Origin of the sequence: Rhodovulum sp. YNF3179, from assembly GCF_050586465.1 — a bacterium.
In the GTDB taxonomy this organism is placed as follows: domain Bacteria; phylum Pseudomonadota; class Alphaproteobacteria; order Rhodobacterales; family Rhodobacteraceae; genus CAJXYS01.
In genome coordinates this window covers 1-110,422 of the sequence record NZ_JBOCEG010000008.1, presented here as the reverse complement: position 1 = coordinate 110,422, position 110,422 = coordinate 1, and the positions used below count along the sequence as shown (strand labels likewise).

The 110,422-nt window shown below is 69.2% G+C and carries 107 protein-coding genes and 1 pseudogene (1 of these 108 cut by a window edge); 43 read left to right on the top strand and 65 right to left on the bottom strand.

Annotated elements, in window-relative coordinates; translation table 11 throughout:
* Positions 1-68: the 5' portion of a hypothetical protein gene (locus tag ACQ5SP_RS14660; protein ID WP_430939144.1), read on the bottom strand. Its footprint begins 394 nt before the window's first position; the window shows 68 of its 462 coding nt (coding positions 1-68); it begins with the start codon at positions 66-68; its stop codon lies beyond the left edge, outside the window.
* Positions 69-193: 125 nt separating this feature from the next.
* Positions 194-697 (bottom strand): GNAT family N-acetyltransferase, encoded by a 504-nt coding sequence (locus ACQ5SP_RS14655; RefSeq protein WP_430939143.1) that lies wholly within the window; start codon positions 695-697, stop codon positions 194-196.
* 74 nt (positions 698-771) lie between these two features.
* On the opposite strand from ACQ5SP_RS14655, the gene ACQ5SP_RS14650 reads away from it, so the two are divergent.
* From ACQ5SP_RS14650 to ACQ5SP_RS14640, 3 genes are all read left to right on the top strand, one after another.
* Entirely contained in the window at positions 772-1,377 is a 606-nt protein-coding gene (locus ACQ5SP_RS14650; RefSeq protein WP_430939142.1) for a flavin reductase family protein, read from the top strand.
* Positions 1,378-1,441: 64 nt separating this feature from the next.
* Positions 1,442-2,311: an S-methyl-5'-thioadenosine phosphorylase gene (locus ACQ5SP_RS14645; RefSeq protein ID WP_430939141.1), complete on the top strand. Its 870-nt coding sequence runs from the start codon at positions 1,442-1,444 to the stop codon at positions 2,309-2,311.
* Positions 2,312-2,341: 30 nt separating this feature from the next.
* Complete coding sequence (locus ACQ5SP_RS14640) at positions 2,342-2,881, top strand: adenine phosphoribosyltransferase (protein ID WP_430939140.1); 540 nt, start codon at positions 2,342-2,344, stop codon at positions 2,879-2,881.
* A 134-nt stretch (positions 2,882-3,015) separates the two neighbouring features.
* On the opposite strand, the gene ACQ5SP_RS14635 is transcribed toward ACQ5SP_RS14640, so the two are convergent.
* From ACQ5SP_RS14635 to coxB, 11 genes are all read right to left on the bottom strand, one after another.
* Positions 3,016-4,437: an FAD-binding oxidoreductase gene (locus tag ACQ5SP_RS14635; protein ID WP_430939139.1), complete on the bottom strand. Its 1,422-nt coding sequence runs from the start codon at positions 4,435-4,437 to the stop codon at positions 3,016-3,018.
* A 55-nt stretch (positions 4,438-4,492) separates the two neighbouring features.
* Positions 4,493-5,308: an MBL fold metallo-hydrolase gene (locus tag ACQ5SP_RS14630; protein ID WP_430939138.1), complete on the bottom strand. Its 816-nt coding sequence runs from the start codon at positions 5,306-5,308 to the stop codon at positions 4,493-4,495.
* Positions 5,309-5,371: 63 nt separating this feature from the next.
* Positions 5,372-5,956 (bottom strand): GNAT family N-acetyltransferase, encoded by a 585-nt coding sequence (locus ACQ5SP_RS14625; RefSeq protein ID WP_430939137.1) that lies wholly within the window; start codon positions 5,954-5,956, stop codon positions 5,372-5,374.
* Complete coding sequence (locus tag ACQ5SP_RS14620; RefSeq protein WP_430939136.1) at positions 5,956-7,218, bottom strand: M16 family metallopeptidase; 1,263 nt, start codon at positions 7,216-7,218, stop codon at positions 5,956-5,958. The genes ACQ5SP_RS14625 and ACQ5SP_RS14620 overlap by 1 nt, the downstream gene beginning before the upstream one ends.
* Positions 7,215-8,606, bottom strand: coding sequence for a threonine synthase (gene thrC / locus ACQ5SP_RS14615; RefSeq protein WP_430939135.1), 1,392 nt, complete (start codon positions 8,604-8,606; stop codon positions 7,215-7,217). Before thrC ends, ACQ5SP_RS14620 begins: the two co-directional genes overlap by 4 nt.
* Positions 8,607-8,626: 20 nt before the next feature.
* A complete protein-coding gene (locus tag ACQ5SP_RS14610; RefSeq protein WP_430939134.1) occupies positions 8,627-9,307 on the bottom strand; it encodes an SURF1 family protein in 681 nt (226 codons plus the stop codon).
* Positions 9,308-9,390: 83 nt separating this feature from the next.
* On the bottom strand, positions 9,391-10,182 hold the full coding sequence (locus ACQ5SP_RS14605) for a cytochrome c oxidase subunit 3 (protein WP_430939133.1): 792 nt from the start codon (positions 10,180-10,182) through the stop codon (positions 9,391-9,393).
* Between the two features lie 6 nt (positions 10,183-10,188).
* Positions 10,189-10,785 carry a cytochrome c oxidase assembly protein gene (locus ACQ5SP_RS14600; RefSeq protein ID WP_430939132.1) on the bottom strand — a complete coding sequence of 199 codons (597 nt, stop codon included), beginning with the start codon at positions 10,783-10,785 and terminating at the stop codon, positions 10,189-10,191.
* Positions 10,782-10,967 (bottom strand): hypothetical protein, encoded by a 186-nt coding sequence (locus tag ACQ5SP_RS14595; protein ID WP_430939131.1) that lies wholly within the window; start codon positions 10,965-10,967, stop codon positions 10,782-10,784. Before ACQ5SP_RS14595 ends, ACQ5SP_RS14600 begins: the two co-directional genes overlap by 4 nt.
* Positions 10,967-11,908 (bottom strand): heme o synthase, encoded by a 942-nt coding sequence (cyoE, locus tag ACQ5SP_RS14590; protein WP_430939130.1) that lies wholly within the window; start codon positions 11,906-11,908, stop codon positions 10,967-10,969. Before cyoE ends, ACQ5SP_RS14595 begins: the two co-directional genes overlap by 1 nt.
* Before the next feature lie 59 nt (positions 11,909-11,967).
* On the bottom strand, positions 11,968-12,831 hold the full coding sequence (gene coxB / locus ACQ5SP_RS14585) for a cytochrome c oxidase subunit II (protein ID WP_430939129.1): 864 nt from the start codon (positions 12,829-12,831) through the stop codon (positions 11,968-11,970).
* 182 nt (positions 12,832-13,013) lie between these two features.
* Between coxB and tldD the strand changes: the two genes are divergently transcribed.
* The 3 genes from tldD to topA all read left to right on the top strand — a co-directional run bounded on the left by tldD (position 13,014) and on the right by topA (position 18,255).
* Positions 13,014-14,447 carry a metalloprotease TldD gene (gene tldD / locus ACQ5SP_RS14580; RefSeq protein WP_430939128.1) on the top strand — a complete coding sequence of 478 codons (1,434 nt, stop codon included), beginning with the start codon at positions 13,014-13,016 and terminating at the stop codon, positions 14,445-14,447.
* 62 nt (positions 14,448-14,509) lie between these two features.
* Positions 14,510-15,634, top strand: a complete 1,125-nt coding sequence (dprA, locus tag ACQ5SP_RS14575) for a DNA-processing protein DprA (protein WP_430939127.1) — start codon at positions 14,510-14,512, stop codon at positions 15,632-15,634.
* An 89-nt stretch (positions 15,635-15,723) separates the two neighbouring features.
* On the top strand, positions 15,724-18,255 hold the full coding sequence (gene topA / locus ACQ5SP_RS14570) for a type I DNA topoisomerase (RefSeq protein WP_430939126.1): 2,532 nt from the start codon (positions 15,724-15,726) through the stop codon (positions 18,253-18,255).
* A gap of 9 nt (positions 18,256-18,264) precedes the next feature.
* Here topA and ACQ5SP_RS14565 read toward each other — a convergent pair whose 3' ends face one another.
* Positions 18,265-18,984: a response regulator gene (locus tag ACQ5SP_RS14565; protein ID WP_430939125.1), complete on the bottom strand. Its 720-nt coding sequence runs from the start codon at positions 18,982-18,984 to the stop codon at positions 18,265-18,267.
* A gap of 149 nt (positions 18,985-19,133) precedes the next feature.
* On the opposite strand from ACQ5SP_RS14565, the gene mce reads away from it, so the two are divergent.
* Entirely contained in the window at positions 19,134-19,538 is a 405-nt protein-coding gene (gene mce / locus ACQ5SP_RS14560) for a methylmalonyl-CoA epimerase (protein WP_430939124.1), read from the top strand.
* 3 nt (positions 19,539-19,541) lie between these two features.
* A complete protein-coding gene (locus ACQ5SP_RS14555) occupies positions 19,542-19,832 on the top strand; it encodes a DUF1467 family protein (RefSeq protein ID WP_430939123.1) in 291 nt (96 codons plus the stop codon).
* Here ACQ5SP_RS14555 and ACQ5SP_RS14550 read toward each other — a convergent pair.
* From ACQ5SP_RS14550 to aspS, 3 genes are all read right to left on the bottom strand, one after another.
* Positions 19,814-20,527, bottom strand: coding sequence for an EI24 domain-containing protein (locus ACQ5SP_RS14550; RefSeq protein WP_430939122.1), 714 nt, complete (start codon positions 20,525-20,527; stop codon positions 19,814-19,816). The genes ACQ5SP_RS14555 and ACQ5SP_RS14550 overlap by 19 nt on opposite strands.
* Positions 20,524-21,102, bottom strand: a complete 579-nt coding sequence (locus ACQ5SP_RS14545; RefSeq protein WP_430939121.1) for a nitroreductase family protein — start codon at positions 21,100-21,102, stop codon at positions 20,524-20,526. Before ACQ5SP_RS14545 ends, ACQ5SP_RS14550 begins: the two co-directional genes overlap by 4 nt.
* A 123-nt stretch (positions 21,103-21,225) precedes the next feature.
* Positions 21,226-23,004 carry an aspartate--tRNA ligase gene (aspS, locus tag ACQ5SP_RS14540; protein ID WP_430939120.1) on the bottom strand — a complete coding sequence of 593 codons (1,779 nt, stop codon included), beginning with the start codon at positions 23,002-23,004 and terminating at the stop codon, positions 21,226-21,228.
* Positions 23,005-23,258: 254 nt separating this feature from the next.
* Between aspS and ACQ5SP_RS14535 the strand changes: the two genes are divergently transcribed.
* Complete coding sequence (locus ACQ5SP_RS14535; RefSeq protein ID WP_430939119.1) at positions 23,259-24,530, top strand: class I SAM-dependent methyltransferase; 1,272 nt, start codon at positions 23,259-23,261, stop codon at positions 24,528-24,530.
* A gap of 3 nt (positions 24,531-24,533) precedes the next feature.
* Here ACQ5SP_RS14535 and ACQ5SP_RS14530 read toward each other — a convergent pair whose 3' ends face one another.
* The 3 genes from ACQ5SP_RS14530 to ACQ5SP_RS14520 are packed head-to-tail and all read right to left on the bottom strand — an operon-like array spanning position 24,534 to position 26,895.
* Positions 24,534-25,172 carry a lysostaphin resistance A-like protein gene (locus tag ACQ5SP_RS14530; protein ID WP_430939118.1) on the bottom strand — a complete coding sequence of 213 codons (639 nt, stop codon included), beginning with the start codon at positions 25,170-25,172 and terminating at the stop codon, positions 24,534-24,536.
* Positions 25,169-25,804 (bottom strand): aminotransferase class IV family protein, encoded by a 636-nt coding sequence (locus ACQ5SP_RS14525; protein WP_430939117.1) that lies wholly within the window; start codon positions 25,802-25,804, stop codon positions 25,169-25,171. The genes ACQ5SP_RS14530 and ACQ5SP_RS14525 overlap by 4 nt, the downstream gene beginning before the upstream one ends.
* Positions 25,765-26,895 carry an aminodeoxychorismate synthase component I gene (locus ACQ5SP_RS14520; protein ID WP_430939116.1) on the bottom strand — a complete coding sequence of 377 codons (1,131 nt, stop codon included), beginning with the start codon at positions 26,893-26,895 and terminating at the stop codon, positions 25,765-25,767. The genes ACQ5SP_RS14525 and ACQ5SP_RS14520 overlap by 40 nt, the downstream gene beginning before the upstream one ends.
* Before the next feature lie 198 nt (positions 26,896-27,093).
* Between ACQ5SP_RS14520 and carB the strand changes: the two genes are divergently transcribed.
* The 3 genes from carB to ACQ5SP_RS14505 all read left to right on the top strand — a co-directional run bounded on the left by carB (position 27,094) and on the right by ACQ5SP_RS14505 (position 32,014).
* Entirely contained in the window at positions 27,094-30,375 is a 3,282-nt protein-coding gene (gene carB / locus ACQ5SP_RS14515; protein WP_430939115.1) for a carbamoyl-phosphate synthase large subunit, read from the top strand.
* Between the two features lie 80 nt (positions 30,376-30,455).
* Entirely contained in the window at positions 30,456-31,391 is a 936-nt protein-coding gene (locus ACQ5SP_RS14510; protein WP_430939114.1) for a methylenetetrahydrofolate reductase, read from the top strand.
* Positions 31,392-31,432: 41 nt separating this feature from the next.
* The gene (locus tag ACQ5SP_RS14505; RefSeq protein ID WP_430939113.1) at positions 31,433-32,014 is read left to right on the top strand and encodes a thymidine kinase; all 582 of its coding nucleotides are present in this window, start codon (positions 31,433-31,435) and stop codon (positions 32,012-32,014) included.
* Between the two features lie 19 nt (positions 32,015-32,033).
* Here ACQ5SP_RS14505 and ACQ5SP_RS14500 read toward each other — a convergent pair whose 3' ends face one another.
* The 5 genes from ACQ5SP_RS14500 to ACQ5SP_RS14480 all read right to left on the bottom strand — a co-directional run bounded on the left by ACQ5SP_RS14500 (position 32,034) and on the right by ACQ5SP_RS14480 (position 35,226).
* Positions 32,034-32,987 (bottom strand): 2-hydroxyacid dehydrogenase, encoded by a 954-nt coding sequence (locus tag ACQ5SP_RS14500; RefSeq protein ID WP_430939189.1) that lies wholly within the window; start codon positions 32,985-32,987, stop codon positions 32,034-32,036.
* 2 nt (positions 32,988-32,989) lie between these two features.
* Positions 32,990-33,331 carry a tRNA-binding protein gene (locus ACQ5SP_RS14495; RefSeq protein WP_430939112.1) on the bottom strand — a complete coding sequence of 114 codons (342 nt, stop codon included), beginning with the start codon at positions 33,329-33,331 and terminating at the stop codon, positions 32,990-32,992.
* A gap of 2 nt (positions 33,332-33,333) precedes the next feature.
* Positions 33,334-34,155, bottom strand: coding sequence for a pyrroline-5-carboxylate reductase (gene proC / locus ACQ5SP_RS14490; RefSeq protein WP_430939111.1), 822 nt, complete (start codon positions 34,153-34,155; stop codon positions 33,334-33,336).
* Positions 34,156-34,200: 45 nt separating this feature from the next.
* Positions 34,201-34,704, bottom strand: coding sequence for a YbjN domain-containing protein (locus ACQ5SP_RS14485; protein ID WP_430939110.1), 504 nt, complete (start codon positions 34,702-34,704; stop codon positions 34,201-34,203).
* Between the two features lie 231 nt (positions 34,705-34,935).
* Positions 34,936-35,226, bottom strand: a complete 291-nt coding sequence (locus ACQ5SP_RS14480; protein WP_430939109.1) for an accessory factor UbiK family protein — start codon at positions 35,224-35,226, stop codon at positions 34,936-34,938.
* 123 nt (positions 35,227-35,349) lie between these two features.
* Here ACQ5SP_RS14480 and lgt point away from each other — a divergent pair, with 123 nt between their 5' ends.
* The 4 genes from lgt to ACQ5SP_RS14460 are packed head-to-tail and all read left to right on the top strand — an operon-like array spanning position 35,350 to position 39,248.
* Complete coding sequence (gene lgt / locus ACQ5SP_RS14475) at positions 35,350-36,261, top strand: prolipoprotein diacylglyceryl transferase (RefSeq protein ID WP_430939108.1); 912 nt, start codon at positions 35,350-35,352, stop codon at positions 36,259-36,261.
* A 1-nt stretch (position 36,262) separates the two neighbouring features.
* Positions 36,263-37,336, top strand: a complete 1,074-nt coding sequence (locus tag ACQ5SP_RS14470; protein WP_430939107.1) for a class I SAM-dependent methyltransferase — start codon at positions 36,263-36,265, stop codon at positions 37,334-37,336.
* Positions 37,333-38,091: a peptidoglycan editing factor PgeF gene (pgeF, locus tag ACQ5SP_RS14465; RefSeq protein ID WP_430939106.1), complete on the top strand. Its 759-nt coding sequence runs from the start codon at positions 37,333-37,335 to the stop codon at positions 38,089-38,091. Before ACQ5SP_RS14470 ends, pgeF begins: the two co-directional genes overlap by 4 nt.
* Before the next feature lie 11 nt (positions 38,092-38,102).
* Entirely contained in the window at positions 38,103-39,248 is a 1,146-nt protein-coding gene (locus ACQ5SP_RS14460) for a M24 family metallopeptidase (protein ID WP_430939105.1), read from the top strand.
* A 6-nt stretch (positions 39,249-39,254) separates the two neighbouring features.
* On the opposite strand, the gene ACQ5SP_RS14455 is transcribed toward ACQ5SP_RS14460, so the two are convergent.
* The 3 genes from ACQ5SP_RS14455 to ACQ5SP_RS14445 form a co-directional block, all read right to left on the bottom strand.
* Positions 39,255-41,405: a sulfotransferase gene (locus ACQ5SP_RS14455; RefSeq protein WP_430939104.1), complete on the bottom strand. Its 2,151-nt coding sequence runs from the start codon at positions 41,403-41,405 to the stop codon at positions 39,255-39,257.
* A 74-nt stretch (positions 41,406-41,479) separates the two neighbouring features.
* Positions 41,480-42,175, bottom strand: a complete 696-nt coding sequence (locus ACQ5SP_RS14450) for a sulfotransferase (protein ID WP_430939103.1) — start codon at positions 42,173-42,175, stop codon at positions 41,480-41,482.
* 117 nt (positions 42,176-42,292) lie between these two features.
* Positions 42,293-42,793 carry an Lrp/AsnC family transcriptional regulator gene (locus tag ACQ5SP_RS14445; protein ID WP_430939102.1) on the bottom strand — a complete coding sequence of 167 codons (501 nt, stop codon included), beginning with the start codon at positions 42,791-42,793 and terminating at the stop codon, positions 42,293-42,295.
* Between the two features lie 216 nt (positions 42,794-43,009).
* Between ACQ5SP_RS14445 and trxB the strand changes: the two genes are divergently transcribed.
* From trxB to ACQ5SP_RS14430, 3 genes are all read left to right on the top strand, one after another.
* Positions 43,010-43,987, top strand: a complete 978-nt coding sequence (gene trxB / locus ACQ5SP_RS14440; RefSeq protein ID WP_430939101.1) for a thioredoxin-disulfide reductase — start codon at positions 43,010-43,012, stop codon at positions 43,985-43,987.
* A gap of 158 nt (positions 43,988-44,145) precedes the next feature.
* Entirely contained in the window at positions 44,146-45,852 is a 1,707-nt protein-coding gene (locus ACQ5SP_RS14435; protein WP_430939100.1) for a bifunctional sulfate adenylyltransferase/adenylylsulfate kinase, read from the top strand.
* A gap of 57 nt (positions 45,853-45,909) precedes the next feature.
* Positions 45,910-46,737, top strand: coding sequence for a glycosyltransferase family 2 protein (locus ACQ5SP_RS14430; RefSeq protein ID WP_430939099.1), 828 nt, complete (start codon positions 45,910-45,912; stop codon positions 46,735-46,737).
* A 2-nt stretch (positions 46,738-46,739) separates the two neighbouring features.
* Here the strand turns inward: ACQ5SP_RS14430 and ACQ5SP_RS14425 are convergent, their stop codons facing one another.
* Both ACQ5SP_RS14425 and ACQ5SP_RS14420 read right to left on the bottom strand, forming a co-directional pair.
* A complete protein-coding gene (locus tag ACQ5SP_RS14425; protein ID WP_430939098.1) occupies positions 46,740-46,967 on the bottom strand; it encodes a DUF1150 family protein in 228 nt (75 codons plus the stop codon).
* An 8-nt stretch (positions 46,968-46,975) separates the two neighbouring features.
* Positions 46,976-47,389 (bottom strand): Hsp20 family protein, encoded by a 414-nt coding sequence (locus ACQ5SP_RS14420; protein ID WP_430939097.1) that lies wholly within the window; start codon positions 47,387-47,389, stop codon positions 46,976-46,978.
* Positions 47,390-47,568: 179 nt separating this feature from the next.
* Between ACQ5SP_RS14420 and ACQ5SP_RS14415 the strand changes: the two genes are divergently transcribed.
* Genes ACQ5SP_RS14415 through ACQ5SP_RS14405 form a run of 3 tightly spaced genes read left to right on the top strand, consistent with a single transcriptional unit; the run spans position 47,569 to position 49,405 of the window.
* Entirely contained in the window at positions 47,569-47,787 is a 219-nt protein-coding gene (locus ACQ5SP_RS14415) for a YdcH family protein (protein WP_430939096.1), read from the top strand.
* A 57-nt stretch (positions 47,788-47,844) separates the two neighbouring features.
* A complete protein-coding gene (purE, locus tag ACQ5SP_RS14410) occupies positions 47,845-48,333 on the top strand; it encodes a 5-(carboxyamino)imidazole ribonucleotide mutase (protein WP_430939095.1) in 489 nt (162 codons plus the stop codon).
* Entirely contained in the window at positions 48,326-49,405 is a 1,080-nt protein-coding gene (locus ACQ5SP_RS14405) for a 5-(carboxyamino)imidazole ribonucleotide synthase (RefSeq protein WP_430939094.1), read from the top strand. Before purE ends, ACQ5SP_RS14405 begins: the two co-directional genes overlap by 8 nt.
* A 69-nt stretch (positions 49,406-49,474) precedes the next feature.
* Here the strand turns inward: ACQ5SP_RS14405 and ACQ5SP_RS14400 are convergent, their stop codons facing one another.
* The 4 genes from ACQ5SP_RS14400 to groES form a co-directional block, all read right to left on the bottom strand.
* Entirely contained in the window at positions 49,475-50,200 is a 726-nt protein-coding gene (locus ACQ5SP_RS14400; protein WP_430939093.1) for an esterase/lipase family protein, read from the bottom strand.
* A gap of 70 nt (positions 50,201-50,270) precedes the next feature.
* Positions 50,271-51,380, bottom strand: coding sequence for a hypothetical protein (locus ACQ5SP_RS14395; RefSeq protein WP_430939092.1), 1,110 nt, complete (start codon positions 51,378-51,380; stop codon positions 50,271-50,273).
* Between the two features lie 214 nt (positions 51,381-51,594).
* Positions 51,595-53,244 (bottom strand): chaperonin GroEL, encoded by a 1,650-nt coding sequence (gene groL / locus ACQ5SP_RS14390; RefSeq protein ID WP_430939091.1) that lies wholly within the window; start codon positions 53,242-53,244, stop codon positions 51,595-51,597.
* 43 nt (positions 53,245-53,287) lie between these two features.
* Entirely contained in the window at positions 53,288-53,575 is a 288-nt protein-coding gene (gene groES, locus ACQ5SP_RS14385) for a co-chaperone GroES (protein WP_430939090.1), read from the bottom strand.
* Between the two features lie 261 nt (positions 53,576-53,836).
* On the opposite strand from groES, the gene ACQ5SP_RS14380 reads away from it, so the two are divergent.
* The 6 genes from ACQ5SP_RS14380 (at position 53,837) to ACQ5SP_RS14355 (ending at position 58,875) form a co-directional block, all read left to right on the top strand.
* Positions 53,837-54,754, top strand: a complete 918-nt coding sequence (locus ACQ5SP_RS14380) for a manganese-dependent inorganic pyrophosphatase (RefSeq protein ID WP_430939089.1) — start codon at positions 53,837-53,839, stop codon at positions 54,752-54,754.
* Positions 54,755-54,829: 75 nt separating this feature from the next.
* Complete coding sequence (locus ACQ5SP_RS14375; RefSeq protein ID WP_430939088.1) at positions 54,830-55,708, top strand: TIGR01459 family HAD-type hydrolase; 879 nt, start codon at positions 54,830-54,832, stop codon at positions 55,706-55,708.
* Between the two features lie 165 nt (positions 55,709-55,873).
* Positions 55,874-56,317, top strand: coding sequence for a MaoC family dehydratase (locus ACQ5SP_RS14370; RefSeq protein WP_430939087.1), 444 nt, complete (start codon positions 55,874-55,876; stop codon positions 56,315-56,317).
* 49 nt (positions 56,318-56,366) lie between these two features.
* Positions 56,367-57,308 (top strand): bifunctional riboflavin kinase/FAD synthetase, encoded by a 942-nt coding sequence (locus ACQ5SP_RS14365; protein WP_430939086.1) that lies wholly within the window; start codon positions 56,367-56,369, stop codon positions 57,306-57,308.
* A gap of 42 nt (positions 57,309-57,350) precedes the next feature.
* Positions 57,351-57,821: a YcgN family cysteine cluster protein gene (locus ACQ5SP_RS14360; protein ID WP_430939085.1), complete on the top strand. Its 471-nt coding sequence runs from the start codon at positions 57,351-57,353 to the stop codon at positions 57,819-57,821.
* A 1-nt stretch (position 57,822) separates the two neighbouring features.
* Positions 57,823-58,875 (top strand): threonine aldolase family protein, encoded by a 1,053-nt coding sequence (locus ACQ5SP_RS14355; protein ID WP_430939084.1) that lies wholly within the window; start codon positions 57,823-57,825, stop codon positions 58,873-58,875.
* A gap of 31 nt (positions 58,876-58,906) precedes the next feature.
* On the opposite strand, the gene ACQ5SP_RS14350 is transcribed toward ACQ5SP_RS14355, so the two are convergent.
* Positions 58,907-59,503, bottom strand: coding sequence for a 2-hydroxychromene-2-carboxylate isomerase (locus tag ACQ5SP_RS14350; RefSeq protein ID WP_430939083.1), 597 nt, complete (start codon positions 59,501-59,503; stop codon positions 58,907-58,909).
* Between the two features lie 138 nt (positions 59,504-59,641).
* Here ACQ5SP_RS14350 and ACQ5SP_RS14345 point away from each other — a divergent pair, with 138 nt between their 5' ends.
* Complete coding sequence (locus ACQ5SP_RS14345) at positions 59,642-60,664, top strand: ribose-phosphate pyrophosphokinase (protein ID WP_430939082.1); 1,023 nt, start codon at positions 59,642-59,644, stop codon at positions 60,662-60,664.
* A 2-nt stretch (positions 60,665-60,666) separates the two neighbouring features.
* Here ACQ5SP_RS14345 and ACQ5SP_RS14340 read toward each other — a convergent pair whose 3' ends face one another.
* The 7 genes from ACQ5SP_RS14340 to ACQ5SP_RS14310 all read right to left on the bottom strand — a co-directional run bounded on the left by ACQ5SP_RS14340 (position 60,667) and on the right by ACQ5SP_RS14310 (position 67,036).
* Positions 60,667-61,017, bottom strand: coding sequence for an H-type lectin domain-containing protein (locus ACQ5SP_RS14340; protein WP_430939081.1), 351 nt, complete (start codon positions 61,015-61,017; stop codon positions 60,667-60,669).
* A 124-nt stretch (positions 61,018-61,141) separates the two neighbouring features.
* The gene (locus tag ACQ5SP_RS14335) at positions 61,142-61,537 is read right to left on the bottom strand and encodes a F0F1 ATP synthase subunit epsilon (protein WP_430939080.1); all 396 of its coding nucleotides are present in this window, start codon (positions 61,535-61,537) and stop codon (positions 61,142-61,144) included.
* Between the two features lie 18 nt (positions 61,538-61,555).
* Positions 61,556-62,986 carry a F0F1 ATP synthase subunit beta gene (gene atpD, locus ACQ5SP_RS14330; RefSeq protein WP_430939079.1) on the bottom strand — a complete coding sequence of 477 codons (1,431 nt, stop codon included), beginning with the start codon at positions 62,984-62,986 and terminating at the stop codon, positions 61,556-61,558.
* A gap of 18 nt (positions 62,987-63,004) precedes the next feature.
* A complete protein-coding gene (locus tag ACQ5SP_RS14325) occupies positions 63,005-63,874 on the bottom strand; it encodes a F0F1 ATP synthase subunit gamma (RefSeq protein ID WP_430939078.1) in 870 nt (289 codons plus the stop codon).
* A 26-nt stretch (positions 63,875-63,900) separates the two neighbouring features.
* Complete coding sequence (atpA, locus tag ACQ5SP_RS14320; RefSeq protein WP_430939077.1) at positions 63,901-65,439, bottom strand: F0F1 ATP synthase subunit alpha; 1,539 nt, start codon at positions 65,437-65,439, stop codon at positions 63,901-63,903.
* Complete coding sequence (locus ACQ5SP_RS14315) at positions 65,439-65,999, bottom strand: F0F1 ATP synthase subunit delta (protein ID WP_430939076.1); 561 nt, start codon at positions 65,997-65,999, stop codon at positions 65,439-65,441. The genes atpA and ACQ5SP_RS14315 overlap by 1 nt, the downstream gene beginning before the upstream one ends.
* A 170-nt stretch (positions 66,000-66,169) precedes the next feature.
* Entirely contained in the window at positions 66,170-67,036 is an 867-nt protein-coding gene (locus ACQ5SP_RS14310) for a methyltransferase domain-containing protein (protein ID WP_430939075.1), read from the bottom strand.
* 62 nt (positions 67,037-67,098) lie between these two features.
* On the opposite strand from ACQ5SP_RS14310, the gene gloB reads away from it, so the two are divergent.
* Both gloB and clpA read left to right on the top strand, forming a co-directional pair.
* A complete protein-coding gene (gene gloB, locus ACQ5SP_RS14305) occupies positions 67,099-67,866 on the top strand; it encodes a hydroxyacylglutathione hydrolase (RefSeq protein ID WP_430939074.1) in 768 nt (255 codons plus the stop codon).
* Positions 67,867-68,026: 160 nt separating this feature from the next.
* Entirely contained in the window at positions 68,027-70,351 is a 2,325-nt protein-coding gene (gene clpA, locus ACQ5SP_RS14300; RefSeq protein WP_430939073.1) for an ATP-dependent Clp protease ATP-binding subunit ClpA, read from the top strand.
* A gap of 76 nt (positions 70,352-70,427) precedes the next feature.
* Here the strand turns inward: clpA and ACQ5SP_RS14295 are convergent, their stop codons facing one another.
* The 3 genes from ACQ5SP_RS14295 to ACQ5SP_RS14285 all read right to left on the bottom strand — a co-directional run bounded on the left by ACQ5SP_RS14295 (position 70,428) and on the right by ACQ5SP_RS14285 (position 74,786).
* Positions 70,428-72,893 carry a peptidoglycan -binding protein gene (locus tag ACQ5SP_RS14295; protein ID WP_430939072.1) on the bottom strand — a complete coding sequence of 822 codons (2,466 nt, stop codon included), beginning with the start codon at positions 72,891-72,893 and terminating at the stop codon, positions 70,428-70,430.
* Positions 72,894-72,896: 3 nt separating this feature from the next.
* The gene (locus ACQ5SP_RS14290; protein WP_430939071.1) at positions 72,897-74,123 is read right to left on the bottom strand and encodes a biopolymer transporter ExbB; all 1,227 of its coding nucleotides are present in this window, start codon (positions 74,121-74,123) and stop codon (positions 72,897-72,899) included.
* 120 nt (positions 74,124-74,243) lie between these two features.
* Positions 74,244-74,786 (bottom strand): gamma-glutamylcyclotransferase, encoded by a 543-nt coding sequence (locus ACQ5SP_RS14285; protein WP_430939070.1) that lies wholly within the window; start codon positions 74,784-74,786, stop codon positions 74,244-74,246.
* 69 nt (positions 74,787-74,855) lie between these two features.
* Between ACQ5SP_RS14285 and ACQ5SP_RS14280 the strand changes: the two genes are divergently transcribed.
* On the top strand, positions 74,856-75,857 hold the full coding sequence (locus ACQ5SP_RS14280; protein WP_430939069.1) for a DUF2125 domain-containing protein: 1,002 nt from the start codon (positions 74,856-74,858) through the stop codon (positions 75,855-75,857).
* 10 nt (positions 75,858-75,867) lie between these two features.
* On the opposite strand, the gene ACQ5SP_RS14275 is transcribed toward ACQ5SP_RS14280, so the two are convergent.
* From ACQ5SP_RS14275 to ACQ5SP_RS14260, 4 genes are all read right to left on the bottom strand, one after another.
* Positions 75,868-76,761 carry an extensin family protein gene (locus ACQ5SP_RS14275; protein WP_430939068.1) on the bottom strand — a complete coding sequence of 298 codons (894 nt, stop codon included), beginning with the start codon at positions 76,759-76,761 and terminating at the stop codon, positions 75,868-75,870.
* A gap of 4 nt (positions 76,762-76,765) precedes the next feature.
* Positions 76,766-77,689 carry a prephenate/arogenate dehydrogenase family protein gene (locus ACQ5SP_RS14270; protein WP_430939067.1) on the bottom strand — a complete coding sequence of 308 codons (924 nt, stop codon included), beginning with the start codon at positions 77,687-77,689 and terminating at the stop codon, positions 76,766-76,768.
* On the bottom strand, positions 77,686-78,777 hold the full coding sequence (gene hisC / locus ACQ5SP_RS14265; protein WP_430939066.1) for a histidinol-phosphate transaminase: 1,092 nt from the start codon (positions 78,775-78,777) through the stop codon (positions 77,686-77,688). The genes ACQ5SP_RS14270 and hisC overlap by 4 nt, the downstream gene beginning before the upstream one ends.
* Before the next feature lie 124 nt (positions 78,778-78,901).
* The gene (locus tag ACQ5SP_RS14260; RefSeq protein ID WP_430939065.1) at positions 78,902-81,094 is read right to left on the bottom strand and encodes a primosomal protein N'; all 2,193 of its coding nucleotides are present in this window, start codon (positions 81,092-81,094) and stop codon (positions 78,902-78,904) included.
* Positions 81,095-81,190: 96 nt separating this feature from the next.
* Here ACQ5SP_RS14260 and fsa point away from each other — a divergent pair, with 96 nt between their 5' ends.
* Genes fsa through ACQ5SP_RS14240 form a run of 4 tightly spaced genes read left to right on the top strand, consistent with a single transcriptional unit; the run spans position 81,191 to position 84,279 of the window.
* A complete protein-coding gene (gene fsa, locus ACQ5SP_RS14255) occupies positions 81,191-81,844 on the top strand; it encodes a fructose-6-phosphate aldolase (RefSeq protein ID WP_430939064.1) in 654 nt (217 codons plus the stop codon).
* Between the two features lie 40 nt (positions 81,845-81,884).
* Complete coding sequence (locus ACQ5SP_RS14250) at positions 81,885-82,607, top strand: DUF484 family protein (protein WP_430939063.1); 723 nt, start codon at positions 81,885-81,887, stop codon at positions 82,605-82,607.
* Between the two features lies 1 nt (position 82,608).
* Positions 82,609-83,532, top strand: a complete 924-nt coding sequence (locus ACQ5SP_RS14245) for a tyrosine recombinase XerC (protein ID WP_430939062.1) — start codon at positions 82,609-82,611, stop codon at positions 83,530-83,532.
* Between the two features lie 39 nt (positions 83,533-83,571).
* Positions 83,572-84,279 carry a CDP-alcohol phosphatidyltransferase family protein gene (locus ACQ5SP_RS14240; protein WP_430939061.1) on the top strand — a complete coding sequence of 236 codons (708 nt, stop codon included), beginning with the start codon at positions 83,572-83,574 and terminating at the stop codon, positions 84,277-84,279.
* A 12-nt stretch (positions 84,280-84,291) separates the two neighbouring features.
* Here the strand turns inward: ACQ5SP_RS14240 and ACQ5SP_RS14235 are convergent, their stop codons facing one another.
* From ACQ5SP_RS14235 to ACQ5SP_RS14220, 4 genes are all read right to left on the bottom strand, one after another.
* The gene (locus ACQ5SP_RS14235) at positions 84,292-84,744 is read right to left on the bottom strand and encodes a methylated-DNA--[protein]-cysteine S-methyltransferase (protein WP_430939060.1); all 453 of its coding nucleotides are present in this window, start codon (positions 84,742-84,744) and stop codon (positions 84,292-84,294) included.
* Positions 84,745-84,760: 16 nt separating this feature from the next.
* Positions 84,761-87,718: an isoleucine--tRNA ligase gene (ileS, locus tag ACQ5SP_RS14230; RefSeq protein ID WP_430939059.1), complete on the bottom strand. Its 2,958-nt coding sequence runs from the start codon at positions 87,716-87,718 to the stop codon at positions 84,761-84,763.
* A 205-nt stretch (positions 87,719-87,923) separates the two neighbouring features.
* Positions 87,924-88,925: a YcjF family protein gene (locus ACQ5SP_RS14225; RefSeq protein WP_430939058.1), complete on the bottom strand. Its 1,002-nt coding sequence runs from the start codon at positions 88,923-88,925 to the stop codon at positions 87,924-87,926.
* Positions 88,926-88,947: 22 nt separating this feature from the next.
* Complete coding sequence (locus tag ACQ5SP_RS14220; protein WP_430939057.1) at positions 88,948-90,369, bottom strand: YcjX family protein; 1,422 nt, start codon at positions 90,367-90,369, stop codon at positions 88,948-88,950.
* A 118-nt stretch (positions 90,370-90,487) separates the two neighbouring features.
* Here ACQ5SP_RS14220 and truA point away from each other — a divergent pair, with 118 nt between their 5' ends.
* Complete coding sequence (truA, locus tag ACQ5SP_RS14215; RefSeq protein WP_430939056.1) at positions 90,488-91,255, top strand: tRNA pseudouridine(38-40) synthase TruA; 768 nt, start codon at positions 90,488-90,490, stop codon at positions 91,253-91,255.
* Positions 91,256-91,428: 173 nt separating this feature from the next.
* On the opposite strand, the gene ACQ5SP_RS14210 is transcribed toward truA, so the two are convergent.
* The 5 genes from ACQ5SP_RS14210 to ACQ5SP_RS14190 all read right to left on the bottom strand — a co-directional run bounded on the left by ACQ5SP_RS14210 (position 91,429) and on the right by ACQ5SP_RS14190 (position 96,594).
* The gene (locus ACQ5SP_RS14210) at positions 91,429-91,887 is read right to left on the bottom strand and encodes an NUDIX hydrolase (RefSeq protein WP_430939055.1); all 459 of its coding nucleotides are present in this window, start codon (positions 91,885-91,887) and stop codon (positions 91,429-91,431) included.
* 87 nt (positions 91,888-91,974) lie between these two features.
* Positions 91,975-93,681, bottom strand: coding sequence for a thiamine pyrophosphate-requiring protein (locus ACQ5SP_RS14205; RefSeq protein WP_430939054.1), 1,707 nt, complete (start codon positions 93,679-93,681; stop codon positions 91,975-91,977).
* A complete protein-coding gene (locus ACQ5SP_RS14200) occupies positions 93,678-95,033 on the bottom strand; it encodes a TRAP transporter large permease (protein ID WP_430939053.1) in 1,356 nt (451 codons plus the stop codon). Before ACQ5SP_RS14200 ends, ACQ5SP_RS14205 begins: the two co-directional genes overlap by 4 nt.
* Positions 95,033-95,548: a TRAP transporter small permease gene (locus ACQ5SP_RS14195; RefSeq protein WP_430939052.1), complete on the bottom strand. Its 516-nt coding sequence runs from the start codon at positions 95,546-95,548 to the stop codon at positions 95,033-95,035. Before ACQ5SP_RS14195 ends, ACQ5SP_RS14200 begins: the two co-directional genes overlap by 1 nt.
* Entirely contained in the window at positions 95,548-96,594 is a 1,047-nt protein-coding gene (locus ACQ5SP_RS14190) for a TRAP transporter substrate-binding protein (protein WP_430939051.1), read from the bottom strand. The genes ACQ5SP_RS14195 and ACQ5SP_RS14190 overlap by 1 nt, the downstream gene beginning before the upstream one ends.
* 223 nt (positions 96,595-96,817) lie before the next feature.
* On the opposite strand from ACQ5SP_RS14190, the gene ACQ5SP_RS14185 reads away from it, so the two are divergent.
* Both ACQ5SP_RS14185 and ACQ5SP_RS14180 read left to right on the top strand, forming a co-directional pair.
* On the top strand, positions 96,818-97,744 hold the full coding sequence (locus ACQ5SP_RS14185) for a carbohydrate kinase family protein (RefSeq protein ID WP_430939050.1): 927 nt from the start codon (positions 96,818-96,820) through the stop codon (positions 97,742-97,744).
* Positions 97,745-97,868: 124 nt separating this feature from the next.
* The gene (locus ACQ5SP_RS14180; RefSeq protein ID WP_430939049.1) at positions 97,869-98,096 is read left to right on the top strand and encodes a hypothetical protein; all 228 of its coding nucleotides are present in this window, start codon (positions 97,869-97,871) and stop codon (positions 98,094-98,096) included.
* Positions 98,097-98,165: 69 nt separating this feature from the next.
* On the opposite strand, the gene ugpC is transcribed toward ACQ5SP_RS14180, so the two are convergent.
* From ugpC to ACQ5SP_RS14150, 6 genes are all read right to left on the bottom strand, one after another.
* Positions 98,166-99,209 carry a sn-glycerol-3-phosphate ABC transporter ATP-binding protein UgpC gene (ugpC, locus tag ACQ5SP_RS14175; protein WP_430939048.1) on the bottom strand — a complete coding sequence of 348 codons (1,044 nt, stop codon included), beginning with the start codon at positions 99,207-99,209 and terminating at the stop codon, positions 98,166-98,168.
* The gene (locus ACQ5SP_RS14170) at positions 99,206-100,048 is read right to left on the bottom strand and encodes an ABC transporter permease subunit (protein ID WP_430939047.1); all 843 of its coding nucleotides are present in this window, start codon (positions 100,046-100,048) and stop codon (positions 99,206-99,208) included. Before ACQ5SP_RS14170 ends, ugpC begins: the two co-directional genes overlap by 4 nt.
* Positions 100,049-100,057: 9 nt before the next feature.
* Positions 100,058-100,939, bottom strand: a complete 882-nt coding sequence (locus tag ACQ5SP_RS14165) for an ABC transporter permease subunit (protein WP_430939046.1) — start codon at positions 100,937-100,939, stop codon at positions 100,058-100,060.
* Positions 100,940-101,007: 68 nt separating this feature from the next.
* Positions 101,008-102,270, bottom strand: a complete 1,263-nt coding sequence (locus tag ACQ5SP_RS14160; RefSeq protein WP_430939045.1) for an extracellular solute-binding protein — start codon at positions 102,268-102,270, stop codon at positions 101,008-101,010.
* A gap of 215 nt (positions 102,271-102,485) precedes the next feature.
* Positions 102,486-105,014 (bottom strand): ABC transporter permease, encoded by a 2,529-nt coding sequence (locus ACQ5SP_RS14155; RefSeq protein WP_430939044.1) that lies wholly within the window; start codon positions 105,012-105,014, stop codon positions 102,486-102,488.
* Positions 105,011-105,706, bottom strand: coding sequence for an ABC transporter ATP-binding protein (locus tag ACQ5SP_RS14150; protein WP_430939043.1), 696 nt, complete (start codon positions 105,704-105,706; stop codon positions 105,011-105,013). The genes ACQ5SP_RS14155 and ACQ5SP_RS14150 overlap by 4 nt, the downstream gene beginning before the upstream one ends.
* 28 nt (positions 105,707-105,734) lie before the next feature.
* On the opposite strand from ACQ5SP_RS14150, the gene ACQ5SP_RS14145 reads away from it, so the two are divergent.
* Positions 105,735-106,400, top strand: a complete 666-nt coding sequence (locus ACQ5SP_RS14145) for an arylesterase (protein WP_430939042.1) — start codon at positions 105,735-105,737, stop codon at positions 106,398-106,400.
* Between the two features lie 81 nt (positions 106,401-106,481).
* Positions 106,482-107,663 (top strand): CynX/NimT family MFS transporter, encoded by a 1,182-nt coding sequence (locus ACQ5SP_RS14140; protein WP_430939041.1) that lies wholly within the window; start codon positions 106,482-106,484, stop codon positions 107,661-107,663.
* On the opposite strand, the gene ACQ5SP_RS14135 is transcribed toward ACQ5SP_RS14140, so the two are convergent.
* Complete coding sequence (locus ACQ5SP_RS14135) at positions 107,642-108,475, bottom strand: glycerophosphodiester phosphodiesterase family protein (protein WP_430939040.1); 834 nt, start codon at positions 108,473-108,475, stop codon at positions 107,642-107,644. The two genes, ACQ5SP_RS14140 and ACQ5SP_RS14135, sit on opposite strands and share 22 nt — an antisense overlap.
* A gap of 560 nt (positions 108,476-109,035) precedes the next feature.
* Here ACQ5SP_RS14135 and ACQ5SP_RS14130 point away from each other — a divergent pair.
* Together ACQ5SP_RS14130 and ACQ5SP_RS14125 are read left to right on the top strand one after the other, a co-directional pair.
* The gene (locus tag ACQ5SP_RS14130; RefSeq protein ID WP_430939039.1) at positions 109,036-110,013 is read left to right on the top strand and encodes an ABC transporter substrate-binding protein; all 978 of its coding nucleotides are present in this window, start codon (positions 109,036-109,038) and stop codon (positions 110,011-110,013) included.
* A gap of 110 nt (positions 110,014-110,123) precedes the next feature.
* Positions 110,124-110,422, top strand: a pseudogene (locus ACQ5SP_RS14125) (glycine/betaine ABC transporter permease); the annotation flags it as partial.

Below are 110,422 nucleotides of genomic sequence, written 5' to 3'. Positions count from 1 at the left end.
GACGCCATCGCGGTCGGGGCGCCGAACGCGCCTGCGATCAGTGCGGTGGTGGTCAGAATGCGTTTCATGGTCACTCTCTCCTTTCCCGCGGCCAGTCTTCATGGCCGCGTCACTTGTATCCCGGCAACGGGTGGCAGCCGCCGAAGTTCCAGAAGAAAGCCAATTATTCCGGTAGGTTATGGGCCTCTGCCGGTCACGTTTCCGTGTCCGCACGGCGCACCTTGCCATGCACGCCCGACATCGCGCCGGGCACCAGTTCCAGCGCCAGCACGCGGTCCGGGTTGGTCGGCGGCGGCATCTGCAGCCCATGCGCGGGCGCGAAGCCGAAACGCCGGTAATATGGCGCGTCGCCGACAAGGATCACGCGGCGCCAGCCGAGGGCCCGCGCCTTGCCAAGGCTCTCGCGGATCAGCAGCGCGCCGATGCCCTCGCCCTGGCGCGTCGGGTGGACCGCCACCGGGCCGAGCAGCAAGGCGGGTGCGCCGGCCGCGCCGACCAGAACCGGCCAGAAGCGGATCGCACCGGCGACCGCCCCGTATTCATCCCGCGCGACCAGGCAGAGCGGCGCGACCCTGTCCACGCCCTCGCGCAGCCGATAGGACGACAGCGCCTCGCGCCCCGGCGCGAAGCTCAGATCGAAGAGCGCCTCGACCTCCCACCAGTCCTCAGGGCCCTCTGGCTCCAGCCGGAACGCCACGCCTGCCTCCGTTTTCGACTGGAAAGGCCCCTAGCACCCGGCTAGGTCTTTGGCAAACCGGAAGAGGAGATCGCATGTTCTACCGCCCCGAGGACGGCCACGGGCTGCCCCACAATCCCTTCAACGCGATCATCACGCCACGGCCCATCGGCTGGATCTCTACCCGCGGCGCGGACGGGTCCGAGAACCTGGCGCCGTATTCCTTCTTCAACGGGGTGGCCTACACCCCGCCGCAGGTGATGTTCGCCACCACGGGCGCGAAGCCCGACCGCCCCCGCGGCAAGGACAGCCTGGCCAATATCGAGGAGACGGGCGTCTTCTGCGTCAACGTGGTCGAGGAGGCTGCGCGCGACGCGATGAACGCCACCTCCGGCCCCTACGAGAAGGATACCGACGAGTTCGACCTGGCCGGCATTCCGCGTGTCGCCTGCGACACCATCGCGTGTTCGCGCGTCGCCGATGCCCCGGCAAACCTCGAATGCAAGCTGACCCAGGTCGTCCGGCTGGAGGGGGCCGCGAACTTCGTCGTCTTCGGCGAGGTGACGGGCGTGCACCTGCGCGACGACTGCCTCGTGGAGGGGATTTTCGATGTCACCCGCTACCGTCCGCTGGCCCGGATGGGCTACAGGGACTACGCGGTGATCCGGGATGTCTTCAGCCTGAAGCGGCCCGGAGAGTGACCCGCCCTTCCGCCGGCGCGTCAGAGCGCCTAGGATCGGGAAAAACAGCGAGATGGAGCACGGCATGACCCGGATGATCGGCGTGATCGGCGGCAGTGGACTCTACGATGTCGCGGGGCTCGAGGAGCCAGCATGGACCAGGGTCGAGACACCCTGGGGCGATCCTTCGGACGACATCCTGACCGGGCGTCTCGACGGCGTGGCGATGGCCTTCCTGCCGCGCCACGGCCGCGGTCATGTCCATTCGCCCTCCTCGGTGCCCTACCGCGCCAATATCGATGCGCTGAAGCGGCTGGGCGTGACCGACCTGGTGTCGCTCTCGGCCTGCGGATCCTTCCGCGAGGATCTCGAACCGGGCGATTTCGTGGTCGTCGACCAGTTCATCGACCGCACCTTCGCCCGCGAGAAGAGCTTTTTCGGCGAAGGTTGCGTCGGCCATGTCTCGGTGGCGCACCCGGTCTGCGGGCGGCTTGCGGCCGCCTGCCTCGAGGCGGCCACGGCCGCGGGCATCCGCGTGCACATGGGCGGCACCTACCTGGCCATGGAGGGTCCGCAATTCTCGAGCCTGGCCGAAAGCCGGCTCTACCGCGAGGTCTGGGGCTGCGACGTGATCGGCATGACGAACATGCCCGAGGCCAAGCTCGCCCGCGAAGCAGAGCTCTGCTACGCCTCCGTCGCCATGATCACCGACTATGACAGCTGGCATCCCCATCACGGCGAAGTCGACATCAGCCAGATCGTGGCCACCCTGACCGGCAATGCCGAGAAGGGCCGCCAACTCGTCGGCCACCTGCCCCGGCTCCTCGGCGGGCGCGAGGCCGCCTGCCCCCATGGCTGCGAACACGCGCTCGACAACGCCATCCTGACCGCGCCCGAGAAACGCGACCCGGCGCTGGTCGCCAGGCTCGACGCGGTGGCGGGCCGGGTGCTCTGACCGGGCGAGAGACAAGGAAGGAAGACGCAGGTGAACAGGTCTAGCGACGTCAGGGACTACATCCGCACCATCGCCGATTTCCCGCATGAGGGGATCATGTTCCGGGATGTCACCACGCTCTTCGCCGATGCGCGGGGCTTCCGGATGGCGGTGGACCAGCTGCTCAGCCCTTTCGTGGGCGAGCGGATCGACAAGGTCGTGGGGCTCGAGGCACGCGGCTTCATCCTTGGCGGGGCGATCGCGCACCAGCTTTCGGTGGGCTTCGTGCCGGTGCGCAAAAAGGGCAAGCTGCCCGGCCCCACCATCGCCGAGGAGTATCAGCTCGAATACGGCGAGGCCGTGATGGAGGTGCATGACGATGCGCTCCAGCCCGGAGAGCGGGTGCTGCTGGTCGACGACCTCCTGGCCACGGGCGGCACCGCCGAGGCCGGGATCAAGCTGATCGAGCGGCTGGGCAGCGAGGTGGTCGGCTGCGCCTTCATCATCGATTTGCCGGCGCTCGGCGGACACAGGCGCCTGCTCGATCTCGGCATGAACGTGCACACGCTCTGCGCCTTCGAGGGCGACTGAGCGGAACCGGGTAACGTTTCGGTAAGCCTTGGGCTTTAGAACCGGGGGTGCTGGCCCGAACCCCAAAAGGCCGGCGCTGCTTGCACACCACACCAAGAGACGAAGCGCCCCGCCACCCGGCGGGGCGTTTCACTTCAGGCGCCGGCGCGCAGGACGGCGCCCGGGTTCATGATGCCGGCGGGGTCGAGAGCGGCCTTGATCGCGCGCATCGCGGCCAGCTTGGCCGGGTCGCCGTATTTCTCCAGGTCATCCACCTTCAGCCGCCCCACGCCATGCTCGGCCGAGACAGAGCCCCCCAGGGCATGGGCAAGATCGTGCACGGCTTGCTTGATCCGCGGGCGGTCGGCCTCGTGGTCGGCCCGCGTCTTCCCGGCTTGCGGGAAGACGTTGTAGTGCAGGTTCCCGTCCCCCACATGGCCGAAGCAGTTGATGCGGAAATCACCGATCTTCGCCAGGTCGCGTCCACCCCGGGCGATGAACTCGGGGATCGCGCCGAGCGGCACCGAAATGTCATGCGACGAGATCGAGCCGATCCGGCGATTGGCCTCGGGGATGGTTTCACGAACCGTCCAGAAGGCGTGGCGCTGCTGCTCGGACTGGGCGAGCAGCCCGTCGCGGATCAGCCCCGCCGTGCTCCCGGCCTCGACGAAGCCTTCCAGCGCTGTGTCGAGATCCATGCCGGCCGGCGCGCCGAGATCGATCAGCACCGACCATTCCGGGATCTCGTCGAAAGGCAGCCGGACCTCGGGCATGGTCTCGGCCAGGAAGTCGAAGCCCTGCCGGTGGATCAGTTCGAAGGCCGTGACCGCCGCGCCCAGCCGCGCCTCGGCCAGGTTCAGCAGCTCCAGCGCCGCCGCGGGGTCCGGCACGGCCAGGAAGGCCGCGGTTTCCGATACGGGACGCGGATAGAGCCGCAGGCTTGCCGCCGTGATGACGCCGAGCGTGCCCTCGGCCCCGATCAGCAGGTCGCGCAGATCATAGCCCATGTTGTTCTTCCGAAGCCGCGTCAGCCCGTGCCAGATCGTCCCGTCCGGCAGCACCGCCTCGAGCCCCAGGACCAGCGCGCGCGCATTGCCGAAGCGCAGCGTGTTCACGCCGCCGGCGTTCGTTGCCAGCAAGCCGCCGATTCGCGCCGACCCCTCGGAGGCGAGCGAGAGCGGGAACAGCCTGTCTACGCTGGCCGCCGCCTCCTGCACGGATTGCAGGATCGCGCCGGCCTCGGCCACCAGGACATTCTCTCCGGGCAGCACCTCGCGGATCGCGGTCATGCGCTCCAGCGACAGCACCACGGGTGCGGGACCATCCGAGAGGATCTGCCCCCCGACCAGCCCGGTGCCGCCCCCGTAGGGCACGACGCCGACCCCCGCCGCGCGGCAGTGGCGAATGACGGTCGCGACCTCCTCGGTGGATCCGGGCGCGACCAGCAAGGCGTCCCGCGCCGCGAAGCGGCCACGGGGCTCCTCGCGGTAACGGGCCTCGAATGCGCGCAAGGCAGCGGGCGGCAGCGCCGCGGCCAGCGCCTGCCGGAACGGGTCGGTCACGGGATCGAGTGGCATGTTCTGCTCCTTTGCCTGGCCGCGGATCATGCATGCCCGCGCGGCAGAGGCAAGGTCACTCCAGGTAGCGCGGGCGCAGCACGCGCACGGTCGGGCGGTCCGGCAGCGTCCGCAGGGACACCTCCGTGAAACTGTCCCCGGTCCGCTCGATCGCGAAATCCGCTTCCATGCGGGTCAGGAAGCGGTCCAGCGTATGGCCGCCGAACCAATGCATCGGGATTACCAGCGAAGAGCGCATCCGCGTCAGCATCCGCACCAGCGTCTCCTGCGGCAGGGTAAAGCCGCCATCCACCGGCGCCATCACCACGTCGAGCCGGCCGATGGCGGCATACTGATCTTCCGAGGGCTCGTGGTGCAGATGGCCGAGATGCCCGATGCAGAGCCCGCCCACCTCGAAAATGAAGATCGAGTTGCCGTCCTCGCGCCGGCCGTCCATGCCGCCGCGGATATCCGTGGGAACGTTGCGCACCAGCATGTCGGCCACCGTCAGGTAATGGTCGCGCGCCGCCCCGGCGACGTCCCAGCCCCGCAGCACATGCGGGATGCGCGGATCGGGGTTGGGCGTCCAGTGGGTCGAGTGGGCGATGTTCATCGTCACCACGTCCGGCACGAAATCCGCAGAGCCGAGAAAGCCGGTGTAATCCGTCGCCGCGGTCGCCCCTTCCGGCGTTTCAAGGACGAAGGTGGCGTGCGCGACGTAGTTCAGGCGCACCGCGAAATCCTCGAGCGGCGCCCCGAAGGATGCCTTGTGCAGGTACTGGATTCCCGGCGTGGCGTCGGCCAGCGCGATGCAGTGGCTCTGACGAAGCTGCGCTGCGGCGGGTTGGGCGACGAGAACCGCCAGACAGGCGGCGAGAAGATGACGGATCATGGTGCGACTCCCCCTGTTGAGAAGGAGTTTAGTGCAACCGGCGCCCGAGTCACCTGTCGGCGATCAGTGCAGCGGCGCCTTGCCCCGGCGGTCGCCGCGCAGGTTGGCGTACAGCACGTGGTTGCGCCAGCGTCCGTTGATCTGCAGGTAGCTTTGCGCAACACCCTCGTATTTGAACCCGGATTTCTCGAGCACGCCGCGCGAGGCCAGGTTTTCCGGCAGGCAGGCGGCCTCGATCCGGCTGAGATCGAGGACTGTGAAGGCATGGTGGACGACGGCCTCGATCGCCTCGCGCATATAGCCCTGGCGCGCGTAGCGTTCGCCGATCCAGTAGCCAAGCGTGCCGGACTGGGCCGGGCCGCGCCGGATATTGTCGAGCGTCAGCGCCCCCACGAGCCGCTGGTCGCTGCGGCGGATCAGGAAAAGCGGCAGCGCCGCGCCCTGGGCCGACGAGCGATGCGCCCAGAAGACCCGGTTGGCAAAGGCCTTGCGGGTGAAGTGATCGCCCGACCAGGTGGGTTCCCACGGCTTCAGGAAATCGGTGCTCTCGCGGCGCAGGGTCGCCCATTGGGCGTGGTCGCGATGCATCGGCAGCCGCAGCGTCATCCGCTCCGTCTCGACGGTAACCTTCGCCCGGCGCAGGAACATCAGGCCGCCAGACGCCCCGTCAGATCCGGCAGACGCGGCGCGCCCCCGACCGGGCCATAGAGCGCCATCGCCGCCTTGCCCGATCCGCAGACCCCGGCCGCGAAGTCCCGCACACCGGCGGGGGTGACCGCGTCGATCTTGGCGACGGTCTCTTCTATGGGCGGCACGCGGTCCCAGATCGAGGTCAGCTTGGCCAGCCGCTCGCAACGGGCGGCCGGGCTTTCGAGCCCCATCAGCAGGCCCGCCTTGAGCTGGGCGCGGGCGCGCTCGACCTCGATCTCGGTCATGTCGTCGGCGGCGCGCCTGAGCTCGTCCATGGACAGCTCCGCCAGGTCGTGGAGCGCCTCGCCGCTGGTTCCGGCATAGATGGTCATCATGCCGCTGTCGTCGTAGGCGCCCGCCTGCGAGAAGATCGTGTAACAGAGCCCGCGCCGCTCGCGCGCCTCCTGGAACAGCCGCGAGGACATGCCGCCGCCGAAGGCCGTTGCGAAGATCTGCGCGGTGTAGAAGGCCGGGTCGCGGTAGCCGGGCGTCTCGAAGGCGAGCGTCAGGTGTGCCTGTTCGAGATCCTTCTCGCGCCGCCACTCGCCGCCCTCGAACCGGGCCGGCGCCGCCGTGACGGGCGACTTGCGCGCGAGATGCCCGAAAAGCCGCTCGGCCGTGCGGGCGATCACGTCATGGTCCACCGCGCCCGCGGCCGAGAGGATCAGCCGATCCGGACCGTAATGCTCGGCCACGAAGCCGCCCAGGTCGGCACGCGAGAACCCGCGCACCCGCTCGGCGGGACCGAGGATCGAGCGGCCGAGCGGCTGCTCGGGATAGGCGACTTCCTGAAGCCAGTCGAAGATCACGTCGTCGGGCGTGTCGTTGACCTGGCCGATCTCCTGCAGGATCACGCCGCGCTCGACCTCTATCTCGCGCGGGTCGAAAACCGGGTTGAGCAGGATGTCCGAGATCAGCTCCATCGCGAGCGGCACGTCTTCCTCGAGCACCCGGGCGTAATAGGCCGTCATCTCGCGCGAGGTGTAGGCGTTGATGTAGCCGCCCACGTCCTCGATCTGCTCGGCGATGTCCAGCGCCGAGCGGCTGGCCGTGCCCTTGAACGCCATGTGCTCGAGGAAATGGGCGATGCCGTTTTCCTCGACCCGCTCGTGGCGGCCGCCCACGTCGACCCAGATGCCCAGGGCGGCCGATTTCAGTCCGGGCATGTCCTCGGTCACGACGCGGAAACCGTTGGAGAGCGTGTGGTGGCGTACGGTCAAGTCTGGATCCTCTCGCGGATGATCGCTTCGATGGAGTGTAAATCCTTGGTCACGCTTGTCACCCTTTCAGGGCGTTCGAACAGGTCGGCCATCCGGTCCGGCAAGGGCGGGCGGGTGCCGGTGGCCGCCTCGACGGCATCGGGAAACTTCGCCGGATGCGCCGTGGCCAGCGTGACCATCGGCGTGGCGCCGATGCCCTGTTCCTCGGCCACCTTCACGCCGACGGCGGTGTGCGGGCAGAGCGTCTCGCCCATACGGCTGGCCGCGCGGGTGATGGTGGCGCGGGTCTCGTCTTCGGAGGCGCGGCCGGAGCCGAAGATGTCGCGCAGCCGCCCGAGCGCGCCCTGGCTGACCGCGAAGCCGCCCGCGGCCTTCAGCTCGTCCATCAGCTGCGCCACGGCGCGTCCGTCGCGGTCATAGACGTCGAACAGCGCGCGCTCGAAGTTCGAACTCACCTGGATGTCCATCGACGGGCTGATCGTGGGGCTGACCCCCGCGGTCCGATATTCGCCCGTCTCCAGGCAGCGGTGCAGGATGTCGTTGCGGTTCGTCGCGACGATGAGCCGCTCGATCGGCAAGCCCATGCGGCGCGCGATATAGCCGGCGAAAACGTCGCCGAAATTGCCCGTGGGCACGGTGAAGCTGACCCCGCGCTGGGGCGCGCCTAGGCTGACGGCCGCAGTGAAATAATAGACCACCTGGGCCAGGACCCGCGCCCAGTTGATCGAGTTGACCGCGGCGAGCCGCACCTCGTCGCGGAAAGGGAAATCCGCGAACATGTCCTTCACCGCCGCCTGGCAGTCGTCGAAATCGCCCTTGACGGCAAGCGCGTGAACATTCGCCTCGACCGGCGTGGTCATCTGCCGGCGCTGCACGTCGGAAACGCGGCCCTCGGGAAAGAGGATGAAAACGTCCACCGCGTCCAGCCCGCGGAACGCCTCGATCGCGGCCGACCCCGTGTCGCCACTGGTCGCCCCCACGATGGTCACGCGCTCGCCCCGGCGGGTCAGCTCGGCCTCGAACAGCTGGCCGATGAGCTGCATGGCGAAATCCTTGAACGCCAGCGTCGGCCCGTGGAACAGCTCCAGCAGGAAGTGATTGGGTCCGAGCTGCACCATGGGCGCCCGCGCGTCATGGCCGAACCCGGCATAGGCGCGCGCGATGATGTCGCCGAATTCCGCGTCGGTGAAGGCGTCGCCGACGAAAGGCCGCATCACGCGGAACGCCGCCTCTTCGTAGCTGAGCCCGGCCAGCGCCGCGATGTCGTCGCGCGACAGGGCGGGGACATCCTCGGGCACGTAAAGCCCGCCGTCGCGGGCGAGCCCGGTCAGCATCGCCTCGTCGAAACTCAGGGCGGGGGCGCGGCCCCGGGTCGAGATGTAGCGCATTGGCGGCTCCGGCCTTTTGGTCAGACGGTTCTGCGCCTGATACGCCAAAGCAGATAGGCTGTCATCCCCAACCAGAGCACCATGAGCGAGAACCAGGTGACGGCGTATTGCAGGTGATCGTTGGGAATGCCGGACGTGTCGACCGGCCAGGGCGTGATGGCGGGATCGCCGCCCTCGGTCCGGCGCGCGACCACCAGCAGCGGCTCGGTGCCGAGATAATCCGCCATCGGTCCGACCTGCCGTGCGAACCAGATGTTGCGGTCGATATCCGGATCGGGCGTGAAGCTTTCGTCGTACTCGTCCGGCCAGTGCAGGTTCCCGGTCACCGCGACGTCACGGGCGCCAAGGTCGCGGCTCTTGTCGGTCTCGCGCAGGAAGCCGCGGTCCAGCATGACGCGCCGGCCATCCGCCGTCTCGAACACCGAGACGACGCGGTAGCCCGGTCCCATGCCCTTGCGGGTCGTCAGGAAATGCAGCCCGCCGGGCTGGATCTCGCCCGTAACGCGGACCGGCAGGTAGTTGTGCACGGCCTCTTGCGGCGACGCGGGCAGCGCGACCGGATCACCGCCCAGTTCCGCGCGCATCTCGGCCAGCACGCCTTCCTTCCATTGCAGCCGCTGGACCTGCCAGGTTCCGAGCGCGGCGAGGATCGCCGCACCGCCAAGCCCGAAGATGAGCGGCAGGATCATTCGTTTCAGCACGGACGGTCTATCTCCCGAAAAGAGAGAAGCGCGGCCCTCTCGGCCCGCGCTTCCTGTCGTTTGGTCGCTGGAAGGCCCGGACCTCAGCCGCCCCAGACGTAGATGGCGGCGAAGAGGAACAGCCAGACCACGTCGACGAAGTGCCAGTACCAGGCCGCCGCCTCGAAGCCGACATGCTTCTCCGGCGTGAAATGGCCGTTCAGCGCGCGGAACAGGCACACCGCCAGGAAGATGGTGCCGATGATCACGTGGGCGCCGTGGAAACCCGTCGCCATAAAGAAGTTGGCACCGTAGATGTTGCCGGCGAAGCCGAAGGCCGCGTGGCTGTATTCGTAGGCCTGGAAGAAGGTGAAGATGATCCCGAGCAGGATCGCGACGATCAGGCCGTTGACGAGATCCTTGCGGTTGTTCTCGTGCACCAGCGCGTGGTGCGCCCAGGTCGCGGCCGCCCCCGAACACAGCAGGATCAGCGTGTTGATCAGCGGCAGGTGCCAGGGATCGAAGGTCTCGATGCCGACCGGGGGCCACTGGCCGCCGGCGCCCTGCTCCATCGGGTAAAGCGCGTGCTTGAAGAAGGACCAGAACCATGCCGCGAAGAACATGACCTCGGACATGATGAAGAGGATGAAGCCGTAGCGCAGGCCGATCCGCACGACCGGCGTGTGATCGCCCGCGCGGCTCTCGGCGACGACCTCGGACCACCAGGCGAACATCACGTAGAGCACGACCGCCAGGCCGATCAGGAACATCCACGGCGCCGATCCCTTCATCAGCAGGACCGCGCCGAACAGCATGATGAACGCGCCGACCGCCCCAAGGAAGGGCCAGATGCTGGGGTTCAGGATATGGTAGTCGTGGTTCTTCTCGTGCGCCATTGGTCTTTATCCCTCGTTAGGCACGTTCGTGTACGAACTGTTTTCACCCGTGTCGAGCGCCGCCTGCTCTTCGGGCAGGTCGATCTCGTGGAACGTGTAGGACAGCGTGATGGTGTGGGCGTATTTCGCGTCCGCATCCTCGACGATCTCGGGATCCACGAAGAAGCTGACGGGCATCTGCACCGTCTCGCCCGGCTGCAGGACCTGCTCCTGGAAGCAGAAACAGTCGATCTTGCTGAAATAGTAGCCGGCCTGGAAGGGCGCGACGTTGTAGGTCGCGCTGCCCGCGACCGGGCGGTCGGTGGGGTTGTGCGCCTCGTAGAAGGCAAGGCCGGTCTCGCCGATCCGCAGCTCCATCTGGCGCTGCATCGGCTTGAATTCCCAGGGCATGCCGCGCTGCTTGGAGGCATCGAAGCGCACCGTGACGGTCTGGTCCAGCACCGTGTCGGACCCGGCATCGGCGGTGTTCGTCGCCCCGCCATAGCCCGTGACCCGGCAGAACCAGTCGTAGAGCGGCACGGCCGCTGCGGTCAGCGTTCCCATGACCGCAAGGACGCCCAGCAGCGAAAGGACCGTCTTCTTCTGACCTGACATGCGGCTCATTCGTCCTCCACCATCAATGAGGGCCGGACGGTGTGGTCATAGGCCTCCATCATCGCGCCGCCCGACATCTTGGCGATGGTGATGCCGAAGACGATCAGGACGAAGGCCGCCAGCACCAGCCCCAGGCCGAGGTTGCGCCCTTTGCGGCGCCCGTGCAACTCGTGTTCGCGGTTGATCGCCATTACCAGCCCTCCACCAGCGTGATGCCCAGCCGGTCGAGGCCGGCCTCGGCCATCAGCGCCAGGAAATGCAGGAACAAGTAGCTCAGCGACAGCCCGAAGAAGCGCTTCTCGGCGCGGTAGCCATCGGCATCGGCCGCGGCCTCGTCCCGACGCCAGAGCATCCAGGCGCGGATAGCGAACTGCGCGTTGAGACCCAGCGCCGCCACGAGGTAGACCGGCCCGCCGATCCCGCTGAAGCCGATCCCGATGGCGATGGCCGCCAGAAGAACGGTATAGGCGAGGATCTGGTTGCGCGTCTTGCGCCGGCCATGGGTGACCGTCAGCATGGGCACGCCGGCCTTGGTGTAGTCCTCGTTCATGAACAGCGCGAGCGCCCAGAAATGCGGCGGTGTCCACATGAAGATCAGCGCGAACATGAGCACGCTCTCGACGCTGACGCCGCCGGTGGCCACCGCCCAGCCGATCATCGGCGGGAACGCCCCGGCCGCGCCGCCGATCACGATGTTCTGCGGCGTCGCGCGCTTCAGCCAGATCGTGTAGATCACGGCGTAGAAAAAAATGGTGAACGCCAGGAGCGCCGCCGCGACGAGGTTCGCGGCGAGATAGAGCATCACCACCGACAGCCCCGACAGCGCGAGGCCCAGGTTGCGCGCATCCTCGGCCGTGACGCGCCCGCCCGGCACCGGCCGGCCCGAGGTGCGCCGCATGACCGCGTCGATATCGGCATCCCACCACATGTTCAGCGCCCCCGACGCGCCCGCGCCGATGGCGATGAACAGGATGGAGGCGAAGGCCAGCACCGGGTGCACCGACACCGGCGCGACGAAGAGCCCCGCCGCCGCGGTGAATACGACCAGCGACATGACGCGCGGCTTCAGGAGGGCGAAGAAATCGCCGAAGCTGGCCTCGTCCTGGCGCGGGATGATCGTCGTGTCGGTCATGCTCTCTCCGGGTGGGGCGCGGGCCCGTCAGGCCCGCACCGGCAAATCTTCACGGCGGCTCAGTCGTTCGCCGCGACATGTACGTCCAGCGGCTTGCCGTCGTACTTGGCGATCGAGGTCTCGAGCCAGTTCTGGTACTCTTCCTCGCTGACGGCCTTCACCGTGATCGGCATGTAGGCATGGTCCTTGCCGCACAGCTCGGAGCACTGGCCGAAGTAGACGCCTTCCTGGTCGACGCTGAACCACAGCTCGGCCAGGCGGCCCGGAATGCCGTCCTGCTTCACGCCGAAGGCCGGGATGGTCCAGGAGTGGATCACGTCGGACGCGGTGACCTGCACGACCACGGTCTTGTTGACCGGCACGACCATCGCGGTGTCGGTGGCCAGGAGGTATTCGTCCTCGTTGTAGCCGAACTCGGCCAGTTCTTCCTTGCGCAGCATGAAGCTGTCGAAGCCGAACTCGTGATCGGGATATTCATAGGACCAGTACCACTGGTTGCCGGTCGCCTTGATCGTGACGTCGGCCTCGGGGATTTCCTGCTGCTTGAACAGCACCGGCAGCGAGAAGGCGCCGATGAAGATCAGGATCAGGATCGGCACCACCGTCCAGGTGAACTCGATGGCGGAATGATGCGTGAAGCGCGCCGGGTTCGGGTTGGAGCGCTTGTTGTAACGCACGATCACGATGGCGATCAGGGCCAGCACGAAAATGCAGATCGCCGTGATGATGTAGAGGAGCATGCCGTCCAGCCAGTGGATGTCGCGCGCCAGCTCCGTGGCGGCCGGCTGGAAGCCCATCGCGCCGTCGACCGGCTTGCCGATCGTCTGCAGGCCCTCGAAGGCCTCCTGCGCCGTGGCCGCGCCCGCGGCGAGACCGGCCGCGACGGCGGCCGAGAAACCGGAAAGAAGGGTGGTCAGTTTCATCGCATGTGTCCTGTCTTGCCTTGCGGCCCCTGTGCCGCCCGCGGGACCCGTTGGGCGCGCGCCCGGAATCCCCGTTGTGTCCGTCCTCTGAAAAACCATATTAGGGTCACCGAAACAAGGCGTTCCTGCGCCGTGGTTTGATCTATGTCAAACTACCTAACCGCTTGAGAGGAGAGGGAAAGATGCCAGACCCCGCCGGAAGTGAGACATTTCGTCCCTTCGCATCGGCGCTCGACGAGGGGCGCGCGACCGCCATTCTGCGCGACGCGGTGGCCGGGGCGGATGACGGCGAGCTGTTCCTGGAACGGCGCCGTGCCGAGGTTCTGTCCTTCGATGACGGGCGGCTCAAGACGGCCAGCTACGACGCCTCCGAGGGGTTCGGGCTGCGGGCGGTGCGCGGCGAGACCTCGGGCTACGCGCATGCCACCGAGATCTCCGAGGCCGCGCTGAAGCGCGCCGCCGAGACCGCGCGCCTTGCGGTGGGCGACGGCGGCGGCACCATGGCCGCGGCGCCGCGGGCCACGAACCGGCATCTTTACACCGACGCCGATCCGATGGCCGACGCCGCCTTCCCAGCCAAGGTCGAGACGCTGCGCGAGATCGACGCCTTCGCGCGCGCGCTCGACCCCCGCGTGGTGCAGGTCACGGCGACGGTCGCGGCCTCGCTGCAGGAGATCGAGATCCTCCGCCCCGAGGGCCAGCGCCTCGGGGACGTGCGGCCGATGTGCCGGCTGAACGTCTCGGTCATCGTGGAACAGGACGGCCGCCGCGAGACCGGCACCGCCGGCGGTGGCGGGCGCTTCGGCCTGGCCGCGGTGCTCGACCGCCAGAACTGGGAGGCCAAGACCCGCGAGGCGCTTCGGATCGCGCTGGTGAACCTGCGCGCCGAGCCGGCGCCGGCCGGGGTGATGGACGTCGTCCTCGGCGCCGGCTGGCCCGGCATCCTGCTGCACGAAGCGGTGGGGCACGGGCTCGAAGGCGACTTCAACCGCAAGAAGACCTCCGCCTTTGCCGGTCTCATGGGCCAGCAGGTGGCCGCCCCCGGCGTCACGGTGCTGGACGATGGCACGATCCCGGACCGGCGCGGATCGCTCAGCATAGACGACGAGGGCACGCCCTCGGGCAAGAACGTGCTGATCGAGGACGGCGTGCTGGTGGGCTTCATGCAGGATCGCCAGAACGCCCGGCTGATGGGGGTCGACCCGACCGGCAACGGCCGGCGCGAAAGCTTCGCCCACCCGCCCATGCCGCGCATGACCAACACCTACATGCTGGGCGGCGACGCCACCCGCGACGAGGTCGTCGCCGGGCTGAAGGACGGCATCTACGCCGTCGGCTTCGGCGGCGGGCAGGTCGACATCACCAACGGCAAGTTCGTCTTTTCCTGCACCGAGGCCTACCAGGTCCGGAACGGCCGCATCGGCGCGCCGGTCAAGGGGGCGACCCTGATCGGAGACGGGGCGACCGCGCTGAAGAACATCCGCGCGATCGGCAACGACATGGAACTCGACCCCGGCATGGGCAATTGCGGAAAGGCCGGCCAATGGGTGCCGGTGGGCGTCGGGCAACCAACGCTGCTGATCGGCGGGCTGACCGTGGGCGGCAGCGCCGCTTGACCGCGTTTACCCCCGCTTAACCGGTCTCGGCCGATCCTCCACCGGTGATCCCGGGGGAGATGATGACCGAGCTTACACCGCCCCGCAACGCCGAGGAGCGCATCGACTGGCTGCGCCTGATCCGCTCACGCCGGGTCGGTCCGCAGACCTTCGCGCGCCTGGTGGCCGAACACGGCAGCGCCGCCGCCGCGCTCGATGCCCTGCCGGGCGTCGCCGCAGCCGCGGGGGTCGCGGGTTACCACCCCTGCCCGCGCGCCGCGGCCGAGCGCGAATTCGACGCCGGCGCGCGGGCCGGCGCCCGCCTGCTGTGCCGCGGCAGCGCCGACTACCCGCCGGCGCTTGCCGACCTGCCCGACGCGCCGCCGGTGCTCTGGGCGCTGGGGGACACGCGGCTGACCCGCCGTGCGGGCATCGCGCTCGTGGGGGCGCGGAACGCCTCCAGCCTCGGCACGCGCATGGCGCGGCGACTGGCCGCCGGGCTGGGCGAGGCCGGCTACACCGTGATCTCGGGCCTCGCGCGCGGCATCGACACCGCCGCCCATCTCGCCGCCCTGGGCAGCGGCACCATCGCCGTGATGCCCGGCGGGATCGAGACGATCTACCCGCTGGAAAACACCGGGCTCGCCGCCGACATCGCCCGCGACGGGCTGCGCCTGTCCGAGCAACCGGTCGGGCTGACACCGCAGGCGCGGCATTTCCCGCAGCGCAACCGGCTCATCTCGGGGCTGGCCCGGGCGGTGGTCGTGGTGGAAGGCGCGGCGCGCTCCGGCAGCCTGATCACCGCGCGCACCGCGCTCGACCAGGGGCGCGAGGTGATGGCCGTGCCCGGTCACCCGCTCGACGCCCGGGCCGCGGGCTGCAACACGCTTATCCGCGACGGCGCGATGCTGATCCGCTCGGCCGGGGACGTGGTCGAGGCGCTCGCCGGCCCGCTGCCCGCGCCCCGGGCGGACCAGCCCGGCCTGCCGCTCGGCGCCGCGGAACCGCCGGCCGCCGGCCCGCCCCTGGCGCCCGCCGTGGTCGCCGCGCGCATCCTCGATCTGCTCGGCCCCTCTCCCGTCGCCGAGGATCAGCTGATCCGCGATCTCGACCTGCCCGCGCAGGACGTGGCGCAGCAGATCCTGGCGCTGGAACTGGACGGCCGCGTCGCCCGCCGTGCCGGCGGGATGCTGTGCCGCCCGGCCTGACCCCGTCCCGCAGCGCCATTGACATTCCGCCCAAAGACGCCACATCTTCCGCCGCCACGGGCCCCGCCCGATTTGCGAAAGGAATTCTTATGCCCGTCGTCGTTGTGGAGTCCCCGGCCAAAGCCAAGACGATCAACAAGTACCTCGGCGACGATTACACGGTTCTGGCCTCCTACGGACATGTGCGGGACCTGCCGCCGAAGGACGGATCGGTCGATCCCGAGCATGGCTTCGACATGAAGTGGGAAATCGCGCGCGACAGCCAGAAACATGTCCGCGCCATCGCCGAGGCGCTGAAGGATGACCCGGCCCTGATCCTCGCCACCGACCCCGATCGCGAGGGCGAGGCGATCTCGTGGCACCTGGAAGAGGCGCTGAAAAAGCGCCGCGCGATCAAGAAGGACACCGCCGTCAGCCGCGTGGTCTTCAACGCGATCACCAAGTCGGCGGTGACCGAGGCGATGCAGAACCCCCGCGGCATCGACGAGGATCTGGTCGAGGCCTACCTCGCGCGCCGCGCGCTGGACTACCTCGTCGGGTTCAACCTGTCACCGGTCCTCTGGCGCAAGCTGCCGGGCGCGAAGTCGGCCGGGCGGGTGCAGTCGGTCTGCCTGCGGCTGATCGTCGAGCGCGAGATGGAAATCGAGGCCTTCGACGCGCGCGAATACTGGTCCGTCTCCGCGCTGCTGGCCACGCCCCGCGGCAAGGAGTTCGAGGCCCGCCTGACGGTGCTGGGCGGCAAGAAACTCGACAAGTTCGACCTGGCAACAGCCGAATCCGCCGAGCTGGCGGTCCAGGCCGTGACCTCGCGCGACCTGGCGGTCACCTCGGTCGAGGCGAAACCGGCATCGCGCAAGCCGGCGCCGCCCTTCATGACCTCGACGCTGCAGCAGGAGGCCAGCCGCAAGTTCGGCATGGGGGCCCGCCAGACCATGTCGGCGGCCCAGCGGCTCTACGAGGCGGGTTACATCACCTACATGCGGACCGACGGCATCGACATGGCGCCGGAGGCCGTGCATGCCGCGCGCGACGCGATCAAGGATCGCTACGGCGCCGACTACGTGCCGTCGAGCCCGCGGATGTACAAGAACAAGGCCAAGAACGCCCAGGAGGCGCATGAGTGCATCCGCCCCACAGACATGTCGCGCGACCCGGGCAAGCTGGCCCGGCTCGAGACCGACCAGCGCAGGCTCTACGACCTGATCTGGAAGCGCACCATCGCCTCGCAGATGGAAGGCGCCCGGCTCGAGCGCACCACGGTCGAGATCGGCTCGCCCGATGGCCAGGTGGGGCTGCGCGCCACCGGCCAGGTGGTGCTGTTCGACGGTTTCCTGCGCGTCTACGAGGAAGGCCGCGACGACAGCGTCGTCGATGACGACGACAAGCGCCTGCCGCAGATGGCCGAGGGCGACGCGCTCGACAGGAAGCGTGTCACGCCCGAGCAGCATTTCACGCAGCCGCCGCCGCGCTACACCGAGGCCACGCTCGTCAAGAAGATGGAGGAACTCGGCATCGGGCGGCCCTCCACCTATGCCTCGATCGTCACGACGATCCAGGATCGCGGCTATGTCATCAAGGACAAGAACCGCCTGATCCCCGAGGACAAGGGCCGGCTGGTCACGGTCTTCCTGCTCAACTATTTCCGCAAATACGTCGGCTACGACTTCACCGCCCAGCTCGAGGAGGATCTCGACCGGGTGTCCGCCGGCGACAAGGACTGGAAGGACGTGCTCAACCGCTTCTGGCGCGACTTCTCGGCCGCGCTGGAAGAAACCGCCGACCTGCGCATCACCGAGGTGCTCGAGACGATCGACGAGGTGCTGTCGCCGCATCTCTACCCCCCGCGCGAGGATGGGACGGATCCGCGGGTCTGCCCGCATTGCGGCAAGGGCCGGCTGCACCTGAAGACCGCCCGCTCCGGCGGAGCCTTCATCGGCTGCACGAACTACCCGGAGTGCCGCTACACCCGGCCGATCTCGGTGCCCGGCGGCGAGGAGGGCGAGATCGTCAGCCCCGACGGCAAGCTGCTCGGCCATGACGAGTCCGGGCTGCCGATCACGCTGCGCTCGGGGCGCTTCGGCCCCTACGTCCAGCGTGGCGAGGCGACCGAGGAAGAGCCGAAACCGCCCCGCGCCTCGATCCCGAAAGGCGTCGAGATCGGGGACGTGGACCTGGCTTACGCGGTGAAGCTGCTGTCGCTGCCGCGCCTGATCGGGCCCCACCCCGAGGACGGCGAACCGGTGGAGGCCGGGATCGGCCGCTACGGCCCCTATGTCCGGCACGGGCGGACCTACGCCAACGTCAAGGACGTCGCGGAGGTCTTCGAGGTCGGCATGAACCGCGCCGTAGAACTCCTGGCGCAGAAGGCGGCGCGCGGCGGCCGCGGCGCGGCGGCCAAGCCGCTCAAGGAACTGGGCGAACATCCGCAGGAAGGCGGGGCCGTCAACGTGATGGACGGCCGCTACGGGCCGTATGTCAAGTGGGGCAAGATCAACGCCACCCTGCCCAAGGGCACCGATCCGTCCGAGGTGACGATGGACATGGCCGTGCAGCTCGTCGCCGAGAAGGCGGCGAAGGGCGGCAAGGGCAAGTCCCGGCGCACCGCCGGCAAGAAGGCCTGATACGCGGTCTCAGCGCATCATTGCGCTTTCGGTCCGAATGCGCCCGGCGAGATCCGCACAGAGGCTGCGGGTGACGCCATCGGGCAGGGTGCCGCCCCCGATGCGCGCGGCCGCCGCCCGCGCCACGCGCAGAAGGGCCTTGTCCCCGGCCGCGCAGGCCGCCGATTGCAGGAACTGCAGCAGATAGGGCAGCGCCCCCGGGTCGCCGGCGGCGAGACCGGCCGCCGCAAGGTCCAGATCGTCGCGGTAGGCGGCCGGGTCCGGCGCCACGCTGCCGCCCGGCAGGGCCCGCACCCCGGCCGGCCGCATCCCCGCCGGCAGCCGCGATACCAGCGCCTGCTGGAAGATCGCGATCCCCGAAACCGGTTTTTCCAGGAACCCGTCGGCGCCGGCGGCCTCGGCCGCGTAGCGCGCCGTGTCGTCACCGCTGGTCGCCAGAATCACCGGCACGCGCGGACGCGCGGCGTCCATCTCGGCGATCAGCTCCAGCCCGGGGCCGTCCGGCAGGCCGAGATCGATCACCGCCGCGCCCGGGCGATAGGTGGCCAGGTGGCGCCGCGCCGCGGCCAGCGTGTCGGCCCGGCGCATCCGCGCCCCGCCCGCCTGGCAGAGCTGGCGCAGCGCCTCGCTGGCGCAGCGGCTGTCCTCGACCACAAGGATCGTCATGCCCAGAAGCGGCTTGTCCGCAGGGGCCCGCCCGGCCAGCGTCACCTTGGCTATCTCCGTCATCCCCGGTCTCCTTGCGTGATGCGAGTCGCACCGAGTCTGCGAAGCCCTGGCTAACGGTGCGTTAACGCCGGGGGAGGCCTGCGGCCAATCCTCGCCTTGTCCCGCCTGCCGCCACGGCTTAAGTGATCGCGAGGACCAAGGAGGAGCCCATGATCGGCCGACTGAACCACGTTGCCATCGCCGTGCCGGATCTCGAGGCCGCGGCCGCGCAGTACCGCGACACCCTCGGCGCACGGGTGGGCGCCCCCCAGGACGAACCCGACCACGGCGTCACGGTCGTCTTCATCGAGCTGCCGAACACCAAGATCGAGCTGCTCTACCCGCTGGGCGACGACAGCCCGATCGCCGGCTTCCTCGCGAAGAACCCGGCCGGCGGCATCCACCACATCTGCTACGAGGTGGACGACATCATCGCCGCGCGCGACCGGCTCGGCGCCCAGGGCGCGCGGGTGCTGGGCACCGGCGAGCCGAAGATCGGCGCGCATGGCAAGCCCGTGCTGTTCCTGCATCCCAAGGATTTCAACGGCACCCTCATCGAACTCGAGGAGGTCTGAGCGATGCAGATCACCAGCGCGCTGGTTCTCTACGCCGTCATCTGGTTCATGGTGCTGTTCCTCGCGATCCAGTTCCGGATCACCAGCCAGGAGGAAAGCGGCGAGATCGTGCCGGGCACGCCCGCCTCGGCCCCGGTGAACCTGCAGATGAAGAAGCGGCTGCTCTGGGTGACGGGGATTTCCCTGGCGCTCTGGGTGCCGATCTGCGCCGTGATCATCTCGGGCGTCATAACGGTCGAGAGCATCGACATCTTCAACCGCTACGGCGACGGGCACTACGGCGCCGGCGACTGACCCGCCCCGCGCATGGCAAGCGCGTGGTAGATATGGGTGAAGGCCGCGACGCCGATCACCGGGACCACCAGGTTCAGAACCGGGACGGTCAGCGGGATCGCCATGACCGTGCCGGCGATCCAGACCGTCAGCATGTGCCGCCGGCGCAGGCGGCGCGCCTCGCGTTCCCCGATCCGGCGCATCGCGACCAGCTGGAAGTATTCCACACCGAGCAGGTAGCCGTTCACCAGCCAGAAGACGACCGGGGCCAGAACGGTCGAGAGCAGGTAGACGATCAGCGCCAGCAGGTTGGCGAGGATCACGATCAAGAGGAACCGCGCCGCATCCCGCAGGCCGTCCCAGAACGGGATATCGTCGGCCGGGACAAGTTGCGGGTAATGCCGCGCCTCGACGGCGTCGGCGATTTCCTCGAGGAAGAAGCCCGTGAAGGCCGATGCGACCGGCACCATGAGGAAGACGGACAGCACCAGCATCCCGAGGATCGCCAGGCCAGAGGCGAGGTCGTCGACGAAGGTGATCTCGCCGATCCAGGGCAGCGCCAGGCTGTCGGGCACGAGCCAGCCCACCAGCCAGACGAAGGCCACGTAAAAGGCCGCCAGCAGCAGCATCGTCAGACCGACGGCGCGCAGCAGCACGCCGCGGAACCGCGGATCGCCCGCCTGTGCCAGCGCCTTGGAGATCGCTCCGAAGATCATTCCGACACCCAGGTGATCACGGCGTCAGGATCGGGGCGCGGACGCTCGGGCGGGGCGGCGCGTTCGGTGCCGATATAGACGAAACCGGCCACCCATTCCCCGGGCGCGAGACCGAGGCCCTGCTCGAGGAAGGGCCGATCATAGGCGGTCCAGCCCGTCAGCCAGCTCGCGCCCCAGCCCGCGGCCAGCGCCGCGTTCACCAGCGTCAGGCAGACCGCCCCGGCCGAGAGCGTCTGCTCGACCTCGGGGATCTTCTCCGACGGTTTTGGCGACGCGATCACGGCCACGCAGAGCGGCGGGTCGGCGAACTGCGCGCGCAGCTTGGCCAGCCGGTCCGGATCCTCGCCGCGTTCGGCGCCGCGGGTCTCCGCCAGTTGCGCCAGCCGCGCCAGCGCCGGCTTTTCCAGCACCAAGAGCCGCCAGGGCTCGAGCTTGCCGTGATCGGGCACGCGCAGCGCCCGTTCCAGCAGCGGCCGCAGCGCCGCGCGCTCCGGCGCCGGCTCGGCCAGGAACTTCACCGGCCGCGAGCGGCGCGTGGCCAGGAAATCGAGCACCTCGGGGCGGGGAGCGGGCATCGCGGGCAACCTCCTTGTCCTGCGTCTGATCTCGCCGCGGCGGCGCCCGCTGTCAAGCGCGGGTCTGCTGCCGGGCCCGCCGGGCGCGCCGACGCGCGGGGGTCGCGCCGCGCGGGCGCCGGCTCAGTCCTCGGTAATGATCCGCAGGCCCAGTTCGCGGAGCTGTTCGTTGGTAGGCTCGGCGGGCGCGCCCATCATCAGGTCCTCGGCACGCTGGTTCATCGGGAACATGATGACCTCGCGGATGTTCTCGGCCCCGGCCAGCAGCATCACCATGCGGTCGACGCCCGGCGCGATACCGGCATGCGGCGGCGCACCGTAGCGGAAGGCCGAGACCATACCGCCGAAGTTCCGGTCCACGTAGTCCCGGTCATAGCCGACGATCTCGAAGGCCTTGTACATCAGATCGGGCGTGTGCATCCGCACCGCGCCCGACGACAGCTCCACGCCGTTGCAGACGATGTCGTACTGGTAGCCCAGGATATCCAGCGGGTCCTGCTTCTCCAGCGCCTCGAGCCCCCCCTGCGGCATCGAGAAGGGGTTGTGGCTGAAGTCCAGCGTGTTGGTTTCCTCGTCGAGTTCGTACATCGGGAAATCGACGATCCAGCAGAAATCGTAACGGTCGAAATCCGTCAGCCCCAGCTCGCGGCCGATCTCGTCGCGGGCCTTGGCCGCCACGGCCTCGAAGCTTTCCGGCCGGCCGCCCAGGAAGAAGGCCGCGTCGCCGGCCTTCAGGCCCAGTTGCGCGCGGATCGCCTCGGTCCGTTCGGGGCCGATATTCTTGGCGATGGGCCCGGCGCCGACGGTCTCGCCGCCGTCCTCGCGCCAGAAGATGTAGCCCATGCCGGGCAACCCTTCCTTCTGCGCGAAGGCGTTCATCCGGTCGCAGAAGGCGCGGCTGCCGCCACCCGGCGCGGGGATGGCGCGGATCTCGTGGCCCGGCGTTTCCAGCAAGGCGGCGAAGATCTTGAAGCCCGAATGCTCGAAATGCGGGCTCACGACCTGCATCTCGATCGGGTTGCGCAGGTCGGGCTTGTCGCAGCCGTATTTCAGCATCGCCTCGCGATAGGGGATCTTCGGGAAAGAGGGCGTGACCGGCAGGCCGTTTCCGAACTCTTCGAACACGCCGCGCATCACCGGCTCGATCACGGCGAAGACGTCGTCCTGCGTGGCGAAGCTCATTTCCATGTCGAGCTGGTAGAACTCGCCCGGGCTGCGGTCGGCGCGCGGGTCCTCGTCGCGGAAGCAGGGCGCGATCTGGAAATACTTGTCGAACCCCGCCACCATGATCAGCTGCTTGAACTGCTGGGGCGCCTGCGGCAGCGCGTAGAACTTGCCCCGATGCAGCCGCGACGGCACCAGGAAGTCGCGCGCGCCCTCGGGGCTCGAGGCCGTCAGGATCGGCGTCTGGTATTCCATGAAGCCCTGGTCGGTCATCCGCCGGCGCAGCGACGAGATCACCTGGCTGCGCAGGACGATGTTCCGGTGCAGGCTGTCGCGGCGCAGGTCCAGGTAGCGGTACTTGAGCCGCGTTTCCTCGGGGTAGTCCAGCTCTCCGAAGACCGGCAGCGGCAGTTCCTCGGCCGCGCCCAGCACCTCGATCTCGCGGATGAAAACCTCGATCTCGCCGGTCGGGATCTTGGGGTTCACCAGCTCGGGGTCGCGGGCCTTCACCTCGCCGTCGATGCGGATCACCCACTCGGCGCGCACCTTCTCGACCTCGGCGAAGGCCGCGCTGTCGGGGTCGGCCAGGACCTGGGTCACGCCGTGATGGTCGCGCAGGTCGATGAACAGGATGCCCCCGTGGTCGCGCACCCGGTGGACCCAGCCCGACAGGCGGACGGTCTGCCCCACATGGGACGTGTCGAGATCGGCGCAGGTATGGCTGCGATAGGCGTGCATGGGCTGATATCCTGTGCTGGTGTCAGGCGCGCGGCTGCGGTCGCGCCCGATACACTCGACTGCCCCGCCATTGTCAAGGGAGGCGATGGCGCTCCGCCGCCCGGGCCCGGAACACTGGACAGATGGGGGTCTTCCCGACAAAATGCCGCAGGCGAGTGGGGTTATCCCCTTCATGAAAGGGCGCGCGGACCGGGAGACCGCGCCCCGTCACGCGGCGAACCTCCGGGCGTCGTCCGGGGGCGGAGGACCTTGAGATGTGGGCACGTCTGCTCGACACCCTTCTGTCCAGCCTGATCCGCCATGGAGCGCTTGTCGTGGAAACGCCGGACGGACACACGCACCGCTACGGCGAGCCGGACGCGACGCCCGTCCGCATCCGGATCCATGACGACGAGACGCTCCGCCGGCTCGCGCTCAGGCCCGAGCTGGCCGTGGGCGAGGCCTATATGGACGGCCGCCTGACCATCGAGGACGACGACCTCTACGGGTTCCTGTCGGTCGCGACCCGCAATACCACGGCCGTCCAGGGGCCCTGGTTCCGCCATGTCGCGGCCAGGCTCCGCGATGCGCTGCGCCTCTTCCAGCAATACAACCCCATGACACGGGCCCGGCAGAACGTCGCCCATCACTACGACCTGTCCGGAGATCTCTACGAGCTCTTTCTCGACGCCGACCGGCAATACTCCTGCGCCTATTTCCCGACCCCCGAGACCACGCTCGAGGACGCGCAGGCCGCGAAAAAGGCGCATATCGCGCGCAAGCTCCTGATCGAGCCGGGCCACAGGGTTCTCGATATCGGCTGCGGCTGGGGCGGGATGGGGCTGACGCTCGCCCGCGACTTCGGCGCCGACGTCACCGGCGTGACGCTTTCGCGCGAACAGCACCAGGTCGCGCAGGCCCGCGCCGCGGCAGAGGGCCTCGCCGACCGGGCCGAGTTCCGGCTGCAGGATTACCGCGACGTGACCGAACGCTTCGACCGGATCGTGTCGGTCGGCATGTTCGAGCATGTCGGCGTGCCGCATTACCGCGAGTATTTCCGCCACGTGCGCGAGAAGCTCAGCGAGGACGGGGTCGCGCTGATACACACGATCGGGCGCTTCACGCCACCGGCATCCACCAGTCCGTGGATCGCCAAGTATATCTTCCCGGGCGGCTACATTCCCGCGATGTCCGAGGTGATGGCCGCGGTGGAAAAAGAGGACCTGATCATCGCGGATGTCGAGGTGCTGCGCCTCCATTACGCCGAAACGGTGCGGCACTGGCATGATCGCTTCATGGCCAATTGCGACCGCGTGCGCGAGATCTATGACGAGCGCTTCTGCCGCATGTGGCGGTTCTATCTGGTGGCCAGTGAACTGAGCTTCCGCGAAGGGGTCCATTGCGTCTTCCAGTTCCAGCTGGCCCGCCGGCGCGATGCGGTGCCGCTGACGCGTGACTATCTCTACCGCCCGGCCCGCCCGGCGGAGACCGCGCCGGCGGAATCGCCGGCACCGGCGCGGGCGGAGTCGCGCGAGCCGGCCGAGTAGCCGTCAGAACGGGCGCTCGACCATGCCCGTGTAAAAGAAGATCCCGAGCCCGCTGGCGAAGACGATGATCCCGGCCAGGCTGTGCAGCACCACGGCCGCGGGGAAATTGCGCTGCTTCTCGTAGGCCCAGGCAAAGGCCACGCCGCCGGCGAAGGTCAGCATGACGGCGGGCAGGTTCCAGTACATCAGATGCGCGAAGGCGAAGACGCAGGCATTGACCAGGATCGCCCCCCAGTGCGGCGGGAAAAGCCCGCCATAGCGCCGGAAGAAGAGCGGACGGAAGATCAGCTCCTGCGGCAGGGCCGAGAGAAAGGGATAGAGCGCGGCGATGGTGAGCATCAGTTCGGGGTTGTGGCGGGGCAGAATCAGGAACGCCCCGGGCCGGGTCAGCAGGATCAGCACCACCGCCACCCCCGCCGTTACCGCCGTGAAGCCAAGCACGAACCGCCAGTCGATCCGCTGCCAGCCATAGACGAGGTCCGGCCAGCGGAAGCCCGGCGTCAGGTGCAGCAGCACCGCCCCCACGAGCGTCATCGCGAAGAGCAGCGGAAACATCAGCCGCGGCGGAAGCGCCACGGCGATCAGCAGCGGCAGCAGGATGTAGAAGGCCAGGAACTCTGCCTGGAGGAACCGTTTCGTCACGCCATCTCCGCCTTGATGAGGCCACGCAGCGAATTCCCGACATAGATCGCGCCGGCCCGTTCCAGATCAAGAGGTGTCATGGAGGTTTCGCGCGCCGCGCCGGTCTCGATCAGCTCGGCCCGGAGCACGCCGGGCAGAAGCCCGTCCGTCAGCGGCGGCGTCAGCAGACCGCCCTCCGTCTCGAGAAAGAGATTGGTGATCGTCCCCTCGCAGACCGCCCCGCGCGTGTTGAGGAACAGCATCTCGTCGATCCCCGCGGGCAGCGCCGCCCGCGCCGCGTCGTAGAGACCCCGATTGGTCGTCTTGACCGACAGCCAGGGATCCCCCGGATCGAGCCGCACGCCGGAGACCGCCAGCCCCCAGCGGTCCGGTGCGGGGCCGAGCGGTGCGCGGGTCATCCCGAACCGTCCGGCGCGATCCAGTGTCAGCCGCACCCGCCAGGCGCCCGTCCCCGGCACCTCCGCCAGCGCGGCCTCGGCGCCGGCCCGGTCGAACGCGATGCCGAGCCGGGCCGCCGTCGCGGCCATGCGCGCGAGGTGACGCTCCAGCCGGACAAAGCCCCCCGCCTCGGCGCGGAAGGTCTCGATGATCTTCAGCCCGTCGGGGCAAGGGCCGCGAAACGCGCTTTCCAAAGGGCTTCCTCGTATTCGGCCTCGGCGGTGCTGTCATGCACCACCCCGCCCCCCACATTGAGCCGCACCGCGCCGCTGTCAAACAGCGTCAGCGTTCGGATCGCCACGTTGAAGCTCATCCGCCCGTCCGGCGCCGCCCAGCCGATCGCCCCGCAATAGACGCCGCGCGGATCCGGCTCCAGCGCGCGGATGATCTGCATCGCGCGGATCTTCGGCGCCCCGGTGACCGATCCGCAGGGAAAGAGCGCGCGCAGGATCTCGGGCAGGTCGACGCCCGCCCGCAGCCGCGCCCGCACCAGCGAGGTCATCTGGTGCACCGTCGCGTAGCTCTCGATCCGGAACAGTTCCGGCACCCGAACCGAGCCGATCTCGGCCACGCGGCTGATATCGTTGCGCAGCAGGTCCACGATCATCAGGTTCTCGGCCTGGTTCTTTTCCGACGCGGCCAGCCAGTCGCGCCCCGCGCGATCTTCCTCGGGGGTCGCGCCGCGGGGCACCGTGCCCTTCATCGGGCGGGTCTCGATCATGCCCTCGGCATCGGTGCGGAAGAACAGCTCGGGCGAGCGGGACAGGATCACCGGACCGCCGAGATCGACCAGCGCCCCGTGGCGCACGGGCTGGCGCTGCACCAGGCGCGCATAGAGATCGCGCGCCGCCCCCGTGGCCCGCGCCGACATCGGAAAGGTCAGGTTCGCCTGGTAGATGTCGCCGGCGGCGATATAGTCCTTTACCCGGGCGAAGGCCGCGCCGTAATCCGCGGCCTGCCAGAGCGGCGCGGGCGCCGTCAGGCCGGCGGGCGCGGCCGGGGCCGGCGCCGCCACCGGCCGCGGCTCCGCGAACGCCCCGAAAAGCAGGAGCGGCACGTCGCGCGAGCGCGGCATCAGCGCCTGCAGCTTGGACGAGAACACGTAGCCCAGCTCGTAGCTCGCATAGCCGGCGAGCCAGCGCCCCGCGGCCCGCGCCCGCCCGAGCGCCTCCAGCGCCGCCGGCACCTCGGCCGGCGTATCGGCGCGGATCACCTCCGCCGGGCCGGCGAAGACCGTGCCGCCGGCCAGCGGACCCTCGTCGAACTGGATCAGATGGTCTACCACGTCATCCCCGTGCGGTCGGCCGGCAGCGGCCGGGCTGGCGCGCCGGATAGGCCCAAAGCGGCGCGCGTGCAACCGCCAAGCGCGACGCCCTCCGGCGAATTTGCGCCTTGAACAGGCGAATGAGGTAGATATAACCCACGACACTTTGCGCGACAGTCGAATCCGCCCCCGTCCGGGGGCCGTTGCCGGGGGATACCCATGCCGAAGAGAACCGATATCAACTCCATCATGATCATCGGCGCGGGGCCCATCATCATCGGGCAGGCCTGCGAGTTCGACTATTCCGGCGCCCAGGCCTGCAAGGCCCTGCGCGAGGAAGGCTACAGGGTTATCCTGGTCAACTCCAACCCGGCCACGATCATGACCGACCCGGACATGGCCGACGCCACCTATATCGAGCCGATCACCCCCGAGGTCGTCGCGCGGATCGTGGAAAAGGAACGCCCCGACGCGATTCTGCCGACGATGGGCGGGCAGACCGGGCTCAATACCGCGCTGGCGGTGGCCGACATGGGCGTGCTGGAGAAATACGGCGTCGAACTGATCGGGGCCAACCGCGCCGCGATCGAGATGGCCGAGGACCGCAGGCTGTTCCGCGAGGCGATGGACCGGATCGGGCTGGAGAACCCCCGCGCCACCATCGCGGAGACCATGGACGAGGCGATGGCCGCGCTGGAACATGTCGGCCTTCCCGCGATCATTCGCCCCGCCTACACGCTGGGCGGCACCGGCGGCGGGGTTGCCTATAACCGCGACGACTTCGAACATTACTGCCGCTCGGGGCTCGACGCCTCGCCCGTCAGCCAGATCCTGATCGACGAGAGCCTGCTGGGCTGGAAGGAATTCGAGATGGAGGTCGTCCGCGACAAGGCGGACAACGCGATCATCGTCTGCTCCATCGAGAACGTCGACCCGATGGGCGTACACACGGGCGACTCGATCACCGTGGCGCCCGCGCTGACGCTGACGGACAAGGAATACCAGATCATGCGCAACGGCTCGATCGCCGTCTTGCGCGAGATCGGGGTGGAAACCGGCGGGTCGAACGTGCAGTGGGCGGTGAACCCCGCCGATGGCCGGATGGTCGTGATCGAGATGAACCCGCGCGTCAGCCGCTCCTCGGCGCTGGCGTCCAAGGCCACGGGCTTTCCCATCGCCAAGATCGCCGCCAAGCTCGCCGTCGGCTACACGCTGGACGAGCTCGACAACGACATCACCAAGGTCACGCCGGCCAGCTTCGAGCCGACCATCGACTATGTCGTGACCAAGATCCCGCGTTTCGCCTTCGAGAAGTTCCCCGGATCCAAGCCGGAACTCACCACCGCGATGAAATCGGTGGGCGAGGCGATGTCGATCGGGCGCACCATTCACGAGAGCCTGCAAAAGGCGCTCGCCTCCATGGAAACCGGGCTGTCCGGTTTCGACGAGATCGCCATCGAGGGCGCGCCGGACAAGGCCGCCGTGATCAAGGCCATATCGGCGCGCACGCCGGACCGGATGCGGCTCGTGGCGCAGGCCATGCGCGAGGGGCTCGGCGACGATGAAATCCAGGCGGCCACCGCCTTCGACCCCTGGTTCGTCGCCCGTATCCGCGAGATTGTCGAGGCCGAGGAACGCATCCGCCGCGACGGGCTGCCGGTGACCGAGGAAGGGCTGCGCGGTCTCAAGATGATGGGCTTCACAGACGCCCGCCTCGCCGCGCTCACCGGCCGCGACGAGGGCCAGGTGCGCCGGGCACGCCACAGGCTCGGCGTCACGGCGGTCTTCAAGCGCATCGATACCTGCGCCGCCGAGTTCGAAGCGCAGACCCCCTACATGTATTCGACCTACGAAGCCCCGGTGATGGGCGAGGTCGAGTGCGAGGCGCGCCCCTCGGATCGCAAGAAGGTGGTGATCCTCGGCGGCGGGCCGAACCGGATCGGCCAGGGCATCGAGTTCGACTACTGCTGCTGCCATGCCTGTTTCGCGCTGACCGGCGCGGGCTACGAGACCATCATGATCAACTGCAACCCCGAGACCGTGTCGACCGACTACGACACCTCGGACCGGCTCTATTTCGAGCCGCTGACGCTGGAACACGTGCTCGAGATCCTGCGCGTCGAACAGGAGAAGGGCACGCTGCACGGGGTGATCGTGCAGTTCGGCGGCCAGACGCCCCTGAAGCTTGCCCGCGCGCTCGAGGCCGAGGGCATCCCGATCCTCGGCACCACGCCCGACGCCATCGACCTGGCCGAGGATCGCGAGCGCTTCCAGCGGCTCCTGAACGAGAACGGGCTGAAGCAGCCCAGGAACGGTCTTGCCCATTCCGACGCCGAGGCTTTCCGCATCGCCGCCGAGGTGGGGTATCCGCTGGTGATCCGGCCCTCCTACGTGCTGGGCGGCCGCGCCATGGAGATCGTGCGCGACGACGAACACCTGACCCGCTATATCGAGGAGGCGGTGGTCGTCTCGGGCGACAGCCCCGTGCTGCTCGACAGCTACCTGTCGGGCGCGGTCGAGATCGACGTCGACGCGCTTTCGGACGGCACCGAGGTGCATGTCGCGGGCGTGATGCAGCATATCGAGGAGGCGGGCGTCCATTCCGGCGACAGCGCCTGTTCGCTGCCGCCCTATTCGCTCGACCCCGCGACCATCGCCGAGCTGAAGCGCCAGACCGAGGTGCTGGCCCGCGCGCTGAACGTGGTGGGGCTGATGAACGTGCAGTTCGCGGTCAAGGACGGCGATATCTACGTCCTCGAGGTGAACCCGCGGGCCTCGCGCACCGTGCCCTTCGTGGCCAAGGCCGTGACCTCGCCGATCGCGTCGATCGCCGCGCGGCTGATGGCCGGCGAGCCACTCTCGGCCTTCCACCATGCCGCCGGCACGCCCTATGAAGGAGTCGAGGTCGGCGGCCCGCTGGCGCTGGCGCCGGCCGAGACCGAGTTCTACTCGGTCAAGGAGGCGGTCCTGCCCTTCGCCCGTTTCCCGGGCGTCGACACGATCCTCGGCCCCGAGATGCGCTCCACCGGCGAGGTGATGGGCCGCGACGCGACCTTCGCCCGCGCGTTCCTCAAGGCGCAGATGGGCGCCGGGCTCGACCTGCCGGACTCCGGCAAGGTCTTCGTCTCGGTGCGCGACACCGACAAGACCGCGCAGATGGCCGAGACCGCCCGCACGCTGATCGATCTCGGCTTCGAGATCGTGGCGACCCGTGGGACCGCCGGTTTCCTCGCCGGGGCGGATGTCGCCTGCACAACGGTGAACAAGGTCTACGAGGGCCGGCCGAACATCGTCGACATGCTGAAGAACGGCGAGATCGCGCTGGTGATGAACACCACCGAAGGCCAGCAGGCCGTCGAGGACAGCCGCGATATCCGCGCGGTCGCGCTCTACGGCAAGATCCCGTATTTCACCACCGCCGCCGCGAGCCATGCCGCCGCGCAGGCCATGCGCACCCGCGGCGAAGGCCCGCTGTCGGTGGAATCGCTGCAGGCCGGGTGAGGCGCAGGGCCGCGGCCCTGCGGCCTTGACGGCCCCGGCCCCCGCGGGCCACCCCTGTCAGGGGAACCGCCGGAGGCCGCATGACCGACCAGCCGACACACGCGCTGCTGAAGGATCTGTTCGAGGACACGCCGAACCTGCCGCTCGGCTTCGAGATCTTCCCGCCGCGCACCCCCGCCGCGCGCGCGGCCCTGCGCGATACGGTGATGCATCTCGCGGCCGCGGCGCCGGATCATTTCTCGGTCACGATGGGCGCCGGCGGCACCATCCGCACCGGCACCCACGAGACGTCGGTGGAGGTGATGCGCGCGACCGGCACGCCGGTCATCGCGCATCTGACCGCCCTGGGGCTCAGCCGCGCGGAAATCGACGAGACGGCAGACGCCTTCTGGGCCGAGGGCATCCACGGCATCCTCGCCCTGCGGGGGGATGCCCCGCAGGATCCCGCCGCGGCCGCGCGGCCGGTCAGCTATCCCCATGCCACGGGGCTGGTGGCGGCGCTCCGCGCACGGCACGATTTCCACATCACCGTCGCCGCCTATCCCGAGAAACATCCCGAGGCCGGCACGCTCGAGGAAGACGTCGATCACCTGAAGGAAAAACTCGACGCCGGGGCCTCCGCGGCGATCTGCCAGTTCGTGCTGAATCCCGAAGTCTACGGACGGTTCCTGGATCTCTGTGCGGCGCGCGGCATCACCGCCCCGATCGTCCCCGGGGTCATGCCGCTCGACGACTGGTCGCGGGTACGGAAATTCGCGGTGCGCACCGGCGCAACGGTGCCGCCATGGCTGGACCGGTTCTTCGCGCATATGGACGCAGCACCCGAACTGGCGCCGCTGCTGGGCACCGCCGCGACGCTCGAACATCTCCGCAGGCTGGTCGCCTACGGCGCGCCCGCGCTGCATGTCTACACGCTCAATCGCTGGGCGGTACCGCTGGCGCTGGCCCGCGCGATCGGGCGGCCCTGCGACGGTCTGGCCGACCTGCCCCGCCCCGCGCCGCCGCAGGCGGGCTGAGCGCGCTTGCGAGGGGCGCGCGGGCGGGGTAGATCGCCCGCATGGCGAAGCTCTACTTCCACTACTCGACCATGAACGCGGGCAAGTCGACGGTCCTGCTGCAGGCCTCGCACAACTACCGAGAGCGGGGCATGGCGACCTACCTGCTGACCGCACGGCTCGACGACCGGGCCGGCACGGGGCGCATCGCCTCGCGGATCGGGATCGGCGCCGCGGCGGATACCTACGGGCCGGACGACGACCTGTTCGCCCGGGTCGAGGCGCGGCTCGCCCGGGGCGCCGTGGCCTGCATCTTCGTGGATGAGGCGCAGTTCCTGACCGAGCCCCAGGTCTGGCAGCTCGTGCGGGTGGTGGACGATCTCGGCGTCCCGGTGATGTGCTACGGGCTGCGCGTGGATTTCCGCGGCCGGCTTTTCCCCGGCTCCGCGGCGCTGCTGGCGCTGGCCGACGAGATGCGCGAGGTGCGCACCATCTGCCATTGCGGCAAGAAGGCCACGATGGTGGTGCGCATGGACGATGCCGGACGGGTGCTGACCGAGGGCGCGCAGGTGCAGATCGGCGGGAACGAGCGCTACGTCTCGCTCTGCCGGCGGCACTGGCGCGACGCCGTGGGCGACCGCTAGGCGGGCGCCGCGCGCCCCGTCAGACGGCGTTGGGCGGCTCCCGTTCCTCGGCGACCGCGACCAGGTTCTCGACCGCCATCAGCCCCATCGCCTCGCGCACCTCGAGCGCGGCGGTTCCCAGATGCGGCAGCAGCACCGCGTTCTCCAGCGCGCGGAGCCGTTCGGGCACCTGCGGCTCGAACTCGTAGACGTCGAGCCCGGCGCCGGCGATCCGGCCGGCCTCCAGCGCGTCGATCAGCGCCGCCTCGTCGATCACGTCGCCCCGGGCGATGTTCACGAGGATCGCGTCGGGGCGCATCGCCGCCAGTGTCGCGGGCCCGATCAGGTGGCGGGTTCCCGCCCCCCCGGGCACGGCCACCGCCACCACGTCGGCCGCGGCCATGACATCCGCGAGCGTGTCGAGCTGGCGCGCGGGCACGCCCGGATCGGCGACGCGCGAGCGGTTGTGAAACACCACCTCCATGCCGAAGCCGTGGTGGCAGCGCCGGGCGATCGCCTTGCCGATACGGCCCATGCCGACGACCCCCAGCGTCTTGCCGGTCACGTGCAATCCCAGCATCTGGGTCGGGTGCCAGCCGTCCCAGGCGCCGGCACGCACCATCCGCTCGCCCGCGCCGGCACGGCGCGCGGTCATCAATATCAGCGTCAGCGCGATGTCGGCCGTTGCGTCGGTCACCGCGCCGGGGGTGTTGGTCACGGTCACGCCGGCGGCGCGCGCGGCGTCCACGTCGATATGGTTGTAGCCGACCCCGAAATTGGCCAGCACCCGGCAGCGCGGCGCCCCCGCCGCGGCGAAGGCCCCGGCGGTGAAGGCATCGCCCAGCGTCGGCAGGATCGCGTCATGGGTGCCCAGCGCGGCCGCCGCCTCGGCCTCTGTCATCGGGCTCTGGTCGGCACGCAGGGTCACCTCGAAGCGGTCCCGGGCGGCTTTGAGCACGGCGTCGGGCAGGGTGCGCGTGATCAGCAGGGTCAGGGTCAATGCATCCGTCCCCCGTCGGGCACGTCCCGGTCGGGACCGATCAGCACGACCTCGCCCGCGGCGTCGGGCAGGCCGAGCACGAGAACCTCGGACATGAACTTGCCGATCTGGCGGGGCGGGAAATTGACCACCGCCAGCACCTGCCGCCCGACCAGCGTCTCGGGCGTGTAATGCGCCGTAATCTGGGCAGAGGTCTTCCGTTCACCGAGCCCGGCGCCGAAATCGACCCAGAGCTTGATCGCGGGCTTGCGCGCCTCTGGGAAGGGCTCGGCGCGGGTCACGGTGCCGACGCGGATATCGACCGCGCGGAAGTCGTCGAAGGAAATCTCGTCTGCCATGCCTAGCCCGCCAGTTCCCGGCCGCGGTCTGCCGCTGCCTTCACGGCGCGGCGCAGAAGCGGCGGGAACCCCGTATCCTCGTCCATGAGCACCGCGAGCGCGGCGGCGGTGGTGCCGCCCGGGCTGGTGACGTTCTCGCGCAGCTGGGCCGGGCCCTCGGCGGCGTTCTCCGCCAGATCGCCCGCCCCGGCGACCGTCGCGCGGGCAAGCTTCATCGCGAGATCCGGGGCCAGCCCCTGCGCCTCGCCCGCCGCGGCGAGCGTCTCGATCAGGTGGAAGACATAGGCCGGACCGGACCCGGAGACGCCGGTCACCGCGTCCATCTGGTCCTCGCTCTCGAGCCGCACGGTCTCGCCGACGGCCGACATCAGGGCCTCCGCCATCTCCAGCGCGCCCGCACCGGCCGGATCGTTGCCGACCAGCGCGGTGATGCCGTGCCCGACCGCGGCCGGCGTATTGGGCATGGCGCGCACGATCGGCGTTCCGGCCCCCAGCATGGCCTCGAAGGCGCGGATCGGCGTGCCTGCGGCGATGGACACGAAGACCGTGTCGCCGCCGCCCAGCGCCTGCACCTGCGGCACGGCATCGCCCATCATCTGCGGCTTGACCGCCAGCATGCAGACCGCGGGGGCCGCCGGCAGACCGGCGTTGAGCCGCAGCCCCTGCCGGGCCAGCTCCGCGAGTCGCGGGGACGGTTTGGGGTCCAGGACGGTGACCGCTTCGGCGGGAAGTCCACGGGCCAGCCAGCCTTCGAGCAGGGCCGATCCCATCTTGCCGCAGCCGAGGAGAACGATCCCCCGGCTGCCCAGTTCAGTCAAATCCATGCAGTCCTCTTGCGCGTGGGCGGGTGTGTCTACCTGCCCGCGAGCTTAGGCGCGGCCATAGGCCTCTGCAATCGCGACCTGCATCGCCTCCTCGGGCTTGCGGTCGGCCCAGCAGACCAGCTGGAAGGCCGGGTAGAAACGCTCGCAGTTGAGCACCGCCGTGGTCAGCATCCGGTCGATCTGTTCCGGTCCGGCGGCGGCGCCGCCCGACAGGACCAGACCGTAGCGGTAGACCATCATCCGCTGCTCGTACCAGTAGGTGAAGGCGCCGGCCCAGCACATGTCGTTGGTGCTGTTCAGCGTCTCGTAAAGCGCCGGAAGCGTGTCTTCGGGCGGCTCCATCTCGAAGGTGCAGATCAGCCGCAGGGTCTCGTCCACATGGGACCAGGCCAGGGTGACCGAATACGTGCGCCACGACCCTTCGACCGCCATGGCGATCTGGTCTTCGCCGACGCGGTCGAAGTCCCAGTCATTATGTTCGGCGAGCGTTTCGACGATGTCGATCGGGTGAAGATCTTCTGTTTGGAGATACTGCTCGAGGTTCGACATGGGCGGCCTCTATGCTATTGCCCCGCGCGGGTCGGAACCCACTAGAAGCTGGGTCATGGACTAAGGATCGGCGGTTCGGCGTCAATCCTTACAAGATATGGTGTGCCCATTTCCCGGGGCTGTAAAGAATAATTTTGGTGACAGCCCAGCAGGACCGGCGGCGCCACGCGGCCGGGGCGCCGGTAAAGATCCGAGAGTTCCGTGGGATAGGGGGCGAAAGCCGCTGTCGGCTCAGCCGCTCTTTTTGGCCGTGCCCCGCGTGGCGCTGCGCTTGGGCTTTGCCGCGGCGGCTTCGAGCGCCTCGATCCGCGCCTTCAGCGCCTCGTTTTCCTCGCGCGCCTTCTGGGCCATCGCGCGCACCGCGTCGAATTCGTCGCGGGTGACGAAATCGCGATCGGCCAGCCAGCGGTCGAGAATCGAGCGCATCGCCGTCTCGGCCTCCTGGCGGGCGCCCTGGGCCACGCCCATCGCGTTCGTCATGAGCTGCGAAAGATCGTCGAGCATCTTGTTGCGGGTCTGCATGGGGCCTCCGCCGATTGACATGGCCCTTATATGGCGCGTTGCCCCGGCGCGGACAAGGCCGCGGTTGACAGCGGCGGCGCGTCCGGGAAGGAACGGGACAGAGGCGCGCGACAGGGGCACGAGATGCAGGCGGCGATTCCCTTCCCGAATATCGGGCCGGAGATATTCTCGATCGACATCGGGCCTTTCGCCTTTGCCCTGCGCTGGTATGCGCTGGCCTATATCGTGGGGCTGCTGGCCGGATGGCGGATCATGGTGCGGCTCATGAAGCGCCCGGCGCTCTGGGGGACGCGGGGTGCGCCGATGCGCCCGACGCAGCCCGAGGAGCTGCTGACCTGGGTGATCCTCGGCGTGGTGCTGGGCGGCCGGCTCGGCTTCGTGGTCTTCTACCAGCCGGGCTATTACCTCGCGAACCCGCTCGAGATCCCGATGATCTGGCAGGGCGGCATGGCGTTCCACGGCGGCGCGCTCGGCGTGGTGCTGGCGGTGCTCGGCTATTGCTGGCGCAACGGCCTGCCCGCGATGCGCGTCGGCGACGCCATCGCCGTGGCGACACCGCCGGGGCTGCTTCTGGGCCGGTTGGCCAATTTCGTCAACGGCGAGCTGTGGGGCCGACCCACCGACATGCCCTGGGGCGTGATCTTTCCCGGCGAACGGGCACAGTTCTGCCCCGGATTCACCGCGCCCTGCGCGCGGCATCCCTCGCAACTCTACGAAGCCGGGCTCGAGGGGCTGGTGCTGGGGGCGGTGATGGTCTGGATGGTGTGGCGGCGCGGGGCGCTACGGGTGCCGGGCCAGATGATCGGGGTTTTCCTCGCCGGCTACGGCGCCGCGCGCACGTTCGTCGAAGGCTTCCGCCAGGCCGACGCGCAGTTCACCACGCCCGACAACCCCTGGGGCCACGTGATCCGTTTCGGTGCGGGGCCGGATGCCTGGGGGCTGACCATGGGCCAGGTCCTGTCGCTGCCGATGCTCGTGGCCGGCCTGGCGATCATCCTCGTGGCGCGCCGACGGCACGCGGCGGAGGATGGCTGAGATGACCCCGCTCGAGGAAACGCTCCGCCGCCAGATCGCGCAGACCGGGCCGGTCAGCGTCGCCGATTACATGGCGCTCTGCCTGCTGCACCCGCGGCACGGCTACTACATGCAGGCCGACCCGCTGGGCGCGCAGGGCGACTTCACCACCGCGCCGGAAATCAGCCAGATGTTCGGCGAGATGCTGGGGCTCTGCCTCGCGCAGGCCTGGCTGGACCAGGGCAGCCCGGCCCCCTTCACCCTGGCCGAGCTTGGCCCCGGACGGGGCACGCTGATGGCCGACGCGCTGCGCGCGACACGGCCGGTGCCCGGGTTCCACGCGGCGATGCGGCTCGCGCTGGTGGAGGCGAGCCCGGCGCTGCAGGCCCGCCAGGCCGAGGCGCTGGCGGGCTATGCCGTCACTTGGTGCGACGCGGCCGCCGATCTGCCCGAAGGGCCGCTCTTCGTGATCGCCAACGAGTTCTTCGACGCGCTGCCGGTGCGCCAGTTCATCCGCGACCCCGCGGGCTGGCGCGAGCGGCGGGTGGGCCTGCGCGACGCCGCGCTGGCCTTCGGCGCGGCGGATCCGCAGGACGTGCCGGAGCTGACCGCAAGGCGCGACGACACGCGCGACGGCGAACTGGTCGAGTTGCGTCCCGGCGCCGCCCCCGTCGTCACGGAGATCGCGGCGCGCATCGCCGGGGCCGGGGCCGGCGCGGCGCTGATCCTGGACTACGGCGACTGGGAAAGCCGCGGCGACACCCTGCAGGCGGTGCGCGGGCACCGCCCCGTCGATCCCCTGGACGGACCCGGCACCGCCGACCTGACGGCCCATGTCGACTTCGCCCCCCTGGCCCGGGCGGCAGAGGCCGCCGGCGCGGCGGTCACGCCCCTGACGCCCCAGGGCGTTCTGCTGGAACAGCTCGGCATCACCCCCCGCGCCCAGGCGCTGGCGCGCAACCTCTCCGGCGCGGCGCGCGAGTCGCATGTCGCCGCACATCGCCGGTTGACCCACCCCGAGGAAATGGGGAGCCTGTTCAAGGCGATTGGAATTTACCCCAATCAGGCGATGCCGCCTCCAGGATTTGACCCATGACGCTTGAGATACTGACATCGGACAGTCTCGCGCCCCTGCCCCACGGGTTCTTCACCCGCCGGGGCGGTGCGTCTTCGGGGATCTTCCACGGCCTGAACTGCGGGCCGGGATCCTCGGACCTAAACGAGGCGGTCACGCTCAACCGCAAGCGCGCGGCCGCGGCGCTCGACGTCATGCCGGAAGAGCTCGTCACCCTTCACCAGGTCCATTCGGCGGACGTGGTGGCGGTGGAGGCCGCCCTGCCCGTCCCGCGCCCGCAGGCCGACGCGCTGGTGACGGCGACCGAGGGCCTTGCGCTCGGTGTGCTGACGGCGGATTGCCAGCCGGTGCTTTTCGCGGACCGCTCGGCGGGCGTGATCGGCGCCGCCCATGCAGGCTGGCGCGGCGCGCTCGACGGGGTGCTGGAGGCCACGCTCGACGCGATGGAGGCGCTAGGTGCCGATCGCGCCGATACCGTCGCGGTGATCGGCCCCACGATCAGCCAGCGCGCCTACGAGGTGGGGCCGGAATTCCTCGAGGATTTCATGGCCGAGGATCCGGGCTATGCCCGCTTCTTCGCCCAGGGCGACGGCGACCGGCTGCTGTTCGACCTGCCCGGCTTCGGCCTGCACCGGCTGCGCGAAGCGGGGATCGGCGCGGCGGAATGGACCCGCCACTGCACCTACAGCGACCCGGCTCGCTTCTTTTCCTACCGCCGAAGCGTGCATGACGGCGCCGCGGATTACGGCCGGCTCCTCTCGGCGATCCGGCTCTGAGGGGACCCGACATGCTGCATTTCACGGACACGGAATTCGCCGGCCGTCTGGCCCGGACCGAGGCCGAGATGGAACGACGCGGGCTGGACGGGATGCTCGTCTTCGCGCCCGAGAGCCAGTACTGGCTGACCGGATACGACACTTTCGGCTACTGCTTCTTCCAATGCCTCGTGCTGGGCGGCGTGGAACCCGTCCTGTTGACGCGCTCGGCCGACCTGCGCCAGGCGCAGCTGACCTCGACGATCGGCGACGTGCGGATCTGGGTCGACCGCGACGGGGCAACCCCGGCCGACGACCTGCAGGCGCTGCTGGCCGATCTGGGGCTTGCCGGCAAGCGGCTCGGGATCGAGACCGATACCCACGGGCTGACCGCCGCCAACTACATGAAACTCGCCGCGGCGCTGGACGGCCGGGCCGAGCTGGTGGAGGCGAGCGACCTGATCTCCGAGCTGCGGCTGGTGAAATCGGAGGCCGAGATCATCTATGCCCGGCGCGCCGCCGAATTGTCCGACGACGCGCTGGACGCGGCGCTCGACAAGATCGGGCCCGGGGCCGACGAGGGCGAGATCCTGGCAGCGCTGCAGGGCGCGATCTTCGCCGGCGGCGGCGATTTTCCCGCCAACCCGGTCATTATCGGATCGGACCGGCACGCGCTGCTCTGCCGGTCGCATAGCGGGCGGCGGAAACTCTCGGGCCGCGACCAGATCACACTGGAATGGGCGGGCGCCTATCGCAACTACCACGCCCCCATGATGCGGACCGTCGTGGTGGGCGAGCCGCGCGACAGCCACCGCCGGATGAACGAGGCGGCGGTCGCCGCGCTGCAAGCCGCGGAAGCCTGCCTGAAGCCCGGCAACCCGATGGGCCTGGTCTATGACGCCTATGCCCGCACCATGGACGCCGCCGGCTTCGGCCATGCCCGGCTCAACGCCTGCGGCTACGCCGTCGGCGCCCGCTACGCCCCGAGCTGGATGGAACACCAGATGTTCTATCACGGCGCACCGACCGTGATCCGCCCCGGCATGACCTTCTTCCTGCACATGATCATGATGGACAGCCGGACCGGCACGGCCATGTGTCCGGGCCGCACGTCGCTGGTGACGGAGGCAGGCGCCGAGCCGCTGTCGCGACACGGGCTCGGGCTGCTCTGCCGCTGACACGCCTCAGAGGATCGGCGTGTCGTCCTCGAGCGCAGCGAAAAGCGGCGCGAGATCCCCGGCGTATTTTTCCCAGGCGCTGACGGAGCTGCGGTAGATCGGCTGGCGCACCTGTGCGCCGCTCAGCGTCTCTACCCGGCGCTTGCCCTCGTGGAAGTTGAGGCAGCCGTCTTCCCAGTCGAGCCCGCAATGGGCGATGAGGCGGCGCGCCTCGGGTTCGGGATCGGCCGTCAGCGCCTCGTAGGAAATCTCGAGAAACGCCTCGGGCCAGACGTCCCGCCAGAACCCGATCAGCGCCTCGTGCATCCGGTAATAGGTGCCCAGGTCGGCCAGGTCGTCGGCATAGCGGTGGGTGCCGCCCGGGAACATGTTCTTGTAGATCGACAGGCAGGTATCGCGCGGGTCGCGGCGGACCACGACGATCCGCGCCCCGGGCAGCGCCAGCTTGGCGAAACCCAGATAGGCATAGGTCGTGATCGACTTGTCCGTGACGATGTCGGCGCCGGGAAACCGCGCGGCCAGCCAGTCGCAGTAATCGCGCCCGATCGCGGCGAAATCCGGCGATGCGTCGGACGCCCCGGCATGGAGCGCCTCGACCGCGGCCGCGAGGCCCGGGGTCAGACGCGCCAGCTCGCCGCCGCCGGTGACACGGGAATGGCTGGCGATGATCTGCTCGACCAGCGTCGTGCCGGAGCGCGGCAGCCCGGTGACGAAGATGGGCTGGCAGCCGGTATGGCCCTGCCCCTCGCAGGCGGTGCGCAGCTCCGCGGTGAACGCTTCCGTGATCCGGCGCGCGGCGGCGATATCGGCCGCGATATCGTAGGGCCAGGCCTTGCGGGTCAGGGCGTTTGCGGCGTTCAGATAGGGAAAGACCCGGTCGTGCTGCCGGGCATCCTCGGCCGCTTTGGCCAGCGCGAAAGCCAGTTCCCGCCGCTCGGCGTCAGGCAGGTCGTCGCGGGCATAGGTCTCTTCCATCTGCGCCACGACCGGATCGTCGGCCGGCAGTTTCCGCCCGAAGGCGATCATGCGATAGAGCGCGCCGCCCAGCGGGTTGCGGGCTATGGCCGCCTGCAGATCGGTCTCGGCCGCCGCGAACTGGCCGGTCTGCTGGTAGAGATGCGCGCGCTCGGCCAGCCAGTCGACGCGGTCCGGATCCTCGGCGATCAGCCGGTCGAGCCGCGCCAGGGCCTCCGCCTCGCGCCCGGCGCGGCCGAGCGCGCGCACGAGATCGAGTTGCAGCGCGGGGGTGGCCAGCCCGGCCCCGACCGCCGCCTCGAGATCGTCGGCCGCCTCTATCGGGCGGCCGTCGCGCAGCCGCGCCTGCCCGCGATAGGCGCGCAGGCGCATGTCTTTCGGCGCCGCCTTGAGCGCGGCGTCCAGTTCCGCGAGCGCCGCGCGCTGATCCCCGAGCTCCGAGAGCGCCCTGCCCGAAAGCCCCCGCACGCGCGCCGGTCCGCCACCCTCGCGGGCCGCGGGGGCCAGGATCCGCTGTGCCTCGGCCGGTCGGCCCGCGCCGATCAGCATCTCGGCATAGGCGATGCGGGCCTCGACGAATTCCGGATCCTGGGCCAGCGCCGCGCGGAACGCCTTTTCCGCGGCATCGCGCTTGCCCTGCGCCGCCCGCGCGCTGCCCAGGATGTTGGTGACGGCGGCCACGCCCGGCTGGCGCCTCGCAAGCGCCGCCGCGCCGCGCTCGGCCTCGGCGAAGCGCCCGGCCGACATCAGCTGGACGAGGCGCTGTGCCTCTTTCCGCCCGGCGGTGTCGAGCGTGGCCGCGCGCGCACCGCTCCGCCCCCCGGTGCGCAGTCCCAGCGCCGCCAGCGGCTCGGCGGCAAGACCCGCCTTCTGCGCCCGGGCGGGCAGCGCCGCCGCATCCTCCGGCCGGCCGGCCTTGAGCAGCGTGTCGGCCAATGCCGACCAGATCGCCGGTTCTGCCGGTTTCGCAGCCAGCGCCTTCTCGAAGGCCGCGACGGCGGCGTCGGTGTCGCCCCGACCCGCCGCGATGCGGCCAACCTGGAAATGAGCCTCCGCCAGCTTCGGGTTCGCCGCCAGGATCGAGCGGTAGAGGCGCAGCGCCTCGTCCGCGCGCCCCGCCTGCTGCGCGGCGCGGGCCCGCTTGTAGAAGGCGGGGATCTGGCTGGGGTTGATCGGCAGCATCGGCGGCCTCGGCTCGGTGACGGACGCCGTTGGCCTAGCATGCGGCGCGCCACCGGGAAAGCCCGGCGCCGGGATCAGCCGGTGTCGATCAGGATCGTGGCGGCGCTGGATTTTTCCTTGCGCCAGGGCGCGTCGTCGGCGCCGCCCCCACGCCGGCCCGGCATCAGGCCGAGAAGGCGGCGCTTCGGCGGCTGGGCATCCGCGGTTCCTGCCCCGGCGTCCGATAGCGGGGCCAGGTCGTGGTCGAACTCGTGTTCGCGCAGGAAATGGTACAGCACGTCGAGCACCGTGACCGGGTCGGACAGAAAGCGTTCGTGCTCGATCACGAGAATCCGCTGGGCATGCGCCCCGGCCAGCGCCGCCTGCAGGTGGCGCAGCGGCGTATCGAGCCGCGCGCCCCGCGCGGTGCTTCCGCCCAGATCGGCCGGGTCGCGGACCATCACCACGAAGCGGGCCAGCGGAAAAAGGTTGCCCAGCGCATCGATATAACCGAGCCAGCCCGGCGCGTTGTCGAAGACGACCGCCCCCGCCTGGCGGTCGTGATGCACCGCGTCGAGCGTGGCGCGCAGAAGCGCCCGGCACTGCTGCTCGTCGAGGCGGGATTCGGGGCAGTCGTCATCCTGCATCCGCCGCATCGCGGCCCCGAACAGCGCGTCGGCGCCCGTGTCGGACCCGGTCACGAACCGGGGGTTCTGCGCCAGAAGCCGTGCGAGTTCTTCGGCACCCGAGTCCGGCAGGCCCGAAATGAAATGGTAGCGTGTCACCGCCATGGGCTGCGTGATCCCGTCCCGTGCGCCGCCGGGTCCCGGCGACGGCCGGCCCACGGCGCTGATGGACGAAGTCTGCCCCAAGGCCCCGCCCCGCGCAACAGCCGCGGTCGGGCGGGTTCAGGCCGGGTGGTCGAGCCGTGCCTCGAGCACGTCGAAGGGAACGCCCGGTTCGTCCTTGGCGCCGCGGATCACCAGCGACGTCTTGACGCTGGCGACGTTCTCGGCCGCGGTCAGCTGCTCTGTCAGGAAGCTCTGGAAGGTCGACAGATCGGGCGCGACGCATTTCAGGATGAAGTCGATCTCGCCGTTCAGCATGTGGCATTCGCGCACGAGCGGCCAGGCCCGGCACTGCGCCTCGAAGGCCGAGAGGTCGGCCTCGGCCTGGGAATGCAGCCCGACCATGGCAAAGACCTGCACCTCGAAGCCGAGCGCGCGGGGATCGACCTCGGCATGGTAGCCGCGGATGAAGCCCTGCTCCTCCAGCGTGCGGACGCGCCGCAGGCAGGGCGGCGCCGAGATCCCGACCCGGCGGGCCAGTTCGACATTGGTGATGCGCCCGTCAGCCTGCAGTTCTGCAAGGATATGGCGGTCGATCGGATCGAGTTTTGATCCCGGCATGGGTGCGGATCCTGCTTTCTGATATTTGCCGCATCTTACGCGGCCACCGGACCGCGCGCAATAATGTTTCGCTTTCGCGCAAGAAAATTTTTCAGGAGGGATGCCGGGCGCTTGACGCCAAAACGGTCCACCGGGACCAAATGGCCACTTTTCCATGCCCGCCACGACGGCTATATCGACCGGGACCACGAAGAACGCAAGACCCAAGGGGGCGACATGTCCGAGACCCGCCACACCCGCCTGCTGATCATCGGCTCCGGCCCCGCCGGCTACACCGCCGCGGTCTACGGCGCCCGCGCCATGCTGGAACCCGTTCTGATCCAGGGCATCCAGCCGGGCGGCCAGCTCACAATCACCACCGAGGTCGAGAACTGGCCCGGCGACACCGAGGTGCAGGGCCCTGACCTGATGGTCCGCATGGAAGAGCACGCCCGCGCCGTCGGCACCGAGATCATCTCCGATCACATCGGCAAGCTCGACCTGTCGCACCGGCCCTTCACCGCCGAGGGCGAGAGCGGCACCACCTTCACCGCCGACGCGGTGATCCTGGCGACCGGCGCGCAGGCGCGGTGGCTGGGCCTGCCAAGCGAAGAGAAGTTCAAGGGCTTCGGGGTGTCGGCCTGCGCGACCTGCGACGGGTTCTTCTACCGCAACCAGGAAGTCGTCGTGATCGGCGGCGGCAACACCGCCGTCGAAGAGGCGCTCTTCCTGACGAACTTCGCCTCCAAGGTCACGCTGATCCATCGCCGCGACGAACTGCGCGCCGAGAAGATCCTCCAGAACCGGCTCTTCAACAATCCGAAGGTCGAGGTGCTCTGGGATCACGTGCTCGACGAGGTGCTGGGCGACGAAGAGCCGCTGGGCGTGACCGGGGTGCGGGTGCGTCACACCGATACAGGCGCGGAACAGGAGATCCCCTGCGCCGGCGTCTTCGTGGCGATCGGCCATGCGCCCGCGAACGAGCTGGTGAAGGACCAGCTCGAGATGCATCACGGCGGCTACGTGGTGACCAAGCCCGATTCCACCGCGACCTCGATCCCGGGCGTCTTCGCGGCGGGCGACCTGACGGATCACATCTACCGCCAGGCGGTCACGTCGGCCGGCATGGGCTGCATGGCCGCCCTGGAGGCCGAGCGCTTCCTCGCCGAGATCGAGGATGCCGGGCAGACGGTTCTGGCCGAAGCCGGGGAATAAGGACCCCGGCCGCCCGGGCACCATGTGCCCGAGACGCCGTTCTTTTCGGGAAAACCCTGTTGCGCCGTCCGAGGGGGCGGCGCTAAAGGCTGTGCGTGGCCGCGGTCCGGGGGGACGTCGCGGCCGCGCGTTCGTAGATTGAAAAGAGAGAAACACCGATGACAGCCGCCAACCTCACCCCGATCCCGGAGCTTTACGTCTCCCCCGACAGCGCGCAGAAGCTGAAGCGCGAGGCGGGCGATTTGCCGAGCTGGGACCTCAGCCCACGCCAGATCTGCGACCTGGAGCTTCTGATGAACGGCGGGTTCAGCCCGCTGAAGGGGTTCCTGGGCGAGGCCGATTACGACGCGGTCGTCGAGGAGATGCGGCTGGCCGACGGCACGCTCTGGCCGATGCCGATCACGCTGGACGTGTCCGAGGCGTTCGCCGAGGGCGTTGAGATCGGCCGCGACATCGCGCTCCGCGACCAGGAGGGGGTGATCCTCGCGATCATGTCGGTCACCGACAAATGGGTGCCCGACAAGGCGCGCGAGGCCAAGAAGGTCTTCGGCGCCGACGACCCGGCGCACCCGGCGGTGCACTACCTGCACAACGCGGCCGGCCGGGTCTATCTCGGCGGGCCGGTCACCGGCATCCAGCCGCCCACGCATTACGACTTCCGCGGCCGGCGCGACACGCCGAACGAGTTGCGGGCGCTCTTCCGCAAGCTGGGCTGGCGGCGGATCGTGGCCTTCCAGACGCGCAACCCGCTGCACCGCGCGCACCAGGAGCTGACCTTCCGCGCCGCCAAGGAGGCGCAGGCGAACCTGCTGATCCACCCGGTGGTCGGCATGACCAAGCCGGGCGACGTGGATCACTTCACCCGGGTGCGCTGCTACGAGGCGGTGCTGGACAAGTACCCCTCCGCGACGACGACGCTGAGCCTTCTGAACCTTGCGATGCGGATGGCGGGCCCGCGCGAGGCGCTCTGGCACGCTCTGATCCGGCGCAACCACGGCTGCACGCACATGATCGTGGGCCGCGACCATGCCGGCCCCGGCAAGAACAGCGCGGGCGAGGATTTCTACGGCCCCTACGACGCGCAGGAGATGGTGCGCGCGCATGCCGGCGAGATCGGGCTCGAGATGGTCGACTTCAAGCACATGGTCTACGTTCAGGAGCGCGCGCAGTACGAGCCCGCCGACGAGATCGAGGAGGGCGTGACGGTGCTGAACATCTCGGGCACCGAGCTGCGCCGGCGGCTGTCGGAGGGGCTTGAGATCCCGGAATGGTTCTCCTTCCCCGAGGTGGTGCGCGAGCTGCGCCGGCGCTACCCGCCGCGGGCGAACCAGGGCTTCACGGTGTTCTTCACCGGGCTTTCGGGCTCGGGCAAGTCGACGATCGCGAACGCGTTGATGGTCAAGCTGATGGAGATGGGCGGGCGGCCGGTGACGCTGCTGGACGGGGACGTGGTGCGCAAGCACCTGTCCTCGGAGCTGGGCTTTTCCAAGGAACATCGCGACATCAACATCCGCCGGATCGGCTACGTGGCCAGCGAGATCACCAAGAACGGGGGCATCGCGCTCTGCGCGCCGATCGCGCCCTACACGGCGACGCGGCGCACGGTGCGCGAGATGATCGAGCAATACGGCGCCTTCTGCGAGGTGCATGTGGCGACCAGTCTCGAGGAATGCGAGCGGCGCGACCGCAAGGGGCTCTACAAGCTGGCGCGCGAGGGCAAGATCGAGGAGTTCACGGGGATCTCGGACCCCTACGAGGAACCGGCCACCCCCGAGCTGCGCGTCGACACCGAGGGCATGGACGTGGACCACTGCGCCCACCAGGTGATCCTCAAGCTCGAACAGATGGGGCTTATCAAGGGGTGAGGCCCGCGGGGGAAGGCCGCGGCTTACGGGCGCGGCCGTCTCGGCTATAACCGGAACATGCTTGCGGTCTCGCTGACCACCATCCCGCCGCGTTTCGCGACCCTGGGCGCGACGCTCGAAAGCCTGCGCGCCCAGCGCCGCGCCCCCGACCTGATCCGGGTGACGATCCCGCGCCGCTACCGCCGGTTTCCGGACTGGGACGGGACGCCGCCCGCCCTGCCGGCTGGCGTGGAGCTTCGTGTCGTCGCGGAGGATCTCGGACCGGCAACGAAGCTTCTGCCGCTCGCGGCGGAGCTGGCGGGCACTGGGGCGCGGATCCTCTATTGCGACGACGACTGGGTCTACGGCCCCGCCTGGACGGCCCGCATCTGCGCCACGGCCCGGGCACGGCCCGGCATGGCGATCGCCGGGGCGGGTTTCGACGTCGATTACCTTGGGCTGTCCCCGCCACGGCCGCGGCCCGGGCCGCGCCCCTGGCTGCGGCCACCGGCGCAGATGATCCGGACCGGCCGGCTGGCGCGATCGGCCGGCCCCGCCGCGGCGCGGGCACCGCGCACGGCGCCGGGCCGGCACGGCCATGTCGATATCGCGCAGGGGTTCGCGGGGGTGCTGGTGAACCCGGACTGGTTCGCACCGGAAACGGCGAAGATACCCGCGGCGCTCTGGGCCATCGACGACATCTGGCTGTCGGGCTGGCTCGCGCAACGGGGCGTCGGCATCTGGTGCGCGCCCCATGTCCGCGCCGGATGCGCCCCGCATGCCGGCGAGGCCGGGGCGCTTCAGGATGCGGTTCTCGGCGGCCAGGCGCGCGGCACGGCCAACAAGGCCGGCGCGGCGCTGCTGGCGCGGCGCTGGGGGATATGGGGCGGCGCGGCCGCCCCCTGAGATCAGTGGACGCTCACCGGGTCCAGGTCGTTCTGGCGGGCCAGGACGAAGGCCAGGCTCCGGTCGCGCACGAGGGCCAGGCGCTGGCCGTCCTCGTCATGGACGGCGTAGATCTGCTCGAGGCCGGGCGCATGCTCGCGCAGCTCGTCGGGCAGATCCTCGACGGCGACGGGGCGCACATAGACGATGCGGTCCTTGCTGCCGGTATCGATGTCGTATTTGTGATCCATGACTTGCCTCACCCCTTGTTGATCTCGATGGTCTGCACGACCTGGTCCGGCACGGCGCGACGCAGATCGATATGCAGGAGCCCGTTTTCCATGGCGGCGCCGGTCACCTCGACCCCGTCGGCCAGCACGAAACTGCGCTGGAACTGGCGCGCGGCGATGCCGCGATGCAGGAACACCCGGCCGTCGGTGTCGTCGGCCTGCTTGCCGCGCACGACCAGCTGGCGATCCTCCAGCGTGATCGACAGGTCTCCTTCGCGGAAGCCGGCCACGGCCAGCGTGATGCGGTAGGCATTCTCCGCGGCCTGTTCGATGTTGTAGGGCGGGTAGCCGTCATTGCCAGTCTTGGCGGTGCGTTCTACCAGGCGTTCGAGCTGATCGAATCCCAGCAGAAAGGGATGCGATGCGAGTGTGAGTTTCGTCATGTCCTAGTCCTAGTCCTTGTCGTAAGCGACCAGCGGTCAGGCCCCCGTTTCGGCGGACCCTCGCAAGATATGGGCGCGCCCGGGCGGCCGCGCAAGTCCCGCGGGCGGAACGGGCTTCCAGAAGCGCGCGCAGATGGTATAGTCGGGGTTCCCGAACAGACCGAGAGATCGCGACGCAAATGAACCCGCCGACCCAGATGGACCGGACGGACGTGCTCCGTGCCGAGCTTGAATATCTCAAGCGCGAACACCGCGATCTGGACGAGGCCATCGCCGCGCTGGACGAGACCTCGCGCAGCGACCAGTTCACGCTCCGGCGGCTGAAAAAGCAGAAGCTCGTGCTCAAGGACAAGATCGCGCGGATCGAGGACGAGTTGTTCCCCGACATCATTGCCTGAGCCGCCCGGATCACTATAGTGCGCGCTTCCTGAACTGACGCGCAAACGGGGACAGGCATGGGCAAGACCGAGGTCGGCATCATCATGGGCAGCCAGTCGGACTGGGCCACCATGAAAGCCGCGGCAGATATCCTGGACGAGCTGGGCGTGGCCTACGAGACGCGGATCGTCTCGGCCCACCGCACGCCGGACCGGCTTTGGGATTATGGCAGGACCGCCGTGGACCGCGGCCTCAGGGTCATCATCGCGGGCGCGGGCGGCGCGGCGCATCTGCCGGGGATGATGGCCTCGAAAACCCGTGTGCCGGTGATCGGCGTGCCGGTGCAGACGCGGGCGCTGTCCGGGGTCGATTCGCTCTATTCCATCGTGCAGATGCCCAAAGGGTTCCCGGTGGGCACGATGGCCATCGGCCAGGCCGGTGCGGCCAATGCCGGCCTCTACGCCGCGCAGATCCTCGCCATGACCGACACGGCGCTCGCCGACCGGCTCGACGCCTGGCGCGCGGCGCTCTCGGCCGCGATCCCCGAGGAGCCGTCGGATGACTGACCGGCTGCCCCAGGGCGCCACGATCGGCATTCTCGGCGGCGGGCAGCTTGGCCGCATGCTGTCGGTCGCGGCGGCGCGGCTCGGCTATCGCAGCCACATATTCGAGCCGGGCGCAGAGCCGCCGGCCGGGCAGGTCGCCCATCGCGTGACCACCGCGCCCTACGAGGACGCCGATGCGCTGGCGGCCTTCGCCACGGCGGTCGACGTGGTCACCTACGAATTCGAGAACGTGCCGACCGCCGCGCTCGACGTGGTCGAGGCCCATGCGCCCATCCGTCCGGGCCGCCGCGCGCTGGCGGTGAGCCAGGACAGGCTGGCGGAAAAGGATTTCCTGAACGAGATCGGGCTCGCCACCGCCCCCTACGCGGCGGTCGACGGCGCCGATGACCTGGAGGCGGCGATCGCGCGGGTCGGGGTCCCCGCGATCCTGAAGACCCGCCGCTTCGGCTATGACGGCAAGGGCCAGGCGCGGCTGGCCGCGCCGGATGACGCCGCCGCGGCGCTCGCGGCCATCGCGGGCGCGCCGGCCGTGCTGGAGGGCTTCGTCGTTTTCACCGCCGAAGTCTCCGTCATCGGGGCTCGCGGGCTGGACGGGCGCGTGGCCTGCTTCGACCCGGGCGAGAACGTCCACGAGGAGGGGATCCTGCGCCGCACGACGGTGCCGGCGCAGCTGAGCGCGGCCCGGCGCACCGATGCGGTGCTGGCGGCGGGGCGCCTGCTGAACGCGCTCGACTATGTCGGCGTGCTGGGGCTCGAGCTTTTCGTCACACCGGGCGGGCTCGTCGTCAACGAGTTCGCACCGCGGGTGCACAATTCCGGCCACTGGACGCAGCAGGGCTGCACCGTCGACCAGTTCGAGCAGCATATCCGGGCCATCGCCGGCTGGCCGCTCGGCGACGGGTCCCGCTATGCCGACGTGGAGATGCTGAACCTGATCGGCGACGACATGGACGACGTGCCGGCCCACGCCGCCGACCCGGCCGCCGCGCTGCATCTCTACGGCAAGGCCGAGACGCGGCCGGGCCGCAAGATGGGCCATGTGAACCGGGTCCTGGGGCCGGTGTCGCGCTAGGCGCCGACGCCTTTCCCGCGCCGCTCGGGCACCGGTGCGCCGCAGGCGCGGCCGGGGCGGGCCGATCCGTCACCTGCCGGTGAACTGGCGCTGGATCACCTCGCCCAGGGTGAGCCCGTGCTCGAAGCGGCCGGTCTCGAGAAAGGTCAGCACCTGCGCGATGACGAGCGGGTTGTTCATCATGAAGGTATGGCTGACGGACAGGACGATGTGGTCGTCCATTCCCTCGAGGCGGGTGCTGGCGACGGACACCTTGCCGTCATCGGCGCCCGGGATCATTTCCGACAGAACGGGGTTCAGCGACACGCTGCCCGCGATGACGCCGATCTCGGCCGCTGTCACCGGGGCGAGCCGGTTCGGCAGGCTGCCGGGCCCGGTGCCGAGCTGGTCGAAAGCCGGGCCGTGGAGATCCGCGATGACCGGCCAGTCGCGCATCTCGTCGGTCAGTGCCGAGCCCTGGTTCGGGGGCGCCAGCATCACGATCCGGCCCAGGCCCGCGATCTCTCGATCCTGCAGGTAAGCCCGGGCGAGCAGCCCGCCCATCGAATGGGTCACGAAATGCACCGGGCGCTCGGTGCCGCAGGCGGCGAGGGCCTCGGGGATGGCGGTCAGGGCCAGTCGGCCCACCGTTGCATCGGTGGAGGGATAGCTGCGGTTCACCGTTCGGTAGCCCGCCTGTTCCAGCGACAGCTCCATGACGACGAGCGAGGCCGAACTGCGCGCCAGACCGTGCAGAAGGACCACACAGTCCGCCACGGCCGGCCCTGCCGGCAGACCGAGAAAGAGAATCAACACCACCGCGCGCATGGTCCCCAGATAGGCGGGACGGGCCGGGATTGCGACATCCCGGCCGGATGACCCGGCGTCAGGCCGCCCGTTCGGTGAAGAAGGCCGGCCGCAGCACCCGCACGGCGAGCGCGCCCGTCCCGAGCAGCGTCAGCGCCATGGCGAAGACCCAGCCGAGAAGCGGGATCAGCGTGACGAGTCCGGTGGCGAGCGCCCCGGTGAAGGCCGCAAGCGCCCGGTCACCGATGCTGTCAGGCGCCGCCCGGCCGAACGCGCCCAGTAGCCCGACGCCAAAGGCATAGGCGCCGATGACATAGCCGGCGAACCCCACGGCCAGCGCGGCCAGCACGGCGGCGGGGCTGACGAAGATGCCGATCACCGTGACCGCCAGCAGGATCGCCGCCCCCGAGAGAACCGAGAGCGTCAGGAAACCCATCCAGAGCGTCCGGAACGGCTGGCCGAGCGCCTGCTCGCGCAGCCGCGCCAAGCCTTGCGGGACGATGGCGGCCACCAGTGTCGCGATCAGCCCGACCGCCAGCACGCTGCCGAGAAAGCCGGCGATCACCGCGCCCCAGCCGACCGGGGCGAAATCGCGCGGCCCGTGCTCCCAGTCCTCGAGCGTCCGCCGCGTGATCCGCTCCGCCGGCAGGACGCCGGCCGGCACCGCCACCGAGGCCGGATCCTCGTGATGGAGCGTCAGCGTCCCGCCGATCTCGGCGTCGGCGCCGAAGGCGATGGTCCCGGCGCTGACTTCGACGTCGCCGTCGATCCGGCCCGCGATCGTCACGGCCTCGCCGGTCAGCAGCGCATAGCCCGCGACCGGTCCCGTGACATGCACCGAGGTTCCCGCCGCCCGCAGATCGCCGCCCACGGCGCGATCGACGCGGATATCGTAGCCCGCGACCGTGGCGTCGCCGCGGATGGGCGCACCCAGCAGGATATCCATCCCGGCGGCGTAGAGATCGCCGCCGACCTCGCCCAGAACCGACAGACGCCGGCCCGCCATATGCGCGGTCCCGGTGATCGCGGTCTCCAGCGTGACGCCATCGCCCGCGAGAAAGGCATCGTCGGCACCGGCCCCGCCGTGGATCACGTCCTCGCCGGCAAGGAAGACGTCGTCGCCGAAGGTCCGGCGCTCGCTGTCGGTCTGCGCCGAAAGCGGCGCGGCCAGAGCAAGCGTGCAGAACATGGTCAAAAGAATTCGAAACATGATTTAACCCCAATTTTTGATATCCAACGATATCGCATCGGGATTGTTCCCGGCATGAGCCAGATCAAGACCCGCGCGCATGCGCCGTGCGCTTCTGCCGCCCCTGGCAGCGCCGGCACAGCCGCGCCGTCCATGAAAAAAAAGGGGGCCCGAAGGCCCCCTTTCCGTCGTTCTGCCGTGGCGGGCAGGCAGATTACATCATGCCGCCCATGCCGCCCATGTCGGGCATGCCGCCACCGGCGCCGGCACCGGCGCCTTCCTTCTGCGGCTTGTCCGCGACCATGGCCTCGGTCGTGATCAGCAGGCCGGCCACCGAGGCGGCGTCCTCGAGCGCGGTGCGCACGACCTTCGCGGGGTCGATCACGCCGAACTCGAACATGTCGCCGTATTCCTCGGTCTGGGCGTTGAAGCCGAACTTGAGGTCGTCGGATTCGCGGATCTTGCCCGCGACCACCGAGCCGTCGACGCCGGCGTTCTCGGCGATCTGGCGCAGCGGCGCCTCCAGCGCCTTGCGCACGATCATGATGCCGGCATTCTGGTCGGAGTTGACGCCGGTGAGGCCCTCGAGCGCCTTGGCACCCTGGACGAGCGCCACGCCGCCGCCGACGACGATGCCTTCCTGCACGGCCGCACGGGTCGCGTTCAGGGCGTCATCGACGCGGTCCTTGCGCTCTTTCACCTCGACCTCGGTCGCACCGCCGACGCGGATCACCGCGACGCCGCCCGCGAGCTTGGCCAGGCGCTCCTGGAGCTTCTCGCGGTCGTAGTCCGAGGTGGTCTCCTCGATCTGCTGGCGGATCTGGGCGACGCGCGCCTCGATCTCGGACTTCTCGCCGAGACCGTCGACGATGGTCGTCTCGTCCTTGGTGATGGAGACCTTCTTGGCCTGGCCCAGCATGTCCATGGTGACGTTCTCGAGCTTCATGCCGAGATCTTCCGAGATCACCTGGCCGCCGGTCAGGACGGCGATGTCCTGCAGCATGGCCTTGCGACGGTCACCGAAGCCCGGCGCCTTGACGGCGGCGATCTTCAGGCCGCCACGCAGCTTGTTGACCACGAGCGTGGCCAGGGCCTCGCCTTCCACGTCCTCTGCGATGATCAGCAGGGGCTTCTGGCTCTGGATGACCGACTCGAGCAGCGGCACCATCGGCTGCAGGGAAGAAAGCTTCTTCTCGTGCAGGAGGATCATGCAGTCCTCGAGCTCGGTGATCATCTTGTCGGGGTTGGTCACGAAGTAGGGCGACAGGTACCCGCGGTCGAACTGCATCCCCTCGACCACCTCGGTCTCGGTCTCGAGGCCCTTGTTCTCCTCGACGGTGATGACGCCCTCGTTGCCGACCTTCTGCATCGCGTCGGCGATCTGCTGGCCGATCGCGTGCTCGCCGTTGGCCGAGATGGTGCCGACCTGGGCGACCTCGGCGGAATCGTTCACCGGGCGCGCGGCGTTCTGGATCTGCTCGACGACCTTGTCGACGGCGAGGTCGATGCCACGGCGCAGGTCCATCGGGTTCATGCCGGCGGCGACGGCCTTCATGCCTTCCTTGACGATCGCCTGGCCCAGCACGGTGGCGGTGGTGGTGCCGTCGCCGGCCTCGTCATTGGTGCGGCTGGCCACTTCCTTGACCATCTGCGCACCCATGTTCTCGAACTTGTCCTCGAGTTCGATTTCCTTGGCGACCGTCACACCGTCCTTGGTGATCCGGGGCGCGCCGAAGGATTTCTCGATGACGACGTTGCGGCCTTTCGGGCCCAGCGTCACTTTCACGGCGTCCGCGAGGATGTTCACGCCGCGAAGCATCCGGTTGCGGGCATCTGTGTCGAACTTGACGTCCTTAGCAGCCATCTTTGATTGCTCCTGGTTGTCGGTTGTGTTTAAGGGCGACGGATCACTCGATCACGCCGAGGATGTCGCTTTCCTTCATGATCAGCAGGTCTTCGCCTTCGATCTGGACTTCGGTGCCAGACCATTTGCCGAAGAGGATGCGGTCGCCGGCCTTCACGTCCAGTGCGATGCGCTCGCCGTCTTCGTCACGGCCGCCGGCCCCGACGGAGACGACTTCGCCTTCCTGGGGCTTTTCCTTGGCGGTGTCGGGAATGATCAGGCCGCCTTTGGTCGTGTCGTCGCTTTCGACGCGCCGGACCAGAACACGGTCGTGCAACGGTTTGAATGCCATCTCAGAACGCTCCTTCGTTCAAGGGTTCCACTGTCACAGGTGGTCGTTCCTCCTGTTAGCACTCACCACCTCTGAGTGCTAACAGGCCGCAGATAGGCAAAGCGCCACGCGCTGTCAACTCCGTTCGGTGCGGATTTTCCCGGGCCGTCGGGACGGGGCCGAAAAAAGCCGCGCGCGGCCGGGCCGCACGGGTGACAAGCCCCGGCGCGCTGCCTATAACGGCGACGATTTAGAGCCCATTCCAAATACGGACGGACCACAATGATCAAGGTATTCGGCCACAAGGCCCCCGACACGGACGCGACCGGCTCGCCCATCATCTGGGCCTGGTACCTGAGCGAACTGCGCGACATGCCGGCCGAGCCCAAGCTGCTGGGCGACCCGAACACCGAGGCGAAGTTCGTGCTGGAGCGGTGGGGCTTCGACCAGCCGGAGATCATCGACGGTGTCGCCGCCGAGGACGAGGTCGTGGTGGTGGACACCAACAATCCCGCCGAACTGCCCGACGGCATCAACGACGCGCGCGTGATCGAGGTGATCGACCATCACCTTCTCGCCGGGGGGCTGACCACCCGCGGCCCGATCAATATCACGATCCGGCCGGTGGCCTGCACCGCGACCATCATGAACGACCTGATGGGCGCCGAGGCCGGCAAGATGCCCGACAAGATCAAGGGGCTGATGCTGTCCTGCATCCTCAGCGACACGCTGGAATTCCGCTCGCCCACGACGACCATGACCGACCGCGCCCTGGCCATGAAACTGGCCGACGAGCTCGGCGTGACCATCGCCGACTACGCCGCCGAGATGTTCGCGGCGAAGTCGGACGTCTCGGCCTTCTCCGACGCCGAGCTTCTGCGGATGGATTCCAAGCAGTACGAGGTGGGCGGCAAGAAGTTCCGCGTCTCGGTGCTCGAGACCACGAGCCCGGCCACCGTGCTCGACCGCAAGGACGGACTCATCGCGGCGATGACGGACGTGGCGGCCGAGGACGGCGTCGACGAGGTGCTGCTCTTCGTCGTCGACATCCTCGAAAGCGAGGCGACGCTCCTGGTTCCGAACGACACCGTTAAGACCGTCGCCGAGAAGAGCTTCGACGCCGAGGTTACCGGCGACATGGTCGTGCTGCCCGGCGTCGTCAGCCGCAAGAAACAGATCGTCCCGGTCCTCGCACTCTGAGCCGGCCAGACGGTCCATCAGGGCGCCGCGCGGTGCGGCGCCTTTCTCCTGCCCTGCCCTGCCCGGAGCCTGCCCGTGACCCGCATCATCGAACGGCTGGACGACATCTCGGACCGCTACGACGCGCTCTTCGTCGATCTGTGGGGCTGCCTGCATGACGGCTATCGCCCCTTCCCCGACGCCGTCGCGGCGCTGGAGCGGTTCAAGGCGGGCGGCGGCAAGGTCGTGCTGCTGACCAACTCGCCGCGGCCCCGCGCGGCCGTCATCCGCCAGCTTGAAAAGATCGGCGTGCCGCGCGCGACCTGGGACGATATCGCCTCGTCTGGCGATTCGGCGCAGGCGGGCATGATGCGGGGCGCGGTGGGCCGGCGCGTCTATCACATGGGTCCGCCGGTGGACGAGTCGTTCTTCACCGACACGGCCGACGACATCACCGACGAGGTCGGGATCACGCGCGTGCCGCTGACCGAGGCCGAAGGTATCGTCTGCACCGGGCTCGAGGACGACGAGACCGAGACGCCCGAGGATTACCGGGCACAGCTGCTATATGCCAAGAATGCCGGCATGAAGCTGCTCTGCGCGAACCCGGACATCGTGGTCGACCGGGGCGACAAGCGCATCTTCTGCGCCGGGGCGCTGGCGCAGCTCTACACCGAGATGGGCGGCAAGAGCCTCTATTTCGGCAAGCCGCATCCGCCGATCTACGATCTCGCGCGGCGCCGGCTGCGGGCGCTCGACGGCCCCGTGGACGAAAGCCGGATCCTCTGCATGGGGGACGGGATCGCCACCGATATCCAGGGCGCGACCGGCGAGAACCTCGACAGCCTGTTCATCAGCGGCGGGCTGGCCCGCGCCGAGACCGGCACCGACCGCCAGCCCGACCCGGGCAAGCTCGAGGCCTATCTGGCAGAGGCGCAGCAAAGCCCCGACTACAGCATCGGCCACCTGCGCTGAGCATCCCGTCCCGGCGACGCGCTCCCCCCTGCGGCAAGTTGCGCGGCGGGGCAGTTCCCTCTTGATTTTCTGCGCCTGCAAAGTAATAAAGTTCCAATCGCAGGCCTGAAAATGGCCCATTATTACTTACGCGGCCCTGTGCCGCCCGGCCGGACGAGAGGTCAGATGTTGGACAACCTGCCCCGCGGAACGATCTGCATCGAGGATATCGAGATCGGGATGACGCGTTACCTGCGCAAGGAGGTCACCGACCGTGACATCGAGCTTTTCGCGGAGGTCTCCACCGACCGGAACCCGGTGCATCTCGACGATGGCTACGCACAGGACACGATTTTCGAGGGGCGCATCGCCCATGGCATGCTGACCGCCGGGCTGATTTCGGCCGTGATCGGCGAACAGCTGCCCGGGCACGGCACGGTCTACATGGGCCAGACCCTGAAATTCCTCGCCCCCGTGCGCCCCGGCGACACCGTTCTGGCCGAGGTCGAGGTCACCGGGATCGACCACGCCAAGCGGCGCGTCACGCTCGACTGCCGCTGCCTCGTCGACGGCAAGAAGGTCCTCAAGGGCGAGGCCGTCGTGCTCGCGCCCTCGGCCAAGTTCGACTGACGCGCATCGCGGCTTGCGCGCCGCCGGGACCGGCGATAGGTCAGTCCCCATGCGGACGATCCGGGACTATCAATACGTCGCCGCCGAGAACCGTGGCGCCTCTGCCGCCATCGGGAATTTCGACGGCGTGCACCTGGGACACCGGGCGGTGATCGACCTCGCCCGGGCCGAGGGCGCGCGCCTCGGCTGCCCGCTGGGCGTCGTGACCTTCGAGCCGCATCCGCGCCGCTTTTTCGCACCTGACGCCCCGCCCTTTCGCCTGATGAATGCCGAGGCCCGCGCCCACCGGCTGGAAAAGCTCGGCGTCGACCTGCTCTACGAGTTGAACTTCAACGCCGCGCTCTCGTCGCTGACCGCCGAGGAATTCGCGCGCAACGTGCTCTGCGACGGGCTCGGGCTGCGCCACGTCGTCGTCGGTGCGGATTTCCGCTTCGGCAAGGGGCGGTCCGGCGACGTGGCACTGCTGCGCGAGCTCGGGGCCGCCTGCGGCTTCGGCGTGACCGAGGCGGCGCTGATCTCTGACGCGACCGGCCAGGTGTCTTCGACCTCGATCCGCAACGCGCTCTCGGAAGGGCGGCCCGCGGATGCCGCCCGGATGCTCGGACACTGGCACCGAATCGACGGCCCGGTGATCCGCGGCGACCAGCGTGGCCGCGAACTGGGCTACCCGACCACGAATATCGCCATCGACGAACTGCACCCCCCCAGGTTCGGCGTCTATGCCGTTCTGGTGGACGTTCTGACAGGCCCCTATGCCGGCAGCTACCAGGGCGCGGCCTCGATCGGTGTCCGGCCGATGTTCGGCGAGAACAAACCGAACCTCGAGGTCTTTCTCTTCGACTTCTCCGGCGATCTCTACGGCGAGGAACTGTCGGTCGCGCTGGTGGCCTTCCAGCGGCCGGAGCTGAAATTCGACGACCTGGACGCGCTGGTCGCCCAGATGGACGCCGACTGCGCCGAGGCTCGCCGGCTGCTGGCCCCGCATGGCTGAACGGGGTTTTCTTCGGCCCGGATTGGCGACAGTCTGCCGCCCATGACCGACCCGCGCGCAGACAAGGGCCTGCGGGCCCGCTTCTGGGAACGAATCCCGCTCGACCAGCTCCGCCCGGCCGAGTGGGAGGCGCTCTGCGACGGCTGCGGAAAGTGCTGCCTTCTGAAGCTGGAGGACGCGGAGACCGCCGAGGTTGCCTTTACCTGCGTGGGCTGCCGGCTGCTCGACGACGAGACCTGCCGGTGCGGGCAATACGAGATCCGCAAGCAACTCGTGCCCGACTGCGTGGTGTTGACCCCCGGCAACATCGCCGACATCGCCTACTGGATGCCCGCGACCTGCGCCTACCGCCTGCTGTTCGAGGGCAAGCCGCTTTACGACTGGCACCCGTTGGTCTCGGGTGATCCGGACTCGGTGCACGACGCCGGGATCTCGATGCGGGGACGCATTGTGCCGGAATTCGAGGTCACCGAGGACGAGTTGGAAGACTACGTGATCGAAGAGGACCCTTGAGATGCATTTCGCCTCGGACAATACCGGCCCGGTGCCGGCAGAGGTGCTGGAGGCGCTCGCGCGCGCCAATGAAGGCTACATGATGCCCTACGGCGCCGACCCCTTGATGGAAGGGGTCAAGGCGAAGATCCGCGAGGTCTTCGAGGCCCCGGAGGCCGCCGTCTACCTCGTGGCGACCGGGACCGGCGCCAACGCGCTGGCGCTGGCCACGCTGGCGGACCCCTGGCAGGCGATCTTCTGCCACCGGGTCGCCCATGTCGAGGAAGACGAATGCGGTGCCCCGGAATTCTACACCGGCGGCGCCAAGCTGACCCTGGTGGACGGGGCCGGGGCCAAGATCGACCCGGCCGCGCTCGAAACCGCCATCGCCGAGACGGGCACGAAGGGCGTGCACGGCGTGCAGCGCGGCCCCCTGACCATCACCCAGGCGACCGAGCTTGGCACGGTCTACACGCCCGACGAAATCGCCACGCTGACCGGGATCGCCCGCGCGCACGGCATGGCCTGCCATCTCGACGGGGCACGCTTTGCCAATGCGCTGGTCACGCTCGGCTGTTCGCCGGCCGAGATGACCTGGAAAGCCGGGATCGACGCGGTCAGCTTCGGCGGCACCAAGAACGGGCTGATGGGCGTCGAGGCGGTGATCTTCTTCGACCCGGCCAGGGCCTGGGAATTCGAGCTGCGGCGCAAGCGCGGCGCGCAGCTGTTTTCCAAGCACCGCTATCTGTCCGCCCAGATGGCGGCCTACCTGGAAAACGACCTCTGGCTGCGCAACGCGGTCGCGGCCAACGAGTCCGCCAGCCGCCTGGCAGAGGGGCTGCGCGCGATCCCCGACGCCGAGGTTCTGTATCCCGTCGAGGCCAACATGATCTTCGCCGGCTGGCCGCGCGCCGGGCACCGCCGCGCGCAGGAGGCGGGCGCACAATACTATCTTTGGCCGTTCGATCAGCCGCTCGACGGACCGGGGGACGAGATCCTGACCGCAAGGCTCGTCTGCGACTGGTCCGCGAGCCTCGAGTCGACGGATCGATTCCTCTCGCTTGTCCGGGGCTGAAAAAGCGCGGCCCGGGCCGCGGGCGCGGCGTTCAGATCTTGCCGGCGAGATGAAGGTCCAGATCGCCCAGCCGGTCCTGGCCCCAGAACAGCTCGTCGCCCACCGCGTAGAAGGGCGCGCCGAAAATCCCGCGCGCGACCGCCTCCTCCAGCGTGGCGGCGTAGGTCTCTGCCCCCGAGAGCAGCCCGCTATCGGCCAGCGCCGGGTCGAGCCCCGCGGCCGAGAGGCACTCCCGGATCACGCCGTCCGCGGCGATGTCCTTCTCCTCGGCCCAGCAGGCCCGCAGGATACCATGGACGAGCGCGCCCGTGTCGCCGCCGCCGGCCGCCTGGGCGGCGATGATCGCGTAGGAGGACGGCGCGGCGTTGGTCGGGAAATGCGCCGGTTGCAGGGTGATCGCCATCCCGTGCTTCGCCGCCTGCCGGCGCAGTTCCTGCAGCCGGTAGGCCTGCCGCGCCGGGTGCCGCTCGGCCGGCGACGTGCCGCCCGTCCGCGCGAAAAGCGCCAGGATGTCGAGCGGCTTGTAGACGACATCCGCGCCGTGGCGCGCGGCGATCTCCTCGAGCCGGGTTCCGGCGAGATAGGCGAAGGGAGAGAGCGTCGAGAAATAGTAGTCGATCTGCGGCATGGGATCCCTTCCTGAGCGCGTGTCGGGGGCGGTGCGCCCCGCTTTGGCGTCTAGCATTGACCGTACCGCAATGCTAAGCGGGGGCAAGGGTCACGAAACCGTCATCCTCTCTGCGACCGGGAACCTGGGGACACGTCCATGCCTGCCACCGACGAGCCGAAACTCATCTCCGGCAACGCCAACCAGACGCTTGCCAAAGCCATCGCGCGCCGCATGACCATGCATCGCGGCCACACGATCGACCTCGTCGACGCGCGCATCGAGCGTTTCAACGACCAGGAGATCTTCGTCGAGGTCTTCGAGAATGTCCGTGGCGAGGACATGTTCATCATCCAGCCGACCTCGAACCCCGCCAATGACAACCTGATGGAACTGCTGATCATGTCCGACGCCCTGCGGCGGTCCTCGGCGGCGCGGATCACGGCGGTCATCCCCTATTTCGGCTATGCAAGGCAGGACCGGCGCACCAAGGCCCGCACCCCGATCAGCGCCAAGCTGGTGGCGAACCTTCTGACCGAGGCCGGGATCGAGCGGGTGCTGACGATGGATCTTCACGCCGCGCAGATCCAGGGCTTCTTCGACATTCCCGTGGACAACCTGTACGCGGCGCCAATCTTCGCGCTGGACATCGAGCACCAGTTCCACGGCGCATTGGACAAGATCACCGTGGTCTCGCCCGACGTTGGCGGCGTGGCCCGGGCACGCGAGCTCGCGCAGCGAATCGGCTGCGGGCTGGCCATCGTGGACAAGCGGCGCAGCAGGCCGGGCGAAGTGGCCGAAATGACCGTCATCGGCGACGTGAAGGATCAGACCTGCATCATCGTCGACGACATCTGCGACACGGCCGGCACGCTCTGCAAAGCCGCCGAGGTGCTGATGGAAAGCGGCGCCTCGGAAGTCCATTCCTACATCACCCATGGGGTGCTGTCCGGCCCGGCGGTCGAACGGATCACCAAGTCGGTGATGAAGAGCCTGGTGATCACCGACACGATCGAGCCGACGGCGGCGGTCAAGGCCGCGCCGAACATCCGCATCGTGCAGACCGCGCCGATCTTCGCCCAGGCGATCATGAACATCTCGCAGGGAAACTCGGTCTCGTCGCTCTTCGAGACGTCGACGCTGGACCCGATCTACGAGGGCGTCTTCCCGCGCAGCGCCTGAGATCAGGAGAGATCCCAGACCGCGGGATCCGGCAGTTCGCCGATTGCCATCCACCCCGCGCGGAGCCGCGCGATACGGGTGTCGCCCCAGGTGCGGAACACCAGCTCGCAGCCGCTCCCGGTCACCGCTTCGGCGGTGATGTCCGCGCGCAGGTTGGTGGTGCTGTCGAAATCCCACATCTCGATCACGGCCTGAACCGAGGGCGGCCGGCGAAACCGCCCCGAGAACCGGACCGCGCGGCGCACCTCTCGCGGGCCGCTGCCCGCCCACATCGGGCCGCCCTCGTCGAAATGCGAGAACATCAGTACGCTGCCGCGATCGATGCCGATCAGGTATCCGTCCAGACGCTCCATGACTGTTTCCGTCCCTTGATCCCCGGGTATTCTGGCAAATCATGCACCATGCGGGTAGACGAAACGGAAAGACCCCGGCGGGTATGCCGCCGGGGTCTTCACGGGATCGCGCCGCCCGGGCGGATCAGTCCATGTTGTCGATCAGGTGCACGAGATCGGCGACGAACTTCTCTGCGGCGTCCCGATGCTCGGGCTCGGCCTCGGCGGCCTTGCTCCGGGCTTCCTCGAGAACGCCCTGAAGCTCCTCCCGGGACACGCCTTCGCGCGCGAAGGCCTTCTCGGCGATGACCGAGACAGAGTCGGCCGTCACCTCGACGAAACCGTGGGTCACCACATACTCGGTCGCCCCGTCCGCGCCCACGACCCGGACGGTGCCGGGGCGCAGCGTGGTCAGGACCGGCATGTGGCCGGCCATCGCCGTCATGTTGCCCTCGGCGCCGGGGAACGACACCTCGGACGCCTCGAACGAGGCGAGGCGTTTTTCCGGCGACACGAGGTCGAACTGCATCATATCGGCCATCGGCCCCTCCGGTTTCTATCAGGCTGCGTCAGCGGCCATCTTCTCGGCCTTGGCGACGGCTTCCTCGATGTCGCCGACCATGTAGAACGCGCCCTCGGGCAGGTGGTCGTACTCACCCGCGACGACCGCCTTGAAGGAGGCGATGGTCTTCTCCAGCGGCACCTGGACGCCGGGCGAGCCGGTGAACACCTGCGCCACGTCGAAGGGCTGGCTGAGGAAACGCTGGATCTTCCGGGCGCGGGCCACGGTCAGCTTGTCCTCTTCCGACAGTTCATCCATGCCAAGAATGGCGATGATGTCCTGCAGCGACTTGTAGCGCTGGAGGATTCCCTGCACGTCACGGGCCACCTGGTAGTGCTCTTCGCCGACGATGCCGGGATCCAGGATCCGGCTGTTGGAGTCGAGCGGGTCCACGGCCGGGTAGATGCCCAGCTCGGAGATGGCGCGCGACAGAACGGTCGTGGCGTCGAGGTGGGCGAAGGTCGTGGCAGGCGCCGGGTCGGTGAGGTCGTCCGCGGGCACGTAGACGGCCTGGATCGAGGTGATCGAGCCGGACTTGGTCGAGGTGATCCGCTCCTGCATCTGGCCCATGTCGGTCGCCAGCGTCGGCTGGTAGCCCACCGCCGAGGGAATCCGGCCCAGCAGCGCCGACACCTCGGACCCGGCCTGGGTGAAGCGGAAGATGTTGTCGACGAAGAACAGCACGTCGGTGCCGGACTGGTCGCGGAACTGCTCGGCCAGGGTCAGGCCGGTCAGCGCGACGCGGGCACGCGCGCCCGGCGGCTCGTTCATCTGGCCGTAGACCAGGGCCACCTGGCTTTCGGACAGGTTGTCGGGCTTGATGACGTTCGACTCGATCATCTCGTGATAGAGGTCGTTGCCCTCACGCGTCCGCTCGCCCACACCGGCGAAGACCGAGTAGCCCGAGTGCACCTTGGCGATGTTGTTGATCAGTTCCATGATCAGAACCGTCTTGCCCACGCCGGCGCCGCCGAAGAGGCCGATCTTGCCGCCTTTCGAATAGGGGGCCAGCAGGTCGATCACCTTGATGCCCGTGACGAGGATCTCGGACTCGGTCGACTGGTCCTCGAATTCCGGCGCCGGCTGGTGAATGGCGCGCTGTTCCTTCGACTCGACGGGGCCCTGCTCGTCCACCGGCTCGCCGACCACGTTCATGATCCGGCCGAGCGTGGCGTCGCCCACCGGGATGGTGATCGGGCCTTCGGTGTCGGTCACGTCTTGGCCGCGGACCAGGCCTTCGGTGGCGTCCATCGCGATGGTGCGCACGGTCGACTCGCCGAGGTGCTGCGCAACCTCGAGAACCAGGCGCTTGCCGTTGTTGTCGGTCTCGAGCGCGTTCAGGATCTCGGGCAGGTGATCCTCGAACTGCACGTCCACGACGGCGCCGATCACCTGGGTGACCTTGCCGAGTTTCTTCGTGTCTGCCATGTCGTTTCTCCGGTTCCTCTAGAGTGCCTCGGCACCCGAAATGATCTCGATGAGCTCGTTGGTGATGACCGCCTGACGGGTCCGGTTGTACTGGATCGTCAGCTTGTCAATCATCTCGCCGGCGTTGCGCGTCGCATTGTCCATCGCGCTCATCCGGGCGCCCTGCTCGGAGGCGCCGTTTTCCAGCAGTGCGGCAAAAATCTGCGTCGCCACGCCCTTGGGCAGCAGTTCCTCGAGGATTTCCTCCTCGCCCGGCTCGTACTCGTAGAGCGTCGCGTCGGCGTCGCTCTCTTCGAAACTGGCCGGGATGATCTGCTGTTCGGTCGGGATCTGGCTGATGACCGACTCGAAGGTGTTGTAGTAGATCGTCGCCACGTCGAATTCGCCGCCGTCGAACCGCGCGAGAATATCGCGGGTGATCTCCCGGGCGTTTTCATAGCCGATGCGCTTGACCTCGGACAGGTCCACATGGCCGACGAAGAGATCGCCGTACTCGCGCTTGAGCTGCTCGCGGCCCTTCTTGCCGACGGTCAGGATCTTGACCGTCTTGCCCGCCGCTTGCAGCGACTCGATCCGCTGGCGGGCGAGCCGGACGATCGACGAGTTGAACCCGCCGCAGAGCCCGCGCTCGGCCGTCATCACCACCAGCAGGTGGGTCTGGTCGGATCCGGTCCCGGCCAGCAGCTTCGGCGCGGTGTCGGACCCTTTCACGGAGTCCGCCAGGCGGGACATCACGGCGTTCATCCGCTCCGCGTAGGGGCGGGCGTTTTCGGCCGCTTCCTGGGCGCGGCGGAGCTTGGCCGCCGCGACCATCTGCATGGCCTTCGTGATCTTTCGCGTCGACTTGACGCTGTCGATCCGGATTTTGAGATCCTTGAGGCTTGGCATTTACCCAATCCTTCCCGTGGCCACGATCAAACGAAGTCTTTCTTGAACTCGTCCAGAGCGGCCTTGATCTTCTCTTCCAGTTCGCCCTCGACCTTGCGGTCGTTGTTGGTGATGTCGTCCAGCAGGTCCTGGCTGTTGGAGCGCAGGTGCTTCAGCAGGCCCTGCTCGAAGCGGACCACGTCGCCCACCGCCACGTCGTCGAGGTAGCCGTGCGTGCCCGCGTAGATGACGCAGACGATCTCGGCGTTGGTCAGCGGCGAGTATTGCGGCTGCTTCATCAGTTCGGTCAGGCGCGCGCCGCGGTTCAGCAGCTTCTGCGTCGCCGCGTCCAGGTCGGAGCCGAACTGCGCGAAGGCCGCCATCTCGCGGTACTGGGCAAGCTCCAGCTTGACCGGGCCGGCGACCGACTTCATCGCCTTGGTCTGGGCCGAGGAGCCCACGCGCGACACCGAGAGGCCGGTGTTCACGGCCGGGCGGATGCCCTGGTAGAACAGCTCGGTTTCCAGGAAGATCTGGCCGTCGGTGATCGAGATCACGTTGGTCGGGATGAAGGCCGACACGTCGCCGCCCTGGGTCTCGATGATCGGCAGCGCGGTCAGCGAACCGGCGCCGTTGTCCTCGTTCAGCTTGGCCGAGCGCTCCAGCAGGCGGGAGTGCAGGTAGAAGACGTCGCCCGGGTAGGCTTCGCGCCCCGGCGGGCGGCGCAGCAGCAGCGACATCTGGCGGTAGGCGACGGCCTGTTTGGACAGGTCGTCATAGACGGCCAGCGCGTGGCGGCCGTTGTCGCGGAAGAATTCCGCCATCGCCGTCGCGGCGTAGGGCGCGAGATACTGCATCGGCGCCGGCTCGGAGGCGGTCGCGGCAACGACGATCGAGTAATCGATCGCGCCGGTTTCCTCGAGCTTCTTCACCAGCTGCGCGACGGTCGAACGCTTCTGGCCCACGGCGACGTAGACGCAGTAGAGCTTCTTCGATTCGTCGTCGCCGGCGGCGTCGTTGTAGACCTTCTGGTTCAGCATCGTGTCGAGCGCCACGGCGGTCTTGCCGGTCTGGCGGTCGCCGATGATCAGCTCGCGCTGGCCGCGGCCGATCGGGATCATGGCGTCGATGGCCTTGATACCGGTCGCCATCGGCTCGTGCACCGATTTGCGCGGGATGATGCCCGGCGCCTTCACGTCGGCGACGAAACGCTGCTCGGTCTTGATCGGGCCCTTGCCGTCGATCGGCTGGCCCAGCGCGTCGACCACGCGGCCGAGCAGGGCATCGCCCACCGGCACGTCCACGATCGAGTTCGTGCGCTTGACGGTGTCGCCTTCCTTGATGTCCCGGTCCGAGCCGAAGATCACGACGCCGACATTGTCGACCTCGAGGTTCAGCGCCATGCCCTGGATGCCGCCCGGAAACTCGACCATCTCGCCGGCCTGGATGGCGTCGAGGCCATGGACACGGGCGATCCCGTCGCCGACCGACAGAACCCGGCCGACCTCGGCCACTTCGGCTTCCTCGCCGAAGTTCTTGATCTGATCCTTGAGGATCGCCGATATCTCAGCTGCTTGGATACCCATTATCCGACCTCTTTCATTGCATTCTGTAGCTTGGACAGTTTCGAGGCGATCGAGCTGTCGATCATCCTCGAGCCCACTTTGACGACAAGACCGCCGATGAGGCTTTCATCGACGGTCGCATTGATGTTCACGTCCTTGCCGACGGACTCCTTGAGGGTCTTCGCCAGCTTGTCCTGCTGCGCCTTGGTCAGCGCCTTGGCCGACCGCACCTCGGCGGTGACCTCGCCCTTCTCCCTGGCGATCAGCTCGGCGACCGCGCGCAGGAAATGGGGCAGCGTGAAGAGACGCCGCTTGTCGGCCATCAGCCCAAGAGTGTTGGTGACCAGTTGCGACAGGCCCATCTTCTTCGCGACGGCGACGATGGCTTTCGACTGGTCGTCGCGGCTGTAGACCGGCGAGGAGATCAGCGCCGCGAGGTCCTGGCTCTGCTCGAGCGCCTCGGCCAGGGCGGCGATGTCGGATTCGAGGGCCGGAAGCTGTTTATCTTCCTTGGCCAGTTCAAATACGGCGGTCGCGTATCTGGTGGCGATACCGCTTGAGATCGAAGCAGATTCGGACACGGGCACCCTTCCGTCTGACGGGCCTGTTGCCAGGCACCGGGTTCAAGCAGAGAAACGGGGCGCAGAGCATCCGCGCCCCGAGATCGTCGCGGGTCTAGCAAAGGCCCATCAATCCCGCAACTGCTTAGAGTGCCGAATTGGACGACGATGCTGCACCGCAAAACAGTTGGTTAACCTCTTTCCGCCAGACTGCGACGCTTTGAAGCTGCGCAAGCGGCCGCGAAATCGGGCGATCCGGCGCCCGTCCGGGCCAGACCGGGCGATTCTTCCACGGGCGACCGCGGACCGCGCCGCGCCGGTTTCGGCTTGGCACCGGTGATGCCCTCGAGCACGCCGAGGGGGGTTCGCACGGTCTCGCGCAGCCCGCTGCGGCGCGGCGCGTAGACCTGCTTGCTGACCTCGACCAGCAGCACGCCCCCGGCCATGTAGGCCGAGATCCGCCGCCCGAGCCCCTCCCACATCGCGGCGGTGCGCAACCAGAACCGCCGGCCCGAGGGCGGCGCGAAGAGCGCGGCGCGATGACGCTCGGGCTCGAAGCGATGCTTGAGCAGCTGCGTCTCGAGCTGCCCGAGGCTGTAGGGCCGGCCGAATCCGAACGGCGTGCGGTCCCGCCGCGCCCAGAGCCCCGAACGGTTCGGCACGATGAAGATCGCGCGCCCCCCGGGACCGAGAACGCGCCAGCACTCGTCCAGCAGCATGCCCGGATTCTCACAGGTCTCGAGACCGTGCATCAGGATCAGCTTGTCGGCCATGCCGGTGGCCAGCGGCCACTGCGTTTCCTCTGAAAGGACGGCGATGTTCGGCAATCCGTCGGGCCAGGCCATGACGCCCTGCTGCCCCGGCATCAGCGCGATAGTGCGCCGCGACTGGGCCAGGTAGGGGCGCAGCAGCGGCACCGCGAAGCCGAAGCCGATCACGGTCTGCCCCTGCGCCTCGGGCCAGAGGTCGAGCAGCTGGCCACGGATCGCACGCTGCGCCGCGCGGCCGAGCTGCGTCCGGTAGTAGAAGCTCTTCAGATTCTGCACGTCCAGATGCATTGCAACGCCCGGGCCGATCGGGAACACTGGTTTGAACCTAGTCTCGACCGATGGAAAAAACCATGCCTCTGGAGATCGTCACCGTCCCCTGCCTGTCCGACAACTACGCCTATCTCGCGCATGATCCCGCAACCGGCGAGACAGCGGTGGTCGACGTGCCCGAGGCCGCCCCGATCCGCGCCGCGCTGGCGGAACGGGGCTGGCAGCTCGGCACGATCCTGATCACCCATCACCACGCCGACCATGTCGACGGTGTCGAGGACCTCCGCCGTGAGACGGGCGCCCGCGTCGTCGGCGCGCGGGCGGATGCCCACCGCTTGCCGCCGCTCGACACCGCCGTGGCCGAGGGCGACAGCGTGGCCGTCGGCGCGGAGACGGGCGAAGTGATCGACGTCTCGGGCCACACGGTCGGGCATATCGCCTTTCACTTTCCCGCGTCTCATGCCGTCTTCACCGCCGACAGTCTCATGGCGCTCGGCTGCGGCCGTGTGTTCGAGGGCACGGCGCCGATGATGTGGGAAAGCCTGTCGAAGCTGGCGGCGCTGCCCGGCGACACGCTCGTCTATTCCGGCCACGAATACACCGCCAAGAACGCGGAATTCGCCCGGACCATTGAACCGGACAACGCGCAGCTTAAGTCTCGGTGTGAAGCCGTCGAAGCCGCCCGCGCAGATGGGCGGCCTACAGTTCCCTCCAAGCTGTCGGAAGAACGCGCGACGAATCCCTTCCTCCGGGCCGCTCTGCCCGAGGTGAAGACCGCCATCGGAATGACGGATGCCGCGGAGGCAGAGGTGTTCGCGGAAATCCGCAAACGCAAGGACAGGTTCTGACCGGTCCGCCGATGTCTTTGAGGCGTTCGGTTTTCCCGGTGTCGAGAGAGAAATTGATCAGAATTTCCTTGAACCGCGCCGCATAAAACCGAACTTTAAACTTGAGGCGGCACGGTCGCCCGGGCCAGCATGGCCATGAATACAGGAAAGGAGCGCAGGGGTGCCTTCGTTCTCGAACACGCTCGAAAAAGCCATCCACGCGGCGCTTGCGCAGGCCAATGCCAGGCGCCATGAGCTCGCGACGCTGGAGCATCTGCTGCTGGCGCTGATCGACGAGCCCGACGCGGCCAAGGTGATGAAAGCCTGCGGCGTCGATCTCGAGGAGCTGCGCCAGACGCTGGTCACCTTCATCGACGAGGAACTCTCGACCCTGGTCACCGAGATCGAGGGATCCGAGGCCGTGCCCACCGCCGCCTTCCAGCGGGTGATCCAGCGCGCCGCGATCCACGTCCAGAGTTCCGGCCGGACCGAGGTGACCGGCGCCAACGTGCTGGTCGCCATCTTCGCCGAGCGCGAGTCGAACGCGGCCTTCTTCCTGCAGGAACAGGAAATGACCCGCTACGACGCGGTGAATTTCATCGCCCACGGCGTTGCCAAGGATCCGAACCATGGCGAGGCGCGCCCGGTCACGGGTGCAAGCGACATCGAGGACGAGGTCCATGTCGCCGACGCCGAGACCGACGACAAGGAGTCGGCGCTGGCCAAGTATTGCGTCGACCTGAACGCCAAGGCCGGCAAGGGCGATGTCGACCCGCTGATCGGCCGCGAACTCGAGGTAGAGCGCTGCATCCAGGTGCTCTGCCGCCGGCGCAAGAACAATCCGCTCCTCGTCGGCGATCCCGGCGTTGGAAAGACCGCCATCGCAGAGGGACTGGCCTACAAGATCGTCCGCGGCGAAACGCCCGAGGTGCTGGCGGGCTCGACGATCTACTCGCTCGACATGGGCGCTCTGCTGGCCGGGACGCGCTACCGCGGCGATTTCGAGGAACGCCTGAAAGCCGTGATTTCCGAGCTCGAGGAACACCCCGACGCGATCCTCTTCATCGACGAGATCCACACCGTGATCGGCGCCGGCGCCACCTCGGGCGGTGCGATGGACGCCTCGAACCTGCTGAAGCCGGCGCTTCAGGGCGGCAAGCTGCGCTGCATGGGGTCCACCACCTACAAGGAGTTCCGCCAGCACTTCGAGAAGGACCGCGCGCTCAGCCGCCGGTTCCAGAAGATCGACGTGAACGAGCCTTCGGTCGAGGACGCGGTCAAGATCCTCAAGGGTCTCAAGCCCTATTTCGAGAAGCATCACGACATCCGCTACACCGCCGACGCGCTCAAGGCGGCGGCGGAACTGTCGGCGCGCTACATCCATGACCGCAAGCTGCCCGACAAGGCCATCGACGTCATCGACGAGGCCGGCGCGGCCCAGCATCTCGTGGCCGACTCCAAGCGGCGCAAGACGATCAGCCCCAAGGAGATCGAAGCGGTGGTCGCCAAGATCGCACGCATCCCGCCCAAAAACGTCTCGAAGGACGACGCCGAGGTGCTGCGCGATCTCGAGCAGAACCTCAAGCGCGTGGTCTTCGGGCAGGACACCGCGATCGAGGCACTGGCCTCGGCGATCAAGCTCAGCCGCGCGGGCCTGCGCGAGCCCGAGAAGCCGATCGGCAATTACCTCTTCGCGGGCCCGACCGGCGTCGGCAAGACCGAGGTCGCCAAGCAGCTCGCCGACACGCTCGGCGTCGAGATGTTGCGGTTCGACATGTCCGAGTACATGGAAAAGCACGCGGTGAGCCGCCTGATCGGCGCGCCCCCGGGCTATGTCGGCTTCGACCAGGGCGGTTTGCTGACCGACGGCGTCGACCAGCACCCCCATTGCGTGCTGCTGCTGGACGAGATCGAGAAGGCCCACCCGGACGTCTACAACATCCTGTTGCAGGTGATGGATCACGGCAAGCTGACCGACCATAACGGCCGGACCGTTGATTTCCGCAACGTGGTCCTGATCATGACCTCGAACGCGGGCGCCGCCGAGCTGGCCAAATCGGCCATCGGCTTCGGCCGCGACCGCCGCGAGGGCGAGGACAAGGAAGCGATCGAGCGGACCTTCACCCCGGAATTCCGCAACCGCCTCGACGCGGTGATCAGCTTCGGCGCCCTGCCGAAAGAGGTCATCCTGCAGGTTGTCGAGAAATTCGTCCTGCAGCTCGAGGCCCAGCTCATGGACCGCAACGTGTCCTTCGAGCTGACCACGGAAGCCGCCCAGTGGCTGGCCGACAAGGGCTATGACGACCGGATGGGCGCCCGCCCGCTGGCGCGCGTCATCCAGGAAAACATCAAGAAGCCGCTGGCCGAGGAACTGCTCTTCGGCAAGCTGGCCAAGGGCGGCGTCGTCCGCATCGGCGTCAAGGACGGGGCCCTCGATCTCGAGATCCGCTCGCCCGACAGCCCGCGGCTCTCGGGCAACCGCCCGCCGCTGCTGACCGCGGAATAAGCGGGGCGGCGCAGCGGCCCAGCGAACAGAGGGCGCCCCGCGGGGCGCCCTTTCCGTTTTTTGCAGGAGCGCGCGCTCAGCTCTCGGTCAGCTTGAGCTCGATCCGCCGGTTCTGCGCCCGGCCTTCCGGGGTGTCTTGGCTGGCCACGGGCTGGAATTCGCCGAAACCCGCCGCGGCCAGCCGGTCGGGCCGGATGCCCAGCTCGTCGATCATGTAGCGCACGACCGACAGCGCCCGGGCCTGGCTCAGCTCCCAGTTGTCGTCGAAGCGGGCGCCCGGGATCAGCGGCACGTTGTCGGTGTGCCCGTCCACGCGAATGATCCAGTCGAGCGCAGAGGGAATCTGGCCCGAGACGTCCCGGATGACGGAGGCCACCTTCGCGATCTCGGACCGGCCGTCCGGCGACAGCTCGGCCGAGCCCGGCGCGAAAAGCACCTCGGATGAGAACACGAAACGATCGCCGACGATGCGCACGCCGTCGCGGTCGCCAAGCACCTCGCGCAGCAGACCGAAGAATTCCGAGCGATAGCGCTCCAGTTGCTCCTTCTCCTGCTCGAGCCGCCGGCGCTCGGCGGCCTCCAGCTCGGCCCTGCGGCGTTCCTCCTGCGCGACGCGGGCCAGCGCGGCGTTGAGCCGAGAGCCGAGCGCCTCGATCTGGACCTCCGCCTCTTCCTCGCGCTCCTCGGCCTCGCCGAGGAGCGACTGCAGGGAAGAAACCTGGCGGCGCAACTCGGCCGTTTGCTGATTCAGCACGGCGATCTGCCGGCGGCTGTCGGCCGACTTGGCCTCCTCTTGCTGAAGCTCCGCATTGGCCTGCTGCAACAGCAGCGCGCGCTCCTCGGCCTTGCTGAGGCTGTCGGCGGCGGCTTCCTCGGCCCGGCGTCGCGCCGCGATCAACGCGGTGATTTCCTCGCGGAGCGACCGTTCCGTCTCTTCGGAGGCACTTTCGCGCGCGGCCAGCTCGTCGCGCGTCGCCTCGAGCTGGTCGAGCGTCCGGGCGAGCTGCGTCTCGAGATCGGCGCGCGCCGTCTCCGCGGTAAGCTGCGCGGTCAGCGCGGTGGTCAGGCGGCGCTGCAACTCGGCCATGTCGCCCTCGACCCCGGCCTCGAGCCGGTCGCGGGCGGCGGTCATCTCCTCCAGTTCCGCGACCACCTGCGATAGCCGGTTGCGCAGCGCATCGCGCTCCGCCTCGGCGGTGGCCTGCGCCGCTTGCGCCTCGGCCGCGGCCTCGCGGGCCGCCGCCACGTCCGTTTCCAGCCTGCCCTGGGCGGCCAGCGCAGCCGCCAGCAGCGTATCCAGCTCGGCGCGCCTGGCCGCTTCGGCGCCCAGCGCCGTCTCGGCCTCTTGCTCGGCGGCGAGCGCCTGGTCCAGGCGCGCCGCCATTTCGTCGCGGGCCAGCACGGCGGCGGCGAGCAGCGTGTCCAGCTCGTCCTGCGCCGTCTCGGCGGCGGCGAGCATGGTCAGGGTCTCTTCGGCGCGTTTGCGTTCCTCTTCCAGCGCGAGCGACATCGCCGTCAGCTCGTCCTCGGCGTTCTCCAGCCTTTCGCGCAGCCGTTCGGCGGCCGCGGCCTCGGCCAACCGTGCCTTTTCCTCCTCGGTAAGGGTGGCCTCCATGTTGTCGATACGCGCGCGCAGCGCCTGCGCCGCCGCGGCCTCGGCAAGGCGGGCCTTTTCCTCCTCGGAGAGATCCTCCTGCAACGCGGCGACCTCGGCCTCCCGCTCGGACAGCGTGGCGGAGAGTTCCGCGATCCGGTCGTCGAGCTGCGCGCGCGCGGTTTCGGACTGCGTGAGTTGCGTCTCGGTCCGTTCCAGCGCGGCGAGCGTGTCCTGAAGGCTGGTCTCGCGCTCTTCCGCCTCGCCGCGCAGGTCCGCCACCAGCGCCTCCAGCGCCTCGCGCCGGGCGGCGGCGAGCCGCGCGGTCTCGGCCTGCGCGTCGATCTCCTCGCGCGCCTGGGCCAGTGCCAGCTGCAGCGCTTCCTGTTCGGACATGAGCCGCAGGTTCTCGGCCTCGGCATCGGAAATCCGGTTCTGCAGCGTGGCGATCCGGTCCTCGCCCTCGGCGACCTGGTCTTCCAGCGCGGCGTTGGCCACGGTCAGGTTCTCGCGCTCTGCCAGGAGCGAGGCGACCTGTTCCTCGAAGCTCGCCACCCTTGTCTGGTAGCCCTCGATCTCCTCGGCCTGGCTCTCGATCTGGGCCTGCTGCTCGAGCGAGCGCGTGCGCAGCGTCTCGATCAGCTGTGCCTGGCGTTCCGCGGCGGCGCGTTCTTCCGCGAGCGCGGAGTCGAGCGCGCCAACCTGTTCTTCCAGCGCGAAGGCCCGCTGCTGTTCAAGCCCGAGCGCCTGGGCAAGGCTCGCCACTTGCGAGCTGAGTTCCTCGAGCTCGCTGTCCTGGTTGGTGATGGTCTCGCGCAGGACGTATTGCACGATCATGAAGATCGTCAGCACGAACATCAGCACCAGCAGCAGCGCCGTCATGGCGTCCACGAAGCCCGGCCAGATATTGGCCGTGAACCGCTGGCCAGTCCGGCGCGAGAGAGCCATGGCCTAGCTCCTCCGCCGCCCGGCGGCGAGCCCGGCGCGCTCGGCGTTGTCGCGGCTGATCTGGCGCAGCGCCTTGGTCAGCGCCGCGAGATCGCCGCGCAGTTCGGCCAGGCTTTCCTCGCGGCCGGCCGACATTTCCTCGAGGATGCGCAGAAGCTGCACGTCGATCGAGCGCAGCCGCATGCGCGATTCCGGATCGGCGTGGTCGTCGACCGGGCGTTCCTCGAGCTTTTCGATCAGCCGCTCCTGGCCCTCGGCCACGCGGGTCAGCGCGGCGCTGAGCCCCGGGTCGGCCCCGCCGCCGCCAACCCCCTCGAGCCGCTGCGTCATCCGCTCTACCGCCTCGGTGAGATGGCTGATTTTCTCGTCGATATGGGCACGGCTGATATCGGACTGGACATAGAGATTCTGGAGGCTGTCCATCTGCTCGACCATGTGGTCGAGCACGCTGGCCACCGCGGCCTGATCGACGCCGCCGCCGTCGCCGTCACCCGCCGAGAACCCCAGCCGCGTGATCGAGGAGACCCACTCCTCCAGCTCCCGGTAGAAACGGTTCTGGCCGTGGCCGGCGAAAAGCTCGAGCAGACCGACCACAAGCGATCCCGCCAGGCCCAGCAGCGACGAGGCGAAGGCCGTGCCCATCCCGCCCAGCTGCTTTTCGAGCCCGGTCATCAGGCGTCCGAAGACCTCGACGCCGCTTTCGCCTTCCTGCAGGTTCAGCGAGCGGATGGTCTCGACCACCGCCGGAACCGTCGTCGCGAGGCCGTAGAACGTTCCCAGAAGGCCCAGGAAAATCAGCAGGTTGATGATGTAGCGCGTGATGTCGCGCGCCTCGTCCATCCGGGTGGCGACGGAATCGAGAATGGACCGCGCCGACGAGGCGCTGACCTGCATGCGCGCCCCCCGCGAGCGCAACAGCGCGGCCAGGGGCGCCAGCAGGCGCGGCGCGCGGATAAACTCGGTGCCCGGCCGGTCCAGCGCGAAGCTTTCGATCCAGCTGACCGAGGAAGTCAGTTGCAGCACCTGCCAGAAACAGGCCAGCACACCGATCACGAAGACCCCCGCGATCACGCCGTTCAGATACGGGTTCGACAGGAACACCGGCGCGAGCGACGGGTAGACGAGATAACTGCCTGCCGCCACGAGCCCGATGACGACGAGCATCATCACGATCTGACGGACCGGCTGGGTGAAGTGAGCGTCGGCCTCTCGGTCCGCTGCGAACGCCATCGGGTCAGTCCCTGTCACGGTCGGTTTTGGCAACGTCGCTACCCTACTTCGTGTTCTGTGTCATGCCAACACGCAACTTCTTGCGTTGCCGCCGACCCGTATGACCGCGGCAGATCGGCCTCAGTGCCCGGCCAAATCGGCCACGCGACGGGACAGCCATGTCAGTTCCGGATCCTCGATCCCCAGCTCGCGCAGGTGCAGCGCGGTGTTGTAGAGATACTCGGTATTCGGGCCCCGCCCCCCGGTGGCCCGCGCGATGATCGCGGCCTGGTCCTCGAGCGGCAGGCCCCCGCAATACTGCACGTGATCGGCATCGATGACGTAGCAGACCGCGTCGACCCGGCGCCCGTCGCGCAGCTCGATCTCGCGCATAACCTCGAGATAGGCCGAGGAAACCAGTTCCCGCGCGCGCAGATAGGCCAGCGTGTCGTCGCGCTTCTCGGGTCCCACCGACAGCGCCAGGCCGTCGCAATGCGCATCCCGCGCCGCGTCAAGCGCCAGCACCAGCCCGGGTCGTTCGGGCGTGCCGCGATGATGGATGGACCGCATGCAGAAGCTGCGGTGATAGCCCGGCAGCCGCGCGATCTGGCGTTCGTGAAATTCGAACCCCGGGTTCCACATCAGCGATCCGTATCCGAATACCCAGAGCGTCTCGTCCGCCATGCGACTGGTCCTCCTTGCCAGCGCTCTATAAACACGGGGACAAAGAGGCTGCAAACAGGGAATCCGCCGATGCGCTGGCTCCTCATGATCGTCGCGGCGCTGGCCGTGCTCTGGTCCGGTTACTGGTTCGTGGGCGCGGGCGCGCAGGAGCGGGCGCTGGCCGGCTGGTTCGAGGACCGCCGCGCCGACGGCTGGGTGGCCGAGCATGACGGGATCGCCGTGAACGGGTTTCCCAACCGCTTCGACACCACGATCTCCGACGTCGTGCTGGCCGATCCCGAAACGGGCGTGGCCTGGCGCGCGCCCTTTTTCCAGATCCTCGCGCTCAGCTACCGCCCGAACCACGTCATCGCGGTCTGGCCCGGCAGCCAGAGCGTCGCCTCGCCGGAAGAAAGGATCGAGATCGCCGCCGGCGGGATGCGCTCGAGCCTGGTCTTCGCGCCGGACACGCAGCTTGCGGTGCAGCGCGCGACGATGCGGCTGGAAGACGTCCGGCTGTCCGGCGAGACCGGCTGGGAGGCCGGGCTCGACAGCGCGATCCTCGCCACCCGGCAGGCCGCGGCGCTGCCCTTCGCGCACGACATCGCCTTCGACGCCCAGGCCCTGCGCCTGAGCGAACAGGCCCGGGCACGGCTCGACCCGTCGGGAATGCTGCCCGACGAGATCGGCACGCTGCACCTGGAGATGACGGTGGAATTCGACGCCCCGTGGGACCGGCAGGCGATCGAGGTCGCCCGGCCGGGCATCGTTTCCGTCGATCTCGACGACCTGACCGCGCTCTGGGGGCGGCTGGAACTGCGCGCGGCGGGCGAACTGGAGGTCGACGCCGCCGGCTACCCGGAGGGGCGTATCACCGTGCGGGCCCGGAACTGGCGCGAGATGCTGCGGATCGGCGCCGAGGTAGGGCTGCTGACCGACGGGCTTGCCGAAACCCTGGAGCGCGGGCTCTCGGTGCTGGCGGGGCTGTCGGGCGGCCCCGACACGCTCGACGCGCCGCTGACCATGTCGAACCGGGCGATCTTCTTCGGGCCGATCCCGCTCGGCCCCGCGCCGCGGCTGGTCCTGCGCTGAGGCGGCTGGCTCAGCGGCAATAGGCGCCGCCGCGATGGCGCGCCGTGTCGAAATGGAAATGGTCGCGGTGATGGCGGTCCGCCTCGGGGCCCAGAACGGTGCCGAAGGGACCGCAGGCGGCCTTGTGCACCCGGCGCAGCAGCCGTCCCTCGGCGCGGCGCTTCCAGCCCTGTTCGACGGTGATGCGGGCGCCGTTCTTCAGAACGATGGCCGAGATATCGATCGCCCGGCCGCGCCCGTGTTCGGAAATCCGCGCACCGGGCTGGTGGTTGCGGGTGCGGCAGACGTAATGCGCGGCCACCTGAAGGCGATCGACCCCGCCGCCAAGCCGGCCGACCTCGGGTTTCAGGCCGCGCCGCACCCAGCTCTTGAGCGCCTTGGCGGTTCCGCAGTCCATCACGGCCGCCTGGCTGAGCCGCACGCCGTCCACCGCGGTGACGGCGACGGGCCGGTCGACCCCGCAGCCGCGCACGCGGCCCTGGATCGGCGCGACCGCGCGCCCCTGGATCGCCCTGTCGCCACAGATCGCCCCGACCTTGCCGCCGCCGGAGATCCCGCCGGGGCGCTGCGGCACCGCGCGCACCGCGGAAGCCGGCTGGACCCGGGCCTCCCCCGGGCGCCCGGACGGGCGGAGCGAGCGGCCCACCGCAAGCCGGCTGGCCCGCGCCACGTCGCGCATCGCGTTGGAAGGGGCGGCGGCGGGGGCCGGCGTCGCCGCCGCGGGCCGTGGCATCGGCCGGATCGCGGCGCGGTAATAGACCGGGACGGTCACCGTCCGGGGCGTGAAGGCCGGGACCGCTTCGCGGGGTGCGGGGCGCACCGACCGCTCCGGCGCATAGGCGGCCGCGGAACCGGCCGAAACGAGCGTCGCCAGGGCCAGAAGCAGGGCGGTCAGGCGGGGCATCTGCTCAGTCCTCGTGTTTCTTGACCCGCCCGAAATCGGGCGCGTCGGTATCCTGTCCGGCTTCGATGATACCACGCCGGATCGCCCGTGTCCGCGTGAAATACTCGAAGAGCATGTCGCCGTCGCCCGTGCGGATCGCCCGCTGCAGCGCGAACAGCTCTTCCGTGAACCGGCCGAGGATCTCGAGCGTGGCGTCCTTGTTGTGCAGGAAGACGTCGCGCCACATCGTCGGGTCCGAGGCCGCGATCCGGGTGAAGTCGCGGAACCCGGCCGCGGAATACTTGATCACCTCGCTGTCGGTGACCCGCCGCAGGTCGTCGGCGACGCCCACCATCGTGTAGGCGATCAGGTGCGGCGCGTGGCTGGTCACGGCCAGCACCAGGTCGTGATGCTCGGCATCCATGCAGTCGACATGCGCGCCCATCGCTTCCCAGAAGCGCGTGTAACGCTCGACCGCGCCGGGATCCGTGCCCTCGACCGGCGTCAGCAGGCACCAGCGGTTCTCGAAAAGCTCAGCGAAGCCGGCGCGCGGGCCGGAATGCTCGGTCCCGGCGATGGGATGGGCGGGGATGAACTGCACGCCCGCGGGCAGATGGGGCGCCACGGCCGAAATCACCTCGCGCTTGACCGACCCCACGTCGGATACCGTCGCGCCCGGCGCGAGATGCGGGCCGATCTCGGCCGCGACGCCGGCCATCGCGCCGACCGGCACGCAGAGCATGACCAGCTCCGCGCCCTCCGCGGCCGCGGCGGTGGTCTCGAACACCCGGTCGCAGAGCCCGATCTCCAGCGCGGTCGCGCGGGTCTCGGCGGATCGCGCATGGCCGGTGATTTCCTCCGCCAGGCCCGCACGGCGCATCGCATGCGCCATCGAGGACGCGATCAGGCCGAGCCCGATCAGCGCCACGCGCCGGTAGGGCGCGCTCATGCCTCCTGCCCCGCGCGGAAGGCCGCGACGGCCTCGGCCACGCGCCGGCAGGCGGTCTCGTCGCCCACGGTGATCCGCAGCGCCGCAGGCAGCTTGTAGCCGGCGACCTTACGCACGATGAGCCCGCGCGCCTTGAGAAAGGCGTCGCAGGCCTCGGCCTCGTCCCGGTCGCGGAAGCGGGCGAGGATGAAATTTGCATGGCTCGGATCCGATGGCACGCCGACCTTGTCCAGCGCGGCCGCCAGCCAGTCGCGCCAGCCTGCGTTCTCGGCCCGGCAGAGATCGGTATAGGCGGTGTCCCGCACCGCCGCGGCGGCCGCATCCTGTGCAGATGTCGAGAGATTGAACGGGCCGCGGACCCGGTTCAGCACATCGATCACGGCGCGCGGGCCGTAACCCCAGCCGACGCGCAGCGCGCCGAGCCCGTAGATCTTCGAGAAGGTGCGCGTCATCACCACGTTCTCGCGGGCCTCGACCAGCGCCGCGCCGCCGTCATAGCCCGGCACGTATTCGGCATAGGCGCCGTCCAGCACCAGCAGCGCCCGCGGCGGCAGGCCGTCGGCCAGGCGCGCGAACGCGTCGGCGCCGATCATGGTGCCGGTCGGGTTGTTCGGATTGGCGACGAACACGAGACGGGTCCGGTCGGTGCAGGCGGCGAGGATCGCGTCCACGTCGGTGACGCGGCCCGCCTCGGGCACTTCCACCGGCGTGGCGCCGGCCGCCAGCGCCGAGATCCGGTACATCGCGAAGCCGTGCTCGGTATGGATCACCTCGTCGCCGGGGCCGGCATAGGCCTGGGTCAGGAACGAGATGATCTCGTCGGAGCCCACCCCGCAGATGATGCGGCCGGCATCGAGCCCGAAGGTCGCGGCGATGGCCTCCCGCAGCGCGGCATGGTCCGAGGACGGGTAACGCGCAAGGCTGGTCCCGGCCGCCTCGTAGGCGGCGACGGCGCGCGGGCTCGGCCCGAGCGGGTTCTCGTTCGACGACAGCTTCACCACCTCGGTCACGCCCTCCACATGGCTGGCGCCGCCCTCGTAGAGCGCGATCTGCATGATACCGGGCTGGGGCGTGATCTGAACGGTCATCGCGGTCTTCCTTCTGGTCTGGGCCACGTTCTAGCGGCGGCAATGCGGCTTGGCCAGAGGCGCGCCCCGCCGCTGCGCGGCGAAAAATGCCTTCGGCGAGGATATTTGGGCCACCTGGAGAGGCTCAGTAGAAACTCTGCGGGTCGATATCGATGGTCAGCCGGATATTGGGCGGCAGCTTGACCTGCCGCGCCCAGTCCGCCAGTGCCGCCTGCAGCGGCACGGCCCGGTCGGCCTTGACCAACAGCCGCACCCGGTGGCGGCCGCGGATCCGGGCGATCGGCGCCGGCGCCGGGCCGAAAAGCTGGGCCCCCACCGCGCGCAGCGGCGCGTCGGCCCGGGCGAGCCGGCCCGCGATGTCGAAGACCGGCCGCGGTTCGGGGCCGGACAGGATGATGCCCGCCATCCGGCCATAGGGCGGCACGCCGGCGGCGCGGCGCTCGGCGGCCTCGGCACGCCAGAAGCCTTCCTCGTCGCCGGCGAGGATGGCGCGGATGACCGGGTGGTCCGGCTGGTGCGTCTGGAGAAGCGCCACGCCCGGTTTCTCGGCGCGCCCGGCGCGCCCGGCCACCTGGCGCATCAGCTGGAAGGTTCGCTCGGCGGCGCGCAGGTCGCTGCCCTGGAGCCCGAGATCGGCGTCGATCACGCCCACCAGCGTCAAGAGCGGGAAGTTATGCCCCTTGGCCACGAGCTGGGTGCCGATGACGATATCGGCGTCGCCCCGCGCGATTTCCTCGATCCGGGCCTTGAGCGCGCGCGCCGAGCCGAAGAGATCCGAGGAGAGCACCGCGATCCGGGCCTCGGGAAAGAGCGCGGCGGCCTCCTCGGCCAGGCGCTCGACGCCGGGGCCGACCGGGGCGAGCCGGTCGGCCACGCCGCAGGCGGGGCAGGTCTCGGGGATCGGTTTCGTCTCGCCGCACTGGTGGCACATGAGCCGTTTCATGAAGCGGTGCTCGACCATGGCCGTGTCACACTGGTCGCACTGGATCTGGTGGCCGCAGGCGCGGCAGACCGTGACCGGCGCGAAGCCGCGCCGGTTGAGGAAGAGGAGCGCCTGTTCGCCGGCGGCCAGCCGCGCCTCCACCGCGCGGGCCAGGCTGGGCGAGACCCAGCGCCCGCCGGGCAGATCCTCGGCGCGCAGGTCGATGGCCGCCATCTCGGGCAGCACCGCGGCCCCGAAGCGCGCGGGCAGGTCGCGGCGCGCGTATTTCCCGGCCTCGGCGTTGGCCCAGCTTTCGAGCGAGGGCGTGGCCGAGGCCAGCACCACGGCCGCGTCGTTGAGCGAGGCGCGCAGCACGGCCATGTCGCGGGCATTGTAGAGCACGCCGTCCTCCTGCTTGTAGGAGGTGTCGTGTTCCTCGTCGACGACGATGAGCCCGAGATCGCGGAACGGCAGGAAAAGCGCCGAGCGCGCGCCGACGACAAGCTGGGCGCCGCCCTGCCCCACCATGCGCCAGAGACGCCGGCGTTCGGTCATGGTGGCGCCCGAATGCCATTCCGCCGCGCCGACCCCGAAACGGTCGCGCACGCGGGCCAGGAACTCGGCGGTCAGGGCGATCTCGGGCAGCAGGACCAGCGCCTGCCGGCCGCGGGCCAGGCACGCGGCGACGGCCTCGAGATAGACCTCGGTCTTGCCCGACCCGGTCACGCCCTTGAGCAGCGTCGTGGCATAGCATCCCTCCGCCACGCGGGCGCGCAGGTCCGCGGCGGCGTCGGCCTGCTGATCGGTAAGCGCTTTGCCGGGCAGGGTCGCGTCCAGCCGGGGATAGGGCAGGTCGCGGGGGGTTTCCGCCTCGAGGACGGCGCCGTGTTTCACCAGCCCTTTCACGACCGACGACGTCACGCCCGCGGCCTCGGCCAGTTCGCCCAGCGTGTAGACCGCGTCGTCCTCCTCGAGCACGGCGAGCACGCGTTCGCGGGCGCTGGTCATGCGCTCCGGCGTCGCGGGGCCAAGCCGGTAGATCCGCCGCATCGACGGCGGATCGCCGAGCCCCGGCGCGCGGGTGGCCAGCCGCAGCATCGCCGGGAGCGGCGTCAGCGTGTAGTCGGCGGCGCGGCCGAGAAAGTCCATCATCTCGGCGCGCATCGGCGGGACGTCCAGCACCCGCTTCACCGGGCGGAGCCGGGCCGAATCGAAATCGCCCTGCCCCGGGCCCCAGACCACCCCGATGACGCGGCGCGGTCCCAGCGGCACCTCGACGAAGGCGCCCAGATGGCAGCCGCCCGCCGGCGCGGTGTAGTCGAGCACGCGGTCGAGCGGCTGGGTGGTCAGCACACCGACACGATCGCCCTCATGGAAAAACGATCGCCCGCTCATCACCGCCCCCCCGGCCGCACGGGGTATTCCATGGCCCCGGCCCTTGGGTTAGAAGGGCGCCCGAGAGAGCGCCCACAGGAAAGCGGACAGATTCCCATGAAATTCTTCGTAGACACAGCCGACACCGCCGCCATCGCAGAGCTCAAGGAGCTGGGCATGGTGGACGGCGTGACGACCAACCCCTCGCTCATCATGAAGGCGGGCCGCGACATCCTCGAGGTCACCAAGGAGATCTGCGACATGATCGACGGCCCGGTCTCGGCCGAGGTCGTGGCGACCGAGGCCGCCGACATGATCGCCGAGGGTCGGAAACTGGCAAAGATCGCGCCGAACATCGCGGTGAAGGTTCCTCTGACCTGGGACGGGCTGAAAGCCTGCAAGACACTCACCGATGAGGGCCACATGGTCAATGTGACGCTCTGCTTCTCGGCCAACCAGGCGCTGCTGGCGGCGAAGGCCGGCGCGAGCTTCATCTCGCCCTTCATCGGCCGGCTCGACGACATCAACCTCGACGGGATGGAGCTGATCGCCGATATCCGCACCATCTACGACAATTTCGATTTCCAGACCGAGATCCTCGCCGCCTCGATCCGGTCGGCCAACCACGTCACCGAGGCCGCGCGCATCGGCGCCGACGTCGCCACCGTGCCGCCGGCGGTGCTGCACAAGCTGGCCGAGCACCCCCTGACCGACAAGGGGCTCGACGCCTTCCTCAAGGACTGGGAAAAAACGGGGCAGAAAATTCTCTGAACCCGGTGTATAGTCCGGTCCGGTGGGGAAGGAGACAGGCATGAGCGAAACGGCAGGCAAGCCGCTCGACGAATTCCGCCATCGCATCATCGAGGATCCCGAGGTGATCCTCGAGGACGCGGACGTGATGAAGGCGCTGATCGCGGCCAACGAGAAGTATCTCGGCAACAACATCGTCGATCTGCGCGGCATCGCGATGGAGCGTCTCGAGGCCCGGCTCGACCGGTTGGAAGACACCCATCGCAGCGTGATCGCCGCCGCCTACGAGAACCTCGCCGGCACCAACCAGATCCACCGGGCGGTGCTGCGGATGCTCGACCCGGTGGAGTTCGAGGATTTCGTCGGGAACCTGGCGGGCAACGTGGCCGACATTCTGCGCGTCGACCGGGTCCGGCTGGTGCTGGAGTCGCGCCATCTCGACGATGCGACGGCGCGCTCGCCGGTGGAGCGCAAGCTGGGCGACGTGGTGGCGCTGGTGCCGGGCGGCTGGATCGCGGAGTACGTGACCGCCGGGCGCGGCGGCGCACCACGCGCGGTCACGCTGCGCCAGTCCCCCGAGGGCGGCGAGACCCTGTACGGCGCGACAGCCGGCCGGATCGCGTCCGAGGCACTGCTTCTGCTCGATTTCGGCGCGGGCCGGCAGCCCGGCCTGCTGGTGCTCGGCTCCGAGGACGCCGACCAGTTCCGCCCGAACCAGGGCACCGACCTGCTGGCCTTCTTCGGCGGCGTGTTCGAGCGGGCGATGCGGCGCTGGCTGGCCTGACGTGACCCTGATTTCCGACGGCGCACGGGATCTGCTCGAGGGCTGGCTCGCCGGCCTGAAAGGGCTCTCGGACGCCTCGGACAACACGCTCGAGGCCTATCGCCGCGACCTGGCCGATTTCCTGGGCTTCATGACCCTGCATTACGGCGGAGAGATCGGAACCGGCCCGCTGAAACGCGTCACGCAATCGGACATGCGCGCCTGGATGGCCGCGTGCCGGGCGCGCGGCGTCTCGGCCCGGTCGCTGGCGCGGGCGCTCTCGGCGGTGAAGAGCTTCTACCGCTGGTGGGGCGCGCGCGACGGGTTCGAACCCACGGCCGTGCTGGCGGCCCGGGCGCCACGCTTCAAGGCCAAGCTGCCGCGCCCGCTGGCCGAGGACGCCGCGCACGCGATGATCGACACGGTGGAACTGCAAGCGCGCGACGGCTGGGTCGCGGCGCGCGACATGGCGGTGGTGACGCTGCTCTACGGCTGCGGGCTGCGGATTTCCGAGGCGCTGGCGCTGCGTCGCGGGGACGCGCCGCTGCCCGAGGTGCTGCGCGTGCGCGGCAAGGGCGGCAAGGAGCGGCTCGTGCCGGTGATCGCCCCGGCGCGGGCGGCGGTGGATCGCTACCTGGCGCAGCTGCCCTTCGCCGGCGGGGCCGAGGATCCGCTCTTTCTCGGCAAGCGCGGCGGGCCGCTCAGCGCGCGCGTGATCCAGAAGGTCATGGAACAGGCGCGGATGCAGCTCGGCCTGCCGGCCACGGCCACGCCGCACGCGATGCGCCACTCCTTCGCGACCCATCTTCTCGAGGCCGGCGGCGACCTTCGGGCGATCCAGGAACTGCTGGGCCACGCCTCGCTGTCGACGACCCAGGCCTATACCGCGGTGGACCAGGCCCATCTGATGGAGGTCTACCGCAAGGCCCATCCCAAGGCCCGGTGAGGCGTTGCCATCGGGGTCCAATTCCGTCATGACGGTTCCATGACACCGCAATTGCGCGCGCTTTCCGTCCATCTTCTGACCGGCACCGGTGCGGTCTTTGCCATGCTGGCAATGCTCGCCGCCGCGCAGGAGGAATGGAGCCTGATGTATGTCTGGCTCGTCGTCGCCTTCGCCGTGGACGGCATCGACGGGCCGCTGGCGCGCAAGTTTCACGTCCAGCGCTACGCGCCGCAGTTCGACGGGGTGCTACTGGACCTGATCATCGATTACCTGACCTATGTCTTCATCCCGGCCTTCGCGCTTTTCGAGAGCGACCTGCTGCCGGGCTGGACGGGCTGGATCTGCATCATCGTCATTACCTTCGGCTCGGCGATGTATTTTGCCGACACGCGGATGAAGACGCCCAACAACAGCTTTGCCGGCTTCCCGGGCTGCTGGAACATGGTGGTCCTGGTGATGTTCGCCCTGGAGCCGAATTTCTGGGTGATCCTGGGCATCGTCGTGGTGCTGGCCGCCGCGATGTTCTCCCCGATCGAATTCGTGCACCCCTTCCGCACGCGCCGCTGGCGGCCGCTGACCCTACCGGTGGCCTTTGCCTGGACGGGCTTCGCGGGGCTTGCCGCCTGGACGGAGTTTCACCCCGGACCGGTGGTGTTGACCGGGTTGACGGTGACCAGCATCTACCTGCTCTGCGCGGGCGCCGCGATGCAGCTGATCCCCGAACGCGCGGCCCCCACGGCGGACTGACGGCCCGGCCGGTCAGATAAGCAGGCCTGCCGCGCCTTCCAGCCTGAGCAGCGCGCGCTTGGTCTCTACCCCGCCCCGGCCGGAATACCCGCCGAGACCCGTCGCGCCGACGATCCGGTGGCACGGGATGAGGATCGGGACCGGGTTCGCCCCGCAGGCCCGCCCCACGGCCTGCGCGCTGGCGTCCAGCGCGGCGGCGACGGCGCCGTAGCTGCGGGTCTCGCCGTAGGGAATGGACAGCATTGCCTCGAACACGAGGTGCTGAAAGGCCGAGGCCGGCGGCGCCATGGGCAGCGCGAAGCGCCGCAGCTCGCCCGCGAAATAGGCCTCCAGCTGCCGTTCTGCCGCGTCGAGCAGCGGCGACCGTCCGGCCTCGGCCCCACCCCAGGACAGCCGGGTGATCCGGCCGGCCTCCTCGTGCAGGGTCAGGGAGCCGACCGGCGAGGCGACGCTGCGCGCGATCACGGCGCCGCCCCACCCATCAGCCCAGCGCGTCGTTGCAACGCTTGCAGACCATCGGATGGGCGTGCTGGCCGACATCGGGCAGGATCTTCCAGCAGCGCTGGCACTTTTCGCCCTCGGCGCGCTCGAAGACCACGCCGACGCCCTCGATCTCGGGCAGGCGGAAGGCCTCGTTCGGGATCGGGTCACCGGTCAGCCAAACATCCGAGGTGATGCAGACATCCTCGAAATGGACCGAGCGCAGGGCCTTCAGAACCTCCGGGTCGCGCACATGCACGACCGGTGCGGCCTCGAGGCTGGCGCCGATCACCTTGTCGCGGCGCTGGATCTCGAGCGCCGCGGTCACCACGCGGCGCACCTGCCGGATCCCGGCCCATTTCGCCGCCAGCGGCTCGTCGAGCCAGTCGGCCGGCGTAGCTGGCATGTCCACAAGGTGGACCGAGCTGCCCTCGCCCGGGAACCGTTCCAGCCAGACCTCTTCCATGGTGAAGACCAGGACCGGCGCAAGCCAGGTGGTCAGCCGGTGGAACAGCAGGTCCAGCACCGTGCGCGCCGCCCGGCGCCGCGTGCTGTCGGCGGCGTCGCAGTAGAGCGCATCCTTGCGGATGTCGAAATAGACCGAGGAGAGATCCACGGTGCAGAAGTTGAACAGCGCCTGGAACACGCCCTGGAAGTCGTATTTCGCGTAGCCCTCGCGCACGGTGTGGTCGAGTTCGGCCAGCCGGTGCAGCACCCAGCGTTCCAGCTCCGGCATCTCGGCCGGGTCAATCCGTTCGGAATCCGCGAAGCCGGCGAGGTTGCCCAGCATGAAGCGCATCGTGTTGCGCAGGCGGCGATAGCTGTCGGCCACGCCTTTCAGGATCTCCGGGCCGATGCGCAAGTCGGCGGTGTAATCCGACTGCGCCACCCAGAGCCGCAGGATGTCGGCGCCGTATTGCTTGGTCACGTCCTCGGGCGCCACGGTATTGCCGAGCGACTTGGACATCTTCATGCCCTTCTCGTCCAGCGTGAAGCCGTGGGTCAGCACCCCGCGATAGGGCGCGCGGCCCTTTGTGCCGCAGGCCTGCAACATCGAGGAATGGAACCAGCCGCGATGCTGGTCGGTGCCCTCGAGGTAGAGATCGGCGATGCCGTCCGCGGTCCCGTCGGCACGGTCGCGCAGCACGAAAGCGTGGGTCGAGCCGGAATCGAACCACACGTCCAGGATATCGAAGACCTGCTCGTAGGCGTCCGGGTCGACGATCCCGCCGAGGAAACGTTCCTTCGCGCCGTCGAGGTACCAGGCATCCGCACCCTCTTGCTCGAAGGCCGCGACGATGCGCGCGTTCACCTCCTCGTTGCGCAGCAGGAAATCCGCGTCCTCGGGACGGGCGTCCTTCTTGACGAAACAGGTCAGCGGCACGCCCCACGCCCGCTGGCGCGAGAGCACCCAGTCCGGACGGTTGGCGATCATCGAATGCAGCCGGTTCCGCCCCGAGGGCGGCGTCCAGGTCACCAGCTCGTCGATCGAGGTCAGCGCCCGCGCGCGGATCGTGGTGCCGTGGGCATCCTGCCCGTCGCCCACGGGCGTGTCGATGGCCGCGAACCACTGGGCCGTGTTGCGGTAGATGAGCGGCGCCTTCGAGCGCCAGCTATGGGGATAGGAGTGCTTCAGCCGGCCGCGCGCGATCAGCGCCCCGGCGCCCGCGAGCGCGTCGATGACGCGCTTGTTGGCGTCGCCCTCCTTGCCCTTGTGGGTGATGATGAGGCCGCCGCCGAAAAGCGGCAGGTCCGGGCGGAAACTGCCATCCTCCAGCACGTTGTGGGTCATCTTCAGCCCATGCGCGAGCCCGATCCGGTAATCGTCGTCACCGTGGCTCGGCGCCGTGTGGACGAAGCCGGTGCCGGCATCCTCGGTCACGTGGTCGCCGGGCAGAAGCGGCACGTCGTAATCCCACTCGCCCGCGCCGTCAGCCACGCCGCGCAGCGGATGTGCCGTCACCAGGCTGCCCAGTTCCTCGGCGGTGACGGTCCGCTCCCGCGCGTGACCCTCGACACGGGCGGCGGCCAGCACCTCTTCGGCGAGCGCGTCCGCGATCAGGTAACGGTCGCCCGGGCGCGCCCAGTTTTCCTCGGGTGCGTCGGTGACGCGGTAGAGCCCGTAGGAAAGCTCGGGGTTGAAGCAGACCGCGCGGTTCTGCGGGATCGTCCAGGGCGTGGTGGTCCAGATCACGACCGCGGCGTCGTGCAGATCCTCCTTCACCAGCCGCTGGGCGGCGGCCGGGTAGTCCGTCGGCTCGCCGTTCGGCGGCAGGTCGGCCCCGCCCGAGAGGATCGGGAACTTCACCCAGATCGTCGGCGACTGGTGGTCGTGGTACTCGACCTCGGCCTCGGCCAGGGCGGTCTTCTCCACGGGCGACCACATCACGGGCTTGGATCCCTGGTAGAGCGTGCCGTTCATCAGGAACTTCTGGAACTCCGCCGCGATCACCGCCTCGGCGTGGAAGTCCATCGTCAGGTATGGGTCTTCCCAGTTGCCGGTGACGCCGAGGCGCTTGAATTCCGCGCGCTGCACGTCGATCCATTTGTCGGCGAAGGCGCGGCATTCGCGGCGCAGCTCGACCTTGGAGACCTCGTCCTTGGACCGGCCCTTGGCACGGTACTGTTCCTCGATCTTCCACTCGATCGGCAGGCCGTGGCAATCCCAGCCGGGCACGTAGCGCGAATCCCTGCCCATCATCTGCTGGCTGCGCACGACCATGTCCTTGAGGATCTTGTTCAGCGCGTGCCCGATATGCAGGTGCCCGTTCGCGTAGGGCGGGCCGTCATGCAGGATGAACGTCTCGCGCCCCGGCTTCTCGCGCAGGCGGTGGTAGATACCGATCTCCTCCCAGCGGGCGAGCCACTCCGGCTCGCGCTTCGGCAGCCCCGCGCGCATCGGGAAATCGGTTTTCGGCAGGAAGAGCGTGTCCTTGTAGTCAGGCGTGTCAGCGCACATGGATCTTGTGTCCTCGGCTCGGCAATCACGGGTATCTGGGTGGGGCGGCGCGACGGGGCAGACGCCTTGTCCCGGCCGCTCTGTCTGTCAGAGCGCCGGGCCGGTAATTCGGATGATGACGGCGAATGGCTGTATCATGGGCCGGGTTATACGCGCCGTACCCGGGAGCGTCCAGAGCCACCGGCAGGGCGTCTCGCCGCCCCCGTCAGGCCCGCCCGAACAGCCCCGAGAGCGCCCGCTGCACCAGCGACGAGACCGAGGGGCGGCGCACGGCGGAAAACGGCACCGGGCGGCAGACCTCCATCGCGGCGATGCCCACCCGCGCGGTCAGGGCCCCGTTCACCACGCCCTCGCCGAAGCGCCGCGAGACCCTGGAGAGCAGCCCGCCCCCCGCGACGGTGGAAATCAGGTCGTCGCCGACCGCCACGGCGCCGGTCGCCACAAGGTGGGTCAGCACGCTGCGCATCAGCCGCCAGGCGCCGACGGTGCCGGCCCGCCCGCCATAGATTTCCGCCACCCGGCGGATCATGCGCAGATTGGCCACCAGCGCGGTCATCACGTCGGCCAATGCCAGCGGCACGACGGCGGTGACGGTCGCCACCTGCCGCGCCGCCGCCTCGACCTCGCGGCGGGCGGCGGCGTCGAGGGGCGCGACCAGTTCGCGTTCGGACAGGTCCAGCAACGCATCCGCGTCCACCAGCTCGCCACGCCTCTCGGACAGACGCCGCCGCGCCCAGGCAAGATCCGGCCGGCCCGCATACAGGCGGTCGAGCCGGTCCGTGACCGCCCGCGCCTCGGCCAGCGCGCCGCCCGCACGCGCCGCCTCGGCCGCCTGGCGGATCGCGTCCACCCGGCGCAGCCGGACCAGCGCCACCCATTCGCGGAAGACCAGCGCCAGGGCCAGGGCGCCCAGAACGGCGAGCAGGACCAGCGCCCCGCGCCCCAGCCAGAGGTTGCGCTCCAAGAGCCCGGTGACGAAATCCCAGGCCGTCACCGAGACCACGAGCAGCAAGAGCGCCAGCGCTGCCCGCAGGAACCACCGCCAGAGCGCCGAGGATCGCCGCGCCGTCAGCGCCGCGACGGTGCGCATCGCCTCGCCCTCGGGCATCTCGGCGGGGCCGTCCTCGACGGGCGGGGCGCTGGCCGGGCTGGCATCCGGCTGGTCCGCGTCAAGATCGAACAGAACGGGGCCTGGCTTTTCGGTCATGCGGTCTCTCCGGTGGCGGGCGTCATCCGAGACGATCCCCAAGCAGGAACTCCGCCGCCCGGTCGAGGCGGATATGCGGCGGTCCCTCGCCCTGGCGGAGCGTCATCGGCGCGGGGGCGAAGCTCATGATCTCGTAATCGGCCTCCAGCCAGCGCGGCGCGCCCTCGCGCGCCGGGGCGAGAAGGACGTTCGGATCCTCGGGCAGCGCCCCCGGGTAGAAGGCCGCCTGCCGCCCGTCCTCCAGCAACCGGCCGCGGACGCAGCCGACCTCTGCCCCGCCGTGGGGGCGCGTTTCCTCGACCGTCGCGCGCAGCGCCGCGATGGACATGGCCGCCGTGGTCGCCCCGGCGAAATCCGCGCGGTCGCGGGCCCGGCGCAGAAGCGCCTCCATGAAGGCGGTCAGGCGCGGGTGTTGTTCGTGATGCAGGTGGTCGGCCTTGGTCGCGGCGAAGAGGATCCGCTCGACCCGCTTGCCGAGGATCGAGGCCAGCCAGCTGTTCCGCCCGGGGCGGAACGCCGCCAGGATATCGGTCATCGCGGTCTCGAGTTCCGCGACCGCGGGCGGGCCGGCATGGATCGCGCCCAGCGCGTCGACCAGCACCACCTGCCGGTCGATGCGTGCGAAATGCGCGCGGAAGAAAGGCTTGATCACCTGGGCCTTGTAGGCGTCGAAGCGCCGCTCCATCTCGCGCCAGAGACTGCCGCGGGGCGCCCTGCCGCCGGGGGGGGGCAGCGGCGCGAAGGTCAGCGCGGGCGACCCTGCCATCTCTCCGGGCAGCAGGAACCGCCCCGGCGTGCAGTCCGACAGCCCGGCCGCGCGGGCCGCGTCGAGGTAGGCGGTATAGCCGCCGGCGAGCGTCTGTGCCTCGGTCTCGGAGAAGGGCGCGGTCGGGTCTGTCGCGTCGAGCGCGGCGCGCAGCGGCGCCGCCAAGCCGTCCCGCGCCGCGGCGCGGGCCAGCACGCGCTCGGACCAGCCGGCATAGGACTGGTCGAGAAGCCCGAGATCGAGAAGCCACTCGCCCGGGTAATCCACGATGTCGAGATGCACCGTCCGCGGACCGCCGAGCCCCGAGATCAGCCCCGCCGGCTGGACCTTGAGCGACAGCCGCAGCTGGCTGACATGCCTGGTGGATTGGGGCCAGTGCGGCGTGGGCCCGGTCAGCGCCGCGAGGTGCGCCTCGTAGTCGAAGCGCGGCACCGTATCGTCGGGCTGGGGCTGCAGCCAGGCCGCGCGGATCGCACCCGACGCCGCGGCATGGAGTTGCGGCATCCGCCCGCGATCCATCAGGTTGGCGACCAGCGAGGTGATGAACACGGTCTTGCCGGCCCTGGACAGCCCGGTGACGCCCAGCCGGATCACCGGCTCGAAAAAGAGCGCGCCCGCCTCCGCGCCGGCCCGTTCCACCTGCCGGGCGATGCTGTCCGCGATGTTTCCGATTCCCAAGACGTGTTCCTCGCTGTCCCTTCGGGCCAAGATAGGCGGCGCCGACGCCGGTTCCTAGGGTCAGGAACCTGGGGGCGGGGGATTGTGCACGGGGCGGGCACGGGCTATCGGGTCGGTCATGCCCCGCTACGCCCTCAAGATCGAATACGACGGCGCGCCCTTCGCCGGCTGGCAGCGACAGAAAGACCAGCCCTCGGTGCAGGAGGCGGTCGAGCGCGCGCTCGCGCGGCTCGCGCCCGACCTGCCCGCTATCGCGGCGGCCGGCCGCACCGATACCGGGGTCCACGCGCTCGGACAGGTGGCCCATTGCGACATGGGGCGCGACTGGGACCCGTTCCGGCTGATGGAGGCGCTCAATTCCCACCTGCGGCCCGATCCGGTGGCCGTTCTGGCCGTGGCGCGGGTGGACGCGGATTTCCACGCGCGGTTCTCCGCCCGGGAACGGCGCTATCTTTTCCGCCTGGTGAGCCGCCGTGCGCCGGTGACCCATGACCGCGGCCTTGTCTGGCAGGTTCGCCACGGGCTCGACGCCGAGGCGATGCGCGCCGGGGCGGCGCACCTGCTCGGGCGGCACGATTTCACCACCTTCCGCGCAACGCTCTGCCAGGCGAAATCGCCGGTGAAAACGCTCGACGCCCTGGAGATCGAGACGCGGGACATTCCCCACGGCACGGAATACCGCTTCCACCTCCGCGCGCGGAGCTTCCTGCACAGCCAGGTCCGCAGCTTCGTCGGTACGCTGGAACGCGTCGGCGCCGGGGCCTGGGCACCCGAGGACGTCAAGACGGCGCTGGACGCGCGCGACCGCGCCGCCTGCGGCCCGGTCTGCCCGCCCCAGGGGCTCTATCTCGCGGGCGTCGGGTATCCCGAGGATCCCTTCGCCTGAGGCCGGCCGGGCAGGTTTCGCGCCTCCGGCGCGAGGATATTTGGACCACTTGGAGCCCGGGAGCCTCTTCCAAGTGGCGGAAATATCCCCGCCGGAGGCATGAACCGCCGCGAAGCGGCCCGGGGGCGCCCGCGCGGACGGCACCCGTCACCCCCCCCCAGGGCGATACGTGCTCAGAAGTTGCGGAGGATCTCGCGGAGTTCGGGCTCGTCGACCATCTCGGCGGCCCTGGCCGGCGTCACCCATTTGCGGCGACGCTCGGCGCGTTCGGGATAGTCACGGGCCATCTCGCGCACCGCGATGGCGTAGACATCCGCCCGGCAGGGTTCCTCGAGGCCGGTCTCGCCCAGCTTGACGTAGCCGTAGCTACCGAGCGGCGCCGGCGAGACCCGCCCCTTGCGCACCCCGGCCTCTTCCCAGGCTTCCTGCAGCGCCGTGCCCGGCCCGTCCTGGCCCGGGATCGGCCAGCCCTTGGGAATGATCCAGCGCCCCGTGCCGCGGCTCGTGATCACCAGCACCTCGCGGCGGCCGTCCTTGAGCCGATGGCACAGCGCGGCCACCTGCAGCCGCGGCGGGCGGCGCAGCAATGGCTTCAGGACCTCGGTCCAGGCTTTCTCGATCAGCGTTCCCATCGGGCGATACGGCTCTGCTCTGGTGTTTTTTGTTGTTGACGCACCGATATACGCGCAATCGGCCGGGTTTTCAATCGCGGTGGGCGGTCAGCCGGGCAGCACCCTTATGTCGAGAAGCGCCTGCCGACGGTCTGCGCGCACCACCCCGAGCGCCTCCGCCAGCGCGGCGTCGAGGTCCGCCGGGTCCGTCACCCGCCGCGCCCAGGCGCGGCTCGCCGTGGCGGTCGCGGTGAAATCAGGCACCGGCGAGAGTCCCGTCAGCGGCATCTCGTTGGCCCGCGCGGCATGTCCGTCGGGATATAGGCCCGTGACCGAGGCCCGCACGGCGCCCCATTCGGCATTGTTCAGCACGATCACCAGGACCGGCAGCTCCAGCGACTCGGCGATCTGGTGGCAGGCGGTCGGGTTGGCGAAGATGTAGGAGCCGTCCCCCATGGTGGCGACGCAGACACGGTCCGGCGCGGCCAGTTGCGCGCCGAGCGCGGCGGGAAAAGACCATCCGAGCCCCCCGGAATGGGGTTCCTGGAACCAGCTGCGCGGCGCGCGCCGCTCCAGCGTGCCGAGCGTCGTGCCAAGCTCGGAGAAGACCGCCGAGTCGATATCCTCGAGCGCGGCCGAGAGCCGCTGGCTGACCAACGCCTTGGTGATGCCGGGTCCGGCCCGGTCCCCGGCCTGCGCGACGCGGGCCGCACGGGCGTCCGCCGCCGCCGCGGCGATGCGCTTGCGGCGCGTGGCGAGGGCGGCCGCGTCCCCGTCCCGCTGCGCCATCGCGTCAAAGAGCGCCGGCAGGCTGAGGTCCAGTTCGCCGGCCAGCGCCAGGTCGGCGCGGAAATTGCGCACGGGAAAGCGTGCGAAGAGCGGGTCGGGGCCGATCTGGATGACCCGTGCCCCGGGATGCGGCGGGTGCCGGTCCGGCCACCAGGGCGCCAGCGCGTTGATCACGACCACGAGATCGGCCGCGGCCAGCCAGGGCCCCGGGTCGGCGCCCACATGGGCCGGGTGATCGGTCGGCAGAGCCAGCTGCGTCGCCCACCATGACGAAACGGGCAGCGCCCAGTCCGTGACCCACGCCCCGAAGGCCGCGAAGGTCGCGTCCCCGCCCGTGCCCCTTTGCGCGATGACCAGCGGGCGTTCGGCGGCCGCGATCCAGTCGGCGGCCTGCGCGACCGCCGCCGGATCCGGCGCCGCGGCGACCGGCTGCATCGAGACCGGCGCGGCCAGCCCCGCCGCCGGCGTCGGCTCGCAGAGCACTTCGCGCGGCAGGGACAGGTAGACCGGTCCCCGCGGGGTCGACATGGCGATGGCATGGGCACGGTCGAGCAGACCCGGGAGTTGCTCCGGAAACCGCAGCTCGTAGTCCCACTTGACCGACTCGCGCACCAGAGCGGCCTGGTCACGCATCTCCTGGCCCCAGGCGATCGGCACGGTCCGCGCGCCGAACCGGCCCGCCTCGGTCACCGGGGTGCGGCCGGACATCAGCAAGATCGGGACGTTCTCGCAGGCGGCGTTGATCGCGCCGATGGCCCCGTTGGCCAGCCCGACATTGGTGTGCAGCATCACCGCCTGCGGCCGCCCCGTCATCAGGTAGTAGCCATGCGCCATGCCCATCGCGGCATGCTCATGCGGGATGACCAGCGCGCGCGGAAGATCGATGTCCTGCGCCGCGGCCTCCGCCAGCCCCTCGATGATCGGGGGGAAGTCGGTGCCGGAATTGGCGAAGACGTAGTCCACGCCCAGCGTCTTGAGGCGCGAGAAGACCGCGCCGCCCGCGGTGACCGTCGCCGCGCCGGTCATCCGCCGAGCACCCCTGGCAGCCAGAGTGTCAGCGCCGGGAAGGCCAGCAGGATCGCGACCCGCAGGATCTCGGCCCCGAAGAACGGCATCACCCCCTTGAAGGTGTCGAGCATCGGCGTGTCCCGCGCCATGGCCGAGATCACGAAGACGTTCATGCCCACCGGTGGCGTGATGAGCCCAAGCTCCACCACGATGAGCGCGAGAATCCCGAACCAGATCTTCAGATCCTCGGTGCTCATCCCGAAACCCGATCCCTCGGCCATCTGGTAGAGGCCCCCGTTAAGCTCCACCAGGACCGGCCAGAAGAACGGGATCACCAGCAGGATCATGCTCAGGCTGTCCATCAGGCAGCCGAGGAAGATCAGCGCGACCAGCAGCAGGATCATCACCAGCATCGGCTCCATGCCGGATCCGGCGATCCAGTCGGCCGTCTGCTGGGGCAGCCCGATCCGCGACATGAAGATCTTGACCAGTTCCGCGCCGAGCAGGATCAGGTAGATCATGCCCGTGGTGGCGGCGGTCTCCTTCAGCGCCTCCTTCATCGGCGTCCACCCGAGCCGGCCCCGCGCGGCGCCGTAGATCCAGACCAGCGCGACGCCGACGGCGGCGGCCGGCGTCGGGTTGAAGAAGCCCGCATAGATGCCGCCCAGGACCAGCCCGAAGATCACCAGCACCGGGATCACGCCCACCGTCGCGGCGACGAACTCCGCGCGGTCGCCGGTGCCGCCCTTGGGCCCGGCCTCGGGCCGGATCAGGACATAGGCCGCGATCGTGAGCAGGAACAGGACGACCGCCAGCGCGCCCGGGATCATCGCGGCCATGAACATGGTGACGATGTTGGCCTCGACGATGATGGCGTAGATGATCAGCACCACCGAGGGCGGGATCAGGATCCCCAGCACCCCGCCCGCCGCCAGCGACCCGGTGGCGAGCGCGCCGGAGTAGTTGTAACGGCGCAGTTCCGGCAGGGCGACCTTGCCCATGGTCGAGGCCGTGGCCAGCGACGAGCCGCAAACCGCCCCGAACCCCGCGCAGCCGGCGATGGCGGCCATGGCCGTGCCGCCCCGCATCCAGCCGAGCCAGGCATTGGCCCCCCGGAAGAGCGCCTGCGAAAGCCCGGCCTTCGAGGCGATCGCGCCCATCAGCACGAACATCGGCACGACGCTGAGATCGTAGATCGAGAACTGGCCGTAGGCGAGCGTCTTGAGCTGGCTCAGCACCAGCACGGGGCCATTGACCAGCATGATCCCGATGCCGCCCACGAGGATCATCGCATAGGCGATGGGCATGCGGAACGCGATGAGAAGAACGAGGATGGCCAGCCCGGCGATCCCCATGGTGACGGGGTCCATCAGGGCCTCCCCCCGGCGGCGCGGCGGCCGGACTCGACGAAGGTGATGAGCGCCGCCACCGCCAGCAGCACCAGGGAGACCAGGATCGGCAGGAAGGCGATCCAGATCGGCACCTGCAGGATCGTGGTGGTGTAGCCGTATTCACGCTGGTCCATCATGCCCAGGTACATCCGCCAGACCAGCAGCGCCGCGAAGAGCATCGCCACCAGCGAGGCCGCGAACCGGAAGCCGGCCACCCAGCGCGGCGAGGCGCGCGCGGTGAAGATGTCCGCGGTGACGTTGGCGTCGGTCAGCTGGCAGAAGGGCAGGAAGGCGAAGGCCGCCACGGCCACGCCCATCTGGGTCATCTCGAAATCGCCGGGAAAGGGTTTCCAGAAGATGCCCCCCAGGACCGAAAGCACGTTCATGGCCACCACGGCCATGAGAATGAGCCCTCCGAGGAGGGCCCATCCATGGATGATCGTCTCGGCCGCGCCGGCCCATCCGGTGCGGCCGCGCGGCAGGCTGTCGTCCATCACTCGGCCGTGCTGTGCTCGCCGATGAGCCTGCGGGCCTTCTCGACCAGCGCCGCGCCGTCGATGCCCTTGGCCGTGACCTCGTCCACCCAGCGCGTGACGACCGGGGCCAGCGCGGCCTCGAAGGCGGCGGTCTCTTCCGGGCTGAGGACGATATGCTCGTTCCCGGCCTTGGTGGCGAGATCGATGCCGAAATCGTCCGACGCGCGCCAGATCTCGCCGACCTCGGCCCACCACTCGGGTCCGGAAGCGTCGCGGAAGGCCTGCTGGATGTCCTCGGGCAGGCTGTCCCAGCGCCCCTGGTTCATCGACACCTGGAAGGTGGTCGTCCCCAGGCGCCAGCGGTCATCGCCCTCGATCTGGTAATCGGTCTGCTCCTGGATCTTGAGCGGCGGGATGATTTCCCAGGGGATCAGCGCGCCGTCGACCACGCCCTTCTGCAGCGCCTGCGGCAGTTCGGGCACCGGCATGGCGACCGGGTTCGCGCCCAGCGCCTCGATGGCCCAGGCGCCGGTGCGGGTCGGGATCCGCAGATCCGCGCCCTCCAGGTCCGCCGGGCTGCGCACGGCCTTGTCGCGCATGTGGATGCCCTGCCCCGCATGGGCATGCAGGAACATCACCTCGACGCCCTTGTATTCCTCCTTGAGATCCGACTCGTAGAGATCGTGGAGGGCGAGGTTGGCCGCCACCGGATCGTTGGTGAAGACGGTGGGCAGTTCCATCACCTCGGTGCGCGGGAAGAGCCCGGGCGTGTAGCCGTTCACCGTCCAGACCAGGTCGACCACGCCATCGCGCACCTGGTTGATCAGCTCCGGCGGACGGCCGCCCAGGGTCATGGAGGGAAAGATCTCGATCTCGACGCGGCCGCCGGAATTGGCCTCGACCTGCTCGGCCCAGGGGGCGAGCATCTGGGAATGCGCCGGGGCCTGGGCGCTCAGGAAATGGTGCAGCTTGAAACTGTATTCCTGCGCCGACGCGGCGCCAGCCGCGCCGAGCGTCAGCGTCGAGACGGCCAGCGCCGCCTTCACGGTCTTGTCGGTGATCATGTCATTCCTCCCTTTGGAATCGCAGCCGATCCGGTTAGCGATGTTAATTGTTAACATTGGTCACTAAATTTTCCATGCCCCATCGCCGGCGCCCCGCGGCGCCGGGCTTGCGGGACCTCCGCGAAGCCTAGCCGCAGAAACGGCCCGCGCCAACATCATGCGGGGCGCGATCCGGACTTGCGGCGGGGCGGCTTTCGCGCAATGCAAGGGGCGGAGGTGCACGATGATCCTGTGTTGCGGCGAAGCCCTGATCGACATGCTCCCGCGCGAAACCGACGCGGGCGCGCCCTGTTTCGCGCCCCATGCCGGCGGCGCGGTCTTCAACACCGCGGTTGCGCTGGGGCGGTTGGGGGCGCCGGCGGGTTTTTTCTCCGGCCTCTCCACGGATTTCTTCGGCGACCAGCTGCGGGGCGTGCTGGCCGAGAGCGGCGTGGACACGGCGCTTGCGGTGGTGCGCGACGCGCCCACGACGCTGGCCTTCGTGCGGCTGGTCGACGGGCAGGCGCGCTATGCCTTCTACGACGAGAACACCGCGGGGCGGCGCCTGTCGCCCGGGGACCTGCCCGCCCTGCCCGACGCGACCGAGGCGCTGTTCTTCGGCGGCATCAGCCTGATCGGAGAGCCCTGCGGCAGCGCCTACGAGACGCTGATGCTGCGCGAGGCCGGCCGGCGCGTCACGATGATCGACCCGAACATCCGCCCGGGCTTCGTTTCCGACGAAACCGCCTATCGCGCGCGCATCGACCGGATGGTCGCGGCGGCCGATATCGTCAAGCTGTCGGACGAGGATCTCGGCTGGCTCGAGGGGGCCGGCGACCCGGCCGACGTGGCGCCGCGCCTGCTGGCGCGCGGGCCGTCGCTCGTCGTGGTGACGCTCGGCGCGGCCGGCGCCCTTGCCGTGACGGCGGATGGGCCGGTCAGCGTCCGGGGTCGCCCGGCGGAGGTCGCCGACACGGTCGGCGCCGGGGATACCTTCAACGCCGGGCTCCTGGCCGGACTGGCGGAGGCCGGTGCGTTCTCCGGCGGCCGGCTCGGCGCCCTGGACCCTGCGACGCTGAGCCATGCGCTGGATCTCGGCGCGGCGGCGGCGGCCGTGACCGTGTCGCGCGCCGGGGCCAACCCGCCCTGGCGCCGCGACCTCGATATCTGAACGCGCCCCGCCGCCGCCACCCGCAAGGCGGGTTTGCAGAGACCGCAATGGTCATGTCAGCGGTCCGTCCCTAGCTTGAAGGCCAAGGGAGGAAACCGGAACTTGCAAAGCAGGAGGTTTCCAGATGGCAACCGTGACCACCAACAGCACCGCCGCCGACCGCGGCCTGCGCGAGCGCATCGACGCGTTCCTCGCCTCCATGGGCCAGGGCTTCAACGCGTATCTCGAGCGCCGGTCGCGCAAGGACGAGATCGCCCGGCTCGAGGCGATGAGCGACGCGGAACTGGCGCGTCTCGGCATCGCGCGCGATCGCATCGTGCACCACGTCTTCCGCGATCTCTTCTACGTCTGAGCCGGAGAGATCGCCGACACGCCCGGCACCGGCCCCGCCAAGGGCGCCGGTGCCGTTTCCTGCGCGGGATCAGATCCGCACGCCGGTCCCGCGGTCGAACAGGTGCAGGTCTTCCGGCCGGAAGCTCAGCACCATCCGGCCCGCGGGCACCGGCTCGTCGGCGCTCTGGGCGACCGTGACCTCGTGGCCGCCGAGATGGGCGTGGATCAGCCGGTGCGCGCCAAGCTCCTCGACCACCGCGACCTCGATGTCGAGGCCGGCACCCCCGGCCACGAGATGCGCGCGCTCGGGCCGGATGCCCAGCGTGACCGGGCCGCGATGGGCGCTGTCATGCGCCACGACCTGGCCGGCCACCTGCAGCCCGTCGTCACCGAGCTGCGCGTCGACCAGGTTCATCGGTGGCGCGCCGATGAAGCTCGCCACGAAGGTCGAGGCCGGGCGCGAATACACCTCGGTCGGCGTGCCGACCTGCTCGATCCGGCCGCCGTTCAGCACCACGATCCGGTCGGCCAGGGTCATGGCCTCGACCTGGTCATGGGTGACGTAGATCGCCGCGCGGCCCAGCCGTCGCTGCAGCTTCTTGATCTCGAGCCGCATCTGGTTGCGCAGCTTCGCGTCGAGGTTCGAGAGCGGCTCGTCGAAGAGGAAGATCGCCGGGTCACGGACGATGGCACGGCCCATCGCCACCCGCTGGCGCTGCCCGCCCGAGAGCTGGCTCGGCCTGCGGTCGAGAAACTCGGCGATCTGCAGCATCCGCGCGGCCTCTTCGACCTTGGCGGCGATCTCGGGCTTGGGTGTGCCCCGGTTGCGCAGCCCGTAAGCCAGGTTGCCGCGCACCGTCATGTGCGGGTAAAGCGCGTAGTTCTGGAACACCATGGCGATGTTTCGGTCGGCGGGCTCCAGCGCGTTGACGACCCGGCCCGAGAGCTCGATCTCGCCCTCCGTGACCTCCTCGAGCCCCGCCACCATGCGCAAGAGCGTGGACTTGCCGCAGCCGGAGGGTCCCACGAAGACCACCAGCTCGCCGTCCCCGACATCCACCGAGACGCCTTTGACCGCCTCGACCCCGTTGGGATAGCGCTTGACAGCGTCGCGGATTCTGAGTGTCGTCATTTTTCCTGCTCCACCAGGCCTTTTATGAACATGCGCTGGAAGACGAGGATCACCACCGCGGGCGGCAGCATCGCCAGCACGGCCATCGCCAGCGCCTCGTTGTAGAAGGGGATGTCTGCCCCGATCATCTGCTGCATCACGTTCTTGATGCCACGGACCAGCGTGAAATACTGCTCTTCGGTCGTCATGATCGTCGGCCAGAGATACTGGTTCCAGCCGACCACGAACATGATGATGAAAATCGCCGCGATCATGGTGCGCGAGAGCGGCACCAGGATCTCGAAGAAGAACCGCACCGGCCCGGCCCCGTCGATCCGGGCGGCCTCGAGCAGCTCGTCAGGCACCGACTTGAAGAACTGGCGGAAAAAGAAGGTGCCCGTCGCCGAGGCGATCAGCGGCACGATCAGCCCGGTATAGCTGTTCAGAAGCCCCAGCTGCTGGGCGACCTCGTAGGAAGGCAGGATCCGCACCTCGAGCGGCAACAGCAGCGTCGAGAAGATCACCCAGAAAAAGAAGGTGCCGAGCGGAAAGCGGTAATAGACGATCGCATAGGCCGCCAGCATCGAGATCACGATCTTGCCCACGGCGAAGCCGATGCCGAGGATCAGCGAGTTCTGCGTCATCAGCAGCCCGGTGATCTCGCCGGTGAAGCCACCCTCGCGGGTCAGAACGGTGGCGTAGGTCTCCGCGAATTCGGCGCCCAGGGTGAACTGCATCCCCTCGCGGTGGATCTCGACGTGGTCGTGCGTCGAGGTGAGGAAGGCCACCACCAGCGGCCCCATCATGAGCAGGACGCCCAGGATCAGCACCAGGTGGTCGGTCAGGCGGACACGGGTCATCTCGGGGCCTCAGCTGTAATGCACGCGCCGCTCGATCAGGCGGAACTGCGCGATGGTGAGCACGAGGACGAGCACCATGAGGATCACCGACTGTGCGGCCGAGCCGCCCAGGTCGTTGCCCCGGAACCCGTCGCGATAGACCTTGTAGACCAGTGTCACGGGGCTGTTGCCGGGCTGGTCCTGCACCATCAGGTCCACGGTGCCGAAGGTCTCGAAGAGCGCGTAGGTCGTGTTCAGGATCATCAGGAAGAAGGTCATCGGCGCCAGCAGCGGGAAGGTCACCGTCCAGAAACGCCGCGTCTCGGACCGGCAGTCGATCGCAGCGGCTTCCTTGACCGAGGACGGGATCGACTGCAGCGCCGAGAGAAAGAAGATGAAGTTGTAGGGGATCTGCTTCCAGGCCGAGACCACGGTGATCGCGACGGCGGTGTCCCAGTAGTCCACCCCGATCTGAAGGTTCCAGCCGACCGCCGCGGCGGCGTCGGTGAGCGGCCCGATATGCTGGTCGAAGAGCATCACGCCGATCAGGCCGGCCACCGGCGGCGCGATGGCATACACCCACATCAGCAGCGTCTTGTAGGTCTGCTGGCCGCGCAGCACCCGGTCGGCCGAGACCGCGAAGAGCAGCCCGAGCCCGAGCGAGACGAAGACGACGGTCAGCGTGAAGGCGGCGGTGAAGACCGCCGAGCGGCGATAGTTGGGATCCGTCAGGACGTTGGAATAATTCTCGAAGCCGACGAAGGTGCCGGTCCCGAAGAACGGATCCTCCAGGTAGAAGGACGATCGGATCGCCTCGGCGGCGGGCCAGAGAAAGAAGATGCCGATGATCGCCATTTGCGGCATCAGCAGGGCATAGGGCATCCAGCGGCTGTTGAACTGCGCCTTCTTCATGACGGGTCCCGGGCAGAATTGAAAACGGGGGCGCCTCCAGGCGCCCCCGCGGGATCAGACCGACGGTCTCAGTTCATCGTCTTGGCAAAGCGGTCGAGCAGCTTGTTGCCCTCGGCCTTGATGACCTCGAAGGCCTCGGCCGCCGACTTCTCGCCGTTGATGACCTGCGCGTATTCACGGTTCATCACGTCGCGGATCTGCACATAGAAGCCCATGCGGTAGCCCTTGGACCACGCGCCGCCCGGCAGCGAGAGCTGCTGGATGCCGACCTCGGCCTGCGGAACCTCGTCGTAGTAGCCGATCTCCTGCGCCTTCTCGTAGGCGGCCTTGGTGATCGGCACGTAGCCGGTCTGCTGGTGCCACATCAGCTGAACGTCGGGCGAGGAGAGATACTTGAAGAACTCGGCCGTCGCGGTGTTCTCCTCCTCGGGGTGACCGGCCATGGCAAAGAGCGCAGCGCCGCCGATGAAGGTGTTGGTCGGGCTCTCCGTCACGCCTTCCCAGTAGGGCAGATACGTGGCCGAGAAGGGGAAGTCGACGGCGTTGCGCAGACCGCCGAAGGAGCCCGACGAGCCGAGCCACATGGCCACTTCACCGTTCTCGAACGGGGTCTGGTTGGCGCCCCAGGCCGCACCGTAGAAGCCGAAGAGCCCGGCCTCGTTCCACGCGGCCAGCTTGTCGAAATGGGCCTCGATCGCGGCGGTCTCGGGCAGGATCTCGGTGCCCGCGACGCCCTCGAAACCGTTGGCGTTGGTCGCGAAGGGGATGTTGTGGCGCGACATGAAGTTCTCGGTGAAGATCCAGGGCAGGTGCGACTGCGCCAGCGGGGTGTAGCCCGCCTCCTTGATCTGCGGCGCGATGGCCTCGAACTCTTCCCAGGTCTTCGGCGGCTCGACGCCCGCGGCCTCGAGCGCCTCGACGTTGTAGTAGAGGATCGGGGTCGAGGAGTTGAACGGCATGCCGATCATCTTGCCGTCGCTGTCGGCGTAGAAGTACCGCACGCCGTCGATGTAGTCGTTCGCGTCGAAGGCGACGCCGGCCTCCTGGATCAGGTCCTCGGCCGGCACCACGGCGCCCTTGGCGCCGATGATCGTGGCCGCGCCCGCGTCGAAGACCTGCACGACGTTCGGCTGCTCGCCGGCGCGGAAAGCCGCGATCGTGGCGGTCAGCGTGTCCTCGTAGCCGCCCTTGTAGACCGGGGTGATCTGGTAGGCGTCCTGGCTCTCGTTGAAGCCCTTGGCGATTTCGTTGACGGTTTCGCCCAGCTGGCCGCCCATGGCGTGCCACCAGGTGATCTCGACCGGCTCGGCATGGGCCGCGAATGCGGTCATGGCGGCGCCGGTGGCAGCAAGGATCGTGTTGCGAAGCATGGCTGTCCTCGATTTGGCTGAAGTGTAGCCTGCGGATAGGCCCGCCAGGTAACAGCCGCGCAACAGCCATGTTGCGCCTTTGTGAAGCTTCGCGCGGCACCGCCCGGGCGCCCGCGGATCTGCAGGGAGGTGCGATATCCGGATAACCGGGCCGGTCTTTCCCGCGCGGCGGGGTATCACTCCCGCGCGCGCAGCACCCGGGCCGGCCGTGCCGCCAGAGGGCGCCAGGCAAAGGCGAGCCCGGCCAGCAGCGTCAGGACCACGCCCCCCGTCACGATCCCGAGCGCCGAGGGCCAGGTCACCGCGAAGTCGGTCTCCATGACGAAGCGCGACACCGCCCAACCGGCCGCGATCCCGGCGGCGATGGCGACGCCGCCCGCCGCCAGCCCGGTCAGCGCCGAGCGCAGCGCGAAGCTCGTCAGGATCCGGGCGCGGCTGGCGCCCAGGGTCTTGAGGACCGCGGCCTCGTAGGTGCGGGCCCGTTCGCCCGCCGCCGCCGCGCCGATCAGCACAACGAGTCCCGTGACCAGCGTCGCCGCCGCGCCGTAGGACGTCGCCGCCGCGACCCCGGCCAGCACCTGCGAGACCCTGTCGATGGCGTCGCGCACGCTGATCGCCGTGATGTTCGGATAGGCGCCGGCCAGATCGCGCAGGATCGCGGCCTCGGCCTCGGGCGCGGCATAGACGGTGGAGATATGGGTATGCGGCGCCGCCGACAGCGCCGAGGGGTTCATCGACATGATGAAGCCGATCCCCGCGGTCGAGAAATCCACGTTGCGGAAACTGGTCACCGTCGCCGTCAGGTCGCGGCCGAGGATATTGACCGTGATCTCGTCGCCCAGGGCGAGGCCCAGCTCCAGCGCCTCTTCCCGTGCAAAGCTGACCTGCGGCGGGCCGCTGTAGTCGGCCGGCCACCAGTCGCCGTCGGTGACCGTGGTCTCGGGGCCAGGCGCGGCGGCATAGGTCACGCCCCGGTCGCCGTTCAGCACCCAGTGATCGCCCGCGACCTCGCGCGCCGGCTGGCCGTTGATCTCGGTGATGATGCCGCGCAGCATCGGCGCCGTATCCACCCGCGAGACCGCGGGGTCGCCCTTCAGCCGGTCGAGGAAGCCCGGAAGCTGGTCGTTCTGGATGTCCACGAAGAAATAGGACGGCGCCACCTCGGGCAGATCGCGCGAGATCGCGGCCCGCAGGTTGCCGTCGATCTGCCCGACGGCCGCCAGCACGGACAGGCCCAGCCCCAGCGACAGGATGACGGAGGCGGCTTCCTGACGGGGGCCGCCGATGGCCCCGACCGCCAGGCGCAGCGCGGGCCGGCCGCGCGCCACCCGCGTGCTGCGCGCGGCAAGCGCCCGAACACCGGCCGCGGCCAGCGCCAGCACCGCCAGCACCGCCAGGATGCCCCCGGCCGTCCAGAGCGCCAGCTCGGCCGCCCCCGAGAACACGACCGCCGCCGCCAGCAGCGCCATCAGCAGCATCGCCATGGCCAGCAGGTAGACCCGCGCCGGCCAGCCCCGTGCCCCGGCACCGATGTCGCGGAACAGCGTCGCCGCGCGGACCTCGTCGGTCCGGGCGAGCGGCCACAGCGCGAAGAGGAACGCGGCCAGGAGCCCGTAGACCGCCGCCTCGGCCAGGGGCGCGGGGTAAAGCGCGAAGGCCGCCGGCACCGGCAGCCGCGCCTCTATCAGCGGTGCCAGCAGCAGGGGCGCCGCCGCGCCGATGACGAGACCCAGCGCGACCCCGGCCAGCGACAGCACCGCGATCTGGATCAGGTAGGTCAGGAAGATCGTGCGCCGGTCCGCCCCCAGCGTCTTGAGCGTGGCGATCACCTCGGTCTTGCCGGCAAGGTAGGCCCGCACCGCCGCCGCCACGCCAACCCCGCCCACGGCCAGGCCCGAGAGTCCGACCAGCACGAGGAAACTGCCGAGCCGGTTGACGAATTCGCGGATGCCGGGCGCCCCGTTGCGGCTGTCCTGCCAGCGTGCCCCGCTGTCGCGAAAGCGCGCCTCGGCCTCGCGTTCCAGCGCCGCGATGTCGGCCCCCGGGGGCAGATCCATGCGGTATTCCGTCTCGAAAAGCGTGCCGGGGCCGATCAGGCCCGAGTCGGCCAGCGCCGCGGTGCGCAGGATGGTGCGCGGGCCCAGCGCGAATCCGCCCCCGGCATCGTCCGGTTCCACCACCAGAACGGCCGACAGCCGGAACGCCTGCTGGCCCAGCCGGAAGCTGTCGCCGGGCGCGAGGCCCAGCCGGTCGGCCAACACGCGTTTCATGACGGCGCCCGGCATGCCCTCCTGCCCGTCCAGCGCCGTGGCGAGCGGCATTTCGGGATCGAGCCGCACCGCGCCCAGCAGCGGGTAGAGATCGTCCACCGCCTTGACCTGGGTCAGCGCGCGCTCGGTCTCGCCCCCACGCTCGACCACCGCCATCGACCGGAAATCCACCACTTCCGACACGCGGTCGGCCACGCCGTTCATCCAGGCCTTTTCCGCGTCCGAGGCGAAGCGGTAGGTGAACTCGAGCTGCGCGTCGCCGCCCAGGAGCCGCGCGCCCTCCTGCGCCAGCCCGGCCTCGATGGCGCTTCGCACCGTGCCCACCGCGGCGATCGCCGCCACGCCGAGCGCAAGGCAGGCCAGCAGAATACGGAAGCCGGAGAGCCCGCCGCGCAGTTCGCGCCGGGCGAAGCGGCTGGCGGTGACAAGGCTCATTCGGCCACCTGCGCGGCGGCCGGGGCGTCGATGCGGCCATCCCTGAGCCGCACCACGCGGTCACAGCGCGCGGCCAGTTCGGGGGCGTGCGTCACCATCACCAGCGTCGCGCCGTGGCGGTCGCGCAGCCCCAGAAGCATGTCGATGATCGCCGCGCCGTTGGCCTCGTCGAGATTGCCCGTGGGTTCGTCGGCCAGCAGGATCGCGGGCCGGGGCGCGGCGGCGCGGGCCAGCGCGACGCGCTGCTGCTCGCCCCCGGACATCTGGGCGGGATAATGGGCCAGACGGTCACCCAGCCCGACGGCGCGCAGTTCGGCCTCGGCGCGGTCGAAGGCGTCGGCATGGCCCGCCAGTTCCAGCGGCGTCGCCACGTTCTCGAGCGCGGTCATGGTCGGAATCAGGTGGAAGGACTGGAAGACCACCCCCATATTGTCCCGGCGAAGGCGGGCGAGCGCGTCCTCGCCCAGCGCGGTCAGGTCGCGGCCCAGGGCCTGGACCTGACCCGCCGTGGCGCGTTCCAGCCCGCCCATGATCATGAGGAGTGACGACTTGCCAGACCCGGACGGCCCCACCAGACCCACTGTCTCGCCGGCGGCCACGTCGAGCGTGATGCCGTGCAGGATGTCCACCGGCCCTGCATTGCCCTGCAGGGACAGCGCCACGTCGCGGAGAGAGAGAACCGGCTCTGCCATGACTGCCTTTCGCTTGTCGCTTGCCCGCATGACATATGGGGCGGCGGCGCGGCTGAGCAAGCTGGCGGCGGCACTCGTGATCCTGCTGGGCCTGGCGCTGCCGGCGGCCGCGGCGGGGCCGGTGACCATCGCCGCGCTCGGCGACAGCCTCGTGCAGGGCTACGGCCTGCCGCCGGAACGGGGGCTCGTGCCGCAATTGCAGGACTGGCTGCGGGAGCGCGGCGAAGCGGCGACGATCCAGAACGCCGGCGTGTCGGGCGACACCACCGCGGGCGGTCTCTCGCGGGTGGACTGGACGCTCTCGGGCGAGATCGACGCGATGATCGTGGCCCTGGGCGGCAACGATCTGTTGCGGGGGATCGATCCCGCCGTCAGCCGCGACAACCTGCAAGGCATCCTGGAGGCCGCCGCCGCGGGGGACGTGCCGGTGCTGCTGGTGGGAATCTCCGCCCCGGGCAACTACGGCCCGGACTACAAGGCGGCCTTCGACGCCATGTATCCCGAACTGGCCGAGGCTTACGGCACGCTCTACCACCCCGGCTTCTTCACCGCCTTCGCGGCCGGCCCGGACGACCCTGCAGCCATGCGCCGCTACATGCAGCCGGACGGCATCCATCCCAACGCCGCGGGCGTCTCGGTCATCGTGGACGAGATCGGCCCCGTGGTGCGCGACCTGATCGACCGCGCCCGGTGACTTGACCGCGCCGGCCCGCGGGCGCAGGGTCCGGCCGGCCGCGCCGTCGGCCCCGTGACACGGCTGGACAGGAGCGCCCGCGTGAGCGTCGAGAAAACCGACTGGACGGTCGTGCTGGCCGCGACCTTCGCCGGCATGACGGCCGCGCTGCAACTCGGCAAGGCGGCGGCCACGCTGCCGCTGATCCGGGCGGAATTCGGCGCCGGCCTGTCGCTGCTGGCGGTCTATGTCTCGCTGATCAGCGTGGTCGTGGCGCTGACCGGTCTGGTCTTCGGCAATTTCACCCGCATGATCGGCGTGCGCCGGGCGGCGCTGCTCGGTCTTTTCTGCGTCGCCGGCGGCTCGGCGCTGGGAGCGGTCGCGCCGGGCGTGCCGTCCCTGCTGGCCAGCCGGGCGGTCGAGGCGCTCGGCTTCGCGCTGGCGGTGACGGCCATGCCGCCCATCATCCAGGCGGCGACGGCGGCGCGGCAGAAATCGCTCGCGCTCGGCATCTGGGCGGCCTGGCTGCCCGCGGGGATGGCGCTGATGATGGCCATCGCCTGGCTCGTGCTCGACCGGGTCGGCTGGCGGGGCGCCTTCTGGATCTGCGCCGGCCTGCCGCTGGTGGCGGCGGCGCTGCTGGCCGCCACGACACCGCCCCCGGCCCGGGGCGCGGCCGTGGCCCGGCTTTCGGGGCTGCGCCGGGTGCTGACCCGCGCCAGCCTGCTGACCACGGGCAATTTCGTGGTCTTCTCGGCCTCGAACCTGATCGTGATGGCCTTCCTGCCGACCCTGCTGGTGGACGAGTTCGCGATGACCCCGGTGAACGCGACCCTGGTGGCCTTTTTCACCGCGCTGTCGCTGGTGCCCTCGAACATCTGGGCGGGCTGGCTGCTCGACCGCGGGGTGCCGGCGCGACGGCTGTTCCTGCTGTCCTTCGCGGCGATGATCCTTTTCGCCTTCCTCCTGCTCGCGCCCATGCTGCCGGACGGGCCGCGCATCGCGGCGGCCTTCGCCTTCGGCTTCGCGGCCGGGGTGCCGCCGGCCGTGGTCTGGGGCTCGATCCCGCGGCTGACCGAAACGCCGGAACAGGCCCCCCTGCTGTCCGGGCTGCTCTACCAGGGGGCCGGCATCGGCCAGGTGATCGGCCCGGTGCTGGCCGGCGTCGCGGTCGAGGACCTGGGCGGCTGGTTCCCGGCCTTCTGGATCATCCTTGCGCTGCTGGCGCTGGGGCTGGGCTTTTCCCGGGGCTTGCCGCGGGCTCAGCCAAGGGTGTCCAGATAGCGCGCCAGCGCCGTGGGGTGATCGGTCTGGAAGACACTGACACCCGCCGCGATCAGGCGTCCCCAGACGGCGTCGGGCGCGTCCAGCGCATGGCTGTCCGACAGCGCGGGGGGCGCCACCAGATCCAGGGTGTTGACCCAGACCGAGAGACCGGCCGCCGCAAGGGCCGCGCGATGCGGGGCCAAGGCCGCCAGGTCATCGAAGAACGCTTCGACCATCGGCGCGCCCGTCGCGACGAGCTGCGCGAGCGGCGCCGCGCCGTCCGGCCCGAAACGCGCCTGCGGCATCACCATGATCCCGTGAGACGCCGCGATCTGCCGCAGCCGCGCGAGGTCGTCGGCGGTGCGGACGGGCATCTTGACCGACACCCGCGCGGACATGCCTTTCTCGGCCGCCAGCGCCGCGGCGGGCTCCAGCAGCGCGCGCCGCTTGACGTCGAGATCGAGATAGACGCCGGCCGCCCGCGCCGCATCGAAGGCCGCGGCGAGCGTCGGAACCCTGTCCGGGCCGGTCGCCGCCGTCCCGGGACCGCCCGCGCCGGCGCGCAGCGGCATGGCGGACAGTTCGGCCATGGTCCGCGACTCGGCCGCGCCCGCGCAGGCCGTGGTTCTGTCCAGCGTGTCGTCATGCATCAGGAAGAGCACGCCGTCGACACTGCAGCGGATGTCGATCTCCACCACGTCGGCGCGGGCCTCCGCGGCCGCGCGGATCGCGCCCAGGCTGTTTTCGGGCGCCGCGTGCCAGGCCCCGCGATGGGCCACGACGACCGGGCGGCGGATCGGGTCGGCGATGAAGGCGCGGTAACTCTGCACGCGATGCTCCTGTGTTCTGCGCCGCCGGCCTAGCGCCGTCGCGTGACAGCGGCATGACGTCTGCACGTATGCCGGTCGCCATGCCGCGCACCGGAAACCCTGTGGTCGAGCCACGATATTATGCAATGCTTATGAACTATATTAATTCGACCCCCTATGGCTTGCCGTATTCGGCGGTGATTTTCAGGGATTTCAAGGACCTGAATTCAATATACTGTTTTATAATGAAAATTTCTTTGCCCTAAGCTGTTGCAGTCTCACCCGAGCTGCACTAGGTCTTCGCTCGAGTTGCAAAACGATCTGCAACCCGGAGCAACTTACTTAGTTTGCCAAAGCAAAAAGGGCAGCAGACTCATCCCCCGCAGAAGACGCAAGACACGTCCGCGACCTGCCGCGATGCGGCCCGCGCGTCCCGTCTGTCCGGCAGGGGAGAGCGCGAAATCCGCCGCTGCCCGCTCCGAACCCCGGAATTCGTGTGCCGCCGCCCCGGACAGGGGCCGGTGACATGCGCGATCGCGGCCCGAGGGGTCGCGGAACACAAAGCAGAAGGAGTATGTGACATGCGTAAGCTGACACTTGGCGTGGCCTTCGGCGCGCTCTTCGCGCCGGTTGCGGCCCAGGCCGACAACCACATGGCCTGCGGTGAGGTCTCCATCACCGAGATGAACTGGGCCTCGGCCTCCGTCGTGACCAATGTCGCGACCTTCATCATGGAACAGGGCTATGGCTGCGACGTCACCATCGTGCCGTCGGACACGGTGCCGGCCGTCACCTCCGTCGCCGAGAACGGCGAACCCGACATCGTGACCGAGCTCTGGCTGAATTCGACCGGCGAGGTCTACGAACAGCTGGAAGACCAGGGCAAGGTCGAACGGCTGGGCAAGGTGCTCGAGCCCGGCGGGGTCGAGGGCTGGTGGATTCCCACCTACCTGGCCGAGGAGCATCCCGAACTGAAGACCATCGACGGCATCATGGCCAATCCCGAGCTCGTCGGCGGTCAGTTCAACAACTGCCCGGACGGCTGGGGCTGCCGCGTCGTGAGCGACAACCTCGTGCGCGCGCTCGATCTCGAAGACTCGGGCATCGAGGTCTTCAACCACGGCTCCGGCGAGACGCTGGCGACGTCGATGGCCTCGGCCTACGAGGACGAGCAGCCCTGGTTCGGCTATTACTGGGGTCCGACCGTGCCGCTCGGCAAATACGAGATGACCAAGGTCGATCTCGGCCCGGTCAAGGAAGACGTCCACACGCGGAACCAGAACCAGGACGCCGAGAACCCGGGCGTCTCGGACTTCCCGGCGGCGCCGGTGCTGACCTCGGTCACCACCGACTTCAAGGGTGACAACCCCGCGGTGGCCGAGTTCCTGTCCAAGATGACCTTCGAGACCGCCACCATGAGCGGCATCCTGGCCTGGATGGACGAGAACAACGCCTCTGCCGAAGAGGCGGCCGTCTACTTCCTGACCAACAACACCGGCACCTGGCGCGGCTGGCTGAACGACTCGGCCGAGGAAAACCTCGCCTCCGTGCTTCAGTAAGCCACTGAGCCGCGAGCTTGGGCGGGCGGCCGGCGTGCCGCCCGCCCTCCCCTTTTTCCATGCAAACCGACAGGCGCGCCCGGACCGGAAGCGCCACAGGAGGGTCAGACATGGCGACCTATGACTTCATTTTCGACGGGCTTGGCCTGCGCGACTGGTGCGCCGGCGACGGCAGCGGCGGCGGCGGGCCGATGTCGATGGCCGACCTCGTCGGCAAGGCCGGCGGCGAGAGCGCCGAGAAGAGCGTTTCCCCCTGGGAAATGCCGTTCCCGTCGCTCGACGCGCTGAACGATGCCTGCGACGCGGTCCCGCAGTCGCGGGAGCTCACGCTTGGCCTCGAAGAGGGGTTCCTGGCGGTCAAGGACGACCTGCAGGTGGTGCTCGACCCGGTCACGCAGCCGCTCAGCTG

Excerpts from the sequence above, each read along its gene's own strand:
- ACQ5SP_RS14650 (WP_430939142.1), top strand. The coding sequence starts at position 772 with ATGTTCTACCGCCCCGAGGACGGCCACGGGCTGCCCCACAATCCCTTC.
- ACQ5SP_RS14645 (WP_430939141.1), top strand. The coding sequence starts at position 1,442 with ATGACCCGGATGATCGGCGTGATCGGCGGCAGTGGACTCTACGATGTC.
- ACQ5SP_RS14635 (WP_430939139.1), bottom strand. The coding sequence starts at position 4,437 with ATGCCACTCGATCCCGTGACCGACCCGTTCCGGCAGGCGCTGGCCGCG.
- ACQ5SP_RS14630 (WP_430939138.1), bottom strand. The coding sequence starts at position 5,308 with ATGATCCGTCATCTTCTCGCCGCCTGTCTGGCGGTTCTCGTCGCCCAA.
- ACQ5SP_RS14625 (WP_430939137.1), bottom strand. The coding sequence starts at position 5,956 with ATGTTCCTGCGCCGGGCGAAGGTTACCGTCGAGACGGAGCGGATGACG.
- thrC (WP_430939135.1), bottom strand. The coding sequence starts at position 8,606 with ATGCGCTACATCTCGACCCGGGGCCGCGCCCCCGCCCTGAGTTTCGAC.
- ACQ5SP_RS14605 (WP_430939133.1), bottom strand. The coding sequence starts at position 10,182 with ATGGCGCACGAGAAGAACCACGACTACCATATCCTGAACCCCAGCATC.
- ACQ5SP_RS14600 (WP_430939132.1), bottom strand. The coding sequence starts at position 10,785 with ATGAGCCGCATGTCAGGTCAGAAGAAGACGGTCCTTTCGCTGCTGGGC.
- ACQ5SP_RS14595 (WP_430939131.1), bottom strand. The coding sequence starts at position 10,967 with ATGGCGATCAACCGCGAACACGAGTTGCACGGGCGCCGCAAAGGGCGC.
- cyoE (WP_430939130.1), bottom strand. The coding sequence starts at position 11,908 with ATGACCGACACGACGATCATCCCGCGCCAGGACGAGGCCAGCTTCGGC.
- coxB (WP_430939129.1), bottom strand. The coding sequence starts at position 12,831 with ATGAAACTGACCACCCTTCTTTCCGGTTTCTCGGCCGCCGTCGCGGCC.
- tldD (WP_430939128.1), top strand. The coding sequence starts at position 13,014 with ATGCCAGACCCCGCCGGAAGTGAGACATTTCGTCCCTTCGCATCGGCG.
- dprA (WP_430939127.1), top strand. The coding sequence starts at position 14,510 with ATGACCGAGCTTACACCGCCCCGCAACGCCGAGGAGCGCATCGACTGG.
- topA (WP_430939126.1), top strand. The coding sequence starts at position 15,724 with ATGCCCGTCGTCGTTGTGGAGTCCCCGGCCAAAGCCAAGACGATCAAC.
- ACQ5SP_RS14565 (WP_430939125.1), bottom strand. The coding sequence starts at position 18,984 with ATGACGGAGATAGCCAAGGTGACGCTGGCCGGGCGGGCCCCTGCGGAC.
- mce (WP_430939124.1), top strand. The coding sequence starts at position 19,134 with ATGATCGGCCGACTGAACCACGTTGCCATCGCCGTGCCGGATCTCGAG.
- ACQ5SP_RS14555 (WP_430939123.1), top strand. The coding sequence starts at position 19,542 with ATGCAGATCACCAGCGCGCTGGTTCTCTACGCCGTCATCTGGTTCATG.
- ACQ5SP_RS14550 (WP_430939122.1), bottom strand. The coding sequence starts at position 20,527 with ATGATCTTCGGAGCGATCTCCAAGGCGCTGGCACAGGCGGGCGATCCG.
- ACQ5SP_RS14545 (WP_430939121.1), bottom strand. The coding sequence starts at position 21,102 with ATGCCCGCTCCCCGCCCCGAGGTGCTCGATTTCCTGGCCACGCGCCGC.
- aspS (WP_430939120.1), bottom strand. The coding sequence starts at position 23,004 with ATGCACGCCTATCGCAGCCATACCTGCGCCGATCTCGACACGTCCCAT.
- ACQ5SP_RS14535 (WP_430939119.1), top strand. The coding sequence starts at position 23,259 with ATGTGGGCACGTCTGCTCGACACCCTTCTGTCCAGCCTGATCCGCCAT.
- carB (WP_430939115.1), top strand. The coding sequence starts at position 27,094 with ATGCCGAAGAGAACCGATATCAACTCCATCATGATCATCGGCGCGGGG.
- ACQ5SP_RS14510 (WP_430939114.1), top strand. The coding sequence starts at position 30,456 with ATGACCGACCAGCCGACACACGCGCTGCTGAAGGATCTGTTCGAGGAC.
- ACQ5SP_RS14505 (WP_430939113.1), top strand. The coding sequence starts at position 31,433 with ATGGCGAAGCTCTACTTCCACTACTCGACCATGAACGCGGGCAAGTCG.
- ACQ5SP_RS14495 (WP_430939112.1), bottom strand. The coding sequence starts at position 33,331 with ATGGCAGACGAGATTTCCTTCGACGACTTCCGCGCGGTCGATATCCGC.
- proC (WP_430939111.1), bottom strand. The coding sequence starts at position 34,155 with ATGGATTTGACTGAACTGGGCAGCCGGGGGATCGTTCTCCTCGGCTGC.
- ACQ5SP_RS14485 (WP_430939110.1), bottom strand. The coding sequence starts at position 34,704 with ATGTCGAACCTCGAGCAGTATCTCCAAACAGAAGATCTTCACCCGATC.
- ACQ5SP_RS14480 (WP_430939109.1), bottom strand. The coding sequence starts at position 35,226 with ATGCAGACCCGCAACAAGATGCTCGACGATCTTTCGCAGCTCATGACG.
- lgt (WP_430939108.1), top strand. The coding sequence starts at position 35,350 with ATGCAGGCGGCGATTCCCTTCCCGAATATCGGGCCGGAGATATTCTCG.
- ACQ5SP_RS14470 (WP_430939107.1), top strand. The coding sequence starts at position 36,263 with ATGACCCCGCTCGAGGAAACGCTCCGCCGCCAGATCGCGCAGACCGGG.
- pgeF (WP_430939106.1), top strand. The coding sequence starts at position 37,333 with ATGACGCTTGAGATACTGACATCGGACAGTCTCGCGCCCCTGCCCCAC.
- ACQ5SP_RS14460 (WP_430939105.1), top strand. The coding sequence starts at position 38,103 with ATGCTGCATTTCACGGACACGGAATTCGCCGGCCGTCTGGCCCGGACC.
- ACQ5SP_RS14455 (WP_430939104.1), bottom strand. The coding sequence starts at position 41,405 with ATGCTGCCGATCAACCCCAGCCAGATCCCCGCCTTCTACAAGCGGGCC.
- ACQ5SP_RS14450 (WP_430939103.1), bottom strand. The coding sequence starts at position 42,175 with ATGGCGGTGACACGCTACCATTTCATTTCGGGCCTGCCGGACTCGGGT.
- ACQ5SP_RS14445 (WP_430939102.1), bottom strand. The coding sequence starts at position 42,793 with ATGCCGGGATCAAAACTCGATCCGATCGACCGCCATATCCTTGCAGAA.
- trxB (WP_430939101.1), top strand. The coding sequence starts at position 43,010 with ATGTCCGAGACCCGCCACACCCGCCTGCTGATCATCGGCTCCGGCCCC.
- ACQ5SP_RS14435 (WP_430939100.1), top strand. The coding sequence starts at position 44,146 with ATGACAGCCGCCAACCTCACCCCGATCCCGGAGCTTTACGTCTCCCCC.
- ACQ5SP_RS14430 (WP_430939099.1), top strand. The coding sequence starts at position 45,910 with ATGCTTGCGGTCTCGCTGACCACCATCCCGCCGCGTTTCGCGACCCTG.
- ACQ5SP_RS14425 (WP_430939098.1), bottom strand. The coding sequence starts at position 46,967 with ATGGATCACAAATACGACATCGATACCGGCAGCAAGGACCGCATCGTC.
- ACQ5SP_RS14420 (WP_430939097.1), bottom strand. The coding sequence starts at position 47,389 with ATGACGAAACTCACACTCGCATCGCATCCCTTTCTGCTGGGATTCGAT.
- ACQ5SP_RS14415 (WP_430939096.1), top strand. The coding sequence starts at position 47,569 with ATGAACCCGCCGACCCAGATGGACCGGACGGACGTGCTCCGTGCCGAG.
- purE (WP_430939095.1), top strand. The coding sequence starts at position 47,845 with ATGGGCAAGACCGAGGTCGGCATCATCATGGGCAGCCAGTCGGACTGG.
- ACQ5SP_RS14405 (WP_430939094.1), top strand. The coding sequence starts at position 48,326 with ATGACTGACCGGCTGCCCCAGGGCGCCACGATCGGCATTCTCGGCGGC.
- ACQ5SP_RS14395 (WP_430939092.1), bottom strand. The coding sequence starts at position 51,380 with ATGTTCTGCACGCTTGCTCTGGCCGCGCCGCTTTCGGCGCAGACCGAC.
- groL (WP_430939091.1), bottom strand. The coding sequence starts at position 53,244 with ATGGCTGCTAAGGACGTCAAGTTCGACACAGATGCCCGCAACCGGATG.
- groES (WP_430939090.1), bottom strand. The coding sequence starts at position 53,575 with ATGGCATTCAAACCGTTGCACGACCGTGTTCTGGTCCGGCGCGTCGAA.
- ACQ5SP_RS14380 (WP_430939089.1), top strand. The coding sequence starts at position 53,837 with ATGATCAAGGTATTCGGCCACAAGGCCCCCGACACGGACGCGACCGGC.
- ACQ5SP_RS14370 (WP_430939087.1), top strand. The coding sequence starts at position 55,874 with ATGTTGGACAACCTGCCCCGCGGAACGATCTGCATCGAGGATATCGAG.
- ACQ5SP_RS14365 (WP_430939086.1), top strand. The coding sequence starts at position 56,367 with ATGCGGACGATCCGGGACTATCAATACGTCGCCGCCGAGAACCGTGGC.
- ACQ5SP_RS14360 (WP_430939085.1), top strand. The coding sequence starts at position 57,351 with ATGACCGACCCGCGCGCAGACAAGGGCCTGCGGGCCCGCTTCTGGGAA.
- ACQ5SP_RS14355 (WP_430939084.1), top strand. The coding sequence starts at position 57,823 with ATGCATTTCGCCTCGGACAATACCGGCCCGGTGCCGGCAGAGGTGCTG.
- ACQ5SP_RS14350 (WP_430939083.1), bottom strand. The coding sequence starts at position 59,503 with ATGCCGCAGATCGACTACTATTTCTCGACGCTCTCTCCCTTCGCCTAT.
- ACQ5SP_RS14345 (WP_430939082.1), top strand. The coding sequence starts at position 59,642 with ATGCCTGCCACCGACGAGCCGAAACTCATCTCCGGCAACGCCAACCAG.
- ACQ5SP_RS14340 (WP_430939081.1), bottom strand. The coding sequence starts at position 61,017 with ATGGAGCGTCTGGACGGATACCTGATCGGCATCGATCGCGGCAGCGTA.
- ACQ5SP_RS14335 (WP_430939080.1), bottom strand. The coding sequence starts at position 61,537 with ATGGCCGATATGATGCAGTTCGACCTCGTGTCGCCGGAAAAACGCCTC.
- atpD (WP_430939079.1), bottom strand. The coding sequence starts at position 62,986 with ATGGCAGACACGAAGAAACTCGGCAAGGTCACCCAGGTGATCGGCGCC.
- ACQ5SP_RS14325 (WP_430939078.1), bottom strand. The coding sequence starts at position 63,874 with ATGCCAAGCCTCAAGGATCTCAAAATCCGGATCGACAGCGTCAAGTCG.
- atpA (WP_430939077.1), bottom strand. The coding sequence starts at position 65,439 with ATGGGTATCCAAGCAGCTGAGATATCGGCGATCCTCAAGGATCAGATC.
- ACQ5SP_RS14310 (WP_430939075.1), bottom strand. The coding sequence starts at position 67,036 with ATGCATCTGGACGTGCAGAATCTGAAGAGCTTCTACTACCGGACGCAG.
- gloB (WP_430939074.1), top strand. The coding sequence starts at position 67,099 with ATGCCTCTGGAGATCGTCACCGTCCCCTGCCTGTCCGACAACTACGCC.
- ACQ5SP_RS14295 (WP_430939072.1), bottom strand. The coding sequence starts at position 72,893 with ATGGCTCTCTCGCGCCGGACTGGCCAGCGGTTCACGGCCAATATCTGG.
- ACQ5SP_RS14290 (WP_430939071.1), bottom strand. The coding sequence starts at position 74,123 with ATGGCGTTCGCAGCGGACCGAGAGGCCGACGCTCACTTCACCCAGCCG.
- ACQ5SP_RS14285 (WP_430939070.1), bottom strand. The coding sequence starts at position 74,786 with ATGGCGGACGAGACGCTCTGGGTATTCGGATACGGATCGCTGATGTGG.
- ACQ5SP_RS14280 (WP_430939069.1), top strand. The coding sequence starts at position 74,856 with ATGCGCTGGCTCCTCATGATCGTCGCGGCGCTGGCCGTGCTCTGGTCC.
- ACQ5SP_RS14275 (WP_430939068.1), bottom strand. The coding sequence starts at position 76,761 with ATGCCCCGCCTGACCGCCCTGCTTCTGGCCCTGGCGACGCTCGTTTCG.
- ACQ5SP_RS14270 (WP_430939067.1), bottom strand. The coding sequence starts at position 77,689 with ATGAGCGCGCCCTACCGGCGCGTGGCGCTGATCGGGCTCGGCCTGATC.
- hisC (WP_430939066.1), bottom strand. The coding sequence starts at position 78,777 with ATGACCGTTCAGATCACGCCCCAGCCCGGTATCATGCAGATCGCGCTC.
- ACQ5SP_RS14260 (WP_430939065.1), bottom strand. The coding sequence starts at position 81,094 with ATGAGCGGGCGATCGTTTTTCCATGAGGGCGATCGTGTCGGTGTGCTG.
- fsa (WP_430939064.1), top strand. The coding sequence starts at position 81,191 with ATGAAATTCTTCGTAGACACAGCCGACACCGCCGCCATCGCAGAGCTC.
- ACQ5SP_RS14250 (WP_430939063.1), top strand. The coding sequence starts at position 81,885 with ATGAGCGAAACGGCAGGCAAGCCGCTCGACGAATTCCGCCATCGCATC.
- ACQ5SP_RS14240 (WP_430939061.1), top strand. The coding sequence starts at position 83,572 with ATGACACCGCAATTGCGCGCGCTTTCCGTCCATCTTCTGACCGGCACC.
- ileS (WP_430939059.1), bottom strand. The coding sequence starts at position 87,718 with ATGTGCGCTGACACGCCTGACTACAAGGACACGCTCTTCCTGCCGAAA.
- ACQ5SP_RS14225 (WP_430939058.1), bottom strand. The coding sequence starts at position 88,925 with ATGACCGAAAAGCCAGGCCCCGTTCTGTTCGATCTTGACGCGGACCAG.
- truA (WP_430939056.1), top strand. The coding sequence starts at position 90,488 with ATGCCCCGCTACGCCCTCAAGATCGAATACGACGGCGCGCCCTTCGCC.
- ACQ5SP_RS14210 (WP_430939055.1), bottom strand. The coding sequence starts at position 91,887 with ATGGGAACGCTGATCGAGAAAGCCTGGACCGAGGTCCTGAAGCCATTG.
- ACQ5SP_RS14205 (WP_430939054.1), bottom strand. The coding sequence starts at position 93,681 with ATGACCGGCGCGGCGACGGTCACCGCGGGCGGCGCGGTCTTCTCGCGC.
- ACQ5SP_RS14200 (WP_430939053.1), bottom strand. The coding sequence starts at position 95,033 with ATGGACCCCGTCACCATGGGGATCGCCGGGCTGGCCATCCTCGTTCTT.
- ACQ5SP_RS14195 (WP_430939052.1), bottom strand. The coding sequence starts at position 95,548 with ATGGACGACAGCCTGCCGCGCGGCCGCACCGGATGGGCCGGCGCGGCC.
- ACQ5SP_RS14190 (WP_430939051.1), bottom strand. The coding sequence starts at position 96,594 with ATGATCACCGACAAGACCGTGAAGGCGGCGCTGGCCGTCTCGACGCTG.
- ACQ5SP_RS14185 (WP_430939050.1), top strand. The coding sequence starts at position 96,818 with ATGATCCTGTGTTGCGGCGAAGCCCTGATCGACATGCTCCCGCGCGAA.
- ACQ5SP_RS14180 (WP_430939049.1), top strand. The coding sequence starts at position 97,869 with ATGGCAACCGTGACCACCAACAGCACCGCCGCCGACCGCGGCCTGCGC.
- ugpC (WP_430939048.1), bottom strand. The coding sequence starts at position 99,209 with ATGACGACACTCAGAATCCGCGACGCTGTCAAGCGCTATCCCAACGGG.
- ACQ5SP_RS14170 (WP_430939047.1), bottom strand. The coding sequence starts at position 100,048 with ATGACCCGTGTCCGCCTGACCGACCACCTGGTGCTGATCCTGGGCGTC.
- ACQ5SP_RS14165 (WP_430939046.1), bottom strand. The coding sequence starts at position 100,939 with ATGAAGAAGGCGCAGTTCAACAGCCGCTGGATGCCCTATGCCCTGCTG.
- ACQ5SP_RS14160 (WP_430939045.1), bottom strand. The coding sequence starts at position 102,270 with ATGACCGCATTCGCGGCCCATGCCGAGCCGGTCGAGATCACCTGGTGG.
- ACQ5SP_RS14155 (WP_430939044.1), bottom strand. The coding sequence starts at position 105,014 with ATGAGCCTTGTCACCGCCAGCCGCTTCGCCCGGCGCGAACTGCGCGGC.
- ACQ5SP_RS14150 (WP_430939043.1), bottom strand. The coding sequence starts at position 105,706 with ATGGCAGAGCCGGTTCTCTCTCTCCGCGACGTGGCGCTGTCCCTGCAG.
- ACQ5SP_RS14145 (WP_430939042.1), top strand. The coding sequence starts at position 105,735 with ATGACATATGGGGCGGCGGCGCGGCTGAGCAAGCTGGCGGCGGCACTC.
- ACQ5SP_RS14130 (WP_430939039.1), top strand. The coding sequence starts at position 109,036 with ATGCGTAAGCTGACACTTGGCGTGGCCTTCGGCGCGCTCTTCGCGCCG.